The sequence below is a fragment of the Vibrio sp. 10N.222.55.C7 genome (assembly GCF_041473335.1).
GTDB classification, from domain to species: Bacteria; Pseudomonadota; Gammaproteobacteria; order Enterobacterales; family Vibrionaceae; genus Vibrio; species Vibrio crassostreae_C.
The window spans coordinates 90,773-206,115 of record NZ_JBFRSC010000007.1 but is presented as its reverse complement, the minus strand read 5'-3'; the positions used below and the strand labels follow the sequence as shown (position 1 = coordinate 206,115).

The 115,343-nt window shown below is 45.4% G+C and carries 91 protein-coding genes, 1 tRNA gene and 1 other RNA gene (2 of these 93 running past the window's edge); 34 read left to right on the top strand and 59 right to left on the bottom strand.

All coding sequences use genetic code 11. The features are described from left to right. Both AB4482_RS02405 and AB4482_RS02400 read right to left on the bottom strand, forming a co-directional pair. A protein-coding gene (locus tag AB4482_RS02405) for a diguanylate cyclase domain-containing protein (protein ID WP_017059307.1) crosses the window boundary here: on the bottom strand, positions 1 to 870 show its start. 882 nt of this gene lie to the left of the window's left edge; only the first 870 of its 1,752 coding nucleotides appear in the window; it begins with the start codon at positions 868 to 870; the stop codon falls past the left edge of the window. Positions 871 to 961: 91 nt separating this feature from the next. Continuing rightward, entirely contained in the window at positions 962 to 1,915 is a 954-nt protein-coding gene (locus AB4482_RS02400) for a TIGR01212 family radical SAM protein (RefSeq protein WP_372131534.1), read from the bottom strand. Between the two features lie 529 nt (positions 1,916 to 2,444). Between AB4482_RS02400 and gltB (AB4482_RS02395) the strand changes: the two genes are divergently transcribed. From gltB (AB4482_RS02395) to AB4482_RS02350, 10 genes are all read left to right on the top strand, one after another. After that, positions 2,445 to 6,992: a glutamate synthase large subunit gene (gene gltB / locus AB4482_RS02395; RefSeq protein ID WP_372131532.1), complete on the top strand. Its 4,548-nt coding sequence runs from the start codon at positions 2,445 to 2,447 to the stop codon at positions 6,990 to 6,992. Further along, entirely contained in the window at positions 6,992 to 8,461 is a 1,470-nt protein-coding gene (locus AB4482_RS02390; RefSeq protein ID WP_372131530.1) for a glutamate synthase subunit beta, read from the top strand. Before gltB (AB4482_RS02395) ends, AB4482_RS02390 begins: the two co-directional genes overlap by 1 nt. Positions 8,462 to 8,889: 428 nt before the next feature. Beyond that, positions 8,890 to 13,353, top strand: coding sequence for a glutamate synthase large subunit (gene gltB / locus AB4482_RS02385; protein WP_372131528.1), 4,464 nt, complete (start codon positions 8,890 to 8,892; stop codon positions 13,351 to 13,353). Positions 13,354 to 13,369: 16 nt separating this feature from the next. Next, entirely contained in the window at positions 13,370 to 14,782 is a 1,413-nt protein-coding gene (locus AB4482_RS02380; RefSeq protein WP_372180495.1) for an FAD-dependent oxidoreductase, read from the top strand. 438 nt (positions 14,783 to 15,220) lie between these two features. Next, the gene (locus AB4482_RS02375; protein WP_017059301.1) at positions 15,221 to 15,649 is read left to right on the top strand and encodes a DUF1499 domain-containing protein; all 429 of its coding nucleotides are present in this window, start codon (positions 15,221 to 15,223) and stop codon (positions 15,647 to 15,649) included. A gap of 127 nt (positions 15,650 to 15,776) precedes the next feature. Then, positions 15,777 to 16,472, top strand: coding sequence for a 5'-methylthioadenosine/S-adenosylhomocysteine nucleosidase (gene mtnN / locus AB4482_RS02370; protein ID WP_017059300.1), 696 nt, complete (start codon positions 15,777 to 15,779; stop codon positions 16,470 to 16,472). Positions 16,473 to 16,482: 10 nt separating this feature from the next. Further along, on the top strand, positions 16,483 to 17,436 hold the full coding sequence (locus tag AB4482_RS02365) for a cobalamin biosynthesis family protein (RefSeq protein ID WP_102332777.1): 954 nt from the start codon (positions 16,483 to 16,485) through the stop codon (positions 17,434 to 17,436). A gap of 1 nt (position 17,437) precedes the next feature. Beyond that, complete coding sequence (btuF, locus tag AB4482_RS02360) at positions 17,438 to 18,307, top strand: vitamin B12 ABC transporter substrate-binding protein BtuF (protein ID WP_372180493.1); 870 nt, start codon at positions 17,438 to 17,440, stop codon at positions 18,305 to 18,307. A gap of 74 nt (positions 18,308 to 18,381) precedes the next feature. Continuing rightward, the gene (locus AB4482_RS02355) at positions 18,382 to 18,999 is read left to right on the top strand and encodes a TRIC cation channel family protein (RefSeq protein WP_017062893.1); all 618 of its coding nucleotides are present in this window, start codon (positions 18,382 to 18,384) and stop codon (positions 18,997 to 18,999) included. Positions 19,000 to 19,203: 204 nt separating this feature from the next. After that, positions 19,204 to 20,049 (top strand): LysR family transcriptional regulator, encoded by an 846-nt coding sequence (locus tag AB4482_RS02350; protein WP_137002421.1) that lies wholly within the window; start codon positions 19,204 to 19,206, stop codon positions 20,047 to 20,049. On the opposite strand, the gene AB4482_RS02345 is transcribed toward AB4482_RS02350, so the two are convergent. From AB4482_RS02345 to rsmI, 22 genes are all read right to left on the bottom strand, one after another. Beyond that, positions 20,000 to 20,779 carry a TSUP family transporter gene (locus AB4482_RS02345; RefSeq protein ID WP_017059295.1) on the bottom strand — a complete coding sequence of 260 codons (780 nt, stop codon included), beginning with the start codon at positions 20,777 to 20,779 and terminating at the stop codon, positions 20,000 to 20,002. The genes AB4482_RS02350 and AB4482_RS02345 overlap by 50 nt on opposite strands. Before the next feature lie 196 nt (positions 20,780 to 20,975). Beyond that, positions 20,976 to 24,206, bottom strand: a complete 3,231-nt coding sequence (gene carB, locus AB4482_RS02340; RefSeq protein WP_061019048.1) for a carbamoyl-phosphate synthase large subunit — start codon at positions 24,204 to 24,206, stop codon at positions 20,976 to 20,978. A 16-nt stretch (positions 24,207 to 24,222) separates the two neighbouring features. Continuing rightward, the gene (carA, locus tag AB4482_RS02335) at positions 24,223 to 25,377 is read right to left on the bottom strand and encodes a glutamine-hydrolyzing carbamoyl-phosphate synthase small subunit (protein WP_010434758.1); all 1,155 of its coding nucleotides are present in this window, start codon (positions 25,375 to 25,377) and stop codon (positions 24,223 to 24,225) included. A gap of 503 nt (positions 25,378 to 25,880) precedes the next feature. Further along, positions 25,881 to 26,705 (bottom strand): 4-hydroxy-tetrahydrodipicolinate reductase, encoded by an 825-nt coding sequence (dapB, locus tag AB4482_RS02330; RefSeq protein ID WP_372180491.1) that lies wholly within the window; start codon positions 26,703 to 26,705, stop codon positions 25,881 to 25,883. A 92-nt stretch (positions 26,706 to 26,797) separates the two neighbouring features. After that, a complete protein-coding gene (gene mutT / locus AB4482_RS02325; RefSeq protein ID WP_017062897.1) occupies positions 26,798 to 27,196 on the bottom strand; it encodes an 8-oxo-dGTP diphosphatase MutT in 399 nt (132 codons plus the stop codon). A gap of 348 nt (positions 27,197 to 27,544) precedes the next feature. Next, entirely contained in the window at positions 27,545 to 30,271 is a 2,727-nt protein-coding gene (secA, locus tag AB4482_RS02320; RefSeq protein WP_017066234.1) for a preprotein translocase subunit SecA, read from the bottom strand. Positions 30,272 to 30,661: 390 nt separating this feature from the next. Then, positions 30,662 to 31,579, bottom strand: a complete 918-nt coding sequence (lpxC, locus tag AB4482_RS02315) for a UDP-3-O-acyl-N-acetylglucosamine deacetylase (RefSeq protein WP_010434751.1) — start codon at positions 31,577 to 31,579, stop codon at positions 30,662 to 30,664. A 96-nt stretch (positions 31,580 to 31,675) separates the two neighbouring features. After that, entirely contained in the window at positions 31,676 to 32,905 is a 1,230-nt protein-coding gene (gene ftsZ, locus AB4482_RS02310) for a cell division protein FtsZ (protein ID WP_017059291.1), read from the bottom strand. Positions 32,906 to 32,936: 31 nt separating this feature from the next. After that, a complete protein-coding gene (gene ftsA / locus AB4482_RS02305; protein WP_010434747.1) occupies positions 32,937 to 34,205 on the bottom strand; it encodes a cell division protein FtsA in 1,269 nt (422 codons plus the stop codon). After that, complete coding sequence (locus AB4482_RS02300) at positions 34,198 to 34,890, bottom strand: cell division protein FtsQ/DivIB (protein WP_017059290.1); 693 nt, start codon at positions 34,888 to 34,890, stop codon at positions 34,198 to 34,200. The genes ftsA and AB4482_RS02300 overlap by 8 nt, the downstream gene beginning before the upstream one ends. Before the next feature lie 278 nt (positions 34,891 to 35,168). After that, positions 35,169 to 36,629, bottom strand: coding sequence for a UDP-N-acetylmuramate--L-alanine ligase (murC, locus tag AB4482_RS02295; protein ID WP_017059288.1), 1,461 nt, complete (start codon positions 36,627 to 36,629; stop codon positions 35,169 to 35,171). Between the two features lie 13 nt (positions 36,630 to 36,642). Then, positions 36,643 to 37,704 (bottom strand): undecaprenyldiphospho-muramoylpentapeptide beta-N-acetylglucosaminyltransferase, encoded by a 1,062-nt coding sequence (murG, locus tag AB4482_RS02290; protein WP_017062898.1) that lies wholly within the window; start codon positions 37,702 to 37,704, stop codon positions 36,643 to 36,645. Between the two features lie 12 nt (positions 37,705 to 37,716). Then, positions 37,717 to 38,913, bottom strand: coding sequence for a cell division protein FtsW (gene ftsW / locus AB4482_RS02285; RefSeq protein WP_065584711.1), 1,197 nt, complete (start codon positions 38,911 to 38,913; stop codon positions 37,717 to 37,719). A gap of 22 nt (positions 38,914 to 38,935) precedes the next feature. Beyond that, a complete protein-coding gene (gene murD, locus AB4482_RS02280; RefSeq protein ID WP_065584710.1) occupies positions 38,936 to 40,252 on the bottom strand; it encodes a UDP-N-acetylmuramoyl-L-alanine--D-glutamate ligase in 1,317 nt (438 codons plus the stop codon). A gap of 57 nt (positions 40,253 to 40,309) precedes the next feature. After that, entirely contained in the window at positions 40,310 to 41,392 is a 1,083-nt protein-coding gene (gene mraY, locus AB4482_RS02275) for a phospho-N-acetylmuramoyl-pentapeptide-transferase (protein WP_017059284.1), read from the bottom strand. After that, a complete protein-coding gene (gene murF / locus AB4482_RS02270; protein WP_372083351.1) occupies positions 41,389 to 42,762 on the bottom strand; it encodes a UDP-N-acetylmuramoyl-tripeptide--D-alanyl-D-alanine ligase in 1,374 nt (457 codons plus the stop codon). Before murF ends, mraY begins: the two co-directional genes overlap by 4 nt. Next, the gene (murE, locus tag AB4482_RS02265; RefSeq protein WP_372131518.1) at positions 42,762 to 44,246 is read right to left on the bottom strand and encodes a UDP-N-acetylmuramoyl-L-alanyl-D-glutamate--2,6-diaminopimelate ligase; all 1,485 of its coding nucleotides are present in this window, start codon (positions 44,244 to 44,246) and stop codon (positions 42,762 to 42,764) included. Before murE ends, murF begins: the two co-directional genes overlap by 1 nt. Positions 44,247 to 44,264: 18 nt before the next feature. After that, on the bottom strand, positions 44,265 to 46,022 hold the full coding sequence (locus AB4482_RS02260) for a penicillin-binding transpeptidase domain-containing protein (RefSeq protein WP_372131516.1): 1,758 nt from the start codon (positions 46,020 to 46,022) through the stop codon (positions 44,265 to 44,267). After that, entirely contained in the window at positions 46,019 to 46,336 is a 318-nt protein-coding gene (gene ftsL, locus AB4482_RS02255) for a cell division protein FtsL (RefSeq protein ID WP_017062901.1), read from the bottom strand. The genes AB4482_RS02260 and ftsL overlap by 4 nt, the downstream gene beginning before the upstream one ends. 3 nt (positions 46,337 to 46,339) lie before the next feature. Next, complete coding sequence (rsmH, locus tag AB4482_RS02250; protein WP_017062902.1) at positions 46,340 to 47,290, bottom strand: 16S rRNA (cytosine(1402)-N(4))-methyltransferase RsmH; 951 nt, start codon at positions 47,288 to 47,290, stop codon at positions 46,340 to 46,342. A 228-nt stretch (positions 47,291 to 47,518) separates the two neighbouring features. Continuing rightward, positions 47,519 to 47,958, bottom strand: an RNA gene (gene rnpB, locus AB4482_RS02245) — RNase P RNA component class A. A gap of 176 nt (positions 47,959 to 48,134) precedes the next feature. Continuing rightward, a complete protein-coding gene (gene rsmI, locus AB4482_RS02240) occupies positions 48,135 to 49,001 on the bottom strand; it encodes a 16S rRNA (cytidine(1402)-2'-O)-methyltransferase (RefSeq protein WP_372180490.1) in 867 nt (288 codons plus the stop codon). A gap of 61 nt (positions 49,002 to 49,062) precedes the next feature. Between rsmI and AB4482_RS02235 the strand changes: the two genes are divergently transcribed. Genes AB4482_RS02235 through AB4482_RS02220 form a run of 4 tightly spaced genes read left to right on the top strand, consistent with a single transcriptional unit; the run spans position 49,063 to position 52,480 of the window. Then, the gene (locus AB4482_RS02235; RefSeq protein WP_372180488.1) at positions 49,063 to 50,880 is read left to right on the top strand and encodes a penicillin-binding protein activator; all 1,818 of its coding nucleotides are present in this window, start codon (positions 49,063 to 49,065) and stop codon (positions 50,878 to 50,880) included. Further along, positions 50,867 to 51,265, top strand: coding sequence for a YraN family protein (locus AB4482_RS02230; RefSeq protein WP_372180505.1), 399 nt, complete (start codon positions 50,867 to 50,869; stop codon positions 51,263 to 51,265). The genes AB4482_RS02235 and AB4482_RS02230 overlap by 14 nt, the downstream gene beginning before the upstream one ends. A gap of 2 nt (positions 51,266 to 51,267) precedes the next feature. Beyond that, positions 51,268 to 51,858 (top strand): phosphoheptose isomerase, encoded by a 591-nt coding sequence (locus tag AB4482_RS02225; RefSeq protein WP_004729817.1) that lies wholly within the window; start codon positions 51,268 to 51,270, stop codon positions 51,856 to 51,858. A 16-nt stretch (positions 51,859 to 51,874) separates the two neighbouring features. Next, positions 51,875 to 52,480 carry a BON domain-containing protein gene (locus AB4482_RS02220; RefSeq protein ID WP_017059276.1) on the top strand — a complete coding sequence of 202 codons (606 nt, stop codon included), beginning with the start codon at positions 51,875 to 51,877 and terminating at the stop codon, positions 52,478 to 52,480. Between the two features lie 254 nt (positions 52,481 to 52,734). On the opposite strand, the gene sspB is transcribed toward AB4482_RS02220, so the two are convergent. The 8 genes from sspB to zapE all read right to left on the bottom strand — a co-directional run bounded on the left by sspB (position 52,735) and on the right by zapE (position 59,074). Beyond that, positions 52,735 to 53,229 carry a ClpXP protease specificity-enhancing factor gene (sspB, locus tag AB4482_RS02215; protein ID WP_372180487.1) on the bottom strand — a complete coding sequence of 165 codons (495 nt, stop codon included), beginning with the start codon at positions 53,227 to 53,229 and terminating at the stop codon, positions 52,735 to 52,737. Between the two features lie 6 nt (positions 53,230 to 53,235). Beyond that, positions 53,236 to 53,871 (bottom strand): stringent starvation protein SspA, encoded by a 636-nt coding sequence (gene sspA / locus AB4482_RS02210; RefSeq protein ID WP_009848943.1) that lies wholly within the window; start codon positions 53,869 to 53,871, stop codon positions 53,236 to 53,238. 97 nt (positions 53,872 to 53,968) lie between these two features. After that, positions 53,969 to 54,706 (bottom strand): cytochrome c1, encoded by a 738-nt coding sequence (locus tag AB4482_RS02205; RefSeq protein ID WP_372180485.1) that lies wholly within the window; start codon positions 54,704 to 54,706, stop codon positions 53,969 to 53,971. Continuing rightward, complete coding sequence (locus AB4482_RS02200) at positions 54,703 to 55,968, bottom strand: cytochrome bc complex cytochrome b subunit (RefSeq protein ID WP_017061435.1); 1,266 nt, start codon at positions 55,966 to 55,968, stop codon at positions 54,703 to 54,705. The genes AB4482_RS02205 and AB4482_RS02200 overlap by 4 nt, the downstream gene beginning before the upstream one ends. After that, complete coding sequence (petA, locus tag AB4482_RS02195) at positions 55,968 to 56,558, bottom strand: ubiquinol-cytochrome c reductase iron-sulfur subunit (protein WP_017061434.1); 591 nt, start codon at positions 56,556 to 56,558, stop codon at positions 55,968 to 55,970. The genes AB4482_RS02200 and petA overlap by 1 nt, the downstream gene beginning before the upstream one ends. 330 nt (positions 56,559 to 56,888) lie before the next feature. Then, a complete protein-coding gene (rpsI, locus tag AB4482_RS02190; RefSeq protein ID WP_004740758.1) occupies positions 56,889 to 57,281 on the bottom strand; it encodes a 30S ribosomal protein S9 in 393 nt (130 codons plus the stop codon). Positions 57,282 to 57,294: 13 nt separating this feature from the next. Then, positions 57,295 to 57,723, bottom strand: a complete 429-nt coding sequence (rplM, locus tag AB4482_RS02185; RefSeq protein WP_010434689.1) for a 50S ribosomal protein L13 — start codon at positions 57,721 to 57,723, stop codon at positions 57,295 to 57,297. A gap of 247 nt (positions 57,724 to 57,970) precedes the next feature. Next, on the bottom strand, positions 57,971 to 59,074 hold the full coding sequence (gene zapE / locus AB4482_RS02180; RefSeq protein WP_017061433.1) for a cell division protein ZapE: 1,104 nt from the start codon (positions 59,072 to 59,074) through the stop codon (positions 57,971 to 57,973). A gap of 219 nt (positions 59,075 to 59,293) precedes the next feature. On the opposite strand from zapE, the gene zapG reads away from it, so the two are divergent. The 3 genes from zapG (at position 59,294) to degS (ending at position 62,454) form a co-directional block, all read left to right on the top strand. Next, a complete protein-coding gene (gene zapG / locus AB4482_RS02175; protein ID WP_017061432.1) occupies positions 59,294 to 59,749 on the top strand; it encodes a Z-ring associated protein ZapG in 456 nt (151 codons plus the stop codon). A 126-nt stretch (positions 59,750 to 59,875) separates the two neighbouring features. After that, positions 59,876 to 61,231, top strand: coding sequence for a Do family serine endopeptidase (locus AB4482_RS02170; RefSeq protein ID WP_017061431.1), 1,356 nt, complete (start codon positions 59,876 to 59,878; stop codon positions 61,229 to 61,231). 158 nt (positions 61,232 to 61,389) lie between these two features. After that, a complete protein-coding gene (gene degS / locus AB4482_RS02165) occupies positions 61,390 to 62,454 on the top strand; it encodes an outer membrane-stress sensor serine endopeptidase DegS (RefSeq protein WP_372180483.1) in 1,065 nt (354 codons plus the stop codon). A gap of 171 nt (positions 62,455 to 62,625) precedes the next feature. On the opposite strand, the gene parC is transcribed toward degS, so the two are convergent. From parC to nudF, 6 genes are all read right to left on the bottom strand, one after another. Next, positions 62,626 to 64,884 carry a DNA topoisomerase IV subunit A gene (gene parC / locus AB4482_RS02160; protein WP_048614926.1) on the bottom strand — a complete coding sequence of 753 codons (2,259 nt, stop codon included), beginning with the start codon at positions 64,882 to 64,884 and terminating at the stop codon, positions 62,626 to 62,628. Between the two features lie 3 nt (positions 64,885 to 64,887). Beyond that, on the bottom strand, positions 64,888 to 66,768 hold the full coding sequence (gene parE, locus AB4482_RS02155) for a DNA topoisomerase IV subunit B (protein WP_017061428.1): 1,881 nt from the start codon (positions 66,766 to 66,768) through the stop codon (positions 64,888 to 64,890). A 239-nt stretch (positions 66,769 to 67,007) separates the two neighbouring features. Further along, on the bottom strand, positions 67,008 to 67,613 hold the full coding sequence (gene yqiA / locus AB4482_RS02150; RefSeq protein WP_017061427.1) for an esterase YqiA: 606 nt from the start codon (positions 67,611 to 67,613) through the stop codon (positions 67,008 to 67,010). A 15-nt stretch (positions 67,614 to 67,628) separates the two neighbouring features. Beyond that, on the bottom strand, positions 67,629 to 68,453 hold the full coding sequence (cpdA, locus tag AB4482_RS02145) for a 3',5'-cyclic-AMP phosphodiesterase (protein ID WP_017061426.1): 825 nt from the start codon (positions 68,451 to 68,453) through the stop codon (positions 67,629 to 67,631). A 59-nt stretch (positions 68,454 to 68,512) separates the two neighbouring features. Continuing rightward, positions 68,513 to 68,953: a DUF1249 family protein gene (locus AB4482_RS02140; RefSeq protein WP_008222561.1), complete on the bottom strand. Its 441-nt coding sequence runs from the start codon at positions 68,951 to 68,953 to the stop codon at positions 68,513 to 68,515. Between the two features lie 4 nt (positions 68,954 to 68,957). Continuing rightward, positions 68,958 to 69,587, bottom strand: coding sequence for an ADP-ribose diphosphatase (nudF, locus tag AB4482_RS02135; protein ID WP_017061425.1), 630 nt, complete (start codon positions 69,585 to 69,587; stop codon positions 68,958 to 68,960). A gap of 227 nt (positions 69,588 to 69,814) precedes the next feature. Here nudF and tolC point away from each other — a divergent pair, with 227 nt between their 5' ends. Beyond that, a complete protein-coding gene (tolC, locus tag AB4482_RS02130; protein ID WP_017061424.1) occupies positions 69,815 to 71,140 on the top strand; it encodes an outer membrane channel protein TolC in 1,326 nt (441 codons plus the stop codon). Positions 71,141 to 71,268: 128 nt separating this feature from the next. Here the strand turns inward: tolC and hldE are convergent, their stop codons facing one another. The 3 genes from hldE to AB4482_RS02115 form a co-directional block, all read right to left on the bottom strand. Beyond that, positions 71,269 to 72,699 carry a bifunctional D-glycero-beta-D-manno-heptose-7-phosphate kinase/D-glycero-beta-D-manno-heptose 1-phosphate adenylyltransferase HldE gene (gene hldE / locus AB4482_RS02125; protein WP_017069485.1) on the bottom strand — a complete coding sequence of 477 codons (1,431 nt, stop codon included), beginning with the start codon at positions 72,697 to 72,699 and terminating at the stop codon, positions 71,269 to 71,271. Positions 72,700 to 72,820: 121 nt separating this feature from the next. Beyond that, a complete protein-coding gene (gene glnE, locus AB4482_RS02120; protein WP_372180481.1) occupies positions 72,821 to 75,670 on the bottom strand; it encodes a bifunctional [glutamate--ammonia ligase]-adenylyl-L-tyrosine phosphorylase/[glutamate--ammonia-ligase] adenylyltransferase in 2,850 nt (949 codons plus the stop codon). Between the two features lie 225 nt (positions 75,671 to 75,895). Further along, on the bottom strand, positions 75,896 to 77,152 hold the full coding sequence (locus AB4482_RS02115) for a methyl-accepting chemotaxis protein (protein ID WP_017061421.1): 1,257 nt from the start codon (positions 77,150 to 77,152) through the stop codon (positions 75,896 to 75,898). Positions 77,153 to 77,249: 97 nt separating this feature from the next. Between AB4482_RS02115 and AB4482_RS02110 the strand changes: the two genes are divergently transcribed. Beyond that, entirely contained in the window at positions 77,250 to 77,999 is a 750-nt protein-coding gene (locus AB4482_RS02110; protein ID WP_102321461.1) for a potassium channel family protein, read from the top strand. A 51-nt stretch (positions 78,000 to 78,050) separates the two neighbouring features. On the opposite strand, the gene AB4482_RS02105 is transcribed toward AB4482_RS02110, so the two are convergent. Next, positions 78,051 to 79,568 carry a CYTH domain-containing protein gene (locus AB4482_RS02105; RefSeq protein WP_372073187.1) on the bottom strand — a complete coding sequence of 506 codons (1,518 nt, stop codon included), beginning with the start codon at positions 79,566 to 79,568 and terminating at the stop codon, positions 78,051 to 78,053. A gap of 207 nt (positions 79,569 to 79,775) precedes the next feature. Here AB4482_RS02105 and AB4482_RS02100 point away from each other — a divergent pair, with 207 nt between their 5' ends. The 3 genes from AB4482_RS02100 (at position 79,776) to AB4482_RS02090 (ending at position 82,664) form a co-directional block, all read left to right on the top strand. Continuing rightward, on the top strand, positions 79,776 to 80,456 hold the full coding sequence (locus AB4482_RS02100) for a TIGR00153 family protein (protein ID WP_010434644.1): 681 nt from the start codon (positions 79,776 to 79,778) through the stop codon (positions 80,454 to 80,456). Between the two features lie 128 nt (positions 80,457 to 80,584). Further along, a complete protein-coding gene (locus AB4482_RS02095; protein ID WP_017061418.1) occupies positions 80,585 to 81,847 on the top strand; it encodes an inorganic phosphate transporter in 1,263 nt (420 codons plus the stop codon). 205 nt (positions 81,848 to 82,052) lie between these two features. Continuing rightward, a complete protein-coding gene (locus AB4482_RS02090) occupies positions 82,053 to 82,664 on the top strand; it encodes a TIGR04211 family SH3 domain-containing protein (protein ID WP_017062917.1) in 612 nt (203 codons plus the stop codon). A 105-nt stretch (positions 82,665 to 82,769) separates the two neighbouring features. Here the strand turns inward: AB4482_RS02090 and AB4482_RS02085 are convergent, their stop codons facing one another. Together AB4482_RS02085 and AB4482_RS02080 are read right to left on the bottom strand one after the other, a co-directional pair. Beyond that, complete coding sequence (locus tag AB4482_RS02085; RefSeq protein WP_372180480.1) at positions 82,770 to 83,762, bottom strand: general secretion pathway protein GspB; 993 nt, start codon at positions 83,760 to 83,762, stop codon at positions 82,770 to 82,772. Further along, positions 83,762 to 85,432 carry an ExeA family protein gene (locus tag AB4482_RS02080; protein ID WP_206360673.1) on the bottom strand — a complete coding sequence of 557 codons (1,671 nt, stop codon included), beginning with the start codon at positions 85,430 to 85,432 and terminating at the stop codon, positions 83,762 to 83,764. The genes AB4482_RS02085 and AB4482_RS02080 overlap by 1 nt, the downstream gene beginning before the upstream one ends. 36 nt (positions 85,433 to 85,468) lie before the next feature. On the opposite strand from AB4482_RS02080, the gene AB4482_RS02075 reads away from it, so the two are divergent. After that, positions 85,469 to 86,785: a multifunctional CCA addition/repair protein gene (locus AB4482_RS02075; protein WP_372180479.1), complete on the top strand. Its 1,317-nt coding sequence runs from the start codon at positions 85,469 to 85,471 to the stop codon at positions 86,783 to 86,785. Positions 86,786 to 86,885: 100 nt separating this feature from the next. Here AB4482_RS02075 and AB4482_RS02070 read toward each other — a convergent pair whose 3' ends face one another. The 3 genes from AB4482_RS02070 to folB are packed head-to-tail and all read right to left on the bottom strand — an operon-like array spanning position 86,886 to position 88,543. Further along, a complete protein-coding gene (locus AB4482_RS02070; RefSeq protein WP_010434624.1) occupies positions 86,886 to 87,689 on the bottom strand; it encodes an undecaprenyl-diphosphate phosphatase in 804 nt (267 codons plus the stop codon). Between the two features lie 15 nt (positions 87,690 to 87,704). Beyond that, entirely contained in the window at positions 87,705 to 88,187 is a 483-nt protein-coding gene (gene folK, locus AB4482_RS02065; protein ID WP_017061413.1) for a 2-amino-4-hydroxy-6-hydroxymethyldihydropteridine diphosphokinase, read from the bottom strand. Then, positions 88,184 to 88,543, bottom strand: a complete 360-nt coding sequence (gene folB, locus AB4482_RS02060; RefSeq protein ID WP_004735969.1) for a dihydroneopterin aldolase — start codon at positions 88,541 to 88,543, stop codon at positions 88,184 to 88,186. Before folB ends, folK begins: the two co-directional genes overlap by 4 nt. Positions 88,544 to 88,681: 138 nt before the next feature. Between folB and plsY the strand changes: the two genes are divergently transcribed. Further along, entirely contained in the window at positions 88,682 to 89,278 is a 597-nt protein-coding gene (gene plsY, locus AB4482_RS02055; protein ID WP_009847793.1) for a glycerol-3-phosphate 1-O-acyltransferase PlsY, read from the top strand. 43 nt (positions 89,279 to 89,321) lie between these two features. Here the strand turns inward: plsY and AB4482_RS02050 are convergent, their stop codons facing one another. Both AB4482_RS02050 and tsaD read right to left on the bottom strand, forming a co-directional pair. Next, positions 89,322 to 90,137: an alpha/beta fold hydrolase gene (locus AB4482_RS02050; protein WP_372180477.1), complete on the bottom strand. Its 816-nt coding sequence runs from the start codon at positions 90,135 to 90,137 to the stop codon at positions 89,322 to 89,324. Between the two features lie 106 nt (positions 90,138 to 90,243). Next, complete coding sequence (gene tsaD, locus AB4482_RS02045; RefSeq protein ID WP_019826876.1) at positions 90,244 to 91,260, bottom strand: tRNA (adenosine(37)-N6)-threonylcarbamoyltransferase complex transferase subunit TsaD; 1,017 nt, start codon at positions 91,258 to 91,260, stop codon at positions 90,244 to 90,246. Between the two features lie 258 nt (positions 91,261 to 91,518). On the opposite strand from tsaD, the gene rpsU reads away from it, so the two are divergent. From rpsU to AB4482_RS02020, 5 genes are all read left to right on the top strand, one after another. Further along, a complete protein-coding gene (rpsU, locus tag AB4482_RS02040; RefSeq protein WP_004396009.1) occupies positions 91,519 to 91,734 on the top strand; it encodes a 30S ribosomal protein S21 in 216 nt (71 codons plus the stop codon). A 25-nt stretch (positions 91,735 to 91,759) separates the two neighbouring features. Continuing rightward, complete coding sequence (locus tag AB4482_RS02035) at positions 91,760 to 92,203, top strand: GatB/YqeY domain-containing protein (RefSeq protein WP_017069475.1); 444 nt, start codon at positions 91,760 to 91,762, stop codon at positions 92,201 to 92,203. A 119-nt stretch (positions 92,204 to 92,322) separates the two neighbouring features. Beyond that, positions 92,323 to 94,074, top strand: a complete 1,752-nt coding sequence (gene dnaG, locus AB4482_RS02030; protein ID WP_017062923.1) for a DNA primase — start codon at positions 92,323 to 92,325, stop codon at positions 94,072 to 94,074. Positions 94,075 to 94,173: 99 nt separating this feature from the next. Continuing rightward, positions 94,174 to 96,018 (top strand): RNA polymerase sigma factor RpoD, encoded by a 1,845-nt coding sequence (rpoD, locus tag AB4482_RS02025; RefSeq protein WP_017061407.1) that lies wholly within the window; start codon positions 94,174 to 94,176, stop codon positions 96,016 to 96,018. Positions 96,019 to 96,181: 163 nt separating this feature from the next. Beyond that, positions 96,182 to 96,257 (top strand) — tRNA-Ile (locus AB4482_RS02020). Between the two features lie 831 nt (positions 96,258 to 97,088). Here the strand turns inward: AB4482_RS02020 and AB4482_RS02015 are convergent. Next, the gene (locus AB4482_RS02015; protein ID WP_372180475.1) at positions 97,089 to 97,652 is read right to left on the bottom strand and encodes a hypothetical protein; all 564 of its coding nucleotides are present in this window, start codon (positions 97,650 to 97,652) and stop codon (positions 97,089 to 97,091) included. A 169-nt stretch (positions 97,653 to 97,821) separates the two neighbouring features. Here AB4482_RS02015 and AB4482_RS02010 point away from each other — a divergent pair, with 169 nt between their 5' ends. Both AB4482_RS02010 and AB4482_RS02005 read left to right on the top strand, forming a co-directional pair. Next, positions 97,822 to 98,181, top strand: coding sequence for a hypothetical protein (locus AB4482_RS02010; RefSeq protein ID WP_372180473.1), 360 nt, complete (start codon positions 97,822 to 97,824; stop codon positions 98,179 to 98,181). A gap of 11 nt (positions 98,182 to 98,192) precedes the next feature. Beyond that, entirely contained in the window at positions 98,193 to 99,380 is a 1,188-nt protein-coding gene (locus tag AB4482_RS02005) for a tyrosine-type recombinase/integrase (RefSeq protein ID WP_372180471.1), read from the top strand. 88 nt (positions 99,381 to 99,468) lie between these two features. Here AB4482_RS02005 and AB4482_RS02000 read toward each other — a convergent pair whose 3' ends face one another. Next, a complete protein-coding gene (locus AB4482_RS02000; RefSeq protein WP_372135732.1) occupies positions 99,469 to 99,789 on the bottom strand; it encodes a hypothetical protein in 321 nt (106 codons plus the stop codon). A 93-nt stretch (positions 99,790 to 99,882) separates the two neighbouring features. Then, a complete protein-coding gene (locus AB4482_RS01995) occupies positions 99,883 to 100,488 on the bottom strand; it encodes a hypothetical protein (RefSeq protein ID WP_372180469.1) in 606 nt (201 codons plus the stop codon). Positions 100,489 to 101,214: 726 nt separating this feature from the next. On the opposite strand from AB4482_RS01995, the gene AB4482_RS01990 reads away from it, so the two are divergent. Beyond that, positions 101,215 to 102,483, top strand: coding sequence for an O-acetylhomoserine aminocarboxypropyltransferase/cysteine synthase family protein (locus AB4482_RS01990; RefSeq protein ID WP_017061406.1), 1,269 nt, complete (start codon positions 101,215 to 101,217; stop codon positions 102,481 to 102,483). Between the two features lie 102 nt (positions 102,484 to 102,585). On the opposite strand, the gene glmS is transcribed toward AB4482_RS01990, so the two are convergent. Next, on the bottom strand, positions 102,586 to 104,418 hold the full coding sequence (gene glmS, locus AB4482_RS01985; RefSeq protein WP_017067690.1) for a glutamine--fructose-6-phosphate transaminase (isomerizing): 1,833 nt from the start codon (positions 104,416 to 104,418) through the stop codon (positions 102,586 to 102,588). Positions 104,419 to 104,525: 107 nt separating this feature from the next. Beyond that, on the bottom strand, positions 104,526 to 105,296 hold the full coding sequence (locus tag AB4482_RS01980) for a DeoR/GlpR family DNA-binding transcription regulator (protein ID WP_017061404.1): 771 nt from the start codon (positions 105,294 to 105,296) through the stop codon (positions 104,526 to 104,528). Positions 105,297 to 105,725: 429 nt separating this feature from the next. Here AB4482_RS01980 and pykF point away from each other — a divergent pair, with 429 nt between their 5' ends. Further along, complete coding sequence (gene pykF, locus AB4482_RS01975) at positions 105,726 to 107,138, top strand: pyruvate kinase PykF (RefSeq protein ID WP_136982222.1); 1,413 nt, start codon at positions 105,726 to 105,728, stop codon at positions 107,136 to 107,138. Positions 107,139 to 107,313: 175 nt separating this feature from the next. Further along, positions 107,314 to 107,985, top strand: a complete 672-nt coding sequence (locus AB4482_RS01970; protein WP_136982221.1) for a GntR family transcriptional regulator — start codon at positions 107,314 to 107,316, stop codon at positions 107,983 to 107,985. 580 nt (positions 107,986 to 108,565) lie between these two features. Here AB4482_RS01970 and AB4482_RS01965 read toward each other — a convergent pair. The 5 genes from AB4482_RS01965 to leuO all read right to left on the bottom strand — a co-directional run. Continuing rightward, positions 108,566 to 110,449 carry a diguanylate cyclase gene (locus AB4482_RS01965; RefSeq protein WP_372073176.1) on the bottom strand — a complete coding sequence of 628 codons (1,884 nt, stop codon included), beginning with the start codon at positions 110,447 to 110,449 and terminating at the stop codon, positions 108,566 to 108,568. Positions 110,450 to 110,562: 113 nt separating this feature from the next. Beyond that, positions 110,563 to 111,057, bottom strand: a complete 495-nt coding sequence (ilvN, locus tag AB4482_RS01960) for an acetolactate synthase small subunit (protein ID WP_008219984.1) — start codon at positions 111,055 to 111,057, stop codon at positions 110,563 to 110,565. Position 111,058: 1 nt separating this feature from the next. Next, positions 111,059 to 112,816: an acetolactate synthase 3 large subunit gene (locus tag AB4482_RS01955; protein WP_017062926.1), complete on the bottom strand. Its 1,758-nt coding sequence runs from the start codon at positions 112,814 to 112,816 to the stop codon at positions 111,059 to 111,061. Between the two features lie 460 nt (positions 112,817 to 113,276). After that, complete coding sequence (locus tag AB4482_RS01950) at positions 113,277 to 115,085, bottom strand: long-chain fatty acid--CoA ligase (RefSeq protein ID WP_136973936.1); 1,809 nt, start codon at positions 115,083 to 115,085, stop codon at positions 113,277 to 113,279. Between the two features lie 201 nt (positions 115,086 to 115,286). Beyond that, positions 115,287 to 115,343: the end of a transcriptional regulator LeuO gene (gene leuO, locus AB4482_RS01945; protein ID WP_017061397.1), read on the bottom strand. The gene runs 903 nt beyond the window's last position; the window shows 57 of its 960 coding nt (coding positions 904–960); its start codon lies off the right edge, out of view; the stop codon is at positions 115,287 to 115,289.

The window sequence follows — 115,343 nt, the reverse complement described above, 5'->3', positions numbered from 1 at the left end:
TGGGCTGGCCTCCAGGAGGTTTTGCAAGATGGTGTCACGCTGCGCAAGTGCCACTTCGGTATCTTTTCGCTTCTCCATCTCGCCACGCAGTTTCTGCTGCATGTCATGCCAATCGGTCACATCATGACTAATAGAGAGCGTGCCGATGGTTTCTCCATCTTGGGAAAGCAGCACACTTTGGTAGGTTTCAAGCAAGCAGCTTTTTCCATCTTGATCTGTAGTCCAAGAGCGTTCACTTACACGACCTTTTAATACTCCACCAGAAACACTCAGGGTGCCCTCTTCAGCACGACCATGCCAAAACTTTTTAAACGAGCGATTACTCGTCACTAACTGACCTTTCTGATCTTTCACGTAGATCAGCTCAGACAAAGAATCCAAAGCGGTACGAGCAACATTCAGTTCTCGAACTTCTTGGGACAGTTCTTCGTTAGTGTTTTTATAAGGTGAGGCGTGAATCATCCAAGCCTGCTTATTTCTAAAATGGATCTTACGACCGATCAAGTTGATCTTGAACGACTCAAATTCAGAAAGCGCCCACAGGGAGACCTGCTCGAAGGCTCGAGAGTTGATGTGGTTGGTTAAGTAGTGACGAAAGCTGTTCTCGCTTTCCACAGTAGGAAAGCGAAAATTAACACCGATTTGGCGGATACCAAGCAACTGCATGGCTTGGCGATTGGCATAGAGTATTTCGCCACTTCGAACATCAACAAAGTAGAGTGGCGACGGGGTAGCAAGTAGAAGCGTTTCGATATGCGACTGATAACGAGAATAGAGATGCCAGCAGATGAGAGCAATCAGCAATACAACAACGATATAAATACCGTAGCCATACGCCCTGTCCCACAACCAAGTCATTACCAGTTCCATTTACTCTCAATCTATACCATAAAATCTGTTAGGGAAATGTTACCACTATTTATTGGTTTTATCTGCTGTTACCTACAGTCACCCATTTCTATTAATTGGCCGTGTTTAAAACAGGCAACGTGTACTCGAATGCAGAGCCCGTTTTGATGCCTTGAGCACCGGTTTTATCCAACGAACGACCTATTTCAGTCATCGCTAACCAGCGGTTCTCACACCATAAAGGAGAAAGTAAGGTTGGGCGTCTCGCCGCTGAAGAAACACGGTGATAAACCACGTCCGCAGGCGTGCGTTGAATGATCTCACTCGCGATATCGATGTACTCTTCAAGGCTTGGGGCTTCTAGCTTTCCTGCCTTCCACGCCTTAGCCATGGTACTGCCCTCTACTATATGAAGGCCGTGCAGCTTAATACCATCGGTGCCAACGGCTAATACCTTGTCTAAGGTTTCAAGGTTATCCGCTTTAGTTTCTTTTGGTAGACCAACAATCAGGTGAGTACACACCTTGATACCTAAAGCGCGTGCGCGTTGGGTGATCGTTTCATACACCGCAAAATCGTGGCCGCGGTTAATTCGCTTGAGGGTTTTATCATTGGCGGTTTGCAGGCCAAGCTCGAGCCAAATCTCATAGCCTTGTTTAACGTAGCCCGCTAACAGATCCAACACCGCATCAGGCACACAGTCTGGTCGCGTACCAACACAAAGGCCGACGATCTCTGCACCGGGTGCTTTTAGCGCCTCTTCATACATATTCTTGAGCACTTGCACCTCAGCATAAGTGCTGGTGTACGCCTGAAAGTAAGCCAGGTACTTCTTGGCACGAGCAATCTCACCCGCACGATCTTTTAGCTGGTCAGCAATACTTTGAATTTGAGTTTGTTCATCGGCAAAGGAAGCCACGTTACAAAACGTGCAACCTCCACGGCCAATTGTCCCGTCTCGGTTTGGGCAGCTGAAACCACCATGAAGCGTCAGCTTGTGAACCTTCTCGCCATAACGGCGTTGAAGGTCTTGGCCGATAGTATTGACCAACTCGTGTAATTGCATATTTTCAAAGCACTCAAGTAAATAAGAATGAATATCAGTCTTTTTTGAAAAAAAATTACATCCCTGCAAAATTCGACCAATTAGTTTACTCAAGGCTTTTTGCGAGCAACCTAACAAATATCAATAAACATGCAAAAAATCGGCTCTATTTGCCTAATGTTGCACATTTGTTAGGCATTAAATTCAAAATAAAACGAAAAAAATGGTCTACATGGGTCAACTTTCATTGCAATTCGCCTAGACAAAATTGTAGGATACTTACACATATTGGCTATTTTTGAGTATTTACTTACAACGAAAACTTGCTAATAAGTCGGTGATATCTAACTCCCACCTATATAAACCACTAGTTTGTGGTTAAAAATAAACAGGTATCACTAAGGATTGTTTTTCTCGCAATACTTTTCCTGCGAGATACGGAAAGGATTCAAACCGCCAGCATAGGCAGGTTTAGACCCATAAATATAAAAGGACAAGGCTGACTTTATACAAATAAGTTGCGCCTAGATTTAACTGGAAGGATGTATCTATGGTAGATCAAGAGCAGAACTCACAGGGTCTGTATACTCCTGAATTGGAGCATGACGCTTGTGGTATCGGTTTTGTTGCGCATCTAAAGAATCGCAAATCTCATGATGTAGTAACTCAAGCACTCGATATGCTTGCACGTATGGAACACCGTGGCGGCCAAGGCTGCGATCCGTGTTCTGGTGATGGTGCAGGTATCCTGCTACAGAAGCCGCACGAATTCTTACTAGAAGAAGCCGTAAAGCTTGGAATTAAGCTGCCATCTTTTGAAAAATATGGTGTTGGTGTTGTACTTTTCCCTAAAGATGAACACAAACGTGCACAGTGTCGTGACATTCTAGAACGCAATGCACAACGCCTTGAGTTAGAAGTTATCGGTTACCGTGAACTTCCAACGGACAATTCAATGATTGGTGCTGACCCACTAAGCACTGAACCTCAATTTGAACACGTATTTATTTCTGGCGGCCCTGGTATCACACCAGAAGAGCTTGAGCGTAAACTGTATGTTCTACGTAACTACACGGTTCGTGTATGCCTAGAAAGCGTTTCAAATATCGGTGATGACTTCTACATCAACTCTATGTCTTACAAGACATTGGTGTACAAAGGTCAGCTAACAACTGAACAAGTTCCTCAGTACTTCCTAGATCTGCAAAACCCAACCATGGTGACAGCTCTAGCACTAGTACACTCTCGCTTCTCTACCAATACATTCCCACGTTGGCGTCTAGCTCAGCCTTTCCGTTACATCGCGCACAATGGCGAAATCAATACGGTTCGCGGCAACCTGAACTGGATGAAAGCACGTGAAGCAATCCTAGAATCGGATCTGTTTACACAAGCTGAAATCGACATGCTGCTTCCTATCTGTCAGGAAGGTAGTTCGGATTCATCAAACTTCGATATGGCACTTGAGCTACTTGTTCTTTCAGGTCGTACTCTGCCACACGCGTTGATGATGATGATCCCGGAAGCATGGCAAGAAAACAAAAACATGGATCCAACTCGTCGTGCGTTCTACCAGTACCACGCGAACGTAATGGAACCATGGGATGGCCCAGCATCAGTATGTTTCACCGATGGTGTTCAAGTAGGTGCAACACTTGACCGTAACGGTCTGCGTCCTTCTCGCTACACAGTAACTAAAGACGACTTCCTAGTAATGGCGTCTGAGTCTGGTGTTGTCGAGATTGCACCTGAAAACGTTGAGTACCGTGGTCGTCTACAACCAGGTCGTATCTTCGTTGCTGACCTTGAGCAAGGCCGCATCATTTCTGATGAAGAAGTGAAAGACAGCATTGCTAAAGCACAACCTTACGAAAAGTGGGTTGAAGAGAACCTTCTGAGCCTGAAAAAGCTACCGGATGCGAGCAACGAATTTAGCCAACCTTCTCCAGAGAAACTACTACACAAACAACAATCGTTTGGCGTGAGTTCTGAAGAAGTAAACGAAATCATTCTACCTCTTGCGAAAACAGGCTACGAGCCACTTTCTGCAATGGGTGCTGACTGGCCGCTAGCGATTCTTTCTCACCAATCGCAGCACCTTTCAAACTACTTCAAACAGTTGTTTGCACAAGTCACTAACCCGCCGATCGACCCGATTCGTGAGCGCATGGTTATGTCTCTGAACACTTACCTAGGTAAAGACCAGAACTTACTTGCTGAAACACCTGAGCACTGTCAAAAAGTAGAACTTGAGTCTCCAGTACTGTCTAACTCTGAGTTAGAAAAACTGCGTGCAATCGATAACGAGCACCTTCAGGCGAAGACGCTGGATATCGTATTCCAAGCAAATGGCGACCAAGGTAAGTTAGAGCGCGCACTTAAGCGTATCTGCCAATACGCAGAAGACGCAGTGATTGATGGCTACTCTATCATCCTACTGACAGACCGTGCGGTTAACTCTAACCATGCCGCTATTCCAGCAATGCTGGCGGTTGGCGCGGTTCACCACCACCTAATCCGTAAAGGTCTACGTGCTAAGTGTGACATCGTTGTTGAAACGGGCGACGCTCGTGAGACACACCACTTTGCAACGCTTATCGGTTATGGTGCAAACGCAGTTAACCCATACCTAGTTATTGAAACGATTGTTGAACTGCAACGTACTAAGAAGCTAGATCCAAACGTACACCCACGTGAGTTATTCGATAACTACCGTAAAGGTGTTAACGGCGGTCTACTTAAGATCTTCTCTAAGATGGGGATCTCTACGCTGCAGTCTTACCACGGTGCACAAATCTTTGAAGCACTTGGTGTTAGCAAATCAGTGGTTGAAAAATACTTCACAGGTACTGTTTCTCGTATCCAAGGTCTAACGATCGACGATATCGCGCGAGAAGTATTGGTTCGTCACCGTGTTGGTTACCCAGCTCGTGAAATTCCAGCTCAGATCCTTGATGTTGGTGGTGTTTACCAGTGGAAACAACGTGGTGAGAAACACTTATTCAACCCAGAAACGATTTCTCTACTTCAAGAATCGACGCGTAACAAAGATTACGGTCAGTTCAAGAAGTACGCAAAAGCAGTTGATGACCAAGGCGACAACGCAGCAACGCTACGTAGCCAACTGGACTTCATCAAGAACCCTGCAGGCTCTATTCCTCTAGCAGAAGTAGAACCAATCGAGAACATTCTTAAGCGTTTCGCAACCGGCGCAATGAGCTTTGGTTCAATCTCGCATGAGGCTCACTCAACACTGGCTGTTGCGATGAACCGCATTGGCGCGAAATCAAACTCAGGTGAAGGTGGTGAAGATCCAGCACGTTTCGAACGTAAAGAAAACGGCGACTGGGAACGTTCAGCAATCAAACAGGTGGCTTCTGGTCGCTTTGGTGTAACGTCTTACTACCTATCTAACGCTGATGAGCTACAAATCAAGATGGCTCAAGGTGCGAAACCGGGCGAAGGTGGTCAACTACCTGGTGATAAGGTTGATGACTGGATCGGCGCAACGCGTCACTCGACTCCGGGCGTAGGTCTTATCTCGCCACCGCCACACCACGATATCTACTCAATCGAAGATTTGGCTCAGCTGATCTACGATCTGAAAAACGCGAACCGTAACGGTCGTGTCAACGTGAAGCTAGTATCAGAAGCTGGCGTAGGTACGATTGCATCGGGTGTAGCGAAAGCGAAAGCTGACGTGGTACTTATCGCAGGTTTTGATGGTGGTACGGGTGCATCTCCGATGTCTTCTATCCGTCATACCGGTCTGCCTTGGGAGCTGGGTCTAGCGGAAACGCACCAAACACTACTGAAAAACGGCCTACGTAACCGTATCGTTGTTCAATCTGATGGTCAGATGAAAACACCACGTGACCTTGCAGTAGCAACGTTACTTGGCGCGGAAGAATGGGGCGTAGCAACAGCAGCATTGGTTGTTGAAGGCTGTATCATGATGCGTAAGTGTCACAAGAATACCTGTCCTGTAGGTATCGCAACACAAAACAAAACTCTGCGTGAGCGTTTCGACGGCCGCGTAGAAGACGTAGTGACTTTCTTCCAATACATGGCTGAAGGTCTACGTGAAGTAATGGCTGAACTTGGCTTCCGCTCTATCGATGAGATGGTAGGTCAATCGCACAAACTTAAAGTTCGTGACGACATCGGCCACTGGAAGTACAAGAACCTAGATCTAACACCTGTACTGCACATTGAGCAGGCTCGTGAAGAAGATGGTATCTACAACCAGACACAACAAAACCACAACCTAGAAGACGTTCTAGACCGCAAGTTGATTCAAGCGGCAATTCCAGCGCTTGAGAAAGGTGAAGCTGTAAATGCGACTTTCCCAATCATCAACACGGACCGCTCAGCGGGTACCATGCTGTCGAACGAAATCTCGAAGGTTTACAAAGACCAAGGTTTACCACAACCAATGAACGTTAAGTTCCACGGTAGTGCTGGCCAATCTTTCGGTGCGTTCCTTGCGAAAGGCGTTAAGTTCGAAGTAGAAGGCGACGCGAACGATTACTGGGGTAAAGGTCTGTCTGGCGGTACTTTGGTTCTGTACCCAGATGCGAAGTCTTCTATCGTTGCTGAAGATAATATCGTGGTTGGTAACGTATGTTTCTACGGTGCAACCTCAGGTGAATCTTTCATTCGCGGTATGGCTGGTGAACGTTTCTGTGTTCGTAACTCAGGTGCGAAGGTTGTTGTTGAGGGCGTTGGTGACCACGGTTGTGAATACATGACTGGCGGTGTTGCCGTTATCCTTGGCTCAACAGGTCGTAACTTTGCTGCGGGTATGAGTGGCGGTGTCGCTTATGTTTGGGACAAAGCAGGTGACTTCGAAACCAAGCTTAACCCAGAACTTGTAGACCTAGATCCAATTGAACAAGAAGATAAAGATCTTCTACTAGATATGCTAACCAAGCACGTTGAATTCACAGGAAGTGAAGTTGCTCAGTCTTTCCTAGACAACTTTGAAGCAAGTGTTGCATCACTGATTAAAGTTATGCCACGCGACTACAAAGCAGTTCTTGAGAAGCGTAAAGCTGAAGCACAACAGGCACAAACGGAAGAAGTGGAGGCAGTATAATGGGTAAGCCTACTGGATTTTTAGAACACGGTCGCGAGCTTCCAAAGAAGCTCGACCCATCGGTTCGTATCGAAGACAACAAAGAGTTCGTACTTAACGAAGAGTTTGGTGACAAGATCAATACTCAAGCATCTCGTTGTATGGACTGTGGCGTACCTTTCTGTCACAGCGGTTGTCCAATTGGTAACATCATCCCAGAATTCAATGACGCGGTTTACCGTGACAGCTGGGAAGAGGCTTGGAACATCCTAAGCTCTACCAATAACTTCCCTGAGTTTACCGGTCGTGTTTGTCCTGCTCCTTGTGAAAGTGCCTGTGTTCTTGGTATCAACCAAGACCCAATCACTATCTGTAATATCGAGAAAACGATTGTAGAAACTGCGTACCGTGAAGGGTACGCAAAACCAAAAACACCTCGCTCTCGCACGGGTAAAACCGTAGCGATTGTTGGCTCTGGACCTGCAGGTCTAGCCGCAGCCGAGCAGCTAAACAGCGCTGGTCACTCAGTGACGGTATTTGAACGTGACGAAAAAGTTGGCGGTCTACTGCGTTTCGGTATCCCAGATTTCAAACTGGGTATGGACGTGATTGATCGTAAGATCAACCTAATGGCTGAAGCAGGCGTAGAGTTTAAAGTTAACCAACACATAGGTGTTGATGTTAACGCTCAGCAACTACGCCAAGAGTTTGATGTGGTATTGCTAACTGGTGGTTCTACGGTTCCACGTGACTTGCCAATCCCAGGTCGTGAGTTGAAAGGCGTTCACTTTGCCATGGAGTTCCTTGGTCAAAACAACCGCCGAGCTAACAACCTAGATCTTAAAACAGAAGAGATTCACGCTAAAGATAAGCACGTTGTGGTTATCGGTGGTGGTGATACTGGCTCTGACTGTGTGGGTACATCAAACCGTCACAAAGCAGCGAGCATTACTCAGGTTGAGATCATGCCGATCCCACCAGAGAAGCGCCCAGCAAACATGCCATGGCCTCAATACCCAATGATCATGAAGACCACGACTTCTCACGAAGAAGGTTGTGAGCGTCACTGGAACATCTTAACCAAAGAGTTCATCGGTAACGATCAAGGTCAGGTGACGGGTCTACGTATCGCAGACATCGTATGGAAAGACGCAGCTCCTGGTGAGCGCCCTACTTTTGATGAAGTAGCAAACTCAGAGCGTGTTATTCCTTGTGACCAAGCATTCCTAGCGATGGGTTTCTTACACCCGGAGCCAACCGGCGTGCTTGCTCAACTAGACATTAAACTGGACGAGCGCGGTAACGTCGCTTCTGAAGGTTTTGCAACGAACCAGAAAGGCGTTTTCGCTGCTGGTGATATGCGTACTGGTCAATCTCTAGTTGTACGTTGTATTAATGAAGGTCGTGAATGTGCAATTGCGATTGATGACTTCTTAATGGGTAACTCAAACTTAGAAGCGAAAGCTGATTCACTCATGCTTTCCGCATAATATTTCTCGGGCTAACGTCAATTACGTTAGCCTAGAGGAAAAGCAATACCCTTCCTAACTTTTATATTTGGCTAGCACTCGATGCTAGCCTTTTTTCTATCTGGCCTTTGGCGTTTTCAAAATCATCCTGTTGTATATGTTAAATCTCGTTAACATTCACCTTATGTATCTCATTGATATCCATCGACTATTTTAGATTATTAAGTGGCTAATCGCGTTTATGCATGATAATTAACCATGAACTTGACCTTAAACACAATTAGCTATACGTTGTAAAGCTGATGAAAATAAAATCAATCGGTTTTGTTAACACAACCAATAACGTTTTAACTGGCTAAAGCAAACTATCAGTTTATAAAAAACAACAAGTATATGAATAGTTAGTCATTTACTGTCTGGATGACAGAGAAGCAAAAGGGAGAATTGCAATGGCTCTATATGATCCTAGTCTTGAAAAAGACAACTGTGGATTTGGTTTAATAGCGCAAATGGAAGGCCAACCTAGTCATAAGTTGGTAAGAACTGCTATTTCAGCCCTCGATCGCATGACACACCGTGGTGGTATCGCTGCGGATGGTAAAACCGGGGATGGCTGTGGCTTATTACTACAGAAGCCTGACTCTTATCTCAGAATTATTGCTGAAGAGAATAACTTCAAGCTCGGCAAGCAATACGCTGTCGGCATGATTTTCTTCAGCCAAGATCCAATCAAAGCGCAATCCGCGCAAGACATCGTCAATAAAGAGCTCGCTCAAGAGACCTTAACGGTTGCAGGTTGGCGCGTAGTACCGACCAACACCGACGTATTAGGTCCGATTGCCAAAGATTCAGTTCCCAATATTCAGCAAGTGTTTATCTCGGCCCCCGCGGGTTGGCGTGAACGCGATATTGAACGACGCCTTTATATCGCTCGTCGCAGAATTGAAAAACAGATCACCGAAGACAAAGATTTCTATATTTGTAGCCTTTCGACACAAGTCATGGTTTACAAAGGTCTGTGTATGCCGGCCGATCTTCCGCGATTTTACCTCGATCTTGCAGACTTACGCATGGAATCGGCGATATGTCTGTTCCACCAGCGTTTCTCAACCAATACTCAGCCACGTTGGCCACTGGCTCAACCATTCCGCTATTTAGCGCACAATGGTGAGATCAATACCATTGAAGGTAACCGACAATGGGCTAAGGCTCGTGCCTATAAATTCTCTTCGCCGTTGCTGCCAGATTTACAAACCGCCGCACCCTTTGTGAATGAGACAGGCTCAGATTCATCAAGCCTAGATAACATGCTCGACCTGTTCCTTGCCGGTGGTATGGATGTGTTCCGAGCGATGCGCATGCTTGTGCCGCCCGCTTGGCAAAACCACCCAGATATGGACCCAGATCTACGTGCATTCTACGACTTCAACTCCAAGCACATGGAACCGTGGGATGGCCCTGCAGGTATCGTACTTTCTGATGGTCGTTACGCTGCGTGTAACCTCGATAGAAATGGCCTGCGTCCTGCGCGTTATGTCATCACCAAAGACAACCTGATCACCTTGGCATCTGAGGTCGGTATCTGGAACTACGCGCCAGATGAAGTGGCAGAGAAAGGGCGTGTCGGCCCAGGTGAATTGCTCGTCATAGATACGCGCCGCGGTAAATTGTGGCAATCTAACGAGATCGACAATGACCTTAAAGGTCGCCATCCTTATAAAGAGTGGATGGAAAAGAACGTTCACAAACTCACACCGTTTTCCGATCTGCCCGATGAGCAAGTCGGTAAGCGCAGCTTTGACGATGACACGCTCAAGACCTACCAAAAACAGTTTGCGATGAGCAACGAAGAGTCCGACCAAGTGCTGCGTGTGCTTGGTGATATGGGGCAAGAAGCAGTAGGCTCAATGGGCGACGACACGCCAATGGCTGTGCTCTCTTCAAAAGAACGCTTGGTCACTGATTACTTCCGTCAAAAGTTTGCACAAGTCACCAACCCACCGATTGATCCATTGCGTGAAAAACACGTGATGTCTTTGGCGACCAGTATTGGGAAAGAGATGAACGTGTTCTGTGAAACAGACGGTCACGCCTATCGTGTCACGTTTGATTCACCAGTACTGCTTTACTCAGACATGCAGCAGCTTCTGCAGTTGAGTCAAAAACATTATCGTCATGTCATTCTCAGCATGCACTACGACCCGAATAACCAAGATCTAGAACAAGCAATCAAAGCAGTATGTGATAGCGCCGAACAAGAAGTCAGCGAAGGTGCGGTTTTAGTTGTGCTGTCGGACAAAGGTTTAGAGAAAGGAAAACTACCGATCCCTGCAGCCATGTTGGTTGGTGCGGTGCAAACAAGGCTTGCTGATACCAACCTGCGTTGTGATGCCAACATCGTTGTTGAGACAGCAACTGCGCGCGACCCACACCAATTTGCTGTGCTGCTTGGCTTCGGTGCAACCGCGGTTTACCCATACCTCGCTTATGAAGCGTTAGGTAAAATGTTGGATGATGGCTCTTTAGATAAAGATTATCGTGCCGCAATGCAAAATTACCAAAACGGCATCAACAAAGGTCTGTACAAGATCATGTCGAAGATGGGAATTTCAACCATTGCCTCTTATCGCTGTTCACAGCTTTTCGAAGCCGTTGGCCTTCATTCCGATGTTGTTGAGCTCTGTTTCCGCGGAGTTACCACTCGAATCCAAGGCGCAAGCTTTAGCGATTTCCAACAAGATATCTATAACTTATCGCGTAAAGCCTGGACTAAGCGTAAGCCAATCGAGCACGGTGGTTTACTCAAATACGTACACGGCGGCGAATATCACGCCTATAACCCTGATGTGGTTGGCACTCTGCAAACTGCAGTAAAAACAGGTGAGACATCGGATTATCTCTCTTTTGCTAAGCAAGTAAATGCTCGTCCAGCTGCGATGTTACGCGACTTAATGAGCCTCAAAAAAGCAGCTCAGCCTCTACCACTAGAGCAAGTCGAGCCTAACAGCGATCTGTTTAAACGCTTCGACTCTGCGGCAATGTCGATCGGTGCTTTGAGCCCAGAAGCGCATGAAGCATTAGCAATGGCGATGAACCGCTTGGGTGGTTACTCAAACTCTGGTGAAGGTGGTGAAGACCCTCGACGCTTTGGTACTGACCGTAACTCTCGTATCAAGCAGATAGCTTCCGGTCGTTTTGGTGTGACGCCACATTACTTAACCAATGCGGATGTTTTGCAGATCAAGGTCGCGCAAGGTGCGAAGCCTGGAGAAGGTGGTCAACTGCCCGGCCATAAAGTTACCGCAGAAATCGCTAAGCTGAGATATTCAGTTCAAGGGGTGACACTGATCTCCCCTCCTCCACATCACGATATTTATTCTATCGAGGATCTAGCGCAGCTGATTTTCGACCTTAAACAAGTGAACCCTAAAGCCTTGGTTTCAGTAAAGTTAGTATCGGAACCGGGTGTAGGCACGATTGCAACTGGTGTAGCGAAAGCCTATGCCGATCTGATCACCATTTCTGGCTACGATGGCGGTACCGCGGCAAGCCCTCTAACCTCGGTAAAATACGCAGGTTGCCCTTGGGAGCTTGGCTTAGCAGAAACTCAACAAGCACTGGTTGCTAACGGGCTTCGTCATAAGATCCGCCTGCAAGTCGATGGTGGTTTAAAAACTGGCCTTGATGTGATTAAAGGTGCGATTCTCGGTGCAGAAAGCTTTGGTTTTGGTACCGCGCCAATGGTCGCAATGGGTTGTAAGTTCTTACGAATTTGTCACCTAAACAACTGTGCGACGGGTGTTGCGACTCAAGATGAAACACTACGCCGCGAATACTTCAAAGGCCTGCCAGACATGGTAGTGAACTACTTTACAGGCCTAGCCGATGAAGTTCGCCAATACCTTGCAGAACTCGGCGTAGAAAAACTAACGGACCTGATTGGTCGTACTGACTTACTTGAAGCCGTTCAAGGCCTCACCGCGAAACAGAACAAGCTCGATCTCTCTTCAATACTCGAAGCTCCGGTATCTCCAGAAGGTCACCCACTGTTTTGGACCGAGCCAAACGCACCATTTGATAAAGCTCAGCTCAACCAGCAGATTCTGGATGATGCACTCGATGCAATTGAGAAACGTCAATCCACCAGCCTTTACTACAACGTGATCAACACAGACCGCTCGATTGGTGCTCGTATCTCTGGTGAAATTGCTAAGCGATACGGCAACCAAGGGATGGCAGGTTCACCAATCAAGTTATATCTCGACGGTACAGCAGGCCAATCTTTTGCGGTTTGGAACGCAGGCGGCGTTGAGCTTTACCTAACAGGCGATGCCAATGACTATGTTGGCAAAGGCATGGCTGGCGGCAAAGTGGTTATCAAGCCTCACCAAGGCACCGCATTTACTTGTAACGAAGCGACCATCATAGGCAACACCTGTCTGTATGGCGCAACTGGAGGCAAGCTGTTTGCAGCTGGTACGGCTGGCGAACGATTTGGCGTACGTAACTCAGGTACGGTTGCTGTGATTGAAGGCGCTGGTGACAACGCCTGTGAATACATGACCGGCGGTATTGTTGCCATTCTTGGCGCAACTGGCGTCAACTTCGGCGCCGGTATGACAGGTGGTTTTGCTTATGTCATGGATAAGAACGAAGACTTCCAAGGTCGAGTAAATAACGAGTCGGTCGAGGCACTTTCTCTGTCTGATCTATTTATCCACCAAGAACATCTGCGTGGCTTAATTGCAGAACACTTAGAAGAGACTGGCTCAGTACACGCTGAAGCTATTCTGGCGAACTTTGATGAATGGATTCCGAAGTTCTACCTAGTGAAGCCAAAGACGGCGGATCTTAACACCTTGCTCGGTCACCAAAGCCGCAGCTCTGCTGAACTTCGTGTTCAAGCGCAATAATTGGAAGGAGCCAATAATGAGCCAGAATGTATACCAATTTATTGATGTGAATCGCGTAGACCCAGCGAAGAAACCAATCAAGATACGTAAGATTGAGTTTGTAGAGATCTACGAACCTTTCACTAAACAGCAAGCAAAAGCGCAAGCAGACCGTTGTTTAGACTGTGGTAACCCATACTGTGAATGGAAATGTCCTGTTCACAACTACATCCCTCAGTGGCTTAAGCTTGCCAATGAAGGGCGTATTATCGAAGCCGCTGAACTGTCTCACCAAACCAACAGCCTGCCTGAGGTTTGCGGTCGAGTTTGCCCTCAAGACCGCTTGTGTGAGGGCTCTTGTACCCTCAATGACGATTTCGGTGCCGTAACCATTGGCAATATTGAAAAGTACATTACCGACAAAGCCTTTGAGATGGGTTGGAAGCCTGACATGTCTCACGTTGAGTGGACTGATAAAAAGGTCGCGATCATCGGTGCGGGGCCAGCAGGTCTAGCGGCGGCTGACATCCTAGTTCGTAATGGCGTAAAAGCCGTTGTGTTTGACCGCTATCCGGAGATCGGTGGCCTACTGACGTTTGGTATTCCATCGTTCAAGCTTGAGAAAGGCATCATGGAAAATCGTCGCCGTATCTTTAGCGAGATGGGCGTCGAGTTCCAAATGAATACCGAAGTCGGCAAAGACGTTCAACTACAACAACTGGTCGATGACTACGATGCTGTCTTCTTAGGTGTCGGTACCTATAAAAACATGCGTGCTGGGTTAGATAACGAAGACGCACCGGGCGTTTATGATGCACTGCCATTCCTTGTTTCCAATACCTACAAGGTCATGGAACTGGATAACCCAACACCATTCATCGACATGAAAGGCAAAAAAGTGGTTGTGCTCGGTGGTGGTGATACCGCGATGGACTGTGTCCGAACTTCGATTCGTCAGCATGCAGCTAATGTTGTTTGTGCTTATCGCCGAGATGAAGCGAATATGCCGGGCTCTCGCCGTGAGGTGAAGAATGCGCGTGAAGAGGGGGTGAAGTTCAAGTTCAACCTCCAACCTATTGGCTTAGAGCTTAACAGCGCTGGTCATGTGGTTGGCGTTAAATTCGTGAAAACCGCTTTGGGTGAACCTGATGAAGCAGGCCGTCGTCGTCCAGAACCTGTCGAAGGTAGTGAGCATGTTCTTGAGGCTGATGCCGTAATTATGGCATTTGGTTTCCAACCTCATACGATGGAATGGCTAGAACCTTTCGGTGTGGAGCTCGATCAGTGGGGCCGCATCAAGGCTCCTAACAAACAAGAGTTTCAATACCAAACCACCAACAGCAAGATCTTTGCAGGTGGTGATGCGGTTCGAGGATCTGACTTAGTGGTGACCGCTATCGATGAAGGCCGTAAAGCCGCAGAAGGGATCTTGGACTACCTAGAAGTGTGACCAGGGCGTGTTGATCTTTCGAGCTGATTTTTGCAGCGAGTTGCTGGGCATTTATACAAGGCAGAGGCGTCGATGTGTAGCTAGCCTACATGAGAAGCCGATAACGTAGTAGAAATGACCAGCAAACGCTGCCCGAAGGGTTCGGCTAAAAGCGTTTTACTCTTTGTTGAGGGAGATTTGCTTAGAGTGACTAGGCTACTTCCCCCTCGCCGCGATTAAAACGCTTTTATCTCGAACAAAATTTAACCACGAAAGGTCAACACGCCCTAGTATAAGGTTTCCTTTATTACTCAGGCCGTTACTATAAAAAAGGGATCCAATGATGGATCCTTTTTTGAATTAGATACGTTTATCACAAGCATATCGAAAAATACGTAAAACAATCGCAAACAAGCCAATACCTATAACTACAATTAAAACAACGCCATAGGAAACATTATGAAAAAAGCAGCTCTCCTCTCGTTATCACTTTTAACGTTAACCGCTTGCAGCCAAGGAATCACGGACATGAAAGACAGAACTTCATCACCTTGTGGAGACAAACCAAACTGCGTATCAACTCAAGATGATCGTGAGCAACATGCATTGGCCGCGTTTGAGTTGTCAGATTCAGCGAGCTTAGATGCGATTGAGCAGGTTGCGCTAACCTTACCGGGATCAAAAACCGCGAGTAAAACAGAAGATTATCTGCGTGTTGAATGTACTTCGCGCATCATGCGTTTTGTCGATGACTTAGAACTTAAAATCACGGATGGCAAACTGATCGTGCGTTCAGAGTCTCGTACTGGCCATTCTGATTTTGGCGTAAACCGAAAACGAGCTGAACAACTTCGTGCTAGCTTGAAAAGCGAAGGCCTAATCAAATAGATAAAAGAATACGCAGATAAATCGCTACTATTCGGATGAGAAGTGCCTCTGGGCAGTCGCTCGACACTTCTTATCCATGCTACAATTTCGCTCTACTGTTTAAATATTATTTATTAAGAGACTACACATGAAAATCGGCATCATTGGCGCAATGGAGCAAGAAGTTGCGATCCTAAAAGCAGCAATTTCAGACATTACTGAAGTTAATAAAGGCGGTTGTACCTTTTTCTCTGGTCAGCTAAATGGTGTTGACGTTGTTTTGCTTCAATCTGGCATTGGTAAAGTAGCAGCGGCTGTTGGTACTTCAATCCTACTAAGCGAATACCAACCAGATGCCGTTCTGAACACGGGCTCTGCTGGCGGTTTTGATTCAACACTGAACCTTGGCGATGTGGTTATCTCAACTGAAGTTCGACACCACGATGCAGACGTTACAGCTTTCGGTTACGAAATCGGCCAAATGGCAGGTCAACCTGCAGCGTTCAAAGCTGACGACAAACTGATGGCTGTTGCTGAACAAGCACTAGCACAAATGGAAGACAAGCATGCCGTTCGCGGTCTTATCTGTACTGGCGACGCATTTGTTTGCACAGCAGAACGCCAAGAGTTCATCCGCAAGCACTTCCCATCTGTTGTTGCTGTAGAGATGGAAGCATCGGCTATCGCTCAAGCTTGTCACCAATTCCAAGTACCATTCGTGGTTGTTCGTGCAATCTCTGATGTTGCAGACAAAGAATCACCAATGAGCTTCGAAGAGTTCCTGCCACTAGCAGCGCAAAGCTCTTCTGAAATGGTTATCAAGATGGTTGCCCTACTAAAGTAAGCGACTAGACATGCAAACACTGTTTGATCAGGTATTTGCAAATGGCGTGCTCCTTGTGATGTGGGGAGCACTGCTTTTTCATTTAATTTTACCTATCCCCCATGCCGCACACCCCACGACCTTATGGCATAAGTTTGCTGAGCTTTTAGCAAGCAAGGTTAATAACAACCACAACTATTCCCAAAGTTTAATCTCAGGCACATTAGCCTGGGGGTTAATGGTACTGCCAACTCTGGTTATTCTATTGGCACTGCAACCATTGGTTTGGCAATCTCAACTGTTTGAATTGGCACTGTTATTACTCGCGATTGATTGGCGCAATAATGAAAAGCTGGCTAACCAACTGATCAAAGTACTTGGCCGAGAAGATAAAGCGGCCGCTCGTCAGTTACTGGCTCCGATTGTCAACCGTCAAACCGAATCACTTTCGTCACTTGGCCTCGGCAAAGCCGCCACAGAAACCATAATCATGGGTTACGCTCGTAACGTAGTTTGTGTGTTGTTCTGGTACGCCATTGGTGGTGGAATCGCTGCGTTAATGTATCGCCTTGTGGTCGAGTTAGCTCGAGCGTGGTCGCCAAGTCGCAAGCAGTTTTCTCCTTTCGGCTCAACGGCAATCAAGATCGTCGCGATTCTAGAACTTATACCAATGCGCTTATTTGCCTTGATGATCGTCTTTGGTGATAAAGCAACGCACACATTTAAGATGATGCTAGTCCAAAGTCGCTCTTGGCCACTACCCGGCCCAGCCTGGTTAATCACGGCTGTTGGCAACAAGCTGGAGTTATCATTAGGTGGCCCTGCGATTTACGACAACACTAAAGCCATTCGCGCGAAATTAGGCGGAAGAATCGCACCGTCAGCTCTGCATCTATCTCAGGTTCAGAAACTACTCTTTGGTCGCATCGCTATCTGGATATTTTTACAAAGCCTAGCCTTACTATTTATTCACCAAGGGATTTAGAGTGAAACCTTCAGCACTTGTTACAAGCCTTACTATTTTGTCTTCCAGCTTATGGCTGCCTTTATCATTTGCAGAAGAAGCACCACGGACTCAAGAACAAGTACAGCCGGCTCAACGCGTGGTCAGCCTTGCTCCTCATGCCACTGAACTCGCGTACAGCGCAGGTTTAGGTAACAACCTTGTCGCCGTAAGTGAACGAAGTGATTACCCACCACAAGCCGATAAGCTTGAAAAAGTAGCAAACTATCAAGGCATCAAGGTTGAGAAGATCATCGCACTTCAGCCTGATTTGATTCTTGCGTGGCCAGCTGGAAACCCGCCCAGAGAACTCGCGAAACTAGAGCAATTTGGTTTTAATATTTACTACTCGAAAACTAAAAGCCTAGACAGCATTGCGACCAATATTGAACAACTCAGCCAATACTCCAGTGATCCGAGTATTGGCGAAAATAATGCCAAGCAATACAAAGAACAACTCAACGCATTGAGACTAAAATATAAAGATGCCGAACCCGTAGACTACTTTTATCAGCTCAGTGAGAAGCCAATCATCACTGTTGCTCAAGGACACTGGCCAAGTGAGGTGTTTGAGTTTTGTGGTGGCCACAATATTTTTGAAGACAGCGCCTCTCCCTATCCGCAAGTTGGTATTGAACAAGTTGTATTAAGAAAACCGCAAGTAATCTTCACTTCTCAGCACGCGATTGAGAATGGAACCATGTGGCAAACATGGGAAGATGAGATCCCAGCTGTCGCTCAAAATCAGATTTGGTCCCTCAATTCTGACTGGATTAATCGCCCGACAACGAGAACTTTGAAAGCGATCCAACAAGTGTGCGATTTCTTTGATAGAGCTAGGCAAAATCACTAACTATTTGCTGCGTTTTTTCGTACAATTCGCCACCGACCTGTCCCTACAATTTTAACTATAAGAGCACCAGTATCATGGACTCCATGCTGCTTTATATTATCGATTTATTTGGCACTGCCATCTTTGCCGTCTCAGGCGTATTTGTCGCTGGCCGTCTTAAGATGGATCCCTTTGGCGTCGCCGTTCTAGGCAGTGTAACCGCGATTGGCGGCGGCACAATTCGTGACATGGCATTGGGTGCAACTCCCGTGTTTTGGATCACCGATACCACCTACCTTTGGGTCATCATCATCACCTGTTTGCTGACCATGATTATTGTAAGACGCCCGAAACGTCTGGCTTGGTGGATATTGCCGGTATGTGATGCGATTGGCCTAGCGGTGTTTGTTGGCATTGGTGTAGAAAAAGCACTTATCTATCAAGATTCAGCACTAGTGGCGATCATCATGGGTGTCATCACCGGCTGCGGTGGCGGTATTATCCGCGACGTACTTGCCCGTGAAGTGCCTATGATTCTAAGAAGTGAAGTCTACGCGACCGCTTGTATCATTGGTGGTACTTTCCATACCATGGCGATCAGCATGGGGCACGATTCAGAAACTGCATTTCTGGCCGGCGTGTTCTCAACACTATTGATAAGGCTTGGCGCTATTCGTTGGCATTTATCATTGCCGACCTTCGCCATCAAATAAGCTAACGTTACAAAGTGAAAGGCTCCGTAAAGGAGCCTTTCTTAATTTGAGCTCCCCAACACAATTATTATGCTCTCGCGCTACACGTGCGAGCATAGCTAAAAATACCTAACTTGGTTCAAAGCTTTAGTTTCAAGACTAGAGAATGAATGTTGTTTGAGGTAAGTTGAAACAATCATTCCCAACTTTCATGAATATAACCCAATGCTACTCGAAGGAATCGAAACTCTACTGGTATTGAGTAAAGCAAAGACCATGAGCCGCACAGGCAGTTTGCTTTATATCAGCCAATCAGCGGTCAGCAAACGGATTGCGAATTTAGAAAAGAAGCTAGGTAAAAAGCTCATTGAACCGAGTGGCCGACAGATAAAACTCACGCCAGATGCGATAGCATTAATAGAGAGTATTGGCCCGACATTCAATGAACTTCGCGGGCTTATTTATGAACAGCAAGAGTTGGAAGATACTACTCTCATCACCCTAGACAGCACTAAGTCTCTGATAGCCGGTTATTTAGGTGAGATGATGGGCCAGTTCATCCAGCAAGATAAGTACATCACCATTACCACCAACCACACGCCGAGAATCATAGAGCGAGTGCAATCTGGTAAGGCGACCTTGGGGTTGTGTGCTGGCTTACTGCCACCGCATCATGGGTTGATGACCTTCCATCTATTTGATGAGCCGTTTTACATAGTGAGTAAGTCACCGCTAACGGAGCTTCCTCCAATGGTCATCACTAACGACATGACCAACCCTGCCAATTCTTATCAACTTTCTGTATTAGAGAAGTTTGGTATCAAACCCTTGATGGAGATGGATGCCTACACCGCAGCGGCGCAACTTGCATTGGGCGGGACTGGGCCAGCGTTAATACCGCTCTCTATCGTAAAAACACTCAATATTGAGCCTCAATATCTGTATAGCTTCACCGAATTAGCAGGCTTGATTCGGCCGATTCATATCTGTGTCAGACCAAATAGTTACCAGTCTCCACGAGTTAAAACACTGATAGAATCGATTGTTGATGCTGTTCCCAAAGCAGTTTAGACGCCATTAGCATCGACATCACGATCACAAGGGGGCGAATCCATTTCTGCCCTTTTGTCACCACCACTTTAGCGCCAAGCTGAGCGCCCATAAATCCACCGACCGCCATCACTAATCCCAACTCCCAAATAGGCAAACCAGCCAAAATAAAGAAAATTAAGGCAGCGATATTCGAGGTAAAGTTAAGTACTTTAGTACGCGCCGTAGCATCGACTAACGAGAAGTGACCAATAGCAACAAAGCAGACGGTGAAGATAGAACCTGTTCCTGGGCCAAAAAAGCCATCATAGAAACCCACGCCGCCACCAATACACAGAGCAAACATGGCCTCAGAGATCTTCTGTTTTCCTTCAGACGCTCTAGTTTGGGGTGCCAACAGGAAATAGAGAGAGATAGCGATAAGCAGCAGTGGGATAACACTGGTCAGTAGGCTCGCATCAATGTGCTGGACTAACTCAGCGCCAATTGCAGAGCCAATAAAGGTACAAAAGATAGCAAGGCGCATCTCTTTGATGCTGACGATACCGTTGCGCACGAAATACCAACTCGCGGAGAAGCTGCCAAATGAGCTTTGGAGTTTGTTGGTTGCCAGTGCCTGCGTGGGTGGAACTCCAGCCGCTAGCAATGCAGGTAGAGTCAGTAACCCACCGCCGCCAGCCATTGCATCAATAAAACCTGCTGCCGTTGCAACAACAAACAAGATAGCCAATATTTCTAGAGTGATTTCCATATACCCAACGCCTTAAAATCCTGTGTAGCGACAAGTTACCACTCACAGCAGACGAGCAATAACGAAACACAAGATTCTAACCTATTCCAAATATTCATCATTAAGCTACCGCGGAATAACAGACATAAAAAAGCCCACTCCGAAGAGTTGGGCTTTGAGCATTTATATCCGCTTATCAGCGATACACTTTAGGCGATTAAGCTTGAGAAGCTTTAACCTGAGCGTGTAGCTCTTGAACTGAAGTTACTGACGTTTTCGCGTCTGCAGTGTGCGCCATACAAGTCGCGAATGCAGCGTTTAGCGTAGTCGTGTAGTTAACTTTCTCAGCAAGTGCACCACGACGAAGAACTTTAGAATCTTCAATCGCTTGACGGCCAGCTGCAGTGTTCACGATGTACGTGTACTCGTTGTTCTTGATACGGTCAAGAATGTGAGGACGACCTTCGTGTACCTTGTTTACTAGACGTGGGTTGATGCCCGCTTCGCCAAGGATAACCGCAGTACCGTGAGTTGCGTCTAGCTGGTAACCAAGCTTAGATAGCTTAGATGCTAGGTCAACAACACGCTCTTTGTCGCCTTCGCGAACAGAAAGAAGTGCACGACCGCCTTCTGGGTAGATGTTACCACAACCCAATTCAGCTTTAGAGTATGCTTCTGCGAACGTCGCACCAACACCCATAACTTCACCAGTAGAGCGCATTTCTGGGCCTAACAGCGGGTCAACACCAGGGAACTTGTTGAATGGAAGTACAACTTCTTTCACTGAGTAGTAAGGTGGGATGATTTCTTTCGTAAAGCCTTGAGACTCTAGAGATTGACCCGCCATTACACGAGCTGCAATCTTAGCGATTGGCGCGCCAGTTGCTTTAGATACGAATGGAACCGTACGTGCTGCACGAGGGTTAACCTCGATTAGGTACACTTCATTGTTCTTAACAGCAAACTGCGTGTTCATCAGACCACGAACACCCAACTCGAACGCTAGCTTTTCAACTTGCTCGCGCATTACGTCTTGGATCTCTTGGCTTAGCGTGTATGCAGGAAGAGAACATGCTGAGTCACCTGAGTGAACACCCGCTTGTTCGATGTGTTCCATGATACCGCCGATAACAACGCGCTCACCGTCACAAATCGCATCTACGTCTACTTCAACAGCGTCGTCTAGGAAGCTATCAAGTAGTACTGGAGATTCGTTTGAAACGCTTACTGCTTCGTTGAAGTAGCGACGTAAATCTTGCTCGTCGTATACGATTTCCATCGCACGACCACCAAGTACGTAAGAAGGACGTACAACAAGTGGGAAGCCGATTTCGCGAGATTTCTCAACCGCTTGCTCCATTGTTGTTACTGTTGCGTTTTCTGGTTGAAGTAGGCCTAGACGGTCTACAGCAACTTGGAAACGCTCACGGTCTTCTGCACGGTCGATTGCGTCTGGGCTAGTACCGATGATTGGTACGCCAGCAGCTTCAAGAGCACGAGCCAGTTTAAGTGGCGTTTGACCACCGTACTGAACGATAACGCCTTTTGGCTTCTCAACACGAGCGATTGCTAGTACGTCTTCCAGAGTTACTGGTTCGAAGTACAGACGGTCAGATGTATCGTAGTCTGTAGAAACTGTCTCAGGGTTACAGTTAACCATGATAGTTTCGTAGCCATCTTCACGTAGTGCTAGTGATGCGTGTACACAACAGTAGTCAAATTCAATACCTTGGCCGATACGGTTTGGACCGCCGCCTAGAATCATGATCTTGTCTTTGTCTGTTGGGTTCGCTTCACACTCGTCATCGTAAGATGAGTACATGTAAGCTGTATCAGAAGAGAACTCAGCCGCACACGTATCTACACGCTTGTACACTGGGTGGATATCGTATTGGTCACGCAGACGACGGATTTCGCTTTCTGCTACACCTAGAATCTTAGATAGGCGCGCATCTGCAAAACCTTTACGCTTAAGCTTGTTTAGCTCGTCTTTGTTCAGACCAGCAAAGCCTTTTGCTTTCAGTTCTTGCTCTAGCTTAACGATGTCTTCGATTTGAACTAGGAACCAACGGTCGATTTGCGTTAGGTTGAATACACCATCTACCGACATACCAGCACGGAATGCGTCAGCGATGTACCAAATACGCTCTGCGCCAGCTTCTTTCAGTTCGTGACGGATAGTCGTTAGAGCATCAGGTGCATCTAGGTCTACCATTTCGTCAAAACCAGTCGCGCCAACTTCTAGGCCGCGAAGTGCTTTTTGTAGAGATTCTTGTTGGTTACGGCCGATAGCCATAACTTCACCAACAGACTTCATTTGAGTCGTTAGACGGTCGTTAGCACCTGCAAATTTCTCGAAGTTAAAACGAGGAATCTTAGTTACTACGTAGTCGATTGTTGGTTCGAATGATGCTGGAGTTGCGCCGCCAGTGATGTCATTCATTAGCTCGTCTAGCGTGAAGCCAACAGCCAGTTTCGCAGCAATCTTAGCGATTGGGAAACCTGTTGCTTTAGATGCTAGTGCAGAAGAGCGAGATACACGCGGGTTCATCTCGATGATAACCATACGGCCATCTTTCGGGTTGATACCAAACTGTACGTTTGAACCACCTGTTTCAACACCAATCTCACGCAGTACTGCTAGAGATGCGTTACGCATTAGTTGGTATTCTTTGTCTGTCAGCGTTTGAGCTGGAGCCACAGTGATTGAGTCACCTGTGTGAATACCCATTGGGTCGAAGTTTTCAATCGCACATACGATGATGCAGTTGTCGTTTTTGTCACGAACCACTTCCATCTCGTACTCTTTCCAACCGATAAGTGATTCATCGATAAGAAGTTCATTAGTTGGAGATAGATCCAAACCACGACGACAGATTTCTTCAAATTCTTCTTTGTTGTAAGCGATACCGCCACCAGTACCACCCATCGTGAACGATGGACGAATGATACAAGGGAAGCCAACCATGTCTAAAACTTTGTAAGCTTCTTCCATCGTTTTCGCTGTATCAGCAGTTGGACACTCAAGGCCAATTGCTTTCATTGCTTTATCGAAGCGTGAACGGTCTTCTGCTTTATCGATAGCGTCAGCCGTTGCACCAATCATTTCAACACCGAACTCTTCAAGAACGCCGTGCTTTTCTAGGTCTAGAGCACAGTTCAATGCAGTTTGGCCACCCATAGTAGGTAGAACTGCATCAGGCTTCTCTTTAGCGATGATGTTACGCACAACTTCCCATTGGATAGGCTCGATGTAAGTTGCATCTGCCATGTCTGGGTCAGTCATGATTGTCGCTGGGTTCGAGTTTACAAGAATAACTCGGTAACCTTCTTCGCGAAGCGCTTTACAAGCTTGAGCACCAGAGTAATCGAACTCACATGCTTGGCCGATAACGATCGGGCCAGCACCTAGAATAAGAATACTTTTAATGTCAGTACGTTTTGGCATTGTCTACTACTCCGAATTACGCTGTGTGCTGTTTGATTAGTTCAATAAAGTGGTCGAATAACGGCGCTGCGTCTTCTGGACCTGGGCTTGCTTCAGGGTGACCTTGGAAGCTGAATGCTGGTTTGTCTGTACGGTGAATACCTTGTAGAGAACCATCAAATAGTGATTTGTGCGTTGCACGTAGTGTCTCTGGAAGGGTTTCTTCGTCAGCAGCAAAGCCGTGGTTTTGCGAAGTAATCATCACAACATCACGATCTAAATCTTTAACCGGGTGGTTTGCGCCGTGGTGACCAAACTTCATCTTCACTGTCTTAGCGCCTGACGCAAGAGCAAGAATCTGGTGACCTAGACAGATACCGAAGATTGGTAAGCCTTTTTCTAGGAACACTTTTGTCGCTTCAATTGCGTAAGTACATGGTTCTGGGTCACCAGGGCCATTTGAAAGGAAAACACCGTCTGGGTTCAGAGCAAGTACTTCTTCAGCTGAAGTCTCAGCAGGAACAACCGTTAGGCGGCAGCCGCGGTCAACAAGCATTCGTAGGATGTTTCGTTTTGCACCGAAGTCATAAGCAACAACGTGGTATGGCAATTCTGAGTCTGCTTTCGCTTCAGGAAGTCCACCCGTAAGCGTCCACGAACCTTGTTTCCATTGATACGCTTCTTTTGTTGTAACTTCTTTCGCAAGGTCCATACCTTTCAGGCCAGGGAATTCTTTTGCTTTAGCAAGAGCTAGAGCTTCGTCTAGGTTTCCGTCGTTTACTGAAGAGCCAGCTACAATACAACCGTTCTGTGCGCCTTTTTCACGAAGAATACGCGTCAACTTACGAGTATCAATATCAGCGATACCAACAACGTTTTGCGACTTAAGGTAATCAGAAAGGGATTGTTCATTACGGAAGTTAGAAGCGATTAGAGGGAGATCGCGAATCACAAGGCCTTGAGCGTGGATTGAAGAAGATTCTTCGTCTTCGGAATTGGTTCCGGTATTGCCAATGTGAGGGTAAGTAAGGGTAACGATTTGTTGAGAATAGGAAGGATCAGTGAGGATTTCTTGGTACCCCGTCATCGAGGTATTAAAAACGACTTCACCAACTGCAGAACCTACAGCGCCAATGGCTTCACCGTGAAATACTGTCCCATCTTCTAGGACGAGTAGTGCTGACTTCTTCAAGACAACCTCCAGAAATAAAAATGCATTAAAATTGATTTAATTTGCAAATCTACCTTCCTGCAACACCAAAAACTGCGTGTTTATGGAAATTAGACAAATTGGCGGTATTTTAGTGATCTGCGTGATACGTGTCAACATTTAACTCAAAAGAAATTAAACATTTGTAAGGACTAATTCAATTTACCCCCTCAAAGCTCCAAAAGTTCAACTTTCATGCGCATTTAGCTCGAATATTACGATTTTCTAATTTTCACTCCTCATTTTAGCCAACCATAGAGTGATAAAAATATCAGCAACAAAACGCAATCGATAAATACCAAGAGAAAACATGACAATTTAAAGATCTAAAACAAAAAACACACTAAAGACCACATAAACAGCATAGAAATGGAGTCAAAAAGGCGATAAGAAGAAAGTAGAAGGAAGATCGGAGAAGTGAGATTACTAAGGAAAATGCACCAAATAAAGAAAGCGCCGGCAATTGCCAGCGCATAAATATCTATTTATAGGTCATTCAAACCAAGCACATCCGTCATGGTATAAAAGCCTGCTGGTTTATCATTTAACCAAACCGCGGCCTTGATTGCGCCATTAGCAAAGGTCATTCGATCAGTGGCTTTATGTGTAATTTCCACTCGTTCACCGATATCAGCAAACATAGCGGTGTGTTCACCAATAATGTCACCGGCACGAATCGTCGCGAAACCAATCTCATCTTTAGTGCGCTCGCCAGTAATACCCTCGCGTGACCATACAGCTACATCGTTCAGCTCATTGCCCATAGCACCCGCAATAGCTTCGCCCATACCAATCGCAGTACCTGACGGTGCATCGACTTTATGACGGTGATGAGCCTCAACGATCTCGACATCACAGTAATCGCCCATCACTTTAGCGGCCTTCTCTAGCAGCTTAAAGACCAGGTTCACACCAACGCTGTAGTTAGGTGCCATTACGATAGCCATCTCTTTTGAAGCAGCATCAATCACCTGCTTCTCTTCTTCAGAGAAGCCCGTTGTACCGATGATCAGTTTTTTACCGTGACGTTTACAAAGTTCAATATTCGCTAATGTGCTAACAGGGGCAGTAAAATCGACAATCACATCAAACTCTTCGATGGCTTTAGACAAATCATCGACTAAAGCAACATCAAAACGACCTTCACCGCATAACTCGCCGACATCTACGCCGACCAAAGATGACTCTGGACGCTCTGAACCAGCTCCAACACTTGCTTCTAAATTATGATGAGCGGCTTTCACCAAGTTGCGGCCCATGCGGCCCGCTGCTCCTGCAATTGCAATTCTTACCACTGCGAATATCTCCATTGTTTTGGTTACCGTTGCCACTTATCTCTTGCAGCAACGTTCAATCGATTAATCTCTTTAAACTAACAACAATCTCAAACTCAGGCTAGCAATTACGAAAACTCTTTTATTACTCGCTCTAAAATTGGCACATTTGCCTCTGGGAAGGCGTATTGATTCAATGATTCTAGGCTTACCCATTCACCTTGCTGACCTTCTTTACCATAAGGCTGCTCTTCAAAATCAGTCACGAGAATGAAATCGAACTTAAGTGACTTATCCGTGTAATCAAATTCAAGATGCTCAAACAGAGACTGCTCGGTCACCTTGATACCGACCTCTTCATCAAGCTCGCGAGTCATCGCTTGCTCAATAGTTTCGCCCTCTTCAACCTTGCCACCTGGAAATTCCCAGAAGCCACCTTTGTGCTTGTCATCTGGACGCTTAGTGATAAAGACCTGTGACTTATCTTGATTGAAGATAATACCCGCTACGATATGGATTCTTTTCATTGATGGTGTTCCTTAATAAAACGCTGAACTCACATAGTCCCTAAATACGTCATCCTCAAGAAAGAGGAACGACTGAGTTGGGGATCTAAAACTACGCGAGCCTAACTAAACAAGATTCCCTACTACGCTCACTCCTCGCTATAGGGAATGACAACTTCCTTGCGTAACAAAGTAAGCCATGAAATTTACATACAAAAAGAGCCGCCTAAGCGACTCTTTATATTCTATTTGTCAGTTTTATGAAGCTAAGTTGTAGTGTATGAGAGCAAGGCGGTGGCACGGAGCTTACGACTGTAAGTGAGTACCACCAACGCAGCTATCATGCGCTACAGCAACGATTCATTAAACTTACGCGATTTTACCGTGACACTGCTTGTACTTCTTACCGCTACCACATGGGCATGGCTCGTTACGGCCAACTTTACGCTCGTCACGCACTACCGTTTGTGGAGATGCCGCTTCAGCTTCATCGTCAGCTAGCTGGTTTTCAGCTGTTGCATGTTGCGCTTGTGCACGACGCGCCGCTTCTTCAGCTTGAGCTTGACGTTGAGCTTCCATCTTTTCAACTTCTTCTTGTTGCTGAACGCGCACTTTAGAAAGGATGGTAACAACGTCTGTTTTCAGTACATCTAGTAGGCCTTCAAACAGTTCAAACGACTCGCGCTTGTACTCTTGTTTCGGGTTCTTCTGAGCATAACCACGTAAGTGGATACCTTGACGAAGGTGATCCATCGCAGCCAAGTGCTCTTTCCAAAGGCCGTCTAGCGTTTGTAGCATCACAGATTTCTCGAAGTTACGCAGTACTTGAGCACCAACCACTTCTTCTTTCTGTTTGTACGAATCAACCGCCATAGCAAGAATACGCTCACGCAATGCTTCTTCATAAAGCTTGTCGTCTTCGTCTAACCAACCTTGAATATCAAAGTCTAGATCGAAGTCATTCTTCAGACGATCTTGCAGACCCGCGATATCCCACATATCTTCAAGAGACTGAGGTGCGATGTATTCATCAATCACTGATGCCAATACATCTTCACGGTTGTGTTCGATCATCTCGCTGATATCGTCAGAGCTCATCAGTTCATCACGAAGCTCATAAACCACTTTACGTTGGTCATTGGCTACATCATCGTACTCAAGAAGCTGCTTACGAATATCGAAGTTACGACCTTCAACTTTACGTTGTGCTTTTTCAATTGAGCGAGAAAGCATCTTAGATTCGATCGCTTCGCCTTCGTCCATACCACTTTGGATAAGACCAGCCATACGATCCGATGTGAAGATACGTAGCAGAGAATCTTCCATTGATAGGTAGAAACGAGAAGAACCCGCATCACCTTGACGACCAGAACGACCACGTAGCTGGTTGTCGATACGGCGAGATTCATGACGCTCAGTACCAATGATGTGCAGACCACCTGACTCAAGCACTTTATCGTGGATTACTCTCCAGTCAGCTTTGATCTTCTCGATCTGCTCTTTGGTTGGATTCTCTAGCTTCTCAACTTGTGCCTGCCAGCTACCACCTAATACGATATCGGTACCACGACCAGCCATGTTAGTTGCGATAGTTACCGCACTCGGCATACCAGCTTGTGCAACGATCTCTGCTTCCATTTCGTGGAATTTAGCATTTAGAACGCTGTGCTTAATTTTTGCTTTTTTCAGTGCGTTAGACAGTAGTTCAGACTTCTCGATAGAAACCGTACCAACCAATGATGGCTGACCAGCAGCTACACGGTCTTTGATGTCTTCAATGATCGCATTGAACTTGTCTTCTTCGGTACGATAAACCACATCTGGCATATCGTTACGAACCATAGGCTTGTTGGTTGGGATAACCACTGTTTCTAGGCCGTAGATAGACTGAAATTCGAAAGCTTCTGTATCGGCTGTACCTGTCATACCTGACAGTTTTTCGTATAGACGGAAGAAGTTCTGGAATGTAATCGATGCTAGCGTCTGGTTTTCATTCTGAATCTTCACACCTTCTTTAGCTTCAACAGCTTGGTGTAAACCTTCAGACCAACGACGACCTGGCATAGTACGACCAGTATGTTCATCAACGATAACCACTTCGCCTTCTTCAGTAACGATGTAGTCGACGTCTTTCTCAAACAGTACGTGTGCACGCAGCGCTGCATTAACATGGTGCAATAGGCTGATATTAGTTGGAGAGTAAAGCGTATCACCCTCTTCCATCAGGCCGTTTTTGACCATTAGCTCTTCTACAAATTCTTGACCGTTTTCAGTCAGGTGAACCTGTTTCGATTTCTCGTCCATGGTGTAGTGACCTTCACCACGGTACTCTTCAGAATCTTCTTTATCTTGGCGCTCAAGGTTAGGGATCAACGTGTTAATACGCGTGTAAAGATCTGAACTATCTTCAGCTGGGCCAGAGATAATAAGTGGAGTACGAGCTTCATCGATTAAGATTGAGTCAACCTCATCGACAACAGCAAAGAAGCGCTCACGTTGAACACGATCTTCAGCACGGAAAGCCATGTTGTCACGTAGGTAATCGAAGCCAAACTCGTTGTTTGTTCCGTATAGGATATCCGCTTGGTACGCTTCTTTCTTCTCTGGTGGAGCCATGTTTGGCACGTTTACGCCAACAGTCATACCAAGGAATTCAAATAATGGGCGGTTTGTTTCCGCATCACGCTTCGCTAGGTAGTCGTTCACCGTTACTACGTGAACACCTTTGCTAGGTAGGGCGTTAAGATAAGCTGGTAGGGTTGCTGTAAGAGTCTTACCTTCACCAGTACGCATTTCTGCAATTTGGCCAGCATTTAGAACCATGCCACCAATCATTTGCACGTCAAAGTGACGCATGCCGTAAACACGCTTAGACGCTTCACGTACCGTAGCAAATGCTTCAGGTAGAAGTTGGTCTAGCGATTCACCTTTATCTAAGCGCTCACGAAACTCAACCGTTTTTGCTTTTAGCTCTTCGTCTGAAAGAGCTTCAAACGTTGGTTCGTAGTTATTAATTTCTTTTACAATTTTTCTAAGGCGGCGCAGTGTTCTGTCATTGCGACTGCCAATTACCTTTGTCAGCAGCTTAGTAATCATGTGCTTGGAATCTCTTCGTTCTCAGATCGTCCGCGATCTATTTTAAATGCCGTCAGTGTCTCTACTAGCTATGAACTAGTCTTCAGTTACTAACCAAGGATACTGAGATAAATCTAGTATCTTTGATATTGTACTTGAGAGTAGAGTTTTCAAGGCTTGAGTTAAAATTAATGCCCTTTAGTGTAAGTAATTTTCACACCAACAACCATTTATAACCCCATTTGTTTGATGTGCTTGGAACTTTTCTTTCTAATTGCTGATGGATTAGCCAGACTGCAGCTCATTGGGAGACAACTTTCGGATGTTGACGACACTGTATCTGGAAAATAGATACAAAAAAACCAGGTCAATGACCTGGTTTTCGAAATCTTATATTGCTGTAAACAACAATTACGCTAGAACCATTCCTGGCTCAGCAAATGCAACAGGAGAGCCTACTTCTTCTTCGAATGTTGCCCATTCCCAAGCTTCTGCGTCAGCAAGTACTGCACGTAGTAGTTGGTTGTTTAGGCCATGACCTGATTTGTATGCACGGAACTCACCAATAATAGCGTGTCCACACATGTAAAGGTCACCAATCGCGTCTAGTACTTTATGAGTTACGAACTCATTGTCAAAACGTAGACCTTCTTCATTAAGAATTCGGTACTCGTCAAGTACGATAGCATTATCAAAGCTACCACCAAGTACTAGATTTTGGGATTGTAGATACTCAATATCACGCATGAAACCGAAAGTACGAGCGCGAGAAATTTCTTTCACAAAACCTTGTGAAGAGAAATCAAACAACAAACGTTGCTCATCAGATTCAATCGCGGGATGGTTAAAGTCGATCTCAAAGTCCATACGGAAGCCGTTAAATGGAACAAATTCTGCCCACTTATCGCCATCTTCAAAACGGATAGGCTTTTTGATACGAATAAAACGCTTCGCTGCATTCAGTGTTTCTACACCCGCTTGCTGTAGCAAGTATACGAATGGGCTTGCGCTACCATCCATAATTGGGATCTCAGGTGCATCTACTTCAACAATAATGTTGTCGATGCCCATACCCGCTAAAGCTGCGTTAAGGTGTTCCACTGTAGAGATACGTACGCCTTCGTCATTAACAAGAGCTGTACATAGCATAGTGTCACGAACTGACGCTGGATCAGCTGGGAAATCTACAGGTGGATTTACATCTGTACGACGATAAACAATACCTGTATTTGCAGCTGCCGGGCGAAGAGTAAGTGTGACTTTACGACCAGAGTGGAGACCCACACCAGTTGTTTTCACAATTTCTTTCAGAGTACGTTGTCTGATCATCTGCTTGCCTCGTTATCAGTGCTACAAATCACGGTCAGTATTTACCGACCGCGAATTTTACCATTAATTCGACGATAGTCAAATTTTGGGTATTTGTTAATCAGCCTGACGTCGTAAGAATGCTGGAATATCTAAGTATCCACTCTCTTTCTCAGCCTTAGGTGCTGCACTTTGGCTAGCGCCTGTACCTGAAGAAACAGGTGACGTTGTTGGTTGCGGCTTAACTTGAGGTTTAACCTCAGTTTTTTCTTGCAATGGTTGTGCCACTTTCTCTTCCACTTTTGGTGCAGTTTGAGCCGCTACCTGTGGTTGAGGAGTTGGTGCAACCTTAGCTTTACCACCAGCAACTAATGTAATGTCTGGTTTTTTCTCTGTGCCGATACCTGTTGCAACAACAGTTACGCGGATTTCATCTGTCATATCAGGGTCTAGAGAAGTACCAATCACAACTGTTGCATTATCAGATGCGAATGCCTTAACTGTATTACCTACTGTTTCGAACTCATCTAGACGCATATCTAGGCCTGCAGTGATGTTCACAAGAACGCCACGCGCGCCAGCTAGGTCGATGTCTTCTAGTAGTGGGCTAGAAATTGCTGTTTCAGCAGCTTCTTCAGCACGGTCTTCACCTTTTGCGATACCGCTACCCATCATTGCATGACCCATCTCAGACATTACGGTGCGAACATCCGCGAAATCGACGTTAATCATACCAGGGCGAGTAATTAGCTCAGCGATACCTTGTACAGCGTTTTTAAGTACATCATTTGCACTTGCGAAAGCTTCTAGCAGAGTTACGCCGCGGCCAAGTACTTTAAGTAGCTTTTCATTTGGAATCGTAATTAATGAATCCACATGTTTAGAAAGCTCTTCAATACCTTGCTCAGCAAACGCTAAACGCTTTTTGCCTTCAAAGCTAAATGGCTTAGTTACAACAGCAACCGTCAGCACACCCAACTCTTTCGCAACTTCAGCAATAACTGGAGCAGCACCTGTACCAGTCCCACCGCCCATACCAGCTGCGATAAATACCATATCGGCGCCAGTTAGAACTTCTTTAATTCTTTCTCGATCTTCGAGAGCTGCATCACGGCCTACTTGTGGGTTTGCACCAGCGCCCAAACCTTTAGTGATATCACCACCAATTTGGATCACGCTGCTCACGCTTGTTTTACGAAGTGCTTGTGCATCAGTGTTAACACTGATGAATTCTACGCCTTCGATTGATTCACGTACCATGTGCTCAACAGCGTTACCGCCACCGCCACCAACTCCAACGACTTTAATTACTGCATCGTCAGACATTTCCATCATCGGTTCAAACATGTGTTATCTCCGTTTTTTCCTGCAACTCAGGTTAAAACTCTTTTTGTATCCAATTACGCAATTTGCCAAATAAACCAGACATAGAAGGTGCTGAACGCTTAGGTTCGCTGTAATCACCTTCATCACTGATCTGACAATCTCTTGCGTAATGAAGTAAACCAACCGCCGTAGAATGATACGGCTCTTTAACATAGTCAGTTAAGCCACTAACTTCTAACGGCTTACCAACTCGAACTTGATTGCGGAAAACACGTTCCGCACACTCTACCAATCCGTCAATTTGTGCCGCTCCACCAGTGAGAACGACGCCAGCTGCAAGGTGGTGTTTAATACCTTCATCTCGTAGCTGTAATTGAACCGTATCAATAGTTTGGTTAACGAGACCCATAAGTTCAGTGTAACGTGGTTCAATCACTTCCGACAAAGTTTGTCGTTGCAAACTTCTCGATGGGCGACCACCAACACTTGGGACGTTAACAGAGTCATCCTTGCTTACGAGTTCACTCAGAGCGCAACCATGGTTTACTTTTATCTCTTCAGCATCGCTCACTGGCGTGCCGAAAGCGAAGGCAATATCACTGGTTACTGCATTTCCTGCGTAGGAAAAGACTTCTGTGTGTCGAAGTGCGCCGCCAGTCCAAATGGAAATATCCATTGTACCCGCACCGATATCGACAACACATACTCCAAGCTCTCTCTCGTCTTCAGTAATTACCGCATTGCTTGAGGCAAGTCCTGAAAACACGATTTGTTCTACTGTGAGACCACATCGTTCAACAGCTTTAATAATGTTTCTCGCCATGTCGCTATGGCAAGAAATTAGGTGAACACTGACTTCCATTCGAACACCAGATAAGCCAAGTGGGTTCTTAATCCCTTCTTGATAATCAATGGTAAATTCTTGTGGGATCACGTGCAGAATTCTCTGCTCATCACCTATTTTAATTGATTTCGCGGTATGGATCGCTCGATCCATATCGTCTTGAGACACCTCTTCATCAGAGATAGTGCCCATGCCTTTTTCAATTCGGCTTGCGATATGTTTACCCGATAGCGAGATAAATACATTGCTGATTTGGCATTCCGCCATCAACTCTGCTTGATCAATAGCTCGCTGAACCGACTTAACTACCGACTCTAGGTCGTTTACACCACCTTTATCCATACCTCTGGATGGGCTTTGCCCAGAACCAATGATATTGATTTGACCATCAGGCAATATTTCACCAACCAGAGCTGATATGGTCGCAGTGCCTATATCAAGACCAACGATTATGTTGTCATCTGCGGTCTTAGTCATCTGTGCTCTCTTCTAACTCTTGCTCTGGAAACCAGCCTACAGCGGCTCCCGTATCATACCTGAGGTCGATGTAGCTCACTTGATTCGCTTTACTACCAAGTTCGTTGTAAAGCGAAATGAAGCGTTCAACACGCTCATCTAAAGAATCTTTACCTAGTTCTAAACGGATACCGTTATCTAGGATTATTTGCCAAGCGCGACGCTCATTGAGAACGAGAGAGGTAACGGTTAACCCTAGACTGTTAATCAAAGGGGTTATCTGTCGCCACTTTTCTATCACTTCTTGGCTGGTGCCGTCTGGGCCGTAAAGCTTAACTCTATCGCCCTTCAACAGGCCGATATCACCATTAAACACCTGACCATCGTCATTCAGCAGCATGTTACCGTTCCAGATTGCTGCCGCATGGTACTCAGTCAAAAATACTTTTATTGTGTCTGGCCACTGCTTACGAATGGAGACCACTGAAACCCAAGGTAACGCTTCTAAACTGTCTTGCAACACACCGATGTCTTGCGACATGAAGGTTCCAATGTGCTCTAGCTCGCTAAAGGCATGTTGAACATCACCAGCGGTTACGTAAGTTAAGTCGCCTTGAAGTACTATTTTGGAGAGAGGCAATCGCTGATCGTCCCACATCCAAGTTAGTGTGGTATAGAAAAGAAACCCAATGAATAGCAATACCATGACAAAAAAAGACCCGCCTAAGGCGTGTTTCTTGAGCGACGGTAAACTGAATAGGTGGCGGTTTTCGCTAAAAGTACTTTCTACCAAAGCCCGCATTCCCTGTCGTTGGTTCGCAATTCTATTCCCTATCTTCGTAATAGAGGTAAAAGCACTTACTTTAACCTATGAATTATACTGAGCAAAATCAAACTATCAAACGTTGATAATAAGATTTTTGGTCAATTTTAGGTCAATCGCAAGAAGTGAGCGATTGACCACAGTCTGTAGACAGTATTCTGTTACGCGTTCTGCATTTTATTAATGTCTAACTGTAACGATTCCAACTGCTTCGCTACTCGACCAACATCGCCTGCACCCTGCGTTAAAACAAGGTCACCGCCTTGAATTACGTTGGCTAAAGCCGATGGCAGTGCGTTGATATCGGCAACAAAGATTGGGTCTATCTTACCACGCCCACGAATAGTTCGACTTAATGAACGTCCGTCAGCCCCTGCAATCGGTTTCTCACCTGCAGAATAAACATCTAACAGAATTAGGACATCAACCTGCTCAAGAACGTTCGCGAAATCATCATACAGATCGCGAGTACGGCTATAACGGTGCGGTTGGAAGATCATAACAAGACGTTTATCAGTCCAGCCACTACGAGCAGCTTGAATCGTCACATCAACTTCGGTTGGGTGATGACCGTAATCATCGACCAGCATTGCAACGCCTTTACCTGTTTCATACTCACCTAGGTGATCGAAACGGCGACCCGTGCCTTCCGTTCCCGCCATCGCTTTGAGAATCGCTTCATCGCTGATGTCATCTTCTGTTGCAACAGCAATCGCCGCGGATGCATTCAATGCATTGTGACGACCTGGAATGTTTAACGTGATATCAAGGTTAGCTTTACCTTCACGTACCACTGTGAATTTGCCTTGCTGGCCTTCTTGTACGTAGTTCTCAATACGAATATCCGCATCTTCAGAGAAACCGTAAGTAATCACCTGGCGACTTACCTGAGGAATAAGCTCACGCACTACTGGATCATCAACACACATCACAGCCTGACCGTAGAATGGTAGGTTGTGTAAAAAATCAATAAACGTCTGCTTTAGCGTTTCAAAATCGCCGCCGTAGGTATCCATATGATCCGCTTCAATGTTAGTTACGATACTAACCATAGGTTGCAGATGTAAAAATGAAGCATCACTCTCATCGGCTTCAGCGATAAGAATACGGCTTGAACCTAAACGTGCGTTAGTACCAGCACTTTTAACCAAACCACCGTTTACGAAGGTTGGATCTAGGCCGGCTTCCGAGTAAATCTGTGTCACTAGCGCAGTCGTGGTTGTTTTACCGTGCGTACCTGCCACAGCAATACCGTGACGAAAACGCATCAGCTCAGCCAGCATTTCTGCACGACGAACGATCGGTGTGCGCGCTTCACGAGCTGCAATAATTTCTGGGTTTTCTTCGTTGATAGCGGTTGAAACAACCACCACACTTGCGTCGGCAACGTTACTCGCTTGGTGACCGATATAAACGGTCGCACCCTTGCTAACTAAACGATCAGTCACTGGGTTTTGAGCAATATCAGAACCCGTGATCTGGTAGCCTTCATTTAGCAAGACTTCAGCAATCCCGCTCATTCCGGCACCACCAATACCAATGAAGTGGATAGATTTAACACGGCGCATCTCTGGCACCATTGCACGGATTTGCGCTAAGTCTTGGGTATGTTCAATCGTCATCAATTCAATCTCATTATTTTGCTAAAGCTTTAATCGCTTCAGCGACGGTCACATCAGCATCAAGCTTGGCGGCTTGACGAGCTTTTGTTGCCATCATTTTTAATTCATTTCTATCAAGCTGCGCGATAGTGTTCGCTAGCTTATCAGCCGTTAGTTGAGGCTGTTCAATCATTAACGCTGCGCCACATTCAACTAAATGGTCGGCATTCAACGCTTGTTGTCTGTCTTTGTGCATAAACGGAACGAAGATAGAACCGACACCTGCCGCAGACACTTCTGATACGGTTAATGCACCTGAGCGACACACTAATAGATCTGCCCACTCATAAGCTTGCGCCACATCATCAATAAATTCAGTCACTTGAACATTACCAACAGAATGTGATTTGTATTGCTCAATAACTTGTTGTTGATTGTTCTTACCCGCTTGGTGCATCACAGTGAAGCCTTCACCAAGCTGCGCCATCGTTACTGGCAAGGTATCGTTTAGGATTTTTGCGCCCTGACTGCCGCCCATAACCAAGATGCGGATGTCACCATCACGCTCAGCCATGCGTTGCTCGGGTTCAGCTAAGGCAACCACATCTTCGCGTACTGGGTTACCCACCACTTCTGCAGTAGGAAACGCACCAGGGAAAGCTTGGAAAACCTTTTTAGCAATCTTAGACAGCCATTGGTTGGTTAAACCTGCCACTGCATTTTGTTCATGGAGAACCACTGGAATGCCAGACAACCATGCCGCGATACCACCCGGGCCACTCACGTAGCCACCCATACCAAGTACCACATCAGGCTGCCATGCTTTGATGTGTTGCCTTGCTTGAAGTATGGCATTAATAATCTGGAACGGCGCTTTAATTAACTTGCTAATGCCTTGACCACGCAGGCCTTTCACTTTGATGAAGTCGATTTCAATGCCATGCTTTGGCACTAAATCCGCTTCCATTCTGTCTGCTGTGCCTAACCAGCGAATTTCCCAACCTTGTTGCTGAAGCTTTTTCGCTACTGCTAACCCTGGGAAAACGTGACCGCCAGTACCACCAGCCATCACTAAAAGTTTTTTGTTTTGTTTCATCACGTTAGATTCTTATTCTACTAATTCGTTTTGACTATCAGCTTGTTCTTTTTGTTGCATTCGGCATTCGTGGTCAATGCGCAGCAGCATTGATACCGCCACAGACATAACAATTAAACTCGAACCACCATAACTGATTAGCGGTAGGGTTAGACCTTTGGTCGGAACGATGCCAGATGCAGCACCTACGTTAACAAGCGTCTGAAACGCAAACCAAATACCAATACCAAAAGCCAGATAGCCGCTGAACACTTGATCGTGTTCAAAGGCTTTTTTACCTATCAGAATGGCTTTTAACACCAAGCTGAAGATCAACATTAATACTAAGGTAACACCGACAAAGCCAAGCTCTTCAGCCAACACAGCAAATACAAAATCGGTATGCGCTTCTGGTAAGTATTCGAGTTTTTGAATCGAGTTACCAAGCCCTTGCCCCATCCAATCACCACGGCCAAACGCCATCAATGACTGAGTTAACTGGTAACCACTGCCGAACGGGTCGTTCCAAGGTTCCCAGAATGAGGTAACACGTCGAACACGATAAGGTTCTATAACAATCAAACCGACGACCGCGGCAATACCTGCCACCATCAAGGCGATAAACTGTGAAAGCTTGGCACCAGCAATGAATAGCATGCCGAACAGGGTCACCAGCATTACAACTACTGTACCTAAATCGGGCTGGCCTAGCAGCAGCACGGCAAAAGCGCCGAATACCATGATCGGTTTACCAAAACCACCGAAGAAGGTTTTTCTCACTTCATCTTGCTTCCGAACCAAGTAGCCCGCCATAAAGATAAACAGCGATAACTTGGCGACTTCAGCGGGTTGTAAGTTAAATAGCCCTAATGGGATCCAACGCGATGCGCCGTTAACCGACTTACCTACGGCTAATACCACAATCAGCAAGAAGAAGGACAAGCCCAGTAGATACATACTGTATTGAAACCAGCGTTGCATCGGGATTTGCAATATGACGCTAGAGACACCTAACGCCAATACAAGGAAGATGGCATGACGGAACATAAAGTGAAACGGCTGATCGGTTAAACGAGCACTGATGGGGAACGAAGCAGACGTCACCATCACCAAACCTGTCAGCATTAGCCCAAGAGCAATCCACACCAATTGACGATCGTAAAGCGCCTCGGGAGTAGCACGGTTTAGCCACTGCCAGATGGATTGATTAATCTCTTTGACTCTTTGCACTGAATGTTAGTCCTTCAACACGTTAAGCATACTCATGAGCAAGCTCAGTGAACGCATCACCTCTTGCCATGAAATTATTAAATTGATCGAAGCTTGCGCACGCCGGAGACAGCATCACCATATCTCCAGCCACCAGCTGTGGCGAGATAGATTCGATTATCTGCTGCATGGTATCGAACTTTTGTGCCGATGGGTGCAGAGGCATGAATTGATCTGCATCTTCACCGAAACAACACAGCTGAACACGCTCAAGTTGCGCCAATACTGGTTCAAGCTCACTAAAGTCAGCACCTTTACCAACGCCGCCAACCAAAAGATATAACGTACCTTGATACTCCAACCCAGACAGGGCTGCCAATGTGCTGGCTACATTCGTTGCTTTGGAGTCATTAACCCATTTGATTTCGCGCTTGTCAGCCACGACTTGGCAACGATGCGTCAAACCGTTATAGGCCTTCAAAGCATCAAGACTTTTGCTGTAGTCGATACCAACTTGCTTCAATAGTGCAAGTGAGACTAACGCATTCGCCACATTGTGACGTCCAACCAATGTTAAATCTTGGGTAGCAAGGACAGGTTTACCGTGATCGACCAACCACTCAGTACTATCAATCGTTGATACACCAAACTCTTGGTTATCTAGGCCAAAAGTCAACAATGGCATTGTCTGGTCAGGGTAAGTCTCTTTGTCTTCACGATTAACAGTCGCACACTGCGCGTTATTAAAGATTCTTAACTTGGCCTCACGGTAATCAGCCATGCCTTGATAGCGATCCATATGATCTTCAGACAGATTTAAGAATGCCGCAGCGGCAAGTTTTAAATTCGATGTAGTTTCTAACTGAAAACTTGAAAGTTCAAGGACATATAAATCCGCATCAAGTTCTAGAAGGTCTAGGGCAGGAATGCCAATATTGCCGCCAACGCCAACATTAAGCCCAGCAGCCTTAGCAAGCACACCAGTCAGATCAGTCACGGTACTCTTACCGTTTGAACCAGTAATCGCCACAACAGGCTTATCTACAGCCCAACCAAACAGCTCGATGTCGCCAACGACAGGCGTACCCGCTTGAAGCACATCTTGAATTTCAGGTGTCGCTAAAGCAATGCCTGGGTTAGCAACCACCAGATCAGCCTCAGCTAGCCATTGGCTATTCCAGCTTCCAGAATGCAGCTCAACCGACTCAGGCAAAGATTCCTTTCCTGGTGGTAGCTCTCGCGTATCAATTACCTTTACGCAAGTATGGGGCTGATATTTTACGAGATGTTTAACGACAGAGAGCCCGGTAATACCGAGCCCCACAACCACTACATTTTGAATATTTTGCCAACGTTCCATTTAAACAAGATGCTCTTAATAGTTTTAAAGAGCCCCTATTCAGAGGCTCATACAGGATTAACGAACTTTCAGTGTCGCTAGGCCAACCAGTACTAATACCATTGAGATTATCCAAAAACGCACGATAACACGCGGCTCTGGCCAACCTTTAAGTTCATAGTGGTGGTGAATCGGTGCCATGCGGAAAATACGCTGACCACGCAATTTGTAAGAGCCCACCTGCAGAATCACTGACAGAGTCTCCATTACAAACACACCACCCATGATCACTAGTACCAACTCTTGACGAACGAGTACCGCAATCACACCTAACGCACCACCCAGTGCTAGAGAGCCAACATCGCCCATGAATACTTGTGCTGGGTAAGTGTTAAACCATAGGAAGCCAAGGCCTGCACCAACGATAGCAGTACATACCACCACCAGTTCAGAGGTGTATGGGATGTATGGAATGTGTAGGTATGCTGCAAAGTTAACGTTACCTGTCGCCCAAGCGATAACAGCAAAACCCGCAGCAACCATAACCGTTGGCATAATCGCCAAGCCATCTAGGCCATCAGTTAGGTTAACCGCGTTACTGGTACCCACAATAACAAAGTAAGTTAGAACAATGTACAGTAAACCAAGTTGTGGCATCACATCTTTAAAGAAAGGCACCACTAATTGTGTCGCAGCAGTGTCTTGCCCATGAGCATACAGAGCAAACGCCACAACCAATGCAATAGCCGATTGCCAGAAGTACTTCCAACGCGCAATCAAGCCATCAGTGTTCTTACGAACCACTTTACGATAATCATCAACAAAACCAACTGCACCGTAACCGCCTAGCACGACAAGTACGGCCCAAACGTAAGGGTTTGATAAGTCAGCCCAAAGTAAGACCGTAATGATGATCGCAGCAAGGATCATCACACCACCCATGGTTGGTGTACCACGCTTACTGAAGTGAGACTCTGGGCCGTCATTACGAACAACTTGGCCAATTTGCAGCATTTGCAGACGCTCAATTAAACGAGGTCCCATCCACAGCGACAGACATAAAGCCGTCAAAATGCTCGCGATTGCACGAAACGATAAGTATTCGAACAAACGGAAAAAAGAAAAGTGTGGCTGTAGTAGCTCTGCAAGCCAAATTATCATGAAAAGTTCTCCTTTAAAGCAGCGGCTATTTTACTCATTCCTGCACTATTGGCGCCTTTTACCAACAAGGTATGTGGCGCGTTTTCTGGCAAGCTCAAGTGCTGCTCTATGTGCGCGATCATCGCTTCATGCGTTGCAAAGTGAGTGCCGTTACACACTTCACTAATCACCTTGGTATCATCACCGTAAGTGAGTACATGCTCAAAAGCGAATGGGGCAGCATATTCACCGACTTGACGGTGAAGTGCAAGGCTTTCATCGCCTAATTCAGCCATATTGCCTAAAATCAACCAACGCTGACCTTTGAAGCTCGACAACAATTTAGCTGCAGCCTTCATTGCCGGTACGCTGGCGTTGTAACTGTCATCTATCAGCTTGATATTCTGACTTAATTGTTGAACCTCAACTCGGCCTTTAACTGAGATGAGATTCGCTAAACCGCTTTTAATTTCTGCAAGCGTGGCACCGAATTGAATGCTCAGTGCTGCTGCGGCTAATGCGTTGGCTACATTGTGCTGACCAATAATGCCAAGTTCGACATCGATAGCACCTTGCGGGGTCTGCATATCAAAGCAAGCTTCACCCTGCTCGTTGATGCGAATATTCGTCGAAAAGTAATCCGCCGTGTCATCACTTTCAGAAAAGGTCAGTACGTTTTTGTCTGCAAGCACATCTTTCCAGAAGTCACCACCATTGCTCTCTAGGTTAACAATAGCAGTATCACCAGCAGCAAGCCCCTGAAAAATTTCGCCTTTCGCTTGTTTAACACCATCAATTGAGCCAAAGCCCTCTAGATGCGCGGCAGCAACGTTATTCACTAAGGCCACCTGTGGTTTCACAAGCTGCGTGGTATAGGCAATTTCACCAATGTGGTTCGCGCCCAGTTCTATCACGGCATAGTCGTCATTGGGTTCACTGCGCAGCAAGGTTAGTGGTACTCCAATATCATTATTGAAGTTACCCGCTGTAAACAGCACTTTGCCACGTTGTTGTAGAATACTCGCGACCATCTCTTTGACGGTCGTTTTGCCACAGCTTCCTGTTATCGCCATGGTTGGCACGTTACATTGTTTGTGGATCCAAGCACTTAGCTGACCTAAAGCAAGTTTAGTGTCTTCAACAACAACTTGAGTAATATTTAGGTCAAGTTTTCGTTGAACTAATAACGCACTCGCATTGGCCTCAACAGCCTGACCACAAAAATCATGCGCATCAAAACGTTCACCTACAAGAGCAACAAACAGTGCACCTTCTTCAACGGTGCGAGTATCGGTAGAAACCGCATTGATCAAACTATTGCTCGATTTGCCAGCCTCTATCAGCTGACCACTGACCACGGAGCAGATCTGCTCGAGTGATACATCAATCATTATGAAATACCTAAAAGTTGTAGTGCTGACTCTCGATCCGAATAGTGGATCGTTTTGTCTTTTAATACTTGGTAATCCTCATGGCCTTTACCAGCCAGAAGAATAATGTCGTTATTACCCGCCTGCTCTAGAGCAAACTTAACCGCCTGAAAGCGATCGTGTTCAACAAAGGCGACTTCAGGCTCACTTAAACCTGCCAGCATGTCTTTAACAATCAATGCCGGGTCTTCACTGCGAGGGTTGTCATCTGAAATAATAATGTTATCGGCGAACTGCTCTGCGGTAACCGCCATCATAGGGCGCTTGCCTGTATCTCGATCACCACCGCAGCCAAAGATTGCCCATAGCTTTCCAGAGCAATGTACACGTAGTGCTGCCAATGCTTTCTCTAAAGCGTCTGGCGTATGCGCGTAATCGACAACCACTTTTGCTTTGTTCGGCACTTGGAACAGTTCCATACGACCAATCACAGGTTGCAACTGAGGCGCAGTGTCGACCAAGATTTGCTTATCGATACCTAATGACAGCAAGGTCGCAAAGGCAACCAGTACATTTGATGCGTTGAACTGGCCAATTAAAGGAACAGACAGTTGTCCCTGCCCCCAGCTACCATCAAAAGCGAGTTTGATACCCGTCTCTGCATAAGCAACATCAGATGCCCATACCGACTGTTGGTAGCCAGTTAACGGAAGCAATGACACAGCTACTGCATTGGACAGATCAGCCATCCAAGCTTTACCGACTTCATCATCAACATTAATCACAGCGTGCTTACACTTATGCTGAGTAAACAAGCTCTTCTTAGCCAGAGCGTACTCTTGCATCGTGCCGTGGTAATCCAAGTGGTCACGGCTCAGGTTAGTAAATACGCCAACCTCAAAATCCAAAGCTTTTACTCGGCCTTGAACCAAACCATGAGAAGAGATTTCCATCGCTGTGTAAGCCGCGTTTTCTTCCGCTAACTCACTCAGTGTGCGTTGTATTTCAATCGCACTGCCGGTGGTATTCGCCGCGGTTTTAAGGTTGTCTAGAAAACCGTTACCCGTGGTGCCCATTACCGCAGAGCGTTGGCCGACTAAATCTAGCCACTGAGCAATCAATTGGGTGATAGTGGTTTTGCCATTGGTGCCGGTAACACCAATCAGCTTAGTCGCCTGAGACGAGTAAACACGACCGGCCAACTCAGATAACACCAAGTTAAGGTCTTTAATGTAAACAACCGGAACAGCATCCAACCACTCAATCAGACCATGGGCCTTTTCAGCATCAGCTTGTGCGATAACGGCATTGGCTCCCTGTGAGACCGCTTTGTCAATGAAACGACGGCCATCAACAGCATGCCCAACTACAGCAACAAAAATATCGCCGTCTTTGATGGCACGACTATCCAACTCCAACTGTTCAACGGCAATCGCATCCAGCTCAGGTGAACTAAAGTCACCCCAAGGAGAAAGTAAAGATGACAGCGTGAGGCTATTACTCATATTGAATCCTGATTGGCTCTATTCTTGAAACTTGTTTTCATCAGCAGGGACATTCAGAATTTGCAGTGCGCCCTTCATGATTTCAGAAAAAACAGGGGCTGCGACCGAGCCACCATAGTAGAGGTCACCTTGAGGTTCATTGATCATCACAACCAAAGAGACTCTTGGGTCACTCACTGGAGCAACACCTGCGGTATAGGCGAAGTACTCGTCTCCATAACCACCGGAAATCGCTTTTCTAGATGTACCTGTTTTTGCTGCTACTCGGTAACCCGGCACGGCAGCTCTTGTCGCTGTACCGCCCTTTTGGGTTACGCCTTCTAGCATGTTCAAAACCAACTCAGCATTTTCGCGCTTGATGCTCTGTTTTGAGAAATCTTGGTCGTTGCTTTTAACGATATGGATAGGTTCGTAAACACCGTGATTCGCTAACGTCGCATAGGCATGAGCCAATTGCAGCGGAGTAATCGCTAGACCATAACCAAAGGATAAGGTAGCGATTTCAAACTTAGACCAGCGTCGACGGTTCGGGAAAATACCCGCGGTCTCACCGACTAGATTCAGCCCAGACATCTCGCCAAGACCAACAGAACTGTACATGCCCAGTAGCGCTTCAAGTGGCATATCCAGTGCTAACTTCGCCACACCGATGTTACTCGACTTCTTAAGGATTAACGCCAAGTCTGCCTTACCAACTTTGGAAGTATCACGTACACGGCTACCACCGATTTGCATGATGCCGTTACCCGTATCAATTACAGTATCAGCATCCGCGGTACCATTTTCGAGAGCGGCAAGAACAACAAACGGCTTAACCGTCGAACCTGGCTCAAAAGCATCGGTGATCACGCGGTTACGCATCTTAAAGCTTTGTAAATCAGCACGATTGTTTGGGTTGTAAGACGGTGCGTTAACCATGGCCAAAACCGCACCCGTTTTTACGTCTAATAAGATGGCAGATCCAGACGTCGCCTTGTGATCGGCTACCGCCTGTTTAATCGCTCGATAAGCGATGGCTTGTAAGCGCTGATCGATGGTCAATTCGAGTGGTTTACCTTCTTCACGCTCTTCTAGTGCAATGTTTTCAACTACTCGCCCGTAACGGTCTTTACGGATTGTACGTTTACCTGCTTCACCCGTGAGCCACTTATCGTAGCTGCGCTCGACACCTTCTAGGCCGTGTCCATCAATTCCGGTCACACCAATAAGATGCGCGCTGACTTCACCGGCTGGGTAATAACGACGTGATTCTGCTTTAAGACCAATACCCACCAGCTTTAAGTCGCGGATGTATTTCGCCATTGCTGGGCTAACTTGTCTTTGTAGGTAGATAAAACGACGAGATTTGTCGCTGGAGATCTTGTTGATCATCGATTGTCGATCTAAGCCAAGTACATCAGCTAGCGCATACCAACGATCAATTTGGGCCATGCCATTTTTATCGAAGATGGTTTTCGGGTCAGCCCATACCGCCTCAACAGGCACACTGACGGCAAGTGGTTCGCCATTGCGGTCTGAAATAATACCGCGGGCAGAAGGAATAGCCTTAACACGTACAGAACGAAGGTCGCCCTGACGAATTAAGTTATCTGGTTCAATGACTTGGATGTAAGCCACACGACCTACTAGTACAGAAAAGGCAACCAACACAAAAGCAATAACGACGTTGAAACGCCATTTAATCAGAATTGGATCCGAGTCCTTTTCGCTCTTCACTCGCTCTTTCGTTGGTTTCTTAACGGCTTTCGCGGGGGCTTTTTCCTTTTTTCCGGTCATTTCAGTGTGATCACAACTTCTTTGTCGGAGTCTGGACGTTTCATGTCTAGCTCTCGTTTTGCCGATGCTTGAACGCGGCTATGTTCAGCCAGAGCCGTCTCTTCAAGCATTAAATTTCGCCATTCATTATCAAGCTGTTCACGCTCACTCAATGCCATGTCTTTTTGCGTGATTGCCTGACGTGACATGTGTGTCGTGAGAACGACCCCCATCGCGCTCGCGAAGATACAGATAAGCAGCACCAATGGGACTTTACCCACGGAGATCAAATCAAAAAATATTATCTTGGCTAAGTTAGGTTTGGAGGTCTTCATTGACTATAGCTTTTCTGCGATTCGTAATACTGAGCTACGCGAACGAGTATTCTCATCCACTTCATCTTTAGAAGGCTTGATCGCTTTACCAACAGGCTTAAGATCAGCACTGCCTAGCGCTTTGATCTGCTCTTCTGTTAGTGGCAGGCCATGTGGTACTTGCGGACCTTGGCTCTCTTTACGGATAAAGCGCTTCACCATGCGGTCTTCAAGAGAGTGAAAGCTAATAACAGACAAACGGCCTTGAGGAGCAAGAATGCTTGCTGCGCCTTTCAGGGCTGTATCGATCTCTTCAAGTTCACTGTTGATGTAGATACGGAAGGCTTGGAAAGCACGTGTTGCTGGGTGCTTTTTCTCTTTGAAGCTTTTTGGAGCTACATCCGAGATAAGCTTAGCCAACTGACCGGTACGCGTTAGTGGTTCGTTCTCTTCATTCTCTTGATAAGCGATGATGCCTTTCGCGATACGACGAGCGTGTTTGTCTTCACCGAACTCACGGATAACCCATGTGATGTCATCAAGATCGGCTTCAACTAACCACTGAGAGACAGGAATACCGGTTGTTGGGTCCATACGCATATCAAGCGGACCGTCTTTCATGAAGCTAAAGCCACGCTCAGCGTCATCTAGCTGTGGTGAAGAAACACCTAGATCCAGTAACACACCATCCACTTGACCGACTAAGTCATAACGCTCCGCATATTCAGCCATACCTGAGAACGGGCCGTGAATAATCGTAAAACGAGGGTCATCAATCTTTTGCGCTTCTGCAATCGCTTGTGGATCGCGGTCAATACTAAAGAGTCGTCCATTCTCGCCCAGTTTAGACAGGATTGTACGGCTGTGACCACCACGGCCAAAAGTACCATCGATGTAGGTACCGTCAGGTTTGATCGCAAGTCCGTCAATAGATTCGTTAAGCAATACTGAAATATGTTTGAATGCTTCTGTCATAGTCTTCTCAGTGAGTGGATTGAGCCATTAGTTCGGCAATAATTTGTTCTATTAACGTTTTAGTGTACTGATTTCACGCCGTATCTCCACCATATTGTGTATAGGCTTTGGGAATTTTTGACCCAAGCTCATATCAGGGTGAAGGATTCTAAGGAAATCTAAATAATTTACGTCAATATAAAGCAAAAAACCCATCACTACCGTTAAGTAATGATGGGTTCTTTATATAGGTGGAGTTGACACATACGCCGGGTTCTGTTCCGCTTGCGCGGCGGTAACCATTCGTCTAGGCCTGCAATCGCTCACAGGCTCAAGCAATCTACCCGCCCCCATACGCGAGCAACGCAATGTGAGGGCCTATTTGATCTTGCTCCGGGTGGAGTTTACCTTGCTACGAACTGTTGCCAGTCGCACGGTGCGCTCTTACCGCACCCTTTCAGCCTTACCTGTGCCCCTTCCGAAGAAATGAGGCCATCGGCGGTCTTCTCTCTGCTGCACTTGTCGTGGGCTCGCGCCCCCCAGACGTTATCTGGCACCCTGCTCTATGGAGCCCGGACGTTCCTCCCCTCTACCAGTCTCCCGAAGGACTTCAACGTCAGTTTCCCGAAGGACCTCAACGTCAGTCTCCCGAAGGACATCAGCAAAGCAGCGATTACCCGTTCAACTCCGAGGGCGGATTGTATAGAGATTAGGGTGCAGTGTCTAGCGAGATCACAAATATGGTGCAAACCTCTAAGCAACTGCGTGAATTTTACACAATTCAGACAAAAAAAGAGGAATAACGGCAATACCATCACTCCTCACAAGCTTTTCAATACAGGTTAGCTACTCTATAAAGAGGTTTCTAGTGGTCTAGATGCTCTAGGCCCCATTTGTATAACGCGTTCTTTTTCAGATTGTAGATTTCTGCCGTCATCGCCGCCGCTTTTTTAAGAGGCAGCTCTTTGGTTAGAATGCCTAGTGTGCGAGTCGCTTCGTCTGGCAGTTCTGTGCTCGCTTCTTCACGGTGGCCGTGAATCAGTAACACCATCTCACCGCGTTTACGGTTCGCGTCTTCTTCAATCCACTCAATAAGTTCACCAAGTGGCAGCCCATGGATGGTTTCGAAGGTTTTGGTTAGCTCACGCGCCAATACAACCTCACGGTCAGGGCCAAGAATCTCGAGCATATCTTGTAGAGAATCTGAGATTCGATGTGGTGATTCGTAGAAGATACACGTGCGCTCTGCTTTCGCGATCTCTAGGAACTTATCTTTACGACCTTTGCTCTTTGGCGGCAAAAAGCCTTCAAAGCTGAAACGATCAGACGGTAAACCAGACGCACTCAATGCCGTAATCACTGCACAAGCACCAGGAAGTGGCACAACTCTCACACCCGCTTGACGACATTGTGAGACAAGATGGTAACCTGGGTCACTGATTAAAGGTGTACCCGCATCAGAGACTAATGCGATAGACTGGCCTTCTAATAACCTTTCGACTAGAACTTGCGCTTTAGTTTGTTCATTATGATCATGTAAAGCGAACGTTCTGGTTGATATATTGAAGTGAGCAAGCAGCTTACCCGTGTGGCGTGTGTCTTCGGCTGCAATAACATCGACACTTGATAAAATTTCAATTGCTCTTTGAGTGATATCTCCCAAATTTCCGATTGGGGTTGGCACAATGTAGAGAGTTGGGCTCTCTGTGAGCAAGGTTTTGTTATCTGTCATTTGTTTACCATCACTTCAACGATTAATATAGATACAAATTTATACGGAATTTAAAGAACTCATGGCAACGATGAACCATAAGAGACTCAGTGTACCACGCTTACTAACTCCAATTGCATTAGCAATTACATTGGCGGCTTGTTCTTCAGGTCCTCAAGCACCAACGAGCGTTGATATTACACTAGATCCAGCGCAATCAACTGAAAGTTACATGATGCAGGCGGATAGTAGCAAAGGAAGTCTACAAAACGACTGGTTAATCATGGCGCTTAAGGCTTCTGTGCAAGTTGGAAAAACCGATCAAGCAACTCTGCTGATTAAACGCTTAGCAAAACAAGAGCTGAGCGAAACGCAACAAGCGGAATGGCAATTAGCTCGCGCTCAACTGTTGGTGAATAACTCGCAGCCTGAACAAGCTTATAGCCAACTGAACTTCCAGCCTTGGTGGAAACTTCCGAACGAGCAGTGGAAAGATTATCACGAGCTACGCGCGAACATTTCTGAAATGCAAAGCGAGTATTTTGAAGCAAGCCGTGAGTTAGTTCTTTATTCAGAATATCTAGACGCTGACGACGAGCTCCAACAACAAGCTACTGACCGTATTTGGCAGAACCTAAATAGCTACTCTCAATATGAGATTCTGGAGCTTAAGACGTCGCCTACAGAAGACGTTCTCGCAGGTTGGTTACAGCTGGCGATTTACATGAAGACGCTGAACTCAAACCTTCCAAACCTGCAGGAAACCTTGTCGGATTGGCTAGCAGAGAATCCTCAGCACCCAGCAGCGACATACACACCTCAGGCGATCACTGACGTCTTGGCACTAGAGATCAGCAAGCCAACCAGCACTGCACTGTTGCTGCCGCTAACGGGTAAATACGGTAAGCAAGCACAACTTGTGCGTGACGGTTTCATCTTTGCGATGATGAATGACAAAGAGCGCGAAGAAGATGCAACGCTGACGGTAATGGATACCAACGTGCAAAGTGCCGCTGAGATTAAAGCGACACTGGAAGAGAACAACGTTGATTTCATCGTTGGCCCGCTGATTAAGAGCAACATAACTAAACTTCAGCAAGCGCAGAAAAACCACGAGAACTCGATTCCAGCTTTAGCTCTGAACATTCCAACGCAACTAGAACCAGATACTAACATTTGTTATCTCGCTCTATCGCCAGAGCAAGAAGTCGCTCAGGCAGCGAAGCACCTATTTGCTCAAGGCTACAAGTACCCGCTTATCCTTGCGCCAAGAGGACGTTTAGGTGAGCGAGTTGAGCAAGCGTTTAAAGAAGAGTGGAAAAAATACAGCAGCAACGATGTTGCTATCAGCTTGTTCTCTGACAAACGCCAACTGCAACGTAATGTGAATCAGGTATTCGGCTTGCAAGAGAGCCAACAGCGTATCGCTCAAATGGACGGATTACTGAACCTAGACCTAGAAACCGAGCCACGCAGCCGTCGTGATATCGATTCTGTCTACATTGTGGCTAAGAACTCAGAGCTAACACTAATCAAACCCTTCATTGAAGTTGCAATTAACCCAGATGCGAGCCAACCCGCTCTGTTCTCAAACTCACGCAGCAACAGCGGTGATAAGCAGTATGAAGACCTAACCGGTGTGTTCTACAGCGATATCCCACTATTAGTTGAGAATAAAAACGAGCTTAATAAAGAGCTCAACGACCTATGGCCTGCGCACTCAAACGGCCAAAAGCGTCTGCAAGCACTAGGAATGGATGCATACTATCTAATGGATGCACTGCCACAGATGAAAGCCGTGCAAGGTTACAGCATTCCAGGTGAAACGGGTGTGCTAACCATCGATAACAACTGTGTGGTTCAACGTGAAATCAGCTGGGCAGAGCATGGGGCTTTTTAGCCGAAAGTTCCTATCCAAACCAACCATCACCCACAAACAAGTGGGTGATAAATACGAGGCCGTGGCAAAATCTTATCTGATTAACCACGGTTTATCGTTAATAGAAAAAAACTTCATAGCAAAATGTGGCGAGATTGATCTTATAATGCGCCATAACAATACGGTTGTGTTTGCTGAGGTAAAATACCGCAAGCAAACCCGCTACGGACATGCCGCTGAAATGGTGACTGCCAAGAAGTCACAGAAACTGCTCAAAACAGCCAATGTTTGGCTTATGCAGCAAGGCTTGTCGGTGCACTCTACAGATTTCAGGTTTGATATTGTTGCCATTGAAGGGCCGAATGACACTATCGACTGGATTCAAAACGCGATTACCCAAGGATAAACATGCTAGACAGCATTAAAGAAAGTTTCACAGAAAGTATTCAAATCCAAATTGCGGCTGCAGAAGCTCTGCCTGACGCAATCACGCATGCCGCTCAAGCAATGGTTGCGACCTTGCTTAACGGAAACAAAATTCTTTGTTGTGGTAATGGTGGTTCGGCGTCGAATGCTCAGCAATTTGTATCGTGCCTACTCAACCGATTTGAAACAGAGCGCCCTAGCCTTCCAGCGATGGCACTCACAGCAGATAACACCACGCTAACGGCTGTGGCTAACGACTACCACTATGAAGAGATCTTCTCTAAGCAGGTACGTGCGTTTGGTCAAACTGGCGATATCCTGTTGGCTATCTCGACTAGTGGTAACAGCAAGAACATCATCAAGGCAATGGAAGCGGCGGTAACTCGCGACATGACAATTATCGCCTTTACCGGTAAAGATGGTGGTGAGATGGCAGGTTTGCTTGGTGAACACGATGTAGAGATTCGTATCCCTTCACACCGTACAGCGCGCATTCATGAAGTACACATGGTGACACTACACTGCCTATGTGACCTAATCGATCAAGTACTCTTCCCTGCTCACGAAGAGTGATATACGGAGCATCACAATGAAATCATTAACCTCTATGAGGCTGTTTAAGCTGATTAGTGTTTCGCTACTTACACTGTCTCTGTCTGGTTGTGCTGGCATTTTCATTGCTGGTGCTGCAACCACTGCAAACCTAGTCACGGATACGCGAACAACCAAAGAGATTTGGAACGACAACAACATCGAATTTGAAGTCGCAGCGATTACCAATAAACAACCATTCCGTGGCAACGTACGTGTCACCGCAAGCTCGTACCGAGGTTCGGTGGTATTGATGGGACAAGCAACCACAGATTCAGAACGTCGCGCTTTTGAAAACCAAGCCAAAGAAGTGGCTGGCGTTGAGAGCATCCACAATCAGGTTCGAGTGAAAGAACCTTTGTCTGTAAGTGCTATTAGTAAAGACAGCTGGATTACCACTAAAGTGAAATCAGCTCTGCTTGCGAATGCTGAGCTTAACGGCATCAAAGTAAAAGTGATTACTGAGGATTCAGAAGTATTCCTGCTTGGACTCGTGACTCGAGAGCATGCCGATATCGCAACAGAAGTTGCTCGTAACATCTCTGGCGTAAAACAGGTTATTCGAGCGTTTGAATACGGTGAAGAAGAGACGGCTGTTAACTAGCCGTAAGCCAGTCAACTAAATGCGATATAGCAGAAAAGAAAAAGCAGCGACGAGTCGCTGCTTTTTTATTTGGTTCGTTATCTAATACCAATCGTAGTAAATAATCTATCATTCTAGCTTGTTAAAAATCTCGATAACTGCGTTAGAATTTTTGATTGTAGAATAACTACTTATCAAAAAATTCCGCCTTGCTCTCAAGCTTTTTTCCTGCGCTATTTCTGATCACTTACTTACTGTGATTGGTATAACTAACGTTATTTGATAACACGAAGGCTTGGGCGACCTTTCACTGGACGAGGTGGCTCAGGATCTGAGTCTGGCTCTTCAGCATCTACGTCTGCCGTTGCTACGCTCAAAGATGGGCCTTTTTCTGGTTCTTCAAAAGGACTTTCTTCAATCCCTTCTTCAAACGCTTCCATATAAGCCTCTTCAGGTTCAAACATGGTACCAGCACCATTTTCACGAGCATAAACCGCTTGAACTGCGTAAAGCGGAACGATCACAGAGTGTGGACGACCACTAAAGCGAGCACTAAACGTCACAGCTTCGTTACCCAGTTCAAGTTGTCCAACCGCACGAGGCGCGATGTTCAGAATGATCTGACCATCTTGAACAAACTCTTCTGGAACTCGCACACCCGGTAATGTTGCTTCAACAACAAGGTGCGGAGTTAGTTCGTTATCAACCAGCCATTCATAAAATGCACGAAGCATGTATGGTCGGCGTGGAGTCATATTAGAAATATCCATAAACGCTTAGCGAACGAGTCGCATCTCACGCTCAGCTTCAGTTAGAGAAGCTAGGAATGAATCACGTTCGAATACGCGGTTCATGTAAATCTTAAGCTCTTTAGAACCAGGACCAATTAGTTCGATACCAAGCTCAGGTAAACGCCATAATAGCGGAGCTAGGTAACAATCAATTAGGCTAAACTCTTCGCTCATGAAGTATTCATACTCAGCGAAGATAGGAGCAAGAGTCAGTAGGTCGTTGCGCAGTTTAACGCGAGCTGCTTCAGATTCTTCAGCGTTGCCTTTAACGATCTTCTCTGCAACTGAATACCAGTTACGCTCAATGCGGTACATCATTAGACGGCTGTTACCACGAGCAACCGGGTATACAGGCATCAACGGTGGGTGAGGGAAACGCTCATCTAGGTATTCCATGATGATCTTCGAGTCATATAGAGCAAGCTCACGATCAACAAGAGTAGGTACTGATTTGTACGGGTTCAGTTCAACAAGCTCTGCTGGTAGATTTTTTTCATCAACCAACTCAACTTCAACACTTACGCCTTTTTCAGCAAGAACGATGCGCACCTGATGGCTATACATATCAGAAGCACTTGAGAAAAGAGTCATTACAGAACGTTTATTGGCAGCTACAGCCATGGAGCCCTCCAGTACACTTTAAATAAAAACAATGGAGGCCTAAAGCCTCCATTGAACATTAACATAATTTGGGAATTAGCACGGTATTATAGCACAATTAGTGCACATCACGCCAATACTCTTTCTTCAGCAAAATCACGATGATAGTGAAGATTACTAAGAAGGCCATTACCCACCAACCCATAGCGTGACGCTCAAGTTGAACTGGGTCGCCCGAGTAAACCAAAAAGTTAACAAGGTCACGAACTGCTTCGTCGTATTCACCAGCACTTAATTCGCCAGAGCCGTTAGTCTCAGTGCCAACAACAACCGTCACTTCCTCGCCATCTACCATATGAGTATCGTAGATTGGTGTTGGGATACCTTGCAGTTCTTCAAGAACGTGCGGCATACCAACGCTTGGGAAAACAATGTTGTTCACGCCAAATGGACGAGACGGATCTTCATAGAAAGTACGAAGGTAAGTGTACAGCCAGTCTGCGCCACGAACACGAGCAACCAATGTTAGGTCTGGTGGCGGAGCACCAAACCAACTTGCCGCTTGATCAGAAGGCATAGCATTAACCATCAAGTCACCGATTTTCGCTTCAGGGTCGAAAATCAGATTTTCCTTCATAAGATCAACGGGGATCTCTAAATCATTCGCAACACGTTCATAGCGCTGGTACTGCGTTGAGTGACAAGCGAAACAGTAGTTCATGAACATCTTAGCGCCATTTTGCAATGAAGCTTTGTCTGTTAAATCATTGTTCGCTTTGTCTAATGGTACGTTTGCACCCGCTGCCATCACCAGTGACGGCAACATAGCAAATAAAATTACAATCCACTTTTTCATTTGAATGTCACCCTTTCTGGTAATGGTTTCGTCGCTTCATTTTTACTGTAGAACCACAGTAGAACGAAGAACATGAAGTAACCTAAGCTAAAGATTTGAGCCAGTAGCGTGTATGTTGGCGTTGCTGGAAGCGCACCAAGTACACCAAGCGCAATAAAGCTTATTGTGAATTGGATGATGTTAATCAAATGCAGTTTGCTACGGTAACGGTAAGAACGCACTTTACAACGGTCGAACCATGGTAGTAGGAATAGCACAACAATAGATGCGCCCATTGCTACAACACCTAGCAACTTATCAGGAACAGCACGCAGAATTGCGTAAAACGGCGTGAAGTACCATACCGGAGCGATGTGCTCTGGTGTTTTCAGTGGGTTAGCAGCTTCAAAGTTTGGCGGCTCAAGGAAGAATCCACCCATCTCTGGGTTAAAGAACAGCACATAACAGAAGAAGAATAGGAAACCGGCCACACCAACCATATCTTTCACGGTCCCGTATGGGTGGAAAGGAATAGAGTCAATGATGTCGTATTTCTTAGTGTAATCCTTGTGGAATGGGAACTGCGTTTTGTAGTCGTCGCCCATTGTGCCTTTAGGAAGTTTCGTCTCAATACCGTCTGGGTTGTTCGAACCCACTTCGTGCAGTGCTAGTACGTGAAGTACGATAAGCAGCAGAAGTACAATTGGTAGAGCGATAACGTGCAGTGCGAAGAAACGGTTCAGCGTTGCACCAGAGATGATGTAGTCACCACGGATCCAAAGCGTTAGGTCATCACCGATAACAGGGATCGCACCAAACAGAGAAATGATTACCTGAGCACCCCAGTAAGACATTTGACCCCATGGTAGTAGGTAACCCATGAAAGCCTCAGCCATAAGCACTAAGAAGATCAACATACCGAAGATCCAAAGTAGCTCACGAGGCTTTTGGTAAGAACCATAGATTAGGCCACGGAACATGTGCAGGTAGATAACAACGAAGAATGCCGAAGCACCTGTTGAGTGCATGTAACGTAGTAGCCAACCGTATTCCACATCACGCATGATGTATTCAACAGAAGCAAATGCACCCTCACCTGACGGTACGTAGTTCATTGTTAGCCAAATACCCGTAAGGATTTGGTTAACCAATACCAACATTGCCAAAGAACCGAAAAGGTACCAAAAGTTAAAGTTCTTAGGCATTGGGTATTCAGATAAATGCTTTTTATACGCATTCATCGCGGGTAGGCGTTTCTCTACCCAATCAAGCAATCCTTGCATTACGCGTCTCCCTCGTCCACACCGATCATGATCTTAGTGTCACTCAAATACATATGCTTTGGTACAACAAGATTCAATGGAGCTGGTACGCCTTGGAATACTCGACCTGCCATATCAAACTTTGAACCATGACAAGGACAGAAGAAACCAGACTTAACACCCTGAACTTGTTCTGCAAAAGAATCCGGCAGGTAAGTTGGAGAACAACCTAAGTGCGTACAGAAACCAACAGCAACGAAGAATTCCGGCTTAATTGAACGGAACTCGTTCTGTGCGTATTCTGGTTGTTGTTCAGCTTCAGATTGAGGGTCACGAAGTTGACCACCGATCGATTTTAGGTTTTCTAGTACCGACTCAGCACGGCGTACAACCCATACAGGTTTACCTTGCCACTCGACACGAACCATTTGTCCCGGTTCTAACTTACTGACTTCCACTTCCACCGGCGCGCCCGCAGCTTTCGCCTTGGCACTCGGATTCCATGATTTAATAAAAGGCACGGCTACAGCAGCTGCTCCTAAACCACCAACAACGGCTGTTGTTGCGGTTAAGAAACGCCTGCGACCGTTATTTAAAGGCGCGTTGCTCATCCAAACATTCTCCCATTTGCTCCTTGTGGATTGAAATAATTCCGATTAAAGAGCATGGCTAACAAAATATGTATTTAGTTCTATTTATTGACGGCAAATGATAAATAAAACCCTACTTTTTGACAAGATAAAGCTACCTTTTTGTAACAATCATGAGGCAAAGCGCACATTGGGTTACAAAAGCTTTCAAAATATAAGAATTTGGAAATAAAACGAGGAAGGGAAAGCGTTTAGAGGGGGTATAAAAACAAAAAGCCCGGCATATAGCCGAGCTTTGAACCACAATTCCAGTCGTAAAACTGGGGGCGTGTACTTTTTCGTAAAGAAAAATTAACGCTTAGAGAATTGAGGTTTACGACGTGCTTTACGTAGACCAACTTTCTTACGTTCAACGCAACGAGCGTCACGAGTAACGTAGCCAGCTGCACGTAGAGCAGGACGTAGAGTTTCATCGTACTCCATAAGAGCGCGAGTGATACCGTGGCGGATTGCGCCAGCTTGACCAGAAATACCACCACCAGAAACAGTGATGTAAAGGTCAAGTTTCTCAGTTAGTTCAACTAGCTCAAGAGGTTGCTTAACAACCATACGAGAAGTTGGACGACCGAAGTAAACATCAAGGCTACGCTTGTTGATTACGATCTCACCAGAGCCTGGTTTGATGAAAACACGAGCTGCTGAGCTTTTGCGACGACCAGTGCCGTAGTATTGATTCTCTGCCATTTTCATAATCCCCTTAGATGTCTAGTACTTGTGGCTGTTGAGCAACATGGTTGTGCTCAGTACCAGCGTACACTTTAAGCTTACGGTACATCGCGCGGCCTAGAGGACCACGTGGAAGCATACCTTTAACTGCTAGTTCTAGAACCATTTCTGGTTTCTTAGCAATTAGCTTTTCAAAAGTGATAGTTTTAAGACCACCTGGGAACTCTGAGTGACGGTAGTAAACCTTACCCTTAGCTTTGTTACCAGTTACAGCAACTTTCTCAGCATTAACAACGATGATGTAATCACCAGTGTCTACGTGAGGAGTGTATTCTGCTTTGTGCTTGCCGCGTAGGCGAGAAGCGATTTCACTTGCTAGACGGCCAAGAGTTTTGCCTTCAGCGTCTACAACATACCAGTCGCGTTTTACAGTTTCTGGTTTAGCAACGAAAGTTTTCATGCTAATAATTACCTATTTAAAAAATTTACACTTAAGGAATACTCGCGTATTCCCACTGTCTAAGAGTTACCATTCATCACCCCTTCGAGTGTTGGAAAACTCTTGGCATAACGTGATTTTACTCATCGCTAGAGGCCCGCAGTAACGGTAGGTCGCAGGATTATAGAGAAGAGCGAAGAAAAAATCACCTCTTTTTGAACAAAATCACGATTTTTTTAATTCTATTTCTTATTCGAGATAATCAAAGCTAACTTAAGTGTTCTTTTGCCAAATATTCATGGCTCTGCATTTCAATTAAACGCGACTGACAACGTTTAAATTCAAACTCTAGCTGACCATGGGTGTATAGCTTTTCTAGCTCCACTTCCGCTGAAATAATCAGCTTCACATTGCGCTCGTAGAACTCATCAACTAATGCAATGAAGCGCCTCGCAGCGTCATCTGAAGTCGCGCCCATTTGCAATACATCCGCCAATAGAACTGTGTGATAAACCCGAGACAACTCAATATAGTCGTTCTGGCTACGAGCCGACTGACAAAGCTGAGCAAAGGTACCATGCAGTACGCCATCACTCGCTTCGACTACATCTAATTGACGGTGGTTAACCTCTATCTGCTTAAGCTTCTCTTTATCTTCACCAACGAGCTGAGCGTAATACTTTTCGAGATTAATATTCGCTTGGCTATCTAGCGGGTAATGGTAAATCTCAGCCTGTTCTAAGGTACGTAGACGATAGTCAATACCACTATCGACATTAAGGATATGACAGTTGTCTTGAATGAGCTTGATGGCAGGTAAGAAACGCGCTCGCTGTAACCCGTTGCGATACAGATCCGCAGGTGGAATATTAGAGGTCGCAACCAAGATAGCGTTTCGAGCGAATAACTCTTGGAACAAGGTTCCTAGGATCATCGCATCGGTGATGTCTGAAACAAAGAATTCGTCGAAACAGATAATGTCCGCTTCTTCCTTCAACTTGTCTGCGACTAAAGGCAATGGATCACTCACATTACCTAGCGCCTTTAGCTCATCATGAACTCGATACATAAAGCGGTGAAAGTGAACACGCATTTTTTTAGTGGTCGGTAAGGCATCATAGAACGTATCCATTAGGTACGTTTTTCCTCGCCCTACGCCACCCCAAAAATAGAGACCTTTCGGTGGTTGTGGCAGTTCTGGCTTTTTGCCTAGTAATTTCTGGAAGCGAGTCAGTTGAGGAATGGGCGTATTCATGTAATCTTGAAATTGATGAAAGAGTTCATCTAAAGATTTTACGGCTTGCTCTTGTGCTGGATCTCTTTGAAATCCATGTTCTTTTATATCTTGTTCGTATTTTTTAATGGGATTCATGACGACATTTCCACAATGAAAGCAATATCAGACAACAACTAAAAATGAGCCCAAACAGTACGAGGAATAACGTGATGTGGTGAATAATGCAGCATCAAACTGCTAACTAGCGCACACGCATTTCTCTTTATACTGCGGCTTTCTCATAGTACCATGGAGCCGTATCACGTGTAACTAAGTAGTAACAAATATGTTAAAAAACAATAATAAGGAGCTGTTATGCCTTGGATGTATGCCGTTGCCGGTTTACTAGTCGGAGTTATTTTAGGGGTCGCTATTTCTCGTCTCATGACACCTGAATACAAAAAACAAAAGAACGTACAGAAAGAATTGGATAGCGCAAAGTTTGCCCTTGAGCAGCAGCGACAAGAGCTGGCTGATCACTTTGCGAAATCAGCAGAAATGTTGGACACATTAGGTAAAGACTACACAAAACTGTACCAACACATGGAAAAAACAAGCTCAGAGCTGATTCCTAACCTGCCAGAGCAAGATAACCCGTTTGTGAAAACAGCCGCTGCCCATTCGGACAAGCCACAAGAGAAGCCTTCAGTAAAAGAGGCGACACTTGAGGAACAACCGAAAGATTACGCTAATGGCGCAACCGGTTTATTTACAGAGCAGAAGAAAGAAATCATGAATGCTCCCGATGTTGTTACAGCAAAAGCATCGTAAACATTTAACACTTCTGTGAACTTTACAAAGGTTTTTGAGTCATAACTTTCACTCAGGTCATTTGAAACTTATCATACTTATTAAACGTATAAGAGGGTTAAGACCTTAACTAGAGAGGAGTTTATGATGAAAAAACCTTTGCTTGCTTTATCAGTGCTAACTTTAAGCTTAAGTTCAATCATCACCCCCATTAAAGCAACAGCCGCACTGCCATTAAGTGTGGGTAATGAACAATTACCGAGCCTTGCTCCTATGCTTGAACAAGTGACCCCCGCTGTGGTTAGTATTGCCGTAGAAGGCAAACAGGTACAACGTCAGCAAATCCCTGAACAATTTCAATTCTTTTTTGGTCCAGAACAAACACGAGAGCGTCCCTTCCGCGGATTAGGCTCTGGTGTCATCATTGACGCCGAGAAAGGTCATATCGTGACCAATTACCATGTCATTAATGGTGCGGACGATATCAAAGTAAAACTGCATGATGGTCGAGAGTACGATGCTGAGCTAATCGGCGGCGACCAGATGTCTGATATCGCACTGCTAAAATTAGAAGAAGCCAAAAACCTGACCCAGATAAAAGTCGCAGACTCAGACAAACTAAGAGTTGGTGATTTTAGTGTCGCGATCGGTAACCCATTCGGACTTGGGCAAACCGTGACATCCGGTATTGTTTCTGCACTCGGCCGTAGCGGCCTGAATCTAGAAAACTTTGAAAACTTCATTCAAACCGATGCAGCAATCAACAGCGGCAACTCTGGTGGTGCGCTAGTGAACCTTAACGGTGAGCTAATTGGTATCAACACCGCCATTCTTGGCCCTAACGGAGGTAATGTCGGTATCGGCTTTGCAATCCCTTCTAATATGATGACAAACCTGACAGAACAAATTCTCGACTTCGGTGAAGTAAAACGCGGCATGCTTGGCGTTCAAGGCGGAGAAGTGACCTCTGAATTGGCAGAAGCACTCGGTTATGAATCAAGCAAGGGCGCCTTTGTTAGCCAAATCGTCCCTGACAGCGCAGCCGATAAAGCAGGACTGAAAGCGGGCGATATTATTGTCTCTATTAATGGCAAACGCATTGATACCTTCAGCGAGTTAAGAGCTAAGGTCGCAACACTCGGCGCTGGTAAGCAGATTGAACTGGGTGTGGTTCGTGACGGTAAGAGCAAAACCTTTGATGTGACGCTTGGTGAATCCACCAATAATAAAACACAAGCTGAGAAGCTCCATGAAGGGCTAGCTGGTGCTGAGTTAACCAACACAACAGAGAGTGACTCTGCAACGGGCGTCAAGGTATCGAATGTTGCTCAAGGTTCACCAGCCGAAGCCTATCAACTCCTGAAAGATGACATCATCATCGGAGTAAACCGCCAGCCCGTTAAGAACCTTGCTGAGTTTAGAGAGATTCTTGAAAAACAACCTGGTGTACTGGCGCTTAATATCCAGCGAGGCGACCGAACTATCTATCTTGTGATTCGATAGTCTTACGTCAGCGCAATTACAGGGAGGCTCAGTAAGTTTGCTTTAAACTTACTCAGTCTCCCTTTTCTTTAGATCAATCAAAATGCTATGCTTCACTTGTAATCAAATCAGTCATCCATTGATGGAGGCTTCACACCTTACTTGTTGAAGAGGGAAACATGCTGTCCTTTCTATTTCGTTCTATTTCCCTTGGACTCGTTTCAGCGGCGCTTATTCTTCTCGCCTTCCCGAGCTTAAGACCAGCGATTGTCGCTGACGTCACTAGCCCTAAAGTTGATAATATTGGCTCTCTTCAGATTTCATTTAACCAAGCAGTTCGCCGCGCGGCGCCTGCAGTGGTTAACATTTATAGCCGTAAATACGCTGAAAGCGATCGAAACAAACTGCTCACACAAGGTTTGGGCTCTGGGGTGATTGTTAGCGAGAAAGGCTACATCATTACCAACTTCCATGTGGTGGCTCAAGCAGACCAAATAGTTGTGGCACTTCAAGATGGCCGAGTAGCAGCTGCGCAACTTGTCGGTTCAGACAAACGCACCGATATCGCGATACTTAGAGTCAGCGGTGATAATCTACCGGTGATCCCACTCAATCCTAATTACAAAGCCAATGTCGGTGATGTTGTACTGGCTATCGGTAACCCATACAACCTAGGTCAAACAACAACCTTTGGTATCATCTCTGCAACCGGCCGTTCTTCGATCAGTGCCGATGGCCATCAAGCCTTTATCCAGACCGATGCGGCAATCAATGAAGGTAACTCAGGTGGCGCACTGGTGAACTCACAAGGTGAGCTAGTCGGTATCAATACCGCCTCTTTCCAGCAAGCTACCGACATGGAAACCTATGGGATCTCATTCGCTATCCCCTATCCGCTTGCTAATAAAATCATGGAAAAGATCATCGCCGATGGTCGTGTGATTCGTGGCTATATTGGTATCGATGGACAAGACATCAACTCGGTGACGTCACGCTTACTCGGCAATAAGAATATCGGCGGTATTGTGGTACTCGGGATAGACCCGAACGGTCCTGCGGCTGATGCAGGCTTTGAAGCACAAGATATTATTGTCAGCATCAATAATACCCAGATTAGCGGACGACAGAGCGTAATGGACATTGTTACTGACCTGCGCCCAGGTACTGTCATTGATGTTGGTGTATTACGCAAAGGTGAAAACAAGACCCTCAAGGTGACTATCGCTGAAGATACACGCCTGTAGCCTATATACGAATGTTGATTGCTCACATGAAGTTAGCGACCCCACACTGTTAAACTTCCAGACACAAAAAACCCAGCTCTTAAGCTGGGTTTTCTTTTATCAATCAAAGCTAATTATAAACTCAATGAAAACTGACTATATAACTAAGTGTCATAGCTAAGAGTGTCATAACTAAGCGTCGCTAGGTTCATCGATATCAATGCGCGTCACTCGTTGTAGTCCTCTAGGTAGTAAACCACCACGACGACCACGTTCACCACGGAAATTTTCAAGATCCGCAGGTTTCAAGCCAAGTTTGCGTTTACCCGCATAGATTGTCAGCGTCGCATTCTCTGGGATAGCCATTAGATGCGAGACAAACTCTTCACGCTCTTTTGCTTTCGCAGAAGGGATGTTGATGATCTTGTTGCCTTTACCTTTGCTCAGCTGAGGGAGATCTTTAATCGGGAACAACAACATACGACCTTGGTTAGTAATCGCCAGAATCTGATTACTGTCCAAGTCAGCAATAGGGCTTGGCATCATCACTTCAGAAGCTTGTGGCAAGTTAACCAAGGCTTTACCGCTCTTGTTCTTGGACAGCAGATCGCTACCCTTACAAACAAAACCATAACCTGCATCAGAACCGACTAACCATAATTGTTCATTCTCTCCCATCACCACTTGGCGAATAGAAGTACCTGGGCTGACGTTCAAGCGGCCTGTAATTGGCTCACCTTGGCTTCGCGCCGACGGTAATGAATGTGACTCAAGGGAGTAGCTTCGACCATCACTGCCGAGGAACACCGCTTGCTGGTTACTCTTACCCTTAGCACTCGCTAAGAATTTATCACCCGATTTGTAGTTCAAACCTTCAGCGTCAACTTCATGCCCCTTGGCATGACGAATCCAACCTTTCTCAGACAACACAACCGTGATTGGTTCGCTTGGTACTAAGTCGCGCTCTGTTAGCGCTTTCGCTTCAGCGCGCTCAATCAGAGGTGAACGACGATCATCGCCGTATTTATCCGCATCTGCTTGGATTTCTTTCTTGATCAGCGTATTCAAGCGACGCTCTGAACCGAGTAGCTTTTCAAGCTTCTCACGTTCAGCTTCAAGCTCTTCTTGTTCCGCTCGGATTTTAAACTCTTCTAACTTAGCTAAGTTACGAAGTTTAATATCAAGAATCGCATTGGCTTGAATTTCAGAAATGTTGAAACGGCTCATTAGGACAGGACATGGTTCGTCTTCTGTACGAATGATCTCAATCACTTCATCGATATTAAGATAAGCAGCAAGCAAACCTTCTAAGATGTGCAAGCGTGCCAGTACTTTATCTAAACGGTACTGCAAACGACGGCGAACCGTTGTGCGACGGAACTCGATCCACTCTTTCAGGATTTGAACTAAGCCTTTAACTTGAGGACGATTATCTAAACCAATCATGTTCAAGTTAACGCGGAAGTTTTTCTCTAGATCCGTCGACGCGAACAGGTGACTCATCAATTGGTCACAGTCGATACGATTCGAACGAGGAACGACAACGATACGCGTTGGGTTCTCGTGATCCGATTCATCTCGCAAGTCGTCAACCATTGGCAGCTTCTTAGCGCGCATCTGGTTAGCGATTTGCTCAAGTAACTTCGCACCTGACACTTGATGAGGTAAAGCCGTGATAACAATATCAGAGCCTTCCTTGTGCCAAACCGCGCGCATCTTGATGCTGCCACGTCCAGTACGGTAGATCTTTTCGATGTCCGATTTCGGGGAGATAATCTCAGCTTCAGTCGGGTAATCTGGACCTTGAATGAAACCCATCACGTCTGAAAGCTCAGACTTAGGCGTATCAATTAGGTGAATGGCTGCATTAGCGACTTCACGCACGTTGTGTGGTGGAATATCGGTCGCCATACCTACCGCGATACCTGTAATACCGTTAAGTAGGATGTGAGGTAGGCGAGCAGGCAACATTTGAGGCTCTTTCATCGTGCCATCAAAGTTTGGTTGCCAGTCAACAGTGCCTTGACCTAGTTCACCTAGAAGAACCTCAGCAAACTTAGATAATTTGGCTTCGGTATAACGCATCGCAGCGAACGATTTCGGATCATCAGGAGCACCCCAGTTACCTTGACCATCTACCAATGGGTAGCGGTAAGAGAAAGGCTGCGCCATCAATACCATCGCTTCGTAACAAGCAGAGTCACCATGTGGGTGATACTTACCTAATACGTCACCAACGGTACGTGCTGATTTTTTGTATTTCGATGCAGCCGATAAGCCTAGCTCAGACATCGCGTAGATAATACGACGCTGTACTGGCTTCAAGCCATCACCGATATACGGCAATGCACGATCCATGATCACGTACATTGAGTAATTTAAGTAGGCATCTTCGGTGAACTTGCGCATTGGCAGCTGTTCAACGCCATCATATGTAATTTCGTTAGACATCCATTATACCTCGGCCATATCACCGTTAGTCTGTAGCCATGTACGGCGATCATCTGCACGTTTCTTACCAAGCAGCATGTCCATCATCTCGTTGGTTGCTTCGCTGTCATCAATCGTTAACTGCACAAGGCGACGAGTGTTTGGATCCATGGTGGTTTCACGCAACTGAAGTGGGTTCATTTCACCCAGACCTTTGAATCGTTGCACGTTGATCTTGGCTTTCTTCTGCGATAGTCGCTCAAGCACACCGTCTTTCTCTGCGTCATCGAGTGCGTAGAACACTTCTTTACCGCAATCGATACGATACAGAGGAGGCATTGCCACATAGATATGACCCGCTTCAACTAATGCATGGAAATGGCGAGTAAACAAAGCACACAGCAGTGTCGCGATATGAAGACCATCCGAGTCCGCATCGGCAAGGATACAGATCTTACCGTAACGCAGGCCGGATAAATCATCGTTGTCCGGGTCGATGCCTAGAGCCACCGAGATGTCGTGCACTTCTTGCGAAGCCAATACTTGGTCTGCTGACACTTCCCATGTATTTAGGATCTTACCGCGAAGTGGCATAACTGCTTGGAACTCACGATCACGTGCTTGTTTAGCAGAACCACCCGCCGAGTCCCCTTCCACGAAGAAGATTTCGGTACGGCTTAAGTCTTGAACTGAACAGTCAGTTAGCTTACCCGGCAGTGCTGGGCCTGAAGCGATTTTCTTACGCACAACCTTTTTGCTTGCGCGCATACGGCGGTGGGCATTCGCAATACAAGCTTCTGCTAGCTGTTCTGCAAGTTGTGGCTTTTCGTTCAACCACAGGCTAAACGCATCTTTTACCACACCAGACACAAACGCAGCAGTTTGACGTGAAGACAAGCGCTCTTTTGTTTGACCAGCAAACTGCGGATCTTGCATCTTCACCGACAGTACGTACGAACAGCGATCGAAGATATCGTCGCCCGTTAGCTTAACGCCACGCGGCAGCAAATTACGGAATTCACAGAACTCACGCATTGCATCAAGAAGACCTTGGCGAAGACCGTTTACGTGTGTACCACCTTGTTTAGTCGGTACTAAGTTCACGTAACTTTCGGTGATCATGTCGCCGCCTTCTGGCTGCCAGATGATCGCCCAGTTTGCCATTTCTGTTTCAGCAACGAATTCGCCAACATACGGTTCTTCAGGCAGCAAGGTGTAACCTTTCACGCCTTCGGCAAGGTAGTCTTTTAGACCATCTTCATAGAACCATTTATGCTCTTCACCACCGACTTTGTCGATAAAGGTAATTTCTAAACCTGGGCAAAGCACTGCTTTTGCACGTAGGTTGTTAATCAGACGAAGTGTCGAGAATTTAGGGCTATCGAAGTACTTAGGATCAGGCCAGAAATGTACTGATGTACCACTGTTACGATGACCACAAGTGCCCGTCACAGTAAGCTCTGTTACTGCATGACCGCCTTCAAGTGCGATCTCGTGAACCTGACCTTCTCGGCGTACGGTCACTTCAACACGTTTTGACAGCGCGTTTACAACCGAGATACCTACACCGTGCAGACCACCAGAGAACTTATAGTTGTTATTCGAGAATTTACCGCCAGAGTGGAGCTTAGTTAAAATCAGCTCAACACCTGAGATCCCTTTTTCAGGGTGGATATCGACAGGCATACCACGGCCGTCATCGGTAACTTCTAACGATTGGTCTGCATGAAGTACCACTTTGATCTTCTTAGCGTGTCCCGCTAGTGCTTCATCGACCGAGTTATCAATGACTTCTTGGGCAAGGTGGTTAGGTCTTTCTGTCTCGGTATACATTCCCGGGCGGTGTCGCACAGGGTCGAGACCTTCAAGTACCTCGAGGTCTTTTGCATTATATTGTTCAGTCATAATACGGAGTTTACTCAAAAAGTTTGCGTCAGTTCGCTGGCTCCAGTTTCACTAAAGCAGAATCATTACTATGAACCGTCATAGTAGAGCGAACGAGCGAAGTATTGGGGAATATAGTCTGGAAGCTGAGTAATGATGTCAAGCTAGTTCAAAAACTAAGACATCAAACTATGATATTTCACCATTGATAGATGAAATAACAGGCAAACAAGAGAAAATCACTTGGTTGGTGGAACAGATTAAAGATTTAGAAAGGTGATGATTTGTTGTGGGTAGCGTTCAAAATCAACAAAGCTATGATCCCCGCCCTCTTCTACTGTCTGTGTTGCACCTTGGTACTTCTCTACCGCTTGTCGGTAATCCAGAACTTCGTCTTCCGTTTGCTGAAGTAACCAGAAGTCGCTCGGCTTAGCGATAGCCGAAACCTCTAACGCCTTCAGTTCATCAATATGTTTTGTTTCCAGTACATATCGTTCATCTGTGTATGGGTTTACTTGTTCACCTAAATAGTCAGCAAGAAGCTCATACGGCTTCACTGCTGGGTTTACAACCACCGCTTTAAAACCATAGTGGCTATTCAGCCATGTTGAAAGATAGCCACCCAGCGAGCTACCGACCAACGCTATTTGATATTGCTCTTTGTATTGCTCCACCAGCTGCTGTAAATGAAGTGCCGCTTGTTGAGGGAAACTCGGCAGTTGAGGGGTTACGACTTTAATATCAGCGCGATGCTCCGCACAGTAATCTGCCATCACATTCGCTTTATGAGAACGTGATGAGCTGTTAAATCCGTGAATATAGAGAAGCAGCGATGGCTTATTAGCTTGTTGATTAGAGCCTGGCATCAATAACCGCCTTCATTAGTAACCAGCAGCCTTAAAATCAGGCAAGAACTGCCCATGAGGCAGACGACGAACTTGCGTGCTAACGGTACCGTCTTGATGTAATTCAATCTCTCTCCAGCCCGGAGACAAAGTATCAACCGCGAAGTCATCTGAGTTAGGTTTGAATTGCACACAAGTCGACGGTGTTGCCATGACTTGTACACCATGATGATCTCGGTTCATGTCTTGATGAACGTGACCACACAGTACGGCTTTAACATTGGTGTGCTGTTGAACCACATCCCAAAATTGATCGGCGTCTTTTAGGTTATGTTGATCTAACCATGCGCTGCCAACCAACAATGGATGGTGGTGCAATAGAACCAAGGTATTACGTTCAGGGAACTCCGTCAGCTTCTGTTCTAATAGGTCAAGCTGTTGATCGCTGAGGCGACCATGAGGCACACCAACCACCTGCGAGTCTAGCATCACCATCTGCCAGTTATCGCCTAGCAAGACATGCTCAACACACTGTATTTGTGGTGATGGTAAAACACTGCCCATATTAGGCTTAAAGTCATGGTTCCCTGGCAGCCAATAGCATGGCTTTTCCAAAGGCTGAATCCCTGACTCAAATTTCTGGTACGACTCAGCACTGTGATCTTGAGATATATCACCGGTTGCTAAAATCGCTTGATAGTCAAAGCCCTGACTAACAATGCCATCGACTACAGCACGAAAGCTATCTTGAGTGTTGATGCTTAATAAGCTGCCATTGCTCGGCGCAAATAAATGCGTGTCCGTTAGCTGCACAAGCTTAATAGTGCTCTCATCAAATTTTGAAGTGTGTGATAATTCCAAAATAACAAATCCAGATACGTTACTGTTTAGACTTTAAAAGTGTTGATAAATAGGCTCAATTAAAAGGCAATTGGGGTTCGGCTGATACCCGTTTTTAAACAAAACGTTAACCATTCCCCAAGAAATTTATTCAATTGAAATTTCTCGTCCTTTTGCAGAAGCTTAGTGTTGGGGTAGTCATATTTCGCTTTGACTCGCGAAAAATCCCCGCTAGCGCACACTTCTGCAACTCGAGCGTCGTGATATAGCCTGACAGACATTTTTGGCAAAGGAAACACTGGCATCGCATCACTCTGACATATATCTATTAATGTGGTGTATTTTGTGACCTCATTCACTGTCAATTGATACACCATATTAACGGCTTGGTAACAGCGAACGTCACCAACCTCATGCCCAACCGGTAACAAAGCGTTCAGTTTGGCATAGTTAGTCTCGTAAACTCGCATCAATTCAGCAAGATCAACATGATACGGTTTTTTGACCGCGATATTTGGCATGACGTTAATCTATCCACTCTGACTGTAATTCTTGGTAGTTCAATTGTAGCCACTGTAGCGCAATGATCGTGGCTCCATTTTCAAATACACCATCTTTTACCAACTGATAAGCAGCTTCGCGACTCATCACTTGTACACGAATGTCTTCACCTTCGTAGTCCAATCCGTGTACCCCTTTGGCTGTCGTTGCATCAACACAGCCAACAAAGACGTCGAGCTTTTCAGAGCAACCACCAGATGAAGGATAATACGAAGTAATAGGCAATACAGATCCGACTTCGACTCCGGCTTCTTCCATTGCTTCACGACGAGCGACGTCTTGTGGCGATTCGTCCGTATCAATGATCCCAGCAACAATTTCGTATTGCCATGGGTTCTCATGCTCTAGGGCTCCGACACGGATCTGTTCGACGATCACCACTTCATCACGCACAGGATCATAAGGTAGCAAAGCGGCAGCATGTCCACGCTCAAACATCTCACGCTCTATTGGTTGGCTCCAGCCTCCCTCAAATAGTCTATGTTTAAATGTGTACTTGACCATTTTGAAAAAACCACGAAACAGCGTCTCTTTTGAGACTATTTCCACATCTTGCGGAGTAAACTCATGTCGTTGATTGTCATACTGTTGCATTTGGTACCTCACTAAGTGATCTTTATAGTTTACTCATTGTCCGAGTTAACTACCAAGGATAAGGTTCAACTTTTTATATAAAATTTATAATTAAAGTTAAGCTTTAAAAAATAAATATTGCACAAGTGGACTGTTAACTGTAAAAAAGTGCAAAGTTTCGAGTAAATTACCACCAAACTGGGTTAAACTCTTCTAAAGAAAATTCCATAAAAGGCAGGAATAGGAAAATGAAAAAACTGCTTCCACTATTTATCAGTGCAGCAATTGGCAGCCTGAGTTCGTCAGCTTTTGCTGATACGCTAGCTGAAGTTTACGACCAAGCAAAACAGAACGATCCACAACTTCTTCGTTCAGCAGCGCAGCGCGATGCCGCTTTTGAAGCAGTAACGTCAAGCCGTAGCTCTTTGTTACCGCAAATCAATTTGACTGCGAACTACGACATTAATCGTGGTGATCGAGATACATCAGGTGTTGGTAATTCAAGCATTGATAACAACACTTGGGGAGCTGCTATCGGCTTCAGCCAAGAGCTTTACCAGCGTTCTTCATGGATCACACTAGATACGGCAGAGAAAACCGCTCGTCAATCTGATTCAGCTTACGCGGCAGAACAACAAGCCTTGATCCTTCGTGTTGCGACAGCATACTTCGAAGTGCTTCGCGCTCAAGATAACCTAGAATTTGTTCGTGCAGAGAAAGCAGCGGTTGCTCGTCAACTAGAACAAACTAAGCAACGTTTTGAAGTAGGTCTTTCAGCAATCACCGATGTACATGATGCGCAAGCTCAGTACGATGGTGTTTTGGCTGATGAAGTTCTTGCAGAGAACGACCTAACGAATAGCTACGAAGGTCTTCGTGAGATTACAGGTCAGGAACACTCTAACCTAAGCATCCTAGATACTGATCGTTTCTCAGCAAGCAAATCTTCTGAGTCTGCAGTTGCACTTGTTGAACAAGCAGAACAAAAGAACCTTAGCTTATTGGCTGCACGTATCTCTCAAGACGTAGCAAAAGACAACATCTCTCTAGCAAGCTCTGGTCACCTACCAAGCTTAACCCTAGATGGTAGCTACGCTGTTTCAGATCAATCAAACAGCACCCAAGATTACGACCAAGACAACCTAAACATTGGTTTGAACTTAGTTGTACCTCTATACACGGGTGGTAACACAACTTCATTGACTAAACAGGCTGAATACAACTACGTTGCAGCAAGTGAAGATCTAGAAGCAACTTACCGTAGCGTTGTAAAAGACGTACGTGCATTCAACAACAACATCAGCGCTTCGATCGGTGCTCTACGCGCTTACGAACAGTCTGTAGTTTCTGCTCAGTCTGCTCTAGAAGCAACAGAAGCTGGTTTTGATGTAGGTACTCGTACTATCGTTGACGTACTAGATTCGACTCGTCGTCTATATGATGCGAACAAAAACCTTTCAGATGCTCGTTACAACTACATCCTAAGTGTACTTCAGCTTCGTCAAGCAGTTGGTACGCTAAGCGAACAAGACATTGTTGATGTAAACGCAGGTCTAAAAGTAGCAAGTAAGTAACTCTTAATTACTCAAGTTACCGTTACAAAAATGCCGCTCATTGAGCGGCATTTTTATTATCGATTAAAGCGAGATTTACTGCCTAACTAAAAGCTTAACGCCAAAAACTAAAAACTAAAAACTAAAAACTAGCCTCGACCACCTTTAATCGCTTTAATGATTTCAGTGGTAGAGCAACCATCTTCAAAGTTAAGTACTTTCACTTCACCACCAGCAGCAATCACTTCCGCACCACCAGCAATCTCTTCAGGCTTGTAATCACCACCTTTCACAAGAATGCTTGGCAGTACCTCAGAGATTAAACGTTGAGGGGTATCTTCAGAGAATGGCACAACCCAATCAACTGCACCTAAGCCAGCCAATACCGCCATACGACGATCAGTTGGGTTCACAGGGCGACCAGGGCCTTTCAAGCGTTTCACTGATTCATCGGTATTTACCGCAACGATCAAACGATCGCCCAGCTCAGCCGCGTGATTCATATAAGAAACATGACCAGCATGTAGAATATCAAAGCAGCCATTGGTCATAACTACCTTCTCGCCTTTCGCACGAGCACGCTTCACCGCTTCAACCAGTGCCGCTTCTGAGATCACACCGTAGTCTGTGTCTTGACTGCCGTGAATCGCTTCAGCTAGCTCTATCGTGGATAACGTTGACGTACCTAGCTTACCAACAACGACACCAGCTGCAGCGTTCGCTAATGCACACGCCTCATCCAATGGCTTACCAGCTGCAACAGACGCAGCCAGTACTGAGATAACCGTATCACCAGCACCAGTTACGTCGTACACTTCTTTCGCTTGGGTTGGCAAGTGGAATGGTGCCTGACCTTTACGTAATAAAGTCATACCATTTTCACTGCGAGTCACCAATAGAGCTTCAAAGTCATACTTCTCGATCAAGGCAATACCCTTCTCGATAAGATCTTCTTCTGATTTCACTTTACCTGCAACCAGCTCAAACTCTGCCATGTTTGGTGTAAGTAATGTCGCACCACGGTAGCGCTCTAAATCCGCGCCTTTGGGATCGATGAATACAGGAACATTGGCTGCGCGTGCTTTTTGAATGAAGCTCTGTACATGCTCTAATGCACCTTTCGCGTAATCTGACAAGATAACCGAACGTACATTTGGTAGGGCTTGCTCCATGCGAGACAGAATAAGCTCTGGGTTGGTGTTTTCGAATTTGTCTTCAAAATCCAAGCGAATCAACTGCTGACCACGGCTCATCACTCGTAGTTTGGTGATGGTTGGATAGTCTTCTAACTCAACGAAATCACACTTAACCTTCAGAGCACCTAAAGTGCTTTTCAACACCTCAGCAGGCTCATCTTTACCAGTCAAACCAACAACATGAGCATGCCCACCAAGAGAGGCAATGTTCATTGCTACGTTGGCAGCACCACCAGGACGCTCTTCGTTATTTTCTACTTTCACAACGGGGACTGGTGCTTCTGGTGAAATACGGCCAGTTGGGCCATACCAGTAACGGTCAAGCATTACGTCACCGACAATAAGAACACCTGATTGGCTGTAGTCAGGTAGAATTGGTTTCATTGTTGAGCTCCAAAAATCGAATCTGGCTAGAGTCTAGCACACTGATTACAGTGGCTAAACTACAGATAAATGAGTAAAAGCCTATCAAGATAAACATAGCACTCGCTACGCTATGACTGAATTATGCTTCCATCCACTGCTTCCATGCCTGAACAACATGTTCTCTTTCCATTTCGAACTTTTCAATCGCCACATCCGCATCAAGGTTAAGTAGATTACGGTGGTGGATTTCATCCCTTAATGTGGTGTACGCATTGGTCAATGCCATACCTTGTTGCTCGTCCATTATCCCTTGCGACAACAAGCTTTCAAAGATTCTCACATTGTCACACCAACGAGTAAGCTTAGGTTTCTCGTTGCTGTATCTCAGCACTAAGTATTGCGCCAAGAACTCAATATCAGTAATACCGCCCGCATCTTGTTTAAGCATGAATCGATCGGCTTTTTTACCGCCTAAATGGCCACGCATTTTTTCACGCATATCCACAACTGACTTTTTGAGTGTTGCCTCATCTCGTGGCAAGCACAAAACCTCATGCCTAGTTTTGTTAAACGCAGATACCAATAAGTCATCACCGTAAATCATACGAGCACGAGTGAGGGCCTGGTGCTCCCATGTCCACGCGTCATTGTGCTGATACTCGTCAAAGGCATCGGTTGGACTCACCAATAGACCAGATGCACCAGAAGGGCGTAGGCGAGTATCGACTTCGTACAAAATGCCAGAAGCAGTTCTGGTCGAGAAAATATGAATAATACGCTGCGCTAATCTTAAGTAGAATTGGCGTCCATCGATCTCTTTCTTTCCATCAGTATAGATGTGTACCGGGCAGTCGTGCATGAACACGATATCAAGATCGGAGTTATAACCAAGCTCCCAACCACCGACTTTGCCATAACCAACGACAGCAAAACCGCGACCTTCGCGATCTTTAACATGGGTCGGTTCACCAAACTTGGCGGATACTTGTAACCAAGCTTGATTGACCCCCGCCTCCACAATGGCTTCTGCTAAGTAGGTCAGGTGATCACTGACCTTCATGACAGGTAGAGCACCCGCAATATCCGCGGCTGCAATTCTCAATATACAGGTCTGCTTAAACTGACGCAGACCTTCCATCTGTTGCTCCATATCATCTTCAGGGATACGGGCTAGATAATCACGCAACTCGGTCTTGTAAGACTCTAAAGGCACGGGATTGTAGAGTTGCTGAGGGTCGATAAGTTCATCTAACAGAATTGGATAACGACCCAACTGCTCCGAAATCATCGGGCTTGCCGTACACAGGCGAACTAGCTGAGTCAACGCGGCAGGGTGTTCATCTAGTAGTTCAAGGTAAGTGGTACGCGTAACGATTTTATGCAGCAGATGCAGTACTCGCGACAAACCAAACTCGGCATCCTTAGCGGTGTACAGCGCTTGAAACACTTTCGGCATCAGTCGATTGAGGACTTCCCGCCCACGAGGGCCAAGAGTCTTTTTAGCCAAATCGGCTTTAAACTGAATGATCGTTTTCGCCGCATCAGGCGGGCTCGCGACCGCAATGTCGTGTTCCAACACGTGCTCAATTACATCGGGTTTATGGGCCATATCCCACAACTCGCTAAAGTGGCTCGCGATCGGATTAGCGTCATCTTCATCAACGCCAATTAGGTCTTCGAACACGGTATGTACATTCGCCATATGGGCGCGAGTTGCCACAATCAAGCTATCCCAATCGGAAAATTGCATGGCAACCGCAAGCTGCAGTTGTTCGAATTCACCGTCAGGTAAGGTTTGAGTTTGCTTATCAGCCATGGCTTGTAACAGGTTCTCAAGGCGACGCAAAAACAGATAAGCTTCACGTAGGTGCCCCACCTCTTCAGACTCTAGCAGATGAAGGGATTCAATCGCACTTAAGGTTTCGAGTAACCCTCGACCGCGTAAGCTAGGCTCGCGTCCACCACGAATCAATTGGAAGACTTGTGCGATAAACTCAACTTCACGAATACCACCAGAGCCAAGCTTGATGTTGTTCGAGAGACCACGACGACGCACTTCGCTGCTGATCATAGACTTCATTCGGCGCAGAGATTGAATCGCACTAAAATCAATATAACGGCGGAACACAAACGGGCGTAGCATTTGGCGAAGCTCTTGATACTCAGGGTACATCTCACTGCCCATCACACGCGCTTTGACCATAGCGTAGCGTTCCCAATCGCGACCTTGTTCTTGATAGTAATCTTCTAGCGCAGCGTAACTCATGACCAGTGGACCACTCTCACCGAATGGACGCAGGCGCATGTCTACTCGATAACAGAATCCATCGAAGGTTTGCTGATCAAGCGCCTTAATAATACGTTGCCCGAGACGTGTAAAGAACTGCGCATTGGCAATGCTGCGTCTTGCACCTTGGGTTTCACCATTCTCTGGGTAGGTGAAGATCAGATCGATATCGGAAGAGAAGTTAAGCTCACCGCCCCCTAGCTTGCCCATACCAATGATCAACATCGGCTGTGCTTCGCCTTGTTCATTACAAGGTGTGCCCCACTCTTTACAACAAATATCGTACTGCCATTGGTAGGTTTCGAAGATCATCGCCTCAGCCAACATCGATAGATGATTTAGGCTCTGCTCTAGCTCCCACACACCCAAAAAATCACGCCAAGCAATGTAGGTCATTTCTCGATTACGGAATTGACGCAGCACGCGCTGACCGCTCATTTCATCGGTGCAACTAGAAAGTAATTCAGCCAAGCGTTCTCGGTATCCTTCAGCGCGTTCTTCGCATGCCAACATATTAGGTAAGTCACCACATAAAACCGTATCACGCTGCAGGCAATCACCAATAAAACAGCTTAAACCGAGTACACGTTTAAGATCTTCAGTCAGTGGCTCAGACCAAGTATTGATGGCTTCACTTTGATGCTCTAATAATTGCTCAAAAGCAGACTGGGAGTGAGTGATGAGTTGAGAAGGCAATGGCATGTTTCTTCCTTGTATAAGCTGCGCGCCGAACAATCGGTTTATCGATTCAGCTCTTCAATAACGAGTTTTCATAACTAAAGATAAGTTATACCAAAGTTACGCCAATAAAAAACGCCCACATTAGCAATGTGGGCGTTTTATCGATTAACTTATCTGGTTGAGCTTACAACCGAGAAACAGTCTCTGGGAATTAGCCTTTGACGGATGAAGATTGGGTGCTGAGGACTAAACCTTAAATTGCTTAATCTTACCGTCGAGTTCTTGCGCGTTACTTTCCATAAGCTGAGAGGTCTCGAGCAGTTCACCAACCACCACAACTGAAGCTTCAACAAGCTCGCGTACATTGGTCAGGTTGACGCTCATCTCTTCAGCAACACTGCTCTGTTGGCCTGCAGCGGTCGCGATCTGGAAGTTCATATCATTGATTTGATTGACTTGGCTTACAATGCCGTCAAGCTCACTTCCCGCGTTAGTCACCAGATCAACACCTTCAGCCGCTTCTACAACACTTTTCTCCATCAGCTCTACCGCAGAGTTAGCGCTGCTTTGTAGATGACTGATCATGTCTTGAATCTCTACCGTTGCTTGCTGGGTGCGCTGTGCAAGGTTGCGAACCTCGTCGGCAACAACCGCAAAACCACGACCCGCTTCACCGGCACGTGCCGCTTCAATCGCAGCGTTCAATGCTAATAGGTTTGTCTGTTCTGAAATGCCTTGGATAGTACCAACCACACTGCCAATTGAGTCAACGCGTTCTTCTACTTGGTTTACCGCTGCTGCAGATGCTGCGATATCTGAAGATAGCTCACTCATCTTAGACACTGATCCTTGAACGAACTTCTGACCAGTAAGAGCTTGGCCTGATGCCTGTTCAGTCAATGACGAAGCGCTTTGTGCATGCTCAGCGACAGTTTGCACCGTCGACGTCATCTCACTCATTGCTGTTGCCAGTTGATCGATCTCGTTGAACTCTTCTTGAGCTGACTCTTTGGTTTCAGACATGCTGATGGTCATCACTTCCGTCAGAGCAAACAGCTCATCAGAAGAGGCCACCTGAGTTTTGATCATGTCGTTCAGTTGGACGCGAGTTTTTTCAAGTTCGCGTGCCACATCGCCGTATTCATCTTTACAGTCCATTTGAATCGGCACTGATAAGTTCTTATCTGCCATGGTTTTAATGGCGTCATTAAGGTATTGAGTCTGGCGCAGCATAACGCGCGCCGCTGCTAACAGAAGAACCACAAACACAATGATCATCAAGGCTGTTTGCCAAGCCACTTGAACTAGGTAAGTCTCGTAATGCTGTTGTGCGACTTGCGCATTGTTCGTTACAGCAAGCAATGAATCGTAAAACGTACTTGCGTCCCATAGCTGCTTCGAAATGATCAAGATAGTGCTGAATATCATCAACATGACCATTTTTGGAACGAGACGAACGTCAGAGATTACCCTTTCCCACGGCTTGAATGACAGTTTAGTCATTGTCAGTTCTCCATTAATTCTTATATATTGATGGCTTCTATATCCGCGAGGTGGCTATGTCAGTCAAAGTTCGCGATTTATTTTGAGCCTCGTATGAATGTTGAATAATACCAAAGACGCCACCAAGCCGATGAGCTTATTGTCACTGATTCTCTCTTTCTTAGCGTTATTTGTGATCTCAGGCTTATTGTTCGTACCGATCGATAAAGAATCGAAACAAGTCCTTATCGGCCTCGATTTTATAATCTGTAGTGTTTTTCTTTTTCAGCTCACAATTGATCTATTTAGATCACAAAACAAAAAAGAATTTCTAAAAGTACACTGGATCGATTTCTTAGCAAGTATCCCAATGATCGAGCCTCTTCGTTTCGCCCGTATTTTTCAAATTCTGCGAGTCATCTTAGTTCTGCGTTCAAGTAAACGTATTTTCAGAGAGTTATTTCGTAATAGGAAAGAGACCACTTTCGCTTCCATCATTCTGCTTTTGGTGATCTTACTGACTATCGGTGCTGGCACGATCCTGCTATTGGAACACAAAGATCCGAACGCCAACATCACTACAGGTCATGATGCTTTATGGTGGGCGTTTGTGACCATCAGTACTGTGGGTTATGGCGACCATTACCCAGTGACCACTTCCGGTCAGTTAGTGGCTTCAATGGTGATCATCTGTGGTGTCGGTGTGTTTGGTATGATTTCAGGCTTGATTACTTCTTTGATCACCTCCCCAACTCATCATGAGAATCAACGAGCGGAAAACAAAGAGAAACACCTTGAGAAGATCATCGAGCAGCAACAGAAAATCTTAGAGCGACTCGAAAAACTTGAGCAACAAACAAAAAAATAGGGCCGGAGCCCTATTTTCAAATTCATACTTCTATTGATACAGGTATCGAGTTTAGTCTTGCCAGTATGGCTCAACCTCAACACTGATTTGGCGTGTCTGTTCCATCGCATGCAGAATGGACACTTCTTGACGAGCTAACCAACGCTCTAGCTGAAGCTTCTCATCGCCTTCCAGCTTCTCAGTCAAAGGCTCTAATGTTTTAAGTGCCAGCAAGTCATCAATGCCTTGCACCATATCGGCCCAAGGTAAACGGAAACTGTTTCGCTCAGCGTCATCATACAAACTCGCGAAACCAACACCAGAATATAGGTTTCGCATCAAACGGTATTGCTGCTCAATATACGCTTGGCTGGTCATCACTCGCTCTGGCGGGAAAGCTTCCATCAAGTCTGCCCATGTGCGATCGAGTTGCTGCACGGAAAACCATTCGATACCACGACCCATTTGCTCACGCGCTTTCTCATCTAAGAAAGGCTGCCAGCCACGAGACAAGATCCAACGGCTCAAATCTAACAATAAACCGGTGTAACGAGCAGAGCTCAGCAAGGTAAGCAGATCTTCACGATCTGGCAGTTGCTCTTGCATCTCTTTAAGCTCAGCGACTAAGAACTTACGCGCATCGAGTTTACGTAGTACATGGCCTTTATCTTCCAGCAAGTCTTCGAAGTGATCATAGCTTTTCAGCCAGTCGAGCTCTTGCTCAAGCCACTTCAACTCTTGACGTAAAATAGCACTCGCACGTCTAGGGACAATGCCACCATAAATGGTGAAAGTCTGGCGGATAAAGCTCAGTGAATGACTGATCTCATGTAGCGCTTCAATCGATTGACGCTCAGTGAAAATCTGCTCGTGATAGTGCCAATGAGCGAGAGCATGCTCTAAAGATTGAATGAAACACGATTCAACGGTATCACTTTTGTCAGTATCAACTAAGGTCAAAGGAGTGACTTCATCTCCTTGATAACCTTGAGCAAGGCGGTAACCCTTAGCTGCTTTACTTAGGTTACCCAAACGCATGCCACCTTGTTCGCAGAATTGGCGAGACAATGTAAATAGCGCATCCGTTTGACCGGATTTAAGTTCCAATTCGACTTCGCAAATCGGTTCTTGCAGGTCGCCTGATTCAACAAAGCCTTGATCGAATGCGACCTCGACTTGGCTACCATCAGGCATACCAATCAACCACTGCTCACGCGTGAAGTTGGTAGAGAACAGAGGAGTCAGCTCAGCTTGCAACGTTTCGATGTCTTTACCTGCTGGCCAGATATCCTCTGGGTGCAGGGCTAACTTAGGTTCGTTGCTGTCGTGTTCTGCATTGTATTCAGGCCTTTGATGCAGGCCAGCAACCACACGACCAGCAGTCTTTACGGTTTGTACAAATACGTCATCAAAGCGTCGAATGCGTAAGCCTGTATCGTGCTTACGTAGCCAGTTGTCAGCGGTGTCAAAGTAGATGTTACCTAGCTCACGACAACTGTGCTGAAGTACTTTAGTTTCAGCAATTTTATTGCGTAAAGTCTCTGAAAATTCAGGAGAAACAAAAAACTTCAGTTCTATCTCGGTTTCCATAGTTATACCTTTCTGTGAAGATAGGGACAGGATATTGCCAATTTGAAAAGTCGGCAAGTCAGAAATATCGCCCTTATGATGATCTAAAACAGTTTTAATGAGAGATTGATTAGGTTAACATGCGCGACTTTGTAGCCATCGCTTAACATTTCACCATGAATATGGTGTATGTTGTTTTAAGGTTATTATTTATTAGGTTGGATGACCATGCCAGTAAATACAATTATGGGGTTATTTGCAAAGTCCCCAATTAAACCTTTGCAGCGTCACGTAGTATGCGTGAACGAATGTTGTTCTCACCTAGTTAATTTCTTTGAAGTTTCTTCAAAAGGTGACTGGGAAAAAGCATCAGAAATTCGAGCTCAAATTTCTCACCTTGAGAAAGAAGCTGACGTACTAAAACGTGAAATTCGCCTTAAACTTCCTCGTGGTTTGTTTATGCCAGTTGATCGCACCGATATGTTGGAGCTATTAACGCAACAAGACAAACTCGCAAACCTAGCGAAAGACATTGCTGGCCGTGTATATGGTCGTCAACTTGTCATTCCTGCTCCTATGCAAGAAAACTTCATCGCTTACGTTAAACGTTGTCTAGATGCAGCGAATCAAGCACAAAACGTAATCAATGAATTAGACGAATTACTTGAGACTGGCTTTAAAGGCCGTGAAGTAACACTCGTTGCCGAAATGATTCATCAATTAGATGTAATTGAAGATGACACGGATGCGATGCAGATCGAACTACGCCAACAACTAATGGCAATTGAAGGCGATCTGAATCCAGTTGATATCATGTTCTTATACAAAATTCTTGAATGGGTTGGTGGTATTGCAGATCAAGCACAGCGTGTAGGCGCTCGTCTTGAAGTAATGCTTTCTCGATCTTAAATCATACGTTAACCATATAACAAAGAGCATTTTTTGAACAAACCACTTATGCGCTGAGTATTCCTCTCGCTGAGCGGTTTTTTGCGTCTAAATTTGTTCCGCTTGTTATCAAACAACTAGGTATTACGATGGATATCCTTGCTAACTACGGCACTGTCCTGATTATTGTTGCAGCAGCTTTCGGTTTCTTGATGGCTATTGGTATTGGTGCAAATGACGTTGCGAACGCAATGGGCACCTCAGTAGGCTCTAAAGCTTTAACCGTTAAACAAGCGATCATTATCGCAATGATCTTTGAATTCGCAGGTGCTTACCTTGCGGGCGGCGAAGTAACAGACACGATCCGTAAAGGTGTTATCGAAACGTCTCTATTCGCTCATCAACCAGATGTACTTGTGTACGGCATGATGTCAGCACTTCTTGCTGCTGGTACATGGCTACTTCTCGCTTCTTACATGGGCTGGCCGGTTTCTACGACTCACTCAATCATCGGTGCAATCATCGGTTTTGCGTGTATTTCTGTAGGTACTGAAGCTGTAGACTGGAACAGTGTTCAAGGCATTGTGGGCAGTTGGATTATCACACCGGTTATTTCCGGTTTCTTCGCTTACGTCATATTTGTAAGTGCTCAACGACTGATTTTTGATACAGAGAACCCGCTATTTAACGCGAAACGCTTTGTACCGGTATACATGTTCATTACAACAATGGTAATTGCACTTGTAACCATCAAGAAAGGCCTTAAGCACGTTGGTCTTCACCTAAGCAACACTGAAGCATGGGTTTGGGCTGCTGGCGTTTCTGCGCTTGTAATGATCGGCGGTTACCTATACATCCAGAAGAAATTCGCTAACCGCGAAGAAGACCACGGCTTTGCAGGTGTTGAAGGCATCTTCTCTGTACTCATGGTTATCACAGCTTGTGCGATGGCATTTGCACACGGTTCAAACGACGTTGCGAACGCGATTGGTCCACTGTCTGCTGTTGTATCAACCGTTGAGCACATGGGTGAAATCACAGGTAAGAGTACTATCGCATGGTGGATTCTTCCTCTAGGTGGATTCGGTATCGTTGTTGGTCTTGCAACAATGGGTCATAAAGTAATGGCAACCGTTGGTACTGGTATTACAGAACTAACACCAAGCCGTGGCTTTGCTGCACAACTTGCAACTGCATGTACGGTTGTACTAGCTTCAGGTACTGGCCTTCCAATCTCTACTACACAAACACTCGTTGGTGCTGTTTTAGGTGTTGGTTTTGCTCGTGGTATCGCAGCACTAAACTTAGGCGTTGTACGTAATATCGTGGCTTCTTGGATTGTGACACTACCTGCAGGTGCTCTACTTGCTGTTGTGTTCTTCTACGGAATTCAAGCTGCGTTTACTATGTAATCGCGACTACGTTAGTGAATACTAGCGTCAGAACAGTGTGAGCTTCAGTAACGATATGTAAATGCCATGTCATTATTGACTCAAACGCACAGAAAGGGAGGCTTTGCCTCCCTTCTTTGTTGCACCGCATAAAGAAACTAAATATTATTTGCTGATTGAGGCTGACTCATACGCCTACCCAATTTGAATCGTTAAGGGATTTACTGTGAAAAAACTGATTAGCTTAGTTTTGTTCGCAATGCTTGCGGCTCCAGCTGCCTTTGCACAAGACCGTTATATTGCTGACAAACTATTTACTTATATGCATTCTGGCCCAAACAACACATTCCGTATCATCGGTAGTGTTGATGCTGGTGAAAAGATTACATTCCTACAAACTAACAAGAGTACGGGTTACACCCAAATTCAAGACAACCGTGGCCGTAAAGGTTGGGTTGAAAGCAAGTTTGTAAGCACTCAAGAAAGCATGGCACTGCGTATGCCTAAGCTAGAGAAAGAGCTGACGGAAGTTAAAGGCAAGCTAGCGAATGCTCGTCAGAGTGCTGACAGCGAAAAAGCTGGCCTAGCAAGCTCTCTAGATTCTCGTAACAAGCAGATTGCTGAACTAGAACAGAACTACAGTGAAATTAGCCAACAGCTAACGAGTTCTCAAACAGAGAACCGTGAACTGCGCGCTAAGCTAGACACTCAAAAAGACGACCTACTATTGAAGTACTTCATGTACGGTGGTGGTGTTGCGGGTATTGGTCTACTTCTAGGCCTTGTTCTGCCACACATCATGCCTCGTCGCAGAAAATCACCAAACGGTTGGGCGTAGACGTAACGCTTGTATTAGGTACAGTAAATTCAGTATCGAAGATCAAAAAGGAGCACCGAGGTGCTCCTTTTTATTTGTCTGTTATCTAGATACCTTTAGAGCTCGCTAGCCTTTCCACTCGTACAGAGCTGGGATTTCTATCTTCTGCTGATTGAACTCTATGATCACCGATTGTGGCTTAATCTCCAGCAATTGAATGTCTTGTCCAATCCAATCTCCTTGCGCCACTTCTTGACCGTTCACTTTTACCCAACGCTTGGTTTCGCTGCTCGAGTACATATGGGTTTGTAGGTCTAACTTAGGAAGGACGCCTGATAAGCTATTGGTGTGCGTTTCCAACTCAATGACCTGAGAACCCCTTTGCCCTGAGGGTCTAGAATCCATCGGCTCAGGAGCGCTTTGTTGCTCCCCCATAATGGATTCAAGCTTCAATGCCAAATCAGGTGGCAACTCACTGAGGTCTAGCCCTTGCAGCAGATCACTGTCCGATTGTAAGTCACTATTTGATTGCTGATCAGTGCTTGATTGCAGAGCAGTCGTTTCATCACTCGCGCCTGGCTGAACGGATGACGATTCAGAACTGGCTGTCATTTGAGTGTTGTTATCAGCATTAGCGAAGATCACTGTTGAGCCACCAGCGGTGTTTGCACGATTAGCGCCAGAATCAATCTGTGCATACATCTCTTGGCGTGGCAATGCTTTCAACGGTTGGCTCGCCGGTGCAGGGCGAACGGTGAACAAGGCATCTTCTTCCTCAGACACGGCATCCATGCTTGCTATATCAGCATCCGCAATTTCAGGCTCAATGTCTGATTCAGTTTTAAATTCTGGCAGAGCGACATTGGCAGCTTGGTTCACGGCTTCTTGTTGTTGGATATACGATTGATAAGCCAAGACGCCACCCACCAACAAAGAAGGAACCAAGATTAAGAGTAGCCCCATCGCTAACGATGAACCTCGCTTGTTGCTCATCCCTTTTGCAGAATTAGGAACATGATGATTCTGGTAGACTTTGAAGCTTGGTTTGCTAAGAGAGTGCTGATTAATAGAAGATGGCTTGTGAGACGGCTGTTTAAGTTCGTGCATAATACGTGACATTAGCTTTCGCCCCCTTCTAGTGACATCAGCTTAGGCGAATCGAGTTGAGCTAATCTCTGCAATCTTGCTAAGGTGCGCTTACCTGCAATGCCATCAACAGACATACCTTGCCACGTTTGAAATGCTTCGATTTTCATTTTTAACTCATAATCAAATACATCACTACCGGAAACAACCTCTCCTAATACTTCAGAAAGCAGTAGATCAAGCAAAGCAACCGCTTCACCTTGATAGCCCTCTTTAAGGGTCTCTCGCAGCGGCTGCTTCCAAATAGCGACGTAATCGCCTTGCCAGATTTGCTCTAAGGATTGCTTCGGCATCACCAACAGCTTTTCATTAACCAGCAACTCGACAGAATCCTTAGACACGCCATACAGCACAGCAAACACTGGTTTTTGGTCTATGTCGAGATTAAGTACCACAGGAACACCAAGTTCTAACAAGGTATCCAAACTGGCCTGCTGCTGCTCACACACAAAAACACTTTGTGGCTCACTTAAGCACAATCCATCACGCAGTGAAGATTGATATCCCCACAGCGTATACAAGTCTTTGATAGCGAGAGAACGATTGGTCCCCTGCATCAAATGTTGTTGAATGTGTTGTGGCAATTCAAACTTGGCAGGTTTTGGCTCAGCAACCAACTTAGGAACATCTGATACCAAAGAACGCTGAGTACGTGCTAACACTTCCGTCTTTGCTCCATTTGATGCATCCGTAGGCAACCAAGCATTGATATAGCTTGGAGCGAAGTTAAAGGTCGCTATTGCAAGACCAACGCTTAACGTCGCAATCCCTGCGTATTGGAATAACTTAGGCGCGACACGAGAAGTTAGAGCTTTCTCGACGTGATACACATCGGCCTGAAAGGACATAACCTGCTGACACGCTCGGTTAACCGTTTCATTGCTCGGTAGCTGCTCACCGTCATGAAAAGCCAACTGCAGTGCTTTATCACACACCAAGTTAATGAGCCTTGGAATACCATGCGTATATTGAGCAATCAGCTTGATAGAACGGTTCGAAAACAACATCTGCTCGCCACCCGCCGTCTCCAAACGAAACGCGATGTACTTGCCCGTTTCTTCGGTATTAAGAGGCAGTAAGTGATAACGACCAGTAATGCGCTGTGCTAGCTGACGTAGCTGCGTGGTTTGTAAGTGCTGTTGTAATTCCGGCTGGCCGACCAACAGTACTTTTAACAGCTTACGATTGTCGGTTTCCAAGTTTGTTAGAAGGCGTAACTGCTCCAACACATCGGCAGCGAGGTGTTGGGCTTCATCGATCACCAATAGGGTTTGAATGCCTTCGGCATGGCTATCAAGTAGAAAATAATGAATAGCCTGACTGAGCTGTTTCAACGATGCTTGTTCTGGGTACTCGACCTCAAACTCATCGCAGATAGCTTCTAGTAAATCCGTATTTGAAAACGTAGGGTTAAGTATAAGGCCAGCCTGAGTATGACTATCCAATGAAGACAACATCGCCTTAGCGACCGTTGTTTTCCCTGTACCAACCTCACCAGTAAGCATCGCAAAGCCCCCACCCTCGCCTAAACCGGCTTGTAGGTTCTGCATCGCTTCTTGATGGCGCTGACTCAAAAACAAGTAGCGAGAATTTGGTACAATCGAAAATGGCATCTCAACGAAGCCAAAATATTCCTTATACATGTGCTGCCCTATAATTACGATTAATGGAAAGTACCATTGCTTGCAGTAAAGTCCAGCAGTGATAAAACATTTCGAGGTGATAAGTTGCAAATTTACGATAGCCTACCAAAAGACAACGGGCTACAACGCTATCTAGTCGGTGGAGCAGTGCGCGATAAGCTGCTCAATATTGATAGTTATGATAGAGATTGGGTCGTGGTAGGGAGTACCCCTCAAGAGATGGAAAACCTTGGCTTTACTGCTGTGGGAAAAGATTTCCCGGTATTCTTGCACCCAAAAACCAAAGAAGAGCACGCACTGGCTCGCACTGAGAGAAAATCAGGCTCTGGTTACACAGGCTTCGAATGTTACTTCGCGCCAGACGTGAGTTTGGAAGAAGACCTGATGCGTCGAGATCTGACCATCAACGCTATAGCTCAAGATGATAAAGGCCAACTTCACGATCCTTATCATGGCCAGAAAGATCTCTCGGATCGTATCTTAAGACACGTTTCAGACGCTTTTGTTGAAGACCCTCTTCGTGTACTGCGTGTGGCTCGCTTCGCCGCCAAGCTTCACCATCTTAACTTCACGGTTGCACCTGAAACCATGGATATTATGAGTGAGATCGTCCAATCTGGTGAGCTGGCACACCTTACTGCAGAGCGAGTTTGGCAAGAGTGGCATAAGTCTCTTAGTACACCGCACCCTGAAGTGTTCCTCTCTGTATTGAAAGAGTGTGGTGCATTGGCAGTCGTATTACCTGAGATTGACGCTCTATTTGGCGTCCCTCAACCTGAAAAATGGCACCCTGAAATCGACACGGGTATTCACACCCTGATGGTTGCTCAGCAAGCTGCACTATTAAGTCCATCGCTACCGGTACGGTTTGCAGCTCAAGTGCATGACTTAGGTAAAGGCGTCACACCACAAGCTGAATGGCCAAGCCATAAAATGCACTGCCACACAGGTGTTAAGATAATCAAGAAACTGTGTGAGCGAGTGAGAGTGCCCAATGAATTCAGAGATCTCGCACTATTAGTGTGTGAGCAACACTCAAACATTCATCGTGCTGGCGAGCTTAAGCCGACAACTTTCCTTAAGGTTCTCAACAAGTTCGATGTTTGGCGTAAACCAGACCGCCTTAACGACATCTTGCTTTGCTGCCAAGCCGACCACGCAGGCCGTAAAGGGTTGGAAGATCAACCTTACCCTCAAAAAGCGCGTTTTGAAGTGGCTTACCAAGCGGCGCTTCAAGTTGAAGTCAAAGCGATCATTGCCGATGGTTTTCAAGGCAAATATATTCGAGAAGAACAAGAGAAGCGTAGAGCCATCGCAATTGAAAACGCCCTATCAGAGCTCGCTAGCAGTTAATCGTCACCGTTCTAATTAAACCGCATTAAAAAACCCGCGACTAGGCGGGTTTTTCCGTTTCAATCTGTAGGACGAAACATTTGTCTACGTAAGTCGAGTGTTACTGCATCATTAAGAAAGCAAACAGACCACAACCTAAAATCAGGCGGTAGATAACGAACGGTGTCATGCCCATACGAGAGATAAGCTTCAAGAAGAAGTGGATACAGATGTAAGCACTGATGAAAGACACCGCAACGCCCGTTAGCAAAGTGCCAACATGGATTGGGTCACCGCTAGTCACCAACTTAAGACCTAAATAACCACCCGCCAGAGTGATGATTGGGATAGACATTAGGAAAGAGAATCGAGCTGCCGCTTCACGAGTGAAACCAAGGTAAAGCGCCGCGGTAATGGTTGCGCCAGAACGAGACGTGCCCGGAATGATCGCCATTGCTTGAGCAAGACCAATAAACAGCGCCTTTTTCCAACCCGCTTGGTATTCGTCATCGCGCAGGCTTGAGTTCTTGTCCACCCACCATAGCAATAGACCAAAGATAATCGTTGTCGTCGCGATCACCCACGCACTGCGTAAGTAAAGCTCAACAATATCTTTCATCAACAAGCCAAAGATACACGCAGGAATCGTCGCGAGAATGATCATCCACGCTAACTTCGCTTCTTTACTGCGATCGCCTTTAAACACTGAACCAAAGAATGCGCTCAACAGAGAGACCACTTCTTTACGGAAATAGATAACCACGGCTGCCAAAGTACCAACGTGGACAGCCACATCAAAAGCCAGACCTTGATCTTCCCAGCCTAAAACAGCAGAAGGAAGGATTAGGTGTGCAGAACTGGAAATAGGTAAAAACTCTGTAAAGCCTTGCACCAACGCCAATATAAACGCTTCAAAATAACTCATTACTTACCTTAAAAATTATAGTTTTATATCTACGACAGAGAGCGAATCTAATTGCTGCATCTTCTGCCATATTTCACTGACGGTTCTTCCGTCTTGCGGGATCACTCGCGCAGGACAAAGATCATAAAGCGGTTGTGTTACAAAAGGATATTTGTAGATATCACTGCGTGGTAATTCTGGTTCACGCTCAGAAACCTCCTCTCCAAACAGCACAATATCAAGATCGAGTTTTCGATCTTGTAGTTTGTGCGCATCTTGAGAGCGACCCCATTTAAACTCAATTTTACGCAGCTGCTGTGAAAATTCAGTCAATGAGAGTGACGTGTCGAGCTCTATCACAAAGTTATAAAACGGATGGCTATTAAAACCCACAGGCTCACAGTGATAGATTTTAGAGCATTTAAGGTTAGTCCCTAACGATTGAAGCTCTGTCCATGCCACCCTTGCATGCTTATCGCGGTCTATGTTCGTGCCAACACCAACATAGGCTACTGTCATGCTTGACCTCGTTCGATGATCACACCAACGGCTTTTGCTTGTGGCACTGCGCCAGGTTTAGCCAAGCGGATTTTAATCCACGGCACAGAAAATTGAGTCATGATCAATTCAGCGACTTCTTCAGCCACACGTTCAACCAATAGAAATCGGCCATTCGCAATGTGATCAAGTACAGCTGTACTCACAGTCGAGTAGTCCAAAGCATCAACCACATCATCACTCTTACCCGCTGGGCGGTTGTCATGAGCCATTTCAATATCAAGCACAAGTTTCTGTTTAATCTCTTGTTCCCAATCGTAAACACCAATCGTTGTAATTACTTCTAGCTGTTCAATGAAAACTTTATCCAGTGCCATGACTTGTCCTTTTAGAGGTCGGATACCCATATGGGGGAAAAAAACGTATTATTTGCGTAATTCGAGATATGATATCAATTACTCTTGGATTGAGCATTATTTTCCCATCGTTAGGCTTATAACCGTTTAAGGAAAGACATGACCCCATTGGCACTAATCATGATCATTGCAGCCTATTTGCTAGGTTCAATCTCTAGTGCGGTCTTGATATGCCGAGTCTTAAGACTTCCTGATCCAAGAACGGTAGGCTCCAATAACCCGGGCGCCACCAATGTACTGCGCGTTGGCGGTAAAGGCGCCGCTGCTGCCGTCCTCCTGTGTGACATGCTGAAAGGCACTATCCCTGTCTGGCTTGGCTACTACCTCAAGATCGACCCAATCATTCTTGGGGTTGTCGCAATTGCGGCGTGTCTAGGTCATATGTATCCGATCTTCTTCCACTTCAAAGGTGGTAAAGGCGTGGCAACTGCACTCGGAGCTATCGCCCCAATAGGATTCGATCTAACCGGAATGATCATGGCAACTTGGTTAGTGGTCGCGTTTTTGTTTCGTTACTCTTCTTTAGCTGCACTGGTTACTGTGCTACTTGCCCCTTTCTACGCTTGGTTAGTCAAACCTCAATACACACTGCCTGTAGCCATGTTGTGTTGTTTGATCGTGTTGCGTCACCATCAGAATATCCGCCGCCTACTCGATGGCAGCGAACCAAAACTCGGACAAAAAAAATCGGCTTAAACTGTCACGTCTAAGCCGAACCATAATATTCAGTATTTAAAGCTTACAGCAGATGTTTATCTAAAAACGTCTTCAGCATTGTGTTCACAAACTCTGGTTGCTCTAACGAGCTAATATGACCTGCGCCAGGAATCACCACTAATTCACTGCCCGTAATGCAATCGTGCATTAGGTATGACTCAAGTACCGGACGTGGTTTATCTTCTTGTCCTACAGCAATCAAAACAGGCAGAGCAAAGTTCTCTACCGATTCAATCATATCGCGACGTCCAAACACCATTCGACCAATTCGTGCCACTTCTTCAGCGTTGTCGCCCTCAAGAGCTGATAACTGCTGAGTAAAACCTTCAACTAAAGCTGGCGTGTTGGTTTGAGCATCATTAGCGAAGAACAGTGGCACAACCGCTTCAACAACTGGCTGAGGGACCGTCTTGGTTTGAGTGATTGTATCTAACATGCTGAAGTATTTCGCGTGAGCAACTTCTGGCTCTAGACCTACAAAAGTATCCATTAGAACCAAAGACTTAATACGTGAAGGTGCAAGTTCCGCTAACTCAGTACCCCACATACCGCCAACCGATAAGCCAACCACTGAGAATTCTTCGATCTCTAAATGATCAAGCAGAGCCAAAACGTGCTGAGCGTAATCTTTCAAGTTACGCATCGAAGTGGGTGCTGCTTGAGATTCACCATGAGACCAAAGCTCTGGAACAATACAGCGATACTGAGTTTTTAACGCTTCGATCTGCGGCTTCCACATTGCACTATCCCAAAGGTAGCTGTGGCCGAGTACAACAACAGGGCCTTGACCTTCATCTAGGTACGCCATCGATTGATTGTCTACTGTGAACTTGTTCATTTTCTTCCCTAATCTCTATCAGCAATTATTTATCGACATACAGTCGGTAAGCTAGGATATAAAAACGGCCGCACAAGGCGACCGTTTATCGAAACACTATAGTCAATTACGCAATTGGCTCTAGCTGGTCAATAGGCCAACGCGGTGTGGCATGAACAGACAAATCAGCCGTTTCGCCATTCTTTAGGCGCTGCATGCCCGCATAAGCGATCATCGCACCGTTATCTGTACAGAATTCAGTGCGTGGGTAGTACACCTCACCACCGATTTTCTTAGCAAGAGCTTCAAGCTCAACACGCAGTTGTTTGTTGGCACTAACACCGCCAGCAATCACTATACGTTTCATGCCCGTTTCAACCAAGGCACGCTTACACTTGATTACTAAGGTTGCACAAACGGCTTCTTGGAACGCGTAAGCAATATCAGCGCGAGTTTGGTCATCATTATCGTTATCACGAATGGTATTCGCTGCAAACGTCTTCAAACCAGAAAAGCTCATATCTAAACCCGGACGATCGGTCATTGGACGCGGGAACTTAAAACGACCCGGAGTGCCTTTTTCTGCCAAGCGAGAGAGCAGTGGACCACCAGGGTAATCTAAGCCCATCAGTTTCGCGGTTTTATCAAACGCTTCACCCGCTGCATCATCAATCGATTCACCGAGGATTCGGTATTCACCAATACCTTTCACTTCTACCATCATGGTATGCCCGCCAGAAACCAGCAGAGCCACAAATGGGAATGGAGGTGGGTTGTCTTCTAACATTGGCGCAAGAAGGTGACCTTCCATATGGTGAACAGGCACAGCAGGCACCCCCCACGCATAAGCAATACTGCGACCAATCGTTGCACCTACAAGCAGTGCACCCACTAAACCAGGGCCAGCTGTGTAAGCCACACCATCAATGTCTTTCGACGTTAGGTTCGCTTCAGCTAATGCCGCTTTAATAAGAGGAATTGTTTTTTTCACGTGGTCACGCGAAGCTAGCTCAGGCACCACACCACCGTAATCGGCGTGCAGCTTTACTTGGCTATATAATTGATGAGAAAGCAGCCCTTGCTCATCATCATAAATCGCGATTCCTGTTTCATCACAAGAGGTTTCAATACCAATAATGCGCATAATTTTCTCGGCACGCTTTCGTCTAAAATGGGAAATTAGCGCAATATTACCCTGCCTAAGCTCTTCAAACAAATATTGTACAGACTATAATCGACAAAGTGCTTTACAAAGCCACTGTGATCGGATTAAAATTCCGCACCATTTTTGATCAAGCTGGTTAATGGCCAAACGCGAATAGAGAGTTAGCTCGATGGGTAACTTCTCTGATTTGGTACTGAGTGGCCAGCGATAATGAATAACCCCTGAGGTGAAAGGCATATGCCAATAGTTAAAGTACGTGAAAACGAACCGTTCGACGTTGCACTACGTCGTTTCAAGCGCTCTTGTGAAAAAGCAGGTATCCTTTCTGAAGTTCGCCGTCGCGAGCACTACGAAAAGCCAACTACAGTTCGCAAACGCGCTAAAGCAGCGGCTCAAAAGCGTCACGCTAAGAAGCTAGCTCGCGAAAACGCACGTCGCGTTCGCCTGTACTAATAACTTAATCCATAAGGACTGAGTTATGGCTCTTATTGAACAACTCAAAGAAGAGCAAAAATTAGCGATGAAAGCCAAGGACAAACCGCGCCTTGGCACTATCCGCTTAGCTCTTTCAGCAATTAAGCAACGTGAAGTTGACGAACGGATCACTCTGAACGACGACGACATTCTTGCTGTATTAGTTAAAATGGTTAAGCAACGTCGCGATTCTGTTGCTCAATATGAATCAGCAAATCGTCAAGATCTTGCTGACGTGGAAAAAGCAGAAATTACGGTACTTGAAGGCTTTATGCCTCAACCGCTAACTGATGAAGAAGTTATTGCACTACTTGATAGCGCAATCGCCGAAGCTCAACCAGCGGGCATGCAAGACATGGGTAAAGTAATGGCTATCTTGAAACCACAAATTCAAGGGCGTGCAGATATGGGTAAAGTTAGTGGTTTAGTTCGTTCTAAACTCGCTTAATCCCAAATCAAATTGCAACAAGCCGTGCAATCCTTCGGAACGCACGGCTTGTTTGTATCTGTAACCTATTCAAACTATTATTATCCACACTCTCAGTTAGTGCATTTTTCTAAGGTTTTATGGCAGGACACATCCCGCGTAGTTTCATCGATGATCTCCTAGCGCGTCTCGACATTGTCGACATTGTGGACGCACGCGTGAAACTTAAGAAAAAAGGCAAAAACTATGGTGCTTGTTGCCCATTCCACAACGAAAAGACCCCTTCTTTTAGCGTAAGCCAAGAAAAACAATTTTATCACTGCTTTGGTTGTGGCGTACACGGTAATGCTATCGACTTCATTATGGAGTTCGAACGTCTCGATTTTGTTGAAGCGATTGAAGAGCTTGCCTCTTTCTTAGGCCTCGATGTTCCTAGAGAGCAACGTAGCGGCGAGATATCAACAGCACCAAGAGCCAACAGCGAACAAAAACGTAACCTCTACGATTTGATGGGCGGCATCAGTAATTTTTACCGCTCTCAACTGAAAATATCAGCCAACAAACCTGCGATTGATTACCTAAAGAATCGTGGCCTTTCGGGCGAGATCGTCCAGAAGTTTGGCATTGGTTATGTGGCCGATGAGTGGGACTTAGTTCGTAAGAACTTTGGCCAACAGAAAGAAGCCCAAGACATGCTCGTAACTGGCGGCATGTTAATTGAGAACGATAAAGGTAACCGATACGACCGATTCCGTGGACGCGTAATGTTCCCGATTCGCGATCGTCGTGGCCGTGTGATTGGTTTTGGTGGTCGTGTATTAGAAGACGGTACTCCAAAATATCTCAACTCACCAGAAACGCCTATCTTCCATAAAGGTAAAGAGCTTTACGGCCTTTATGAAGTGCTGCAAGCCTACCGTGAACCGCCGCAAATACTTGTGGTTGAAGGTTACATGGATGTCGTGGCATTAGCGCAATATGGTGTTGATTACTCAGTAGCATCACTGGGCACATCGACAACCGGTGACCACGTTCAAATGCTGTTCCGCCAAACCAGCACAGTGGTTTGTTGTTACGATGGTGACCGAGCAGGTAAAGAAGCCGCGTGGCGCGCACTAGAAAATGCCCTTGAGTACCTGAAAACCGGTAACACACTCAAGTTTCTATTCTTGCCCGACGGTGAAGACCCAGACAGCTATATAAGAGAACACGGCAAAGCCGCTTTCGAACAGCTTGTTCAAAATGCGACACCGCTTTCGACCTATTTGTTCGATAACCTGATTGAAATACACAAGTTAAACTTGGGAACAACCGAAGGGAAATCGGCACTGCGCGCACACGCTAGCGCATTGATTAACAAAATCCCTGACAGTTACTTCCAAGAGTTGCTCGAAAAATTGCTCGATGAGCGAACTGGATTTGATAACCAATTGCGACGTGCGCGTGTTCATACACAGAACCCGACACCTCAACCGCATAAAGAGCTGAAACGCACTCCAATGCGTGAAGTTATCGCTTTGCTTATCCAAAATCCGAGCTATGCTGATATGGTACCGGATTTATCAAGTGTCAAAGGCTTACAATTGCCTGGGCTAAGTTTATTCGTCGAAGTACTTGATAAATGCCACGCGCATCCCCATATCAACACAGGCCAATTATTAGAGCATTGGCGACACAATAAACATGAGGCTCTTCTGTCTCGTCTCGCGAGCTGGGAAATCCCCCTCGACGAAGACAATCAAGAAGACATATTTTTAGACTCATTGGACAATATACTTGCCCAGTGCGTTGAAAAACAAATTGAAAACCTGCAGGCCAAAGCAAGAAGCGTCGGTTTATCAGCCGAAGAAAAAAGGGAGCTACTAGCTTTAATGCTAGATCTAAAAGCGTAACCCTGTTTGATTAGTCAGCATTTAATAAATTTGTTAACATAATTGGTTTGCATTTGAGAATGCAACGTCCTTCACCAGACCTGAAGTTGGATATCATCTATGGATCAAAATCCGCAGTCACAGCTTAAATTACTTGTTATTAAAGGCAAGGAACAAGGCTATCTGACCTACGCCGAAGTAAACGACCACCTACCTGCAGAAATCGTGGATTCTGAACAGGTAGAAGACATCATTCAAATGATCAACGACATGGGTATCAAGGTAGTTGAAACTGCACCTGATGCTGATGATCTAGCACTTAATGATGACGATGCCAATATAGATGAAGATGCAGCCGAAGCTGCAGCTGCTGCGCTTTCAAGCGTAGAAAGCGAGATTGGCCGTACTACTGACCCAGTTCGTATGTACATGCGTGAAATGGGTACGGTTGAACTACTGACTCGTGAAGGCGAAATCGACATTGCGAAACGTATTGAAGATGGTATCAATACAGTTCAACTATCGGTTGCTGAGTACCCAGGCACTATTCCATACATCTTGGAACAGTTTGACCGCGTACAAGCAGAAGAGATTCGCTTAACAGACCTAATCAATGGCTTTGTTGACCCAGACGACGATGGCACAGCTGCGCCAACGGCGACTCACATCGGTTCAGAACTTGCTGAAACTGATCTGGAAGACGAAGACAAAGAAGACGCTGAAGACGACGAGGAAGAGGAAGAAGAAGATACAGGTATCGATCCTGAGCTTGCTCTTGAGAAGTTCACAGCGCTTCGTACTAGCTACCAGAACCGTCAGCTAGCGATCAACGAGTACGGCCATGAAAGCCCGAAAGCAACGCTTGCAACGACAATGATGCAAGACGTATTCAAAGAGTTCCGTCTAACACCAAAACAGTTTGATTACCTAGTAAACGAACTGCGTAACTCTATGGATCGCGTACGTACTCAAGAACGCCTAATCATGCGTCAAACGGTTGAGTACGGCAAAATGCCGAAGAAATCTTTCATTGCTCTATTTACTGGTAACGAATCTAGCGAAGCATGGTTGGATGAAGTTCTTGCTTCAGACAAGCCATACGCAGAAAAGATCAAACGTAACGAGCACGACATCCGTCGCTCTATCCAAAAACTGGATATGATCGAACGTGAAACGTCTCTTACTGTTCAAAGCATCAAAGATATCAGCCGTCGTATGTCTATCGGTGAAGCGAAAGCTCGTCGTGCGAAGAAAGAGATGGTTGAAGCGAACTTACGTCTAGTAATCTCGATTGCTAAGAAGTACACAAACCGTGGTCTACAATTCCTGGATCTAATCCAAGAAGGTAACATCGGTCTGATGAAAGCGGTAGATAAGTTTGAATACCGTCGTGGTTATAAGTTCTCTACTTACGCTACTTGGTGGATCCGTCAAGCAATCACTCGTTCGATTGCCGACCAAGCTCGTACTATCCGTATTCCGGTTCACATGATCGAAACGATCAACAAACTAAACCGTATCTCTCGTCAAATGCTACAAGAGATGGGTCGTGAACCACTTCCGGAAGAGTTGGCTGAGCGCATGCAAATGCCTGAAGACAAGATCCGTAAAGTACTGAAAATCGCTAAAGAGCCAATCTCAATGGAGACACCAATCGGTGACGACGAAGATTCGCACCTAGGTGATTTCATCGAGGATACAACGCTAGAACTGCCTTTAGACTCTGCAACGGCAACCAGCCTGCGCGGCGCAACTAAAGACGTTCTTGCAGGCCTAACTCCTCGTGAAGCGAAAGTACTGCGTATGCGTTTCGGTATCGACATGAACACTGACCACACTCTAGAAGAAGTGGGTAAGCAGTTCGACGTTACTCGTGAACGTATCCGTCAGATCGAAGCAAAAGCACTGCGAAAACTTCGTCACCCAAGCCGCTCAGAAACTCTGCGTAGCTTCCTAGACGAGTAATCGCACGCTTTAGTGTGGTTAGCTTTTAAGCATAAATAAGAAAAGGTGAGCGTTGGCTCACCTTTTTTTTATCTGTGTGATTTAAGTGGCTAAGATGTAAGCGGAATTGCCCCTTATAGTGTCTAGACACCATTGAACGCTTCCCCTATAATCTATGCCCTACGGCCCCTTAGCTCAGTGGTTAGAGCGCACGACTCATAATCGTTCGGTCCCCAGTTCAAATCTGGGAGGGGCCACCAAATTCCGATAAGGCTCATGAAGAAATTCATGGGCCTTTATCTTTTCTAGTCCTTTCCATATCCGGTCTTCGATTACTTCCTATAAGTACGATTCCATTAGCGCCAGTGAAACACTCCACCTAATCACCACAGAACCCGTAAATCTATCTCAGGCTGATATCGACCATCAGTAAGCTCTCTCATCTGTACGGCACGATTCTGCGCTAGATACATACCACTTAACATCAGAACAGAACCCCAGAAAAACTTCCCGACTAAACCAACAAAAATATAACCAACATTCCGTTCCATTCGGTTCAGTAATTTATATAGATATAAATAAGATACCTAAATGGAGTTCTAGCTGAGATCAGTCAGGAGACTCAGCACCGAAGATTAGAACCAGATGACTGTTGAACAATGATGACCAATTACCCTCAGTGGTAATTGGTCTGATATCTCTTAAGTGATTTAGGTTAGTAGTCAGCAGCAGTGAACCTCAGAGCTAGAAACGAAGGCTAATCACTGGACTGGTATTTATACTGGAGTCGGTAATCTCAACGCTAGGAGTGGCTCTAGGGCGAATCTCGTATGAGTTGGGGGGAGAAGTTGGGTTAGCGAATGGGTTAGTGTAATCAGATGGAAATCTAGCGTGGGTATCCCGTCGACGACGACGGCAATAGACCTAAAATCAGGTTGAAAGACCGGACTAGGACCGGACCGACGACGCCGTCGACAAAACTTAGGGAAAGTAATTACTGAAGAGGTTAGGTAGAACAAGGGCTAGAGAGAGATTACAGGGCCTGTCTGGTGTGACCGACCCAGCGACTTAGGATTTTAGGTTGGTGAGGGTTACAGATCGAGCATGAAAGATGGTAAGTACACATTGATGTCATTGTTAACTTTGTGCTGCACTTTATCGATGATAGAAAAATCTTCATTTTCGAACCAAATCAAATAAGTATCTGCATTTTCTCTGTGGAATCGTGGCTGAACAATTACCGCATCCGCATAGCTAAGTCCCAATGCATGCCCTATTTCTAAAACGGTTTTATCAGAATTAGAATCCAAAACAGTTAGGGTGATTCCGGTAATACCTTTCTCTTTCCAGCCTCTAAGAAATCCTGACCACAGGTTAGCCTTCAGATTTGATGATTCCTTGAACTTATCGGCGTTCCATACCAAAAAGAGAGATGGCTTATCACTGTAAGTGATACAGACTTCAGCCAACCGAGTATCCAGTAGAGCAGCTTTAAAAGCCGACTCATTGTTTGGGTTAAAGGTAATGCTAGGCTTACGTTCAGGTGTTTTGGACACTGAATCCAGTAAACGATTAATCACAGTATCTGGGGTGTCAAAGCCTTTCGCTAGCTCAGACAAACGTTCGTATGTTTTTTGGGAAATATCGATCTTCATAAATCACCACAGAATCATAAAAGGAATAAAATAAATCATATATGATTGAGTTATGATTTCAATGGTTGATTGATGATTTGTCAAATAAAATGTTTTTTGGCTGCCCCCGAATCTTCTTGAAAGTCAGACTCATATTAAATTTATGATCCTGATAATCATGGAGTTAATCATGCTCAAAATAACTAACCTTCAACAAATCATAACCCTACCAACCACGACAACTCTGCAAGAACAAATCAAATCCATACTCACCGAACCATTCCACGATGACGCTGAAACCCAACAGGTATGGGATGAACTACAATGTGAACTCTGGTTCCTCTCCTCAATTAATGACCTAAACGCTGTCGTCGACGATATCGAACTGCTGAAACGAGCCCTAACCTATACCGAATTCGACGATGAGCTAGATTACGGGGCTTCTATATCCCTAAGCATTGTCGAGGCCAGTGGTAAAGGCCTCTACCTATTAATGCCTAATACACTCCGCACTGAATTACGCCAGCATTTCTCAATCTCTGATGAGTAAGGAGGTATCCAATGCAATCTCGTAAATTCAAATTCAATAAACGCCAACTTGATTCATTACCGTCGACGCCGTCGACAAGTCGAAGTAAAGAAACTGAGTACACGGATGAGCTCTGTAGTGGCCTGAAAATAATTATCAACAGGAAAGGGAGAAAGCGCTTCTTATTCAGGTACACCTATTTTGGTAAAAAAAAATCTGTTCAATTAGGTGAATACCCAGCGCTAGATATCAACACTGCTAGGCAGATAGCTAATGACCACAAGCGAGAGATAGCACTGGGTAATGACCCTAAGGCAATGAGGGATGAAAAATCCAATGTGCTCACGTTTCAAGAATTTGCGGAAGAACACTACTTGCCCTACGCCCGTATGAACAAACTCACCGCTAAGAATGATGTCGGTAACTTAAAGCTGCATTTTTACCCGAAATGGGGCAAGAGGAGCATCACCGATATCAACCAACAAGACATTCAAAAGCTACTAGATGGAGTTCTAGAAACAAGGAAGCCATCCACTGTAAATAGATTGCGTTCCCTAGCCCTTAGAATGTTCAGATTAGCGATGGAGTGGGGGTTCGTGGACAAGAATCCGGGACAGTACATAAGGAAGCTCAAGGAGAACAATCTAAGAAACAGATTCCTGAACCGCAAAGAGGTTTCATCCTTCATCAAGGCATGTAATGAGGAACCCAATCGCACCCAAGGGAATGCCTTAAAATTCGCACTGCTTACCGGGATGCGCATAGGTGAAATTACTAACTCTAAGTGGGACTGTCTTACCGTCGACGACGACGGCAATTGGAGCCTATTCCTACCCCACACCAAATCGGGGTTATCAAGGACGGTTTTACTCAATAATTTAGCTAAGGAGATTATACATGACCAACGACGATTTCAGATACGTAAGAACCCCTATATCTTTGCCGGAGATGCACCCGGTAGACCTATCGCACATCCAAAGAAGGCATTCGCTCGAATCAAGAAAGCAGCAGGTATATATGATGATATGCGCATACATGACCTCAGGCACTCTTTCGCTTCGATCCTTATAAACAGTGGTAACGCCACGCTCTATGATGTTCAGCATTTACTTGGGCACCAGAGCCCTCAAACTTCGACTAGGTATGCTCATTTGGCTAGTTCTAGGCTAAGGGAGGTAAGTGCTAATGTGTCAGTGTTGGTAGGGGATGTGAGTAGTTAGATAAATCTATAAAAAAGTACTAAAAATTAAGCATAAATGGGACTTGTTTAATTACAAGTCCCATTTATGGTAGCTGATTTCGAAGTGGCTATTTAGCATTCATTGCTTGTTTATAGGTATCCTTGCAATAATCAACTTTATTAGTTTCTGAAGCGAAAAGTAATAACTTCTCGTCATAGACACCTTTAAATACGCTTCTATACTTTTCACTGCTATTATTAGCTTCATCTAGTAAATCTTGAGCCATATCTTCCAGTTTTTTACTAACGATATAGTCATCAACTAAGTAAGAGCACATAAAAAAATCTACGTATATAGTTCCCTTATCTATTGCTTCAGCATTTGAACCTAAAGCACCAAACAAGTGTGGGGAGAATATTATCATAAGCAAAGCTATAGTTTTTTTCATAAAGCTCTCCTTTAAAAGCATAAGTTGTTAAGGGGAGTCGGCACGATAAGTGGACCGGTTCAAAGTCATCATTAATTATCAACGAATTTATCATTAATCGATATTATGCTCCTCAAGCATTTGAACCAATGACTGATATTCTTTTAGTGATATCGATTTATCATTATAAAATGAATTATCTATAAAGTACCTGACCGAACCAGTACCAGTACCAGTACCAGTACCAGTGTACCCTAGTTCTATTAGCTTATTACTTAACAAACTGGGGTAACTTTTTTTTAACTGTTCAGTGATTTCTAGAGGTGTAGTTACGGTCTGCTCTGGTACGCCAGACTTTAAAATTAAAGCAGCAAGCTTATCGAAGTTTCCATCAACTAAGGGGCAAACGAGTAAGGTATCAACATATGCACCATATTTATTCTTTGCTTTAACCTTTACCTTTAGCAAAGTATCGTACAGGGCGAAAATTGAAGCTGGATTCTGGTTAATCTTAAATTCATCAACCTTTGTCCAGAGATAACTGTCTACGATATAAGCACTTTCAGGATCGTTTAAAAATTCTTTGTGAAAATTAAAACACTGTCTTTCATCTGTATGTGAGAAAACAATTCCCTTTAATTTGTCAGTTTGATACCTAGGCAGAAACACTGATAAAGAAATCACTGCTACAAGTGAAATCAATAAAAACCGTTTATCCATTTTGCATTATATCCATAATAGTAAACCACACGCACATTAAAGTATCACATACGTAATAAAATGTAACATCCAAAGTCACATATCTCCCATCCCCAACCTAAAATCCTAAGTCTCTGGGTCGGTCACTCTAGACTGGCCCTGTAATCTCTCTCTAGCCCTTGCTCTAGCTGACTTCTTCAGTAATTACTTTCCCTAGGTTTTGTTGACGGCGTCGTCGGTCCGGTCCTAGTCCGGTCTTTTGAGTCAATTCTAGGGTTGATAGAGTTAGGGGAGTTGCCGAACGGATTCATCATCTATTTCAGAACCAACCTCAGTAACCCTGTTAACCCTTCCAACTCCGACATCCCCATCAACCCCATCAACCTCGTCGTCGACGTCAGAGAAATCATGCGGATAATCAGGTGATGTGATTTTGCTGGTGGATTTCAGAGTGATTCGGGGCAGGGTTACTATGTTGGTTACAGGGCTGAAGCTTGGCTCATAATCGTTCGGTCCCCAGTTCAAATCTGGGAGGGGCCACCAAATTAGAAAAGCCAGAACAGTTCACGCTGCTCTGGCTTTTTGCTTTTCTGATTCAGTACCAATCACACCCTGCACTTCCGAACCAAAAACGAATCGTCCCGCACACAATTCCAATTGCCTCTCTGTGACTAAACATACTTTTCTTTTATAAAAAAATCGGCAATATGAGAGTACATAAATCGCTCAATAGTTCAGGGAAGACTCATGAAAGACGAAACACTCTCGATTCACTTCGGTTACGACACTGATCCAACAACCAAATCGGTTGCCACTCCAATCTACCAAACCGTCGCGTACGAATTCGATGACGCACAACACGGCGCCGACCTGTTTAACCTTGCGGTGCCAGGTAATATCTACACACGGATAATGAATCCAACCAATGATGTGTTAGAAAAACGCATGGCAGCCTTAGAAGGGGGGATTGCAGGCTTAGTGGTAAGTGCGGGCAGTGCTGCGATCAACTACGCGATTCAGACGTTGGCGCAAATCGGTGACAACATTGTCTCAACGCCTCAGCTTTACGGTGGTACTTACACCCTATTTGCTCACATGTTGCCAAACCAAGGAATTGAAGTTCGTTTTGCTAAAGACGACAAACCAGAAAGCTTAGCGGCACTGATCGATGAAAAAACCAAGGCGGTTTACTGTGAAAGTATCGGTAACCCAGCAGGTAATATTATCGACTTAGAGCGTGTTGCTGAACTTGCTCACGCACAAGGTGTACCTGTGATTGTTGATAACACGGTGGCGACGCCTGTACTGTGTAAACCTATCGATTTTGGTGCTGACATCGTGGTGCACTCACTAACTAAATACGTGGGTGGTCACGGTACAACGTTAGGTGGCGTGATTGTCGACTCAGGTAAATTCCCATGGGCACAGCACAAGGACCGCTTCCCTGTGTTTAATCAGCCAGAGCCTTCTTATCATGGCGTGGTTTATACCGAGGCCTTTGGTGAGGCTGCGTTTATTGGTCGTGCTAGAACGGTTCCCCTACGTAATACAGGTGCAGCACTGTCACCAATGAATGCTTTCATGTTGATGCAAGGTTTGGAGACGTTGTCGCTACGCATGGAGCGACACACAGAGAATGCCTTGAAAGTAGCGGAATACCTCAAGCAACACGAGAAAGTCAGTTGGGTAAGTTACGCTGGCCTGCCTGATTCAGAATTCTATCCACTCGCTGAAAAGTACATGCAAGGTAAGCCATCGGCCATTCTATCTTTTGGTTTAAAAGACGGTTATGAAGCCGGTGTTCGCTTCTATGATGCACTGCAAATCTTCAAGCGCTTAGTTAACATTGGCGATGCGAAATCTCTCGCTTGTCACCCAGCTTCGACGACACACCGTCAACTAAGCGAAGCTGAACAGAAACAAGCCGGTGTATCACCGGAGATGATTCGCCTATCAGTAGGTATCGAGCACATTGACGATATCTTGGCTGACCTAGAGCAAGCACTGAGCGCTTAATGACGCTACAGCTAGCTCTAACACTGATCGTTAACTAACAGACATAAAAAAGCCCATCACAGGATGGGCTTCTTATTATCTATATCTTAGGTAAGCTGTCGATTACTCAACTGTTACCGCTTTCGCTAGGTTACGAGGTTGGTCAACGTCGGTACCTTTTATTAGTGCGACATGGTAAGACAGCAGCTGCATCGGTACTGTGTAGTAGATAGGCGCTGTTACTTCACTTACGTGAGGCATCTTGATGATCTTCATGTTCTCATCGCTTTCAAAGCCCGCATCTTCATCAGCGAATACGTAAAGTAGACCGCCACGAGCACGCACTTCTTCAACGTTCGATTTCAGCTTCTCTAGCAAGTCGTTGCTTGGTGCAATAACGACTACAGGCATATCTGCATCGATAAGAGCCAAAGGACCGTGCTTAAGCTCACCAGCTGCGTATGCTTCTGCGTGGATGTAAGAGATCTCTTTCAGTTTAAGAGACGCTTCCATCGCGATTGGGTAGAACTCACCACGACCCAAGAACAGTGTGTGATGCTTATCAGCAAAATCAGGTGCCAGTGCTTCAATTTCTTTATCGAACGCTAATGCTTTCTCGATATCAGCAGGCAGTTGGTGAAGTGCTTGAACGATTTCCGCTTCTTTTTCTTCATTGATACGACCTTGTAGACGACCAATTGACGTTACCATCATCAGCATCGCTGCTAGTTGAGTTGTGAAAGCTTTAGTAGAAGCAACACCGATCTCTGTTCCTGCGCGAGTCATGAAGGCAAAATCAGATTCACGAACCAGTGAAGAACCCGCAACGTTACAGATAGTCATTGCAGACATATAACCCTTCTCTTTTGCAAGACGAAGTGCAGCAAGCGTATCCGCCGTTTCACCAGATTGAGACAGAGTCACCAATAGGCTGTTCGGACGAACAACGAAATCACGGTAACGGAATTCAGAAGCAATCTCTACGTCACAGCTTACGCCAGCTAGAGATTCAAACCAGTAACGCGCTGCCATGCCTGAGTTGTAAGACGTACCACATGCGATGATCTGCACGTGTTCAACCTTGCTTAGGATCTCTTCAGCTTTAACGCCGATCGCGTTAGTGATAACCGAAGTGTCAGAGATACGGCCTTCCATTGTATTGATCAGCGCTGTTGGCTGCTCGAAGATCTCTTTCTGCATGAAGTGGCGGTATTGACCTTTGTCACCTGCGTCGTGTTCAGCGTTTGACTCAACGATTTCACGCTCAACACGCTCACCCGCTACATCAAATACCGTAACATCACGACGAGTTACCTCAGCAACATCACCTTCTTCTAGGTACATGAAGCGACGAGTTACGCTCAGTAGCGCCAGTTGATCAGAAGCAAGGAAGTTCTCGCCGACACCAAAACCGATAACGATCGGGCTACCAGAACGAGCTACAACGATACGGCTAGGATCTTTACGATCAACCGCAACTGTGCCGTACGCACCGTCTAATTGTTTTGCTGTTTTCTGTAGCGCTTCAACCAAAGAAGCTGAAGTGCGAAGTTCCCACTCAACTAAGTGAGCAATAACTTCTGTATCCGTTTGTGAAGTAAATACGTAACCACGCTCTTGCAGCATAGCGCGCAGTGCTTCGTGGTTTTCGATAATGCCATTGTGTACAACGGCAATATCACCAGACATGTGTGGGTGTGCGTTCGCTTCAGACGGCTCACCATGTGTCGCCCAACGTGTATGAGCGATACCTGTACCGCCAATCACTTGTTGCTCTTCTACTGCGTCAGCTAGCTCTTGTACTTTACCTAGGCGGCGTACACGAGTTAGGTTAGATGCAGTATCGACGACAGCGACACCAGCTGAATCGTAGCCACGGTATTCTAGACGACGAAGGCCTTCTACTAAAATTTCAGCTACATCACGCTGTGCTACTGCACCAACAATTCCACACATAGTTTCACTCCATCAATTTTGTTTTATTCCTATTGGCAGCAAGCAAAGGCCAAATCTTCATTAAGATCAATTATAGGAAGGTAAATGCATAATACTTAAATTTGTTTTTACGCTGGATCGGTCAGGATCACTCGAACATCATGTGATTCGATACTTGCTTTGGATTCTTCGCCTAAGTCTGTATCGGTAATTAAGATGTCAATGTGTTCCCATGCCAGCTCTAAGTTCGGGATCTTTCGTCCCACCTTTTCCGACTCAACCATCACGATCACTTCTCGTGACACTTCAGCCATTACTTTGCTCAGGCCAACCAGTTCGTTAAACGTGGTTGTGCCTCTATCGAGGTCGATACCATCAGCCCCAATAAATAGTTGGTCAAAATCGTAAGCACGAAGTACCGACTCTGCAACTTTGCCTTGGAAAGAGTCCGAATGGGTATCCCAAGTGCCGCCAGTCATTAATAACGTCGGCTCGCTTTCAAGCTCATTAAGCGCATTAGCAACGTGCAATGAGTTGGTCATAACAACCAAGCCACGCTTAGCATTAAGCTGCTGAATTAGAGCACCGGTCGTACTGCCACTATCGATCACGATGCGGTTATGGTCGCGAATTAAATCTGCAGCGGCTTTTGCCAATGAAATCTTTCGAGTCGAAACTTGTTGACCCAGCTCTTCGTTGACAACCTCTTTCGGTAACGAAATCGCACCACCATAACGGCGTAAAAGCTGACCGTTTTTCTCTAAAGACGCCAAGTCCTTTCTAATAGTGACTTCTGAGGTTTCGAACTTAGCGGATAATTCATCAACACTAACCTCCCCTTTTTCATTCACTAGGTTAGAAATTGCATGTCTTCTGAGCTGGGTGTTTCGTTTCGACATTTAAAAAAGGCCATTAAGTTTCGATATGAAACATATTATAGTTACAACGAAACTATTTAGTCCATTTATTTTGATCCAAAAAATTAATAAATAGCGATAAAACCTTGTCCTAAGACAATTGTTAAGCAGTGATATTGAACTCATTAGGTGGTAGAATCCGCACCCGAAAAGAAAAAAAATTACAAAACTGACTGTTATTTTTTTGCAACTTACCCCCTATATAGTGGGGTAAGTCACAGAAAACCGATATTGAATCAAAATCTTTTAGTCATAAAATGACTAAAATTGATGAAAGACTTACAACTCTGAAGGACATATTGGAAGTCCCGCGCTTTTACACAACAGGCACAAAATGTTGATGTAGCGGACCAATCTTCAGAACTTAAATAAATTTCAAATTGTAACAATACTTACCGGAGAGTACCTTCCATGAAAAAGACCAAAATCGTATGTACGATTGGCCCTAAAACTGAATCTGTAGAGAAGCTAACTGAACTAGTAGATGCTGGCATGAACGTTATGCGTCTTAACTTCTCTCACGGTGATTTCGCAGAGCACGGCACTCGTATCGCGAACTTCCGTAAAGTAATGGAAAACAAAGGTGAGCAACTTGCTATCCTTCTAGATACTAAAGGTCCAGAAATCCGTACTATCAAACTTGAAGATGGTAACGACGTAGATCTAGTAGCTGGTCAAGAGTTCACTTTCACAACTGACGCAACAGTTGTTGGTAACAAAGACGTAGTAGCAGTAACTTACCTAGGTTTCGCTAAAGACCTAACAGCAGGTAACACTATCCTTGTTGATGACGGCCTAATCGAAATGGAAGTTATCGCAACAACAGAAACTGAAGTTAAGTGTAAAGTTCTTAACAACGGTGCTCTAGGCGAAAACAAAGGTGTTAACCTTCCTGGCGTTTCTGTTCAACTTCCTGCTCTTTCTGAGAAAGACAAAGCTGACCTTAAGTTTGGTTGTGAGCAGGGCGTAGATTTCGTTGCTGCTTCTTTCATCCGTAAAGAAGAAGACGTTAAAGAAATCCGTGAGCTTCTAAACGCTAACGGCGGCGAGAACATCCACATCATTTCTAAGATTGAAAACCAAGAAGGTGTAGATAACTTCGATTCAATCCTTGAAGCTTCTGACGGCATCATGGTTGCTCGTGGTGACCTAGGTGTTGAAATCCCAGCTGAAGAAGTAATCTTCGCTCAGAAGATGATGATCGAGAAGTGTAACCGTGCACGTAAGATGGTTATCACTGCAACTCAAATGCTTGACTCTATGATCAGCAACCCACGTCCAACTCGTGCTGAAGCGGGTGACGTTGCGAACGCAATCATGGATGGTACTGATGCAGTAATGCTTTCTGGTGAAACTGCTAAAGGTAAGTACCCAGTTGAAGCTGTTACTATCATGGCTCAAATCGCGAACCGCACTGATTCAGCTCTTAAAGCTGAGCTAGGTTCTCGTCTAGACAGCCCACGTCTACGCATCACTGAAGCAGTATGTAAAGGCGCTGTAGATACAGCAGAGAAGCTAGCTGCTCCTCTAATCGTTGTTGCAACTGAAGGCGGTAAGTCTGCACGTTCAGTACGTAAGTACTTCCCAACAGCAAACATCCTTGCTCTAACAACTAACGAAAAGACAGCTGCACAGCTAGTTCTTACTAAAGGTGTTAAACCAGTTCTTGTTGATTCTATCGAGAACACAGACACGTTCTACATCAACGGTAAAGAAATCGCTCTACAATCTGGCCTAGGTAACAAAGGCGATATCGTAGTAATGGTTTCTGGCGCTCTAGTAGCTTCTGGTACTACAAACACGGCATCTGTTCACGTTCTATAAGAATGAACCGATTCGCATAAAAATATAAAAGAGGGCTTCGGCCCTCTTTTTTTATGAAACAAATCTTGCCTAACTTTTCAGTACGCTATATTATCAAACAAGATAGAACTACGTACTGTTAATATCCAATGGCTCTTTCCAAGAGATGGATTAGCAGACTAGAAATCAAATATACATGAGGTTTGTAATGTCTAGTCCTACTCTCACTGACAAAGTATCAAAGATGATTCGCCAAGATATTCTCAACGGTGAATTAACCCCAGGTCAAAAGCTCGTTGTTGCTGATCTAAAAAATAGATACAACGTTGGTGCATCTCCAATTCGTGAAGCCCTAGTGCAATTGTCTTGGAGTAAATACGTCAAACTAGAGCCACAAAAAGGCTGCTGGGTATCTCCTGTATCAAAGAAAGAACTGAATGACCTATACGAAAGCCTTCGTGTTGTATCATCGGTTCTGCTTAAAAAAGCGATTGCAGCAGGTGATGAGAGCTGGGAACTGGATGTACTAACGTCTTACCATAAACTATCGCGAGTACAGTACGTATCTGAAGAGTTTGACTGTGTAGAATGGGAAGAGCGCCACCAGCAATTCCATGTCGCACTGCTTGAAGGTGCAGATTCAGAGAACATGTTTAAGTTCTTTGATGACCTAATTAACCAAGTGAAACGTTACCGCTTCCTCGCTATGTCTGCAGAAAGCGCATCAGATGATCTGTTCAATATTGATGAACACGAAATGATCATGAAACTAGTACTCTCTAAGAATGTAGAACAAGCGACTGAACTGCTTGATCAACACCTGCTAGGTTCAATGAAACGAATTGAAGAAGTTATCGAAGCGGCATAACGCTAAAGTAGCTTCTAACCAAATAAAAACGGAGCCCAATGGCTCCGTTTTTTGTTTCCAGTATTACGACTGAACTACCACCCAAAAAACTCTTTGTGATGAGTATTGAGTAGCACAACCATAGGTAAAAAATACAAAGCACTCAATTGAAAGCCAAGAATGGCTAATGTGCCTATGGTTAACCTCACTAAAAAATCGACAAACATACCACGCCTCTTTTAACCAGACTGTATGATCCCCAAACTCTTGCTCCAGCTAACCTAATTCTACTGCTGCCTTTCAAACCATTGAAAAGGCTAGCTAATCAGTTGAATTAAGTTAACGGTGTCATCCTTTTACATCTGGTAAACACTCTATTTATTACACCGTTAAGCACGATGTAATCTGAAGCAAGGTAGTTTACTTATTGTTCATTTTAGCTCAAATTTCCACCAGCATTAGACTTTAGTCTAACTGTATAGATTTTGTGACATAGATCGCTCAAAAGTGAGATTCCTATAAAAAGGGGGAGAGATAAAGTGAGTCGGGGCCAGCTTGAAGAGGTGAAGCAAAGAGAAGACAGGACTAGATAGAAGCGAACCTAAGCGACATCATCGTAGCTAGGACACATAGAGACCGTATTACGACCAGACGATTTAGATTCGTAAAGCGCAACATCGGCACACTTGTATGAGCGAGTACTGTTACTTGTTAAATCAGTAAAGCCAACACTCACCGTTACCTTAGTTCCGGCTGCCAGTTCAATCTCTATTCGCAAGCGATCCAATACGCGCTTTGCTTCTGGCAGAGACGTGTGTGGCATCAAGAGTGCAAACTCTTCTCCTCCGACACGTGCAACAAAGTCCGTCCCACGAAGGCTATCTTGCAGAAGTTTAGCAACACCAGCGATCACACGGTCACCTTCGTCGTGGCCAAGCTCATCATTGATTCGCTTGAAGTTATCGATGTCCACCAAGGCTAAGCAGGTGGTCGCTTCGATCGGGTAACGCTCAACTAAGCGAGAATAGTAGGCCAGCTGCTCTTCGAATTTTCGTCGGTTCCAGAGATTACTCAAAGAGTCACGTTCACTTAAAATCCTCAAACGTACCTCAAGCTCCTTCCTTACGGAAATATCAACCAACGAGGTGATGTAGTAACTGACTTTGCCTGAATTGTTTTTGACCGCATGCACTCGCATGATCGCAGTAAAAGGAATACGCAGCTTGTTCTTACACTGAACCTCCCCTTCCCATACTTCTTCTTGCTCTAAATGACTCCAAATAGCCGAGCTTGAGAGCACTTGGTCGGTATTATCAAGCAGCAACTGCAATGCATTCTGACCGATAACTTGTTTTTTGCAGTACCCAGTCATGTTCTCAAATTCGTTATTGATCATCATTGTGCGGTGCTGCTTGTCAGAGATCATCACTGCCGACATACCATTCAATGCGGCTCGTGCCAATTTACTCTCTAGGCTTCGGCGTCGGCAGTGCGTCACCAGGTAAGCAAACGGGAAAGCGAATATCAGCACCGTAATCAGAACAATGATCTCTTCATGGGCCAAATCATCTAGATCACGCTCAGCCCGATCCATCAGTTGCTTTTGATTAAGTTGAATCAGTAAATGGACCTTTTGACTGTTCGCGAGCATAACCGTGTTAAAGGCAAACAAATTACCATCTTCAAAAACGTATCCCACCTGATCATTGGAGATCGCATCCCACGTCTTCGGCGCGATATTTTTCAGGTTATAGCCTTTTCTTTCAGGAATAGAGTCTCCGAACAACTTACCGCTGTTGTTACTCGCGATGAAGTAACCCGCGTCATTGAGAACTTCTGCTCTAAGATCGTTATCTGGTGAAAAGCTCAGACGCGACGATAAGCCCCATACATCAAGATTGATGACGAGGTAGCCTACTCTTTCGTCAGGGGTTTCTACTGGGGTAAAGACACGGATTACCGGCGAATAAGGGAAGGTGACTTCACCATGCTCAGTTTCAAGCTCAATACCCCAACCGCCAATCTGTTCGGCTTCTAGTTTTTGAGCGTATTGGAAGTAGTTAGAATCCGACCTATCTTGCAGCTGTTGAGGAAACGTCACTCTACCGGTATCAGAGGAGTAGTTAACACGCACCAATTCTTTGCCAGTGACATCTAACAGATGGATTTGTGTATACCACTTCTGGTTCACGAGAACAGATTGCCAGACCTCTTCAAGTAGATGTTTGGTTTGGTCTGAGGGAGAGGAAGCAAAGTTAACCAAGCTCTGGCTATGACTGAGTAGCTCCATGACCGAGACTAACTGAGTCTTGAGAAGATCATAATCTCGCTTGGCATACACTAACTGATGAACGGCTTGCTTAGCTGAGTAGTCAAAGCTCTGCTGTTTTACTTCTTTGTAGCGCTGCAAATAATACAGACATACTGCAGAAGACAATATGATAGAGATAATCAGCAATGTAATTATTGATTTTTTATTTCGCATTGCTAACTCAGATGAATGGAAGTGCAGCGCGGGATTATAGCACTCTAAAAAATTAACAAAATAAAAGCCGCTTAAAAAAGCGGCTTTAAAGTTATTTTTTAAAGACTTATCGTCTAGGCTTTCAACGCACGTTCGCCTCGTGCGATGCCAACAACACCACTTCGAGCTACTTCAAGCACTTCCGTCACTTCAGACAGCGCCTGAATGAAGGCATCCAGTTTCTCGCTAGTACCCGCCATTTGAACCGTATATTGAGAAGCCGTAACATCAACGATCTGACCACGGAAGATATCCGCTGTGCGCTTCACTTCCGCACGAGCAAAGCCGCTCGCACGTACTTTTACCATCAACAGCTCACGTTCAATGTGTTCAAGTTCAGACACTTCTTGTACTTTAAGTACGTCGATTAGCTTATGCAGTTGTTTCTGAATCTGCTCAAGCTGCATTTCGCTCGAGTTAGTAGTGACGTTCAAACGAGACAGCGTCGGATCATCGGTTGGAGATACGTTCAAAGACTCGATGTTGTAGCCACGCTGAGAAAACAAGCCAACCACACGAGAAAGCGCACCAGGTTGGTTTTCCATTAGTAGTGAAATAATGTGTCTCATATTATGTTCTCTCCGTTTTGCTTAGCCACATGTTATCCATACCCTCGCCTTTGATCTGCATTGGGTATACGTGCTCGGTGTCATCCACACTAATATCGACAAATACCAAACGGTCTTTCATCGCCAGTGCTTTTTCCAAACCTGATTCCAATTCATCCGGAGATGAAATGCGCATACCAACGTGGCCATAAGCCTCAGCGATAGCAGCAAAATCAGGAACAGAGTCCATATATGAGTTAGAGTAACGGCCTTGATAAACAATGTCTTGCCACTGTTTTACCATGCCTAGGAAACGGTTGTTAAGGTTAATAATCTTAACGGGAATATTGTATTGCAGCGCAGTCGACAGCTCTTGGATATTCATTTGAATACTGCCGTCACCGGTTACTACAACCACTTCTTCGTCTGGTTTTGCAAACTTAACGCCCATACCAGCAGGCAGACCAAAGCCCATCGTGCCTAGACCACCAGAGTTAATCCAACGACGTGGCTTGTTAAACGGGTAGTATAAAGCAGCAAACATTTGGTGTTGACCTACGTCAGAAGCAACATAGGCATCGCCATTGGTTACTTTATGCAGTGTTTCAATTACTTGTTGAGGTTTGATGCGCTCAGACGATTTCTCGTAAGCTAGGCAGTCACGCTCTTGCCACTGCTTGATTTCACTCCACCAGCTTTCAATCGCTTCTGCATCGTTAGTGCCGCCTTGCTCAACGAGCAAGTTCACCATGCTCTCTAGAACCTTTTCAGCAGAACCTACAATCGGTAGATCCACTTTTACGTTCTTAGAGATCGAAGATGGGTCGATATCAATGTGCATGATCTTCGCATCAGGGCAGTACTTATCTAGGTTATTAGTCGTTCGATCATCGAAACGTACGCCAATACCAAAGATCAAATCCGCATTGTGCATCGCCATATTGGCTTCATATAAACCATGCATGCCTAACATACCCAAAGAGTTCTTATGGGTGCCAGGGAAAGCGCCAAGCCCCATTAGGGTGCTTACCACAGGTAAATTCAGTGCCTCTGCTAATTTTAACAGCGGCTTATCTGCCTCAGAAATAACCGCACCACCACCGACATAAAGTACCGGCTTCTTCGCTTCAAGAAGGGCTTTTAGCGCCTTTTTGATCTGACCTTTATGACCCGTAACCGTTGGGTTATACGAACGCATTTTGAGCGTTTCTGGGTATTCATAAGGAAGCTTGATTTGTGGGTTTAAGATGTCTTTCGGCAGATCAATAACCACAGGACCGGGACGTCCTGTCGTTGAAATATAGAATGCTTTTTTAACGACTTCAGGGATATCTTCCGCTTTCTTAACTAAGAAGCTGTGTTTAACGATCGGGCGTGATACACCCACAATGTCACACTCTTGGAAGGCGTCGTTACCAATAAGGTTATTTGGTACGTTACCAGAAATAACAATCATTGGGATTGAGTCCATGTAGGCTGTTGCAATGCCAGTAACGGTATTGGTCGCACCTGGACCAGAACACACAAGTACTACGCCCGGTTTGCCGGTAGAACGAGTATAGCCATCTGCCATGTGGGTAGCAGCTTGTTCGTGTCGTACTAATACGTGTTTGATTTCAGCAGTTTTAGCATGCAGCGCATCGTAGATATCAAGTACAGAACCACCTGGGTAACCAAAGATTTGTTCTACACCCTCTTCAATTAGAGACTGCACCACCATCTCAGCGCCGGATAACATTTCAGCGCCGGATGACATGGCTGTTTCAGGTTTTGTTGTCATATTGCTCTCCTCACCAGTTTCCAATCATATTTGGTGAACATGTTGGGCTGGTTTTTCATAGTCTAGGGCTTATTCGTAGCCTAATTCGAAATACTTCCACTTTTTCGGCTATGGCTGTCTGTCGTGATAACAACAAACAGTAATACGAAACAACTTTAACGCTTTATTATCATCTGGTCTAACACCTGTTATCCGACAATCATGCCAAAAAACCAACTATTAGCTTAAAGCATCAAATAAAACCCAAACCAAGATTAATAACTAGATATTAAAACTAAAAAGAGAACGAAAAAAAGCACTTAATATTTTAATAGATCGCTATTTATCGATAAACCACGAGCTTGCTGGTGTGCGCTTTCGCACATTGTGCTATGTCATTAGATACAAAAAATCCCCCTAAAAATGCAATCACATTCGTAGGGGGATTTTTAAACAACTGAAAATTTATCTAAGCAGAAAACTACTTATCTTTAGGCTTTTCGTTGTACATTTCTTCGATTTCGTCTTGATACTTATCGTTGATAACTTTACGACGCAATTTTTGAGTTGGTGTCAGTTCACCATCATCCATAGAAAATGCTTTTGGTAGCAGTTTGAATTTCTTTACTTGCTCAAACTTAGCCAGTTCTTGCTGTAGGTCATTCACACGCTTTTCTAGCATCTCGACGATTTGGTGGTGCTTAACCAGCTCAACGCGATCGTGATACTTGATATTAAGCTCTTTGGCGTACTCTTCTAGCGAGTCATAACAAGGAACAATCAGCGCAGAAACGAATTTGCGTGTATCAGCGATAACAGCAATCTGTTCGATAAAGTGATCTTTACCAATCGCACCTTCAACCACTTGCGGGGCAATATACTTACCACCAGAAGTTTTCATCAGCTCTTTGATACGATCAGTAATGAACAGGTTACCATTTTCATCAAAATGACCCGCATCACCGGTTTTCAAGAAACCGTGCTCATCGAATGTCTTAGCTGTCTCTTCTGGCATCTTGTAGTAGCCACGCATCACCATTGGACCGCGAACAAGAATCTCGTCCTTAGCACCAATTTTTACTTCTGCGCCCGGCATCGACATACCAATCGAATCAGGGTTAAAACAGCGATCATCCCAACAAGATACTGTTGCCGTGGTTTCTGTCATGCCGTAGCCAAGTTTTACGTTGATGCCGATAGCATGGAAGAAACGACCAATCGTCTCATCAAGCTTCGCGCCACCACATGGCATGAAGTTGATGTTACCGCCGAGTAGAGCGCGCAGTTTAGATAGCACAAGCTTATCAGCTAGCGCATGGCTCTTCTTCAGCATCAACGATGGAGTACGACCTTCTTGGTGACAAACTGAAAGCTTTGCTCCCATGTTCACCGCCCAAGTAAATAGCACTTTACGAATAAATGGTGCTTTAGATACCTTCTCGTGAATCGCAGAGAAAATCTTCTCGTAGAAGCGTGGAACCGCACACATTACAGTAGGTTTCACATCACTTAGCGCATCACGCACTTGCATCGTATCTTGCAGGTAGCAGTTGGTTGCGCCTTTATAAAGAACGTAGAACGTCCAAGCACGCTCAAATACGTGTGATAACGGTAGGAAACACAATGAGACATCGTCTTTGCTCAGGCTAAGGCGCTCATCGTGGCCTTCTAACTGGTAGCCAATGTTGGTGTAATCAAGCATTACGCCTTTTGGCTGACCTGTGGTACCAGAGGTATAGATAAGAGTCAGCAGGTCGTCCATGCTTGCATCAGCAAGACGCACGTCAAGTTCAGCTTGTTGTGCTTCAACGCCGCGCGCCATGAAATCAGCCCAAGATACCGCAAAGCTATGGCCTTGAAGATCGATATCATCAGACATCGCGACAACCACTTCTAGCTGTTCACACTCTTCGAATAGGCTCACCGCCGCGTCAAATTGAACTTGCTCACCAACGAATAAGATCTTCACATCCGCATTTTGGATGATGTAAGACGACTGTGCTGCTGTGTTGGTTGGATAAATCGGCACAGTCACAAGACGAGCTTGTAAAGATGCAAAATCTGCCACGGTCCATTGAGGCATATTATTTGAATAGATACCGATCTTATCTTGAACTCTCAGTCCCTGAGCCAATAGTGCTAATGAAAGCGTATCGATTTGTTGTCCAAACTGCTCCCAGCTAATACCTTGCCATACATTGTCTACTTTGTGCTTCAAAGCTGTACGGTTGCCGCCTTGGGCAATTTGGTCACGAAGTCTTTTTACGATATGAAAATCTAAATTGGCCATCTCTTTACCTTTGGCTTACACCTGTAAGCTTTTTTGAGCGCACAAGTGTACCTCTGATCATGGAAAAGGCAACTGATGAAGCTCAAAGTTATCAGTAATAGTACGTCTAACGCTAAGTTTTCTACCTACTAAAATAGCGCGCATAAAAAAGCCCTAAGCCAGTCTCCTAGCTTAGGGCTTATAAATCATAGGGATTAGTGTCTAGTTAAGTGCCACTACTTCGCCACAGATCATCATTAACTGATCTCGTAACCAAAT

Excerpts from the sequence above, each read along its gene's own strand:
- AB4482_RS02400 (WP_372131534.1), bottom strand. The coding sequence starts at position 1,915 with ATGCAATTACACGAGTTGGTCAATACTATCGGCCAAGACCTTCAACGC.
- gltB (WP_372131532.1), top strand. The coding sequence starts at position 2,445 with ATGGTAGATCAAGAGCAGAACTCACAGGGTCTGTATACTCCTGAATTG.
- AB4482_RS02390 (WP_372131530.1), top strand. The coding sequence starts at position 6,992 with ATGGGTAAGCCTACTGGATTTTTAGAACACGGTCGCGAGCTTCCAAAG.
- gltB (WP_372131528.1), top strand. The coding sequence starts at position 8,890 with ATGGCTCTATATGATCCTAGTCTTGAAAAAGACAACTGTGGATTTGGT.
- AB4482_RS02380 (WP_372180495.1), top strand. The coding sequence starts at position 13,370 with ATGAGCCAGAATGTATACCAATTTATTGATGTGAATCGCGTAGACCCA.
- AB4482_RS02375 (WP_017059301.1), top strand. The coding sequence starts at position 15,221 with ATGAAAAAAGCAGCTCTCCTCTCGTTATCACTTTTAACGTTAACCGCT.
- mtnN (WP_017059300.1), top strand. The coding sequence starts at position 15,777 with ATGAAAATCGGCATCATTGGCGCAATGGAGCAAGAAGTTGCGATCCTA.
- AB4482_RS02365 (WP_102332777.1), top strand. The coding sequence starts at position 16,483 with ATGCAAACACTGTTTGATCAGGTATTTGCAAATGGCGTGCTCCTTGTG.
- AB4482_RS02355 (WP_017062893.1), top strand. The coding sequence starts at position 18,382 with ATGGACTCCATGCTGCTTTATATTATCGATTTATTTGGCACTGCCATC.
- AB4482_RS02350 (WP_137002421.1), top strand. The coding sequence starts at position 19,204 with ATGCTACTCGAAGGAATCGAAACTCTACTGGTATTGAGTAAAGCAAAG.
- AB4482_RS02345 (WP_017059295.1), bottom strand. The coding sequence starts at position 20,779 with ATGGAAATCACTCTAGAAATATTGGCTATCTTGTTTGTTGTTGCAACG.
- carB (WP_061019048.1), bottom strand. The coding sequence starts at position 24,206 with ATGCCAAAACGTACTGACATTAAAAGTATTCTTATTCTAGGTGCTGGC.
- dapB (WP_372180491.1), bottom strand. The coding sequence starts at position 26,705 with ATGGAGATATTCGCAGTGGTAAGAATTGCAATTGCAGGAGCAGCGGGC.
- mutT (WP_017062897.1), bottom strand. The coding sequence starts at position 27,196 with ATGAAAAGAATCCATATCGTAGCGGGTATTATCTTCAATCAAGATAAG.
- secA (WP_017066234.1), bottom strand. The coding sequence starts at position 30,271 with ATGATTACTAAGCTGCTGACAAAGGTAATTGGCAGTCGCAATGACAGA.
- lpxC (WP_010434751.1), bottom strand. The coding sequence starts at position 31,579 with ATGATCAGACAACGTACTCTGAAAGAAATTGTGAAAACAACTGGTGTG.
- ftsZ (WP_017059291.1), bottom strand. The coding sequence starts at position 32,905 with ATGTTTGAACCGATGATGGAAATGTCTGACGATGCAGTAATTAAAGTC.
- ftsA (WP_010434747.1), bottom strand. The coding sequence starts at position 34,205 with ATGACTAAGACCGCAGATGACAACATAATCGTTGGTCTTGATATAGGC.
- AB4482_RS02300 (WP_017059290.1), bottom strand. The coding sequence starts at position 34,890 with ATGGTATTGCTATTCATTGGGTTTCTTTTCTATACCACACTAACTTGG.
- murC (WP_017059288.1), bottom strand. The coding sequence starts at position 36,629 with ATGACGATTGAACATACCCAAGACTTAGCGCAAATCCGTGCAATGGTG.
- murG (WP_017062898.1), bottom strand. The coding sequence starts at position 37,704 with ATGAAACAAAACAAAAAACTTTTAGTGATGGCTGGTGGTACTGGCGGT.
- murD (WP_065584710.1), bottom strand. The coding sequence starts at position 40,252 with ATGGAACGTTGGCAAAATATTCAAAATGTAGTGGTTGTGGGGCTCGGT.
- mraY (WP_017059284.1), bottom strand. The coding sequence starts at position 41,392 with ATGATAATTTGGCTTGCAGAGCTACTACAGCCACACTTTTCTTTTTTC.
- murF (WP_372083351.1), bottom strand. The coding sequence starts at position 42,762 with ATGATTGATGTATCACTCGAGCAGATCTGCTCCGTGGTCAGTGGTCAG.
- murE (WP_372131518.1), bottom strand. The coding sequence starts at position 44,246 with ATGAGTAATAGCCTCACGCTGTCATCTTTACTTTCTCCTTGGGGTGAC.
- AB4482_RS02260 (WP_372131516.1), bottom strand. The coding sequence starts at position 46,022 with ATGACCGGAAAAAAGGAAAAAGCCCCCGCGAAAGCCGTTAAGAAACCA.
- ftsL (WP_017062901.1), bottom strand. The coding sequence starts at position 46,336 with ATGAAGACCTCCAAACCTAACTTAGCCAAGATAATATTTTTTGATTTG.
- rsmH (WP_017062902.1), bottom strand. The coding sequence starts at position 47,290 with ATGACAGAAGCATTCAAACATATTTCAGTATTGCTTAACGAATCTATT.
- rsmI (WP_372180490.1), bottom strand. The coding sequence starts at position 49,001 with ATGACAGATAACAAAACCTTGCTCACAGAGAGCCCAACTCTCTACATT.
- AB4482_RS02235 (WP_372180488.1), top strand. The coding sequence starts at position 49,063 with ATGGCAACGATGAACCATAAGAGACTCAGTGTACCACGCTTACTAACT.
- AB4482_RS02230 (WP_372180505.1), top strand. The coding sequence starts at position 50,867 with ATGGGGCTTTTTAGCCGAAAGTTCCTATCCAAACCAACCATCACCCAC.
- AB4482_RS02225 (WP_004729817.1), top strand. The coding sequence starts at position 51,268 with ATGCTAGACAGCATTAAAGAAAGTTTCACAGAAAGTATTCAAATCCAA.
- AB4482_RS02220 (WP_017059276.1), top strand. The coding sequence starts at position 51,875 with ATGAAATCATTAACCTCTATGAGGCTGTTTAAGCTGATTAGTGTTTCG.
- sspB (WP_372180487.1), bottom strand. The coding sequence starts at position 53,229 with ATGGATATTTCTAATATGACTCCACGCCGACCATACATGCTTCGTGCA.
- sspA (WP_009848943.1), bottom strand. The coding sequence starts at position 53,871 with ATGGCTGTAGCTGCCAATAAACGTTCTGTAATGACTCTTTTCTCAAGT.
- AB4482_RS02205 (WP_372180485.1), bottom strand. The coding sequence starts at position 54,706 with ATGAAAAAGTGGATTGTAATTTTATTTGCTATGTTGCCGTCACTGGTG.
- AB4482_RS02200 (WP_017061435.1), bottom strand. The coding sequence starts at position 55,968 with ATGCAAGGATTGCTTGATTGGGTAGAGAAACGCCTACCCGCGATGAAT.
- petA (WP_017061434.1), bottom strand. The coding sequence starts at position 56,558 with ATGAGCAACGCGCCTTTAAATAACGGTCGCAGGCGTTTCTTAACCGCA.
- rpsI (WP_004740758.1), bottom strand. The coding sequence starts at position 57,281 with ATGGCAGAGAATCAATACTACGGCACTGGTCGTCGCAAAAGCTCAGCA.
- rplM (WP_010434689.1), bottom strand. The coding sequence starts at position 57,723 with ATGAAAACTTTCGTTGCTAAACCAGAAACTGTAAAACGCGACTGGTAT.
- zapE (WP_017061433.1), bottom strand. The coding sequence starts at position 59,074 with ATGAATCCCATTAAAAAATACGAACAAGATATAAAAGAACATGGATTT.
- zapG (WP_017061432.1), top strand. The coding sequence starts at position 59,294 with ATGCCTTGGATGTATGCCGTTGCCGGTTTACTAGTCGGAGTTATTTTA.
- AB4482_RS02170 (WP_017061431.1), top strand. The coding sequence starts at position 59,876 with ATGAAAAAACCTTTGCTTGCTTTATCAGTGCTAACTTTAAGCTTAAGT.
- degS (WP_372180483.1), top strand. The coding sequence starts at position 61,390 with ATGCTGTCCTTTCTATTTCGTTCTATTTCCCTTGGACTCGTTTCAGCG.
- parC (WP_048614926.1), bottom strand. The coding sequence starts at position 64,884 with ATGTCTAACGAAATTACATATGATGGCGTTGAACAGCTGCCAATGCGC.
- parE (WP_017061428.1), bottom strand. The coding sequence starts at position 66,768 with ATGACTGAACAATATAATGCAAAAGACCTCGAGGTACTTGAAGGTCTC.
- yqiA (WP_017061427.1), bottom strand. The coding sequence starts at position 67,613 with ATGCCAGGCTCTAATCAACAAGCTAATAAGCCATCGCTGCTTCTCTAT.
- AB4482_RS02140 (WP_008222561.1), bottom strand. The coding sequence starts at position 68,953 with ATGCCAAATATCGCGGTCAAAAAACCGTATCATGTTGATCTTGCTGAA.
- nudF (WP_017061425.1), bottom strand. The coding sequence starts at position 69,587 with ATGCAACAGTATGACAATCAACGACATGAGTTTACTCCGCAAGATGTG.
- tolC (WP_017061424.1), top strand. The coding sequence starts at position 69,815 with ATGAAAAAACTGCTTCCACTATTTATCAGTGCAGCAATTGGCAGCCTG.
- hldE (WP_017069485.1), bottom strand. The coding sequence starts at position 72,699 with ATGAAACCAATTCTACCTGACTACAGCCAATCAGGTGTTCTTATTGTC.
- glnE (WP_372180481.1), bottom strand. The coding sequence starts at position 75,670 with ATGCCATTGCCTTCTCAACTCATCACTCACTCCCAGTCTGCTTTTGAG.
- AB4482_RS02115 (WP_017061421.1), bottom strand. The coding sequence starts at position 77,152 with ATGACTAAACTGTCATTCAAGCCGTGGGAAAGGGTAATCTCTGACGTT.
- AB4482_RS02110 (WP_102321461.1), top strand. The coding sequence starts at position 77,250 with ATGTTGAATAATACCAAAGACGCCACCAAGCCGATGAGCTTATTGTCA.
- AB4482_RS02105 (WP_372073187.1), bottom strand. The coding sequence starts at position 79,568 with ATGGAAACCGAGATAGAACTGAAGTTTTTTGTTTCTCCTGAATTTTCA.
- AB4482_RS02100 (WP_010434644.1), top strand. The coding sequence starts at position 79,776 with ATGCCAGTAAATACAATTATGGGGTTATTTGCAAAGTCCCCAATTAAA.
- AB4482_RS02095 (WP_017061418.1), top strand. The coding sequence starts at position 80,585 with ATGGATATCCTTGCTAACTACGGCACTGTCCTGATTATTGTTGCAGCA.
- AB4482_RS02085 (WP_372180480.1), bottom strand. The coding sequence starts at position 83,762 with ATGTCACGTATTATGCACGAACTTAAACAGCCGTCTCACAAGCCATCT.
- AB4482_RS02080 (WP_206360673.1), bottom strand. The coding sequence starts at position 85,432 with ATGTATAAGGAATATTTTGGCTTCGTTGAGATGCCATTTTCGATTGTA.
- AB4482_RS02070 (WP_010434624.1), bottom strand. The coding sequence starts at position 87,689 with ATGAGTTATTTTGAAGCGTTTATATTGGCGTTGGTGCAAGGCTTTACA.
- folK (WP_017061413.1), bottom strand. The coding sequence starts at position 88,187 with ATGACAGTAGCCTATGTTGGTGTTGGCACGAACATAGACCGCGATAAG.
- folB (WP_004735969.1), bottom strand. The coding sequence starts at position 88,543 with ATGGCACTGGATAAAGTTTTCATTGAACAGCTAGAAGTAATTACAACG.
- plsY (WP_009847793.1), top strand. The coding sequence starts at position 88,682 with ATGACCCCATTGGCACTAATCATGATCATTGCAGCCTATTTGCTAGGT.
- AB4482_RS02050 (WP_372180477.1), bottom strand. The coding sequence starts at position 90,137 with ATGAACAAGTTCACAGTAGACAATCAATCGATGGCGTACCTAGATGAA.
- tsaD (WP_019826876.1), bottom strand. The coding sequence starts at position 91,260 with ATGCGCATTATTGGTATTGAAACCTCTTGTGATGAAACAGGAATCGCG.
- rpsU (WP_004396009.1), top strand. The coding sequence starts at position 91,519 with ATGCCAATAGTTAAAGTACGTGAAAACGAACCGTTCGACGTTGCACTA.
- AB4482_RS02035 (WP_017069475.1), top strand. The coding sequence starts at position 91,760 with ATGGCTCTTATTGAACAACTCAAAGAAGAGCAAAAATTAGCGATGAAA.
- dnaG (WP_017062923.1), top strand. The coding sequence starts at position 92,323 with ATGGCAGGACACATCCCGCGTAGTTTCATCGATGATCTCCTAGCGCGT.
- rpoD (WP_017061407.1), top strand. The coding sequence starts at position 94,174 with ATGGATCAAAATCCGCAGTCACAGCTTAAATTACTTGTTATTAAAGGC.
- AB4482_RS02015 (WP_372180475.1), bottom strand. The coding sequence starts at position 97,652 with ATGAAGATCGATATTTCCCAAAAAACATACGAACGTTTGTCTGAGCTA.
- AB4482_RS02010 (WP_372180473.1), top strand. The coding sequence starts at position 97,822 with ATGCTCAAAATAACTAACCTTCAACAAATCATAACCCTACCAACCACG.
- AB4482_RS02005 (WP_372180471.1), top strand. The coding sequence starts at position 98,193 with ATGCAATCTCGTAAATTCAAATTCAATAAACGCCAACTTGATTCATTA.
- AB4482_RS02000 (WP_372135732.1), bottom strand. The coding sequence starts at position 99,789 with ATGAAAAAAACTATAGCTTTGCTTATGATAATATTCTCCCCACACTTG.
- AB4482_RS01995 (WP_372180469.1), bottom strand. The coding sequence starts at position 100,488 with ATGGATAAACGGTTTTTATTGATTTCACTTGTAGCAGTGATTTCTTTA.
- AB4482_RS01990 (WP_017061406.1), top strand. The coding sequence starts at position 101,215 with ATGAAAGACGAAACACTCTCGATTCACTTCGGTTACGACACTGATCCA.
- glmS (WP_017067690.1), bottom strand. The coding sequence starts at position 104,418 with ATGTGTGGAATTGTTGGTGCAGTAGCACAGCGTGATGTAGCTGAAATT.
- AB4482_RS01980 (WP_017061404.1), bottom strand. The coding sequence starts at position 105,296 with ATGTCGAAACGAAACACCCAGCTCAGAAGACATGCAATTTCTAACCTA.
- pykF (WP_136982222.1), top strand. The coding sequence starts at position 105,726 with ATGAAAAAGACCAAAATCGTATGTACGATTGGCCCTAAAACTGAATCT.
- AB4482_RS01970 (WP_136982221.1), top strand. The coding sequence starts at position 107,314 with ATGAGGTTTGTAATGTCTAGTCCTACTCTCACTGACAAAGTATCAAAG.
- AB4482_RS01965 (WP_372073176.1), bottom strand. The coding sequence starts at position 110,449 with ATGCGAAATAAAAAATCAATAATTACATTGCTGATTATCTCTATCATA.
- ilvN (WP_008219984.1), bottom strand. The coding sequence starts at position 111,057 with ATGAGACACATTATTTCACTACTAATGGAAAACCAACCTGGTGCGCTT.
- AB4482_RS01955 (WP_017062926.1), bottom strand. The coding sequence starts at position 112,816 with ATGACAACAAAACCTGAAACAGCCATGTCATCCGGCGCTGAAATGTTA.
- AB4482_RS01950 (WP_136973936.1), bottom strand. The coding sequence starts at position 115,085 with ATGGCCAATTTAGATTTTCATATCGTAAAAAGACTTCGTGACCAAATT.